Origin of the sequence: Alistipes sp., from assembly GCF_020026455.1 — a bacterium.
Lineage (GTDB): Bacteria > Bacteroidota > Bacteroidia > Bacteroidales > Rikenellaceae > Alistipes.
The window spans coordinates 1-114,196 of sequence record NZ_JAHHQJ010000004.1 but is presented as its reverse complement, the minus strand read 5'-3'; the positions used below and the strand labels follow the sequence as shown (position 1 = coordinate 114,196).

At 60.5% G+C, this 114,196-nt stretch carries 102 protein-coding genes, 1 tRNA gene and 1 pseudogene (1 of these 104 cut by a window edge); 36 read left to right on the top strand and 68 right to left on the bottom strand.

All coding sequences use genetic code 11. The features are described from left to right. The 6 genes in view from QZ460_RS03585 to yidD are tightly spaced (at most 41 nt apart) and all read left to right on the top strand, a layout consistent with a single transcriptional unit that may run on beyond the window. On the top strand, window positions 1-769 hold the final stretch of the coding sequence (locus tag QZ460_RS03585; protein WP_290540228.1) for a S41 family peptidase. Its footprint begins 893 nt before the window's first position; the window shows 769 of its 1,662 coding nt (coding positions 894-1,662); the start codon falls outside the window, past its left edge; it ends in the stop codon at window positions 767-769. A 4-nt stretch (window positions 770-773) separates the two neighbouring features. Continuing rightward, complete coding sequence (locus tag QZ460_RS03580; protein ID WP_290540227.1) at window positions 774-1,949, top strand: HAMP domain-containing sensor histidine kinase; 1,176 nt, start codon at window positions 774-776, stop codon at window positions 1,947-1,949. A gap of 41 nt (window positions 1,950-1,990) precedes the next feature. Beyond that, window positions 1,991-2,923, top strand: a complete 933-nt coding sequence (locus QZ460_RS03575) for a DUF4271 domain-containing protein (RefSeq protein WP_290540226.1) — start codon at window positions 1,991-1,993, stop codon at window positions 2,921-2,923. Window positions 2,924-2,957: 34 nt separating this feature from the next. Beyond that, window positions 2,958-3,821, top strand: a complete 864-nt coding sequence (locus QZ460_RS03570; protein ID WP_290540225.1) for a uroporphyrinogen-III synthase — start codon at window positions 2,958-2,960, stop codon at window positions 3,819-3,821. Between the two features lie 21 nt (window positions 3,822-3,842). Further along, window positions 3,843-4,211, top strand: coding sequence for a ribonuclease P protein component (locus QZ460_RS03565; protein WP_290540224.1), 369 nt, complete (start codon window positions 3,843-3,845; stop codon window positions 4,209-4,211). After that, a complete protein-coding gene (gene yidD / locus QZ460_RS03560) occupies window positions 4,168-4,428 on the top strand; it encodes a membrane protein insertion efficiency factor YidD (RefSeq protein WP_290540223.1) in 261 nt (86 codons plus the stop codon). The genes QZ460_RS03565 and yidD overlap by 44 nt, the downstream gene beginning before the upstream one ends. Before the next feature lie 306 nt (window positions 4,429-4,734). Here yidD and QZ460_RS03555 read toward each other — a convergent pair whose 3' ends face one another. The 6 genes from QZ460_RS03555 to QZ460_RS03530 all read right to left on the bottom strand — a co-directional run bounded on the left by QZ460_RS03555 (window position 4,735) and on the right by QZ460_RS03530 (window position 11,348). Next, a complete protein-coding gene (locus QZ460_RS03555) occupies window positions 4,735-5,631 on the bottom strand; it encodes a cation diffusion facilitator family transporter (protein ID WP_290540222.1) in 897 nt (298 codons plus the stop codon). Then, window positions 5,628-6,560, bottom strand: a complete 933-nt coding sequence (locus QZ460_RS03550; protein WP_290540221.1) for a helix-turn-helix transcriptional regulator — start codon at window positions 6,558-6,560, stop codon at window positions 5,628-5,630. The genes QZ460_RS03555 and QZ460_RS03550 overlap by 4 nt, the downstream gene beginning before the upstream one ends. A gap of 75 nt (window positions 6,561-6,635) precedes the next feature. Next, complete coding sequence (locus QZ460_RS03545; protein WP_290540220.1) at window positions 6,636-8,468, bottom strand: LTA synthase family protein; 1,833 nt, start codon at window positions 8,466-8,468, stop codon at window positions 6,636-6,638. A gap of 147 nt (window positions 8,469-8,615) precedes the next feature. Then, a complete protein-coding gene (gene upp, locus QZ460_RS03540; protein WP_290540219.1) occupies window positions 8,616-9,272 on the bottom strand; it encodes a uracil phosphoribosyltransferase in 657 nt (218 codons plus the stop codon). Window positions 9,273-9,292: 20 nt separating this feature from the next. Further along, complete coding sequence (gene hflX, locus QZ460_RS03535; protein WP_290540218.1) at window positions 9,293-10,507, bottom strand: GTPase HflX; 1,215 nt, start codon at window positions 10,505-10,507, stop codon at window positions 9,293-9,295. Window positions 10,508-10,664: 157 nt separating this feature from the next. Next, entirely contained in the window at window positions 10,665-11,348 is a 684-nt protein-coding gene (locus QZ460_RS03530; RefSeq protein WP_290540217.1) for an energy transducer TonB, read from the bottom strand. A 160-nt stretch (window positions 11,349-11,508) separates the two neighbouring features. Here QZ460_RS03530 and rlmN point away from each other — a divergent pair, with 160 nt between their 5' ends. Continuing rightward, window positions 11,509-12,537, top strand: a complete 1,029-nt coding sequence (rlmN, locus tag QZ460_RS03525) for a 23S rRNA (adenine(2503)-C(2))-methyltransferase RlmN (RefSeq protein ID WP_290540216.1) — start codon at window positions 11,509-11,511, stop codon at window positions 12,535-12,537. A gap of 187 nt (window positions 12,538-12,724) precedes the next feature. After that, on the top strand, window positions 12,725-13,153 hold the full coding sequence (locus tag QZ460_RS03520; RefSeq protein ID WP_290540215.1) for a thioredoxin family protein: 429 nt from the start codon (window positions 12,725-12,727) through the stop codon (window positions 13,151-13,153). 157 nt (window positions 13,154-13,310) lie between these two features. Here the strand turns inward: QZ460_RS03520 and QZ460_RS03515 are convergent, their stop codons facing one another. From QZ460_RS03515 to QZ460_RS03505, 3 genes are read right to left on the bottom strand one after another with little or no spacing between them, the layout of a single operon-like run. Next, a complete protein-coding gene (locus QZ460_RS03515) occupies window positions 13,311-13,931 on the bottom strand; it encodes a 16S rRNA (guanine(527)-N(7))-methyltransferase RsmG (RefSeq protein ID WP_290540214.1) in 621 nt (206 codons plus the stop codon). A gap of 4 nt (window positions 13,932-13,935) precedes the next feature. Then, window positions 13,936-14,499 (bottom strand): RNA polymerase sigma factor, encoded by a 564-nt coding sequence (locus tag QZ460_RS03510; protein ID WP_290540213.1) that lies wholly within the window; start codon window positions 14,497-14,499, stop codon window positions 13,936-13,938. After that, window positions 14,490-15,644, bottom strand: coding sequence for a glycosyltransferase (locus QZ460_RS03505; RefSeq protein ID WP_290540212.1), 1,155 nt, complete (start codon window positions 15,642-15,644; stop codon window positions 14,490-14,492). Before QZ460_RS03505 ends, QZ460_RS03510 begins: the two co-directional genes overlap by 10 nt. A 59-nt stretch (window positions 15,645-15,703) precedes the next feature. Here QZ460_RS03505 and tgt point away from each other — a divergent pair, with 59 nt between their 5' ends. The 6 genes from tgt (at window position 15,704) to QZ460_RS03475 (ending at window position 22,821) form a co-directional block, all read left to right on the top strand. Beyond that, window positions 15,704-16,834, top strand: a complete 1,131-nt coding sequence (gene tgt, locus QZ460_RS03500; protein ID WP_290540211.1) for a tRNA guanosine(34) transglycosylase Tgt — start codon at window positions 15,704-15,706, stop codon at window positions 16,832-16,834. 37 nt (window positions 16,835-16,871) lie between these two features. Next, window positions 16,872-17,744, top strand: a complete 873-nt coding sequence (locus QZ460_RS03495; RefSeq protein WP_290540210.1) for a hypothetical protein — start codon at window positions 16,872-16,874, stop codon at window positions 17,742-17,744. A gap of 11 nt (window positions 17,745-17,755) precedes the next feature. Continuing rightward, window positions 17,756-18,859 (top strand): LptF/LptG family permease, encoded by a 1,104-nt coding sequence (locus QZ460_RS03490; RefSeq protein ID WP_290540209.1) that lies wholly within the window; start codon window positions 17,756-17,758, stop codon window positions 18,857-18,859. Between the two features lie 10 nt (window positions 18,860-18,869). Further along, the gene (locus tag QZ460_RS03485; protein ID WP_290540208.1) at window positions 18,870-19,826 is read left to right on the top strand and encodes a PASTA domain-containing protein; all 957 of its coding nucleotides are present in this window, start codon (window positions 18,870-18,872) and stop codon (window positions 19,824-19,826) included. Then, entirely contained in the window at window positions 19,826-20,911 is a 1,086-nt protein-coding gene (locus QZ460_RS03480; protein WP_290540207.1) for an RluA family pseudouridine synthase, read from the top strand. The genes QZ460_RS03485 and QZ460_RS03480 overlap by 1 nt, the downstream gene beginning before the upstream one ends. Window positions 20,912-21,111: 200 nt before the next feature. Beyond that, window positions 21,112-22,821, top strand: coding sequence for a YgiQ family radical SAM protein (locus tag QZ460_RS03475; protein WP_290540206.1), 1,710 nt, complete (start codon window positions 21,112-21,114; stop codon window positions 22,819-22,821). A gap of 268 nt (window positions 22,822-23,089) precedes the next feature. On the opposite strand, the gene QZ460_RS03470 is transcribed toward QZ460_RS03475, so the two are convergent. The 5 genes from QZ460_RS03470 to prmA all read right to left on the bottom strand — a co-directional run bounded on the left by QZ460_RS03470 (window position 23,090) and on the right by prmA (window position 27,526). Further along, window positions 23,090-24,370 carry a putative sulfate exporter family transporter gene (locus tag QZ460_RS03470; RefSeq protein WP_290540205.1) on the bottom strand — a complete coding sequence of 427 codons (1,281 nt, stop codon included), beginning with the start codon at window positions 24,368-24,370 and terminating at the stop codon, window positions 23,090-23,092. A 10-nt stretch (window positions 24,371-24,380) separates the two neighbouring features. Then, a complete protein-coding gene (locus QZ460_RS03465) occupies window positions 24,381-25,445 on the bottom strand; it encodes a porin (RefSeq protein ID WP_290540204.1) in 1,065 nt (354 codons plus the stop codon). Window positions 25,446-25,565: 120 nt separating this feature from the next. Further along, a complete protein-coding gene (locus tag QZ460_RS03460) occupies window positions 25,566-25,940 on the bottom strand; it encodes a hypothetical protein (protein ID WP_290540203.1) in 375 nt (124 codons plus the stop codon). 33 nt (window positions 25,941-25,973) lie between these two features. Further along, window positions 25,974-26,699, bottom strand: coding sequence for a DNA repair protein RecO (locus tag QZ460_RS03455; protein WP_290540202.1), 726 nt, complete (start codon window positions 26,697-26,699; stop codon window positions 25,974-25,976). Further along, window positions 26,696-27,526, bottom strand: a complete 831-nt coding sequence (gene prmA / locus QZ460_RS03450; protein WP_290540201.1) for a 50S ribosomal protein L11 methyltransferase — start codon at window positions 27,524-27,526, stop codon at window positions 26,696-26,698. Before prmA ends, QZ460_RS03455 begins: the two co-directional genes overlap by 4 nt. Before the next feature lie 68 nt (window positions 27,527-27,594). Between prmA and xerD the strand changes: the two genes are divergently transcribed. Beyond that, entirely contained in the window at window positions 27,595-28,491 is an 897-nt protein-coding gene (gene xerD / locus QZ460_RS03445) for a site-specific tyrosine recombinase XerD (protein ID WP_290540200.1), read from the top strand. Between the two features lie 186 nt (window positions 28,492-28,677). Here the strand turns inward: xerD and QZ460_RS03440 are convergent, their stop codons facing one another. From QZ460_RS03440 to QZ460_RS03350, 19 genes are all read right to left on the bottom strand, one after another. Continuing rightward, a complete protein-coding gene (locus tag QZ460_RS03440; RefSeq protein WP_290540199.1) occupies window positions 28,678-29,031 on the bottom strand; it encodes a cytosine deaminase in 354 nt (117 codons plus the stop codon). Beyond that, the gene (locus QZ460_RS03435) at window positions 28,988-29,818 is read right to left on the bottom strand and encodes a DUF4296 domain-containing protein (protein ID WP_290540198.1); all 831 of its coding nucleotides are present in this window, start codon (window positions 29,816-29,818) and stop codon (window positions 28,988-28,990) included. Before QZ460_RS03435 ends, QZ460_RS03440 begins: the two co-directional genes overlap by 44 nt. Continuing rightward, window positions 29,815-31,023 (bottom strand): ABC transporter permease, encoded by a 1,209-nt coding sequence (locus QZ460_RS03430; protein ID WP_290540197.1) that lies wholly within the window; start codon window positions 31,021-31,023, stop codon window positions 29,815-29,817. The genes QZ460_RS03435 and QZ460_RS03430 overlap by 4 nt, the downstream gene beginning before the upstream one ends. A gap of 113 nt (window positions 31,024-31,136) precedes the next feature. Next, complete coding sequence (gene rbfA / locus QZ460_RS03425; protein ID WP_290540196.1) at window positions 31,137-31,484, bottom strand: 30S ribosome-binding factor RbfA; 348 nt, start codon at window positions 31,482-31,484, stop codon at window positions 31,137-31,139. Window positions 31,485-31,496: 12 nt separating this feature from the next. Next, the gene (locus QZ460_RS03420) at window positions 31,497-32,306 is read right to left on the bottom strand and encodes an outer membrane beta-barrel protein (protein ID WP_290540195.1); all 810 of its coding nucleotides are present in this window, start codon (window positions 32,304-32,306) and stop codon (window positions 31,497-31,499) included. Window position 32,307: 1 nt separating this feature from the next. Continuing rightward, on the bottom strand, window positions 32,308-34,356 hold the full coding sequence (locus QZ460_RS03415) for an Ig-like domain-containing protein (protein ID WP_290540194.1): 2,049 nt from the start codon (window positions 34,354-34,356) through the stop codon (window positions 32,308-32,310). Beyond that, the gene (locus QZ460_RS03410; protein WP_290540193.1) at window positions 34,353-35,303 is read right to left on the bottom strand and encodes a hypothetical protein; all 951 of its coding nucleotides are present in this window, start codon (window positions 35,301-35,303) and stop codon (window positions 34,353-34,355) included. Before QZ460_RS03410 ends, QZ460_RS03415 begins: the two co-directional genes overlap by 4 nt. Before the next feature lie 7 nt (window positions 35,304-35,310). Then, window positions 35,311-35,802, bottom strand: coding sequence for a 2-amino-4-hydroxy-6-hydroxymethyldihydropteridine diphosphokinase (gene folK, locus QZ460_RS03405; RefSeq protein ID WP_290540192.1), 492 nt, complete (start codon window positions 35,800-35,802; stop codon window positions 35,311-35,313). A 3-nt stretch (window positions 35,803-35,805) separates the two neighbouring features. Then, window positions 35,806-36,951, bottom strand: coding sequence for a DNA polymerase III subunit delta (locus tag QZ460_RS03400; RefSeq protein WP_290540191.1), 1,146 nt, complete (start codon window positions 36,949-36,951; stop codon window positions 35,806-35,808). Between the two features lie 140 nt (window positions 36,952-37,091). After that, window positions 37,092-37,274 (bottom strand): hypothetical protein, encoded by a 183-nt coding sequence (locus QZ460_RS03395; RefSeq protein ID WP_290540190.1) that lies wholly within the window; start codon window positions 37,272-37,274, stop codon window positions 37,092-37,094. A 7-nt stretch (window positions 37,275-37,281) separates the two neighbouring features. Beyond that, the gene (locus tag QZ460_RS03390) at window positions 37,282-37,983 is read right to left on the bottom strand and encodes a peptidylprolyl isomerase (protein WP_290540189.1); all 702 of its coding nucleotides are present in this window, start codon (window positions 37,981-37,983) and stop codon (window positions 37,282-37,284) included. 15 nt (window positions 37,984-37,998) lie between these two features. Continuing rightward, complete coding sequence (locus QZ460_RS03385) at window positions 37,999-39,465, bottom strand: oligosaccharide flippase family protein (protein WP_290540188.1); 1,467 nt, start codon at window positions 39,463-39,465, stop codon at window positions 37,999-38,001. Between the two features lie 143 nt (window positions 39,466-39,608). Continuing rightward, window positions 39,609-40,154 (bottom strand): HAD hydrolase family protein, encoded by a 546-nt coding sequence (locus QZ460_RS03380; protein WP_290540187.1) that lies wholly within the window; start codon window positions 40,152-40,154, stop codon window positions 39,609-39,611. After that, window positions 40,130-40,909, bottom strand: a complete 780-nt coding sequence (locus tag QZ460_RS03375) for a Rossmann-like and DUF2520 domain-containing protein (RefSeq protein WP_290540186.1) — start codon at window positions 40,907-40,909, stop codon at window positions 40,130-40,132. Before QZ460_RS03375 ends, QZ460_RS03380 begins: the two co-directional genes overlap by 25 nt. Further along, entirely contained in the window at window positions 40,906-42,234 is a 1,329-nt protein-coding gene (locus QZ460_RS03370; protein ID WP_290540185.1) for a YihY/virulence factor BrkB family protein, read from the bottom strand. The genes QZ460_RS03375 and QZ460_RS03370 overlap by 4 nt, the downstream gene beginning before the upstream one ends. Before the next feature lie 31 nt (window positions 42,235-42,265). Then, on the bottom strand, window positions 42,266-43,411 hold the full coding sequence (locus tag QZ460_RS03365; protein ID WP_290540184.1) for a methyltransferase domain-containing protein: 1,146 nt from the start codon (window positions 43,409-43,411) through the stop codon (window positions 42,266-42,268). Further along, window positions 43,408-44,184, bottom strand: coding sequence for a ComEC/Rec2 family competence protein (locus QZ460_RS03360; RefSeq protein WP_290540183.1), 777 nt, complete (start codon window positions 44,182-44,184; stop codon window positions 43,408-43,410). The genes QZ460_RS03365 and QZ460_RS03360 overlap by 4 nt, the downstream gene beginning before the upstream one ends. Next, window positions 44,130-44,885: a hypothetical protein gene (locus QZ460_RS03355; protein WP_290540182.1), complete on the bottom strand. Its 756-nt coding sequence runs from the start codon at window positions 44,883-44,885 to the stop codon at window positions 44,130-44,132. The genes QZ460_RS03360 and QZ460_RS03355 overlap by 55 nt, the downstream gene beginning before the upstream one ends. A gap of 51 nt (window positions 44,886-44,936) precedes the next feature. Continuing rightward, the gene (locus QZ460_RS03350; RefSeq protein WP_290540181.1) at window positions 44,937-45,320 is read right to left on the bottom strand and encodes a structural protein P5; all 384 of its coding nucleotides are present in this window, start codon (window positions 45,318-45,320) and stop codon (window positions 44,937-44,939) included. Window positions 45,321-45,783: 463 nt separating this feature from the next. Here QZ460_RS03350 and QZ460_RS03345 point away from each other — a divergent pair, with 463 nt between their 5' ends. After that, entirely contained in the window at window positions 45,784-46,341 is a 558-nt protein-coding gene (locus tag QZ460_RS03345; RefSeq protein WP_290540180.1) for an ABC transporter substrate-binding protein, read from the top strand. Window positions 46,342-46,410: 69 nt separating this feature from the next. Next, window positions 46,411-47,394 (top strand): CorA family divalent cation transporter, encoded by a 984-nt coding sequence (locus QZ460_RS03340; protein WP_290540179.1) that lies wholly within the window; start codon window positions 46,411-46,413, stop codon window positions 47,392-47,394. Between the two features lie 112 nt (window positions 47,395-47,506). On the opposite strand, the gene QZ460_RS03335 is transcribed toward QZ460_RS03340, so the two are convergent. Both QZ460_RS03335 and kbl read right to left on the bottom strand, forming a co-directional pair. Then, window positions 47,507-47,980 carry an Lrp/AsnC ligand binding domain-containing protein gene (locus QZ460_RS03335; RefSeq protein WP_290540178.1) on the bottom strand — a complete coding sequence of 158 codons (474 nt, stop codon included), beginning with the start codon at window positions 47,978-47,980 and terminating at the stop codon, window positions 47,507-47,509. Between the two features lie 10 nt (window positions 47,981-47,990). After that, on the bottom strand, window positions 47,991-49,178 hold the full coding sequence (gene kbl, locus QZ460_RS03330; RefSeq protein ID WP_290540177.1) for a glycine C-acetyltransferase: 1,188 nt from the start codon (window positions 49,176-49,178) through the stop codon (window positions 47,991-47,993). A gap of 224 nt (window positions 49,179-49,402) precedes the next feature. On the opposite strand from kbl, the gene galE reads away from it, so the two are divergent. The 3 genes from galE (at window position 49,403) to pth (ending at window position 51,783) form a co-directional block, all read left to right on the top strand. Continuing rightward, window positions 49,403-50,431: a UDP-glucose 4-epimerase GalE gene (gene galE / locus QZ460_RS03325; protein WP_290540176.1), complete on the top strand. Its 1,029-nt coding sequence runs from the start codon at window positions 49,403-49,405 to the stop codon at window positions 50,429-50,431. A 206-nt stretch (window positions 50,432-50,637) separates the two neighbouring features. Further along, entirely contained in the window at window positions 50,638-51,210 is a 573-nt protein-coding gene (locus tag QZ460_RS03320; RefSeq protein ID WP_290540175.1) for a 50S ribosomal protein L25/general stress protein Ctc, read from the top strand. A 9-nt stretch (window positions 51,211-51,219) separates the two neighbouring features. Continuing rightward, window positions 51,220-51,783, top strand: coding sequence for an aminoacyl-tRNA hydrolase (pth, locus tag QZ460_RS03315; protein WP_290540174.1), 564 nt, complete (start codon window positions 51,220-51,222; stop codon window positions 51,781-51,783). Between the two features lie 263 nt (window positions 51,784-52,046). On the opposite strand, the gene QZ460_RS03310 is transcribed toward pth, so the two are convergent. The 8 genes from QZ460_RS03310 to rsmH are packed head-to-tail and all read right to left on the bottom strand — an operon-like array spanning window position 52,047 to window position 61,586. Next, on the bottom strand, window positions 52,047-52,442 hold the full coding sequence (locus tag QZ460_RS03310) for an RNA-binding S4 domain-containing protein (protein WP_290540173.1): 396 nt from the start codon (window positions 52,440-52,442) through the stop codon (window positions 52,047-52,049). A gap of 6 nt (window positions 52,443-52,448) precedes the next feature. After that, complete coding sequence (locus tag QZ460_RS03305; protein ID WP_290540172.1) at window positions 52,449-53,819, bottom strand: FtsW/RodA/SpoVE family cell cycle protein; 1,371 nt, start codon at window positions 53,817-53,819, stop codon at window positions 52,449-52,451. Window positions 53,820-53,822: 3 nt separating this feature from the next. Next, on the bottom strand, window positions 53,823-55,172 hold the full coding sequence (gene murD, locus QZ460_RS03300) for a UDP-N-acetylmuramoyl-L-alanine--D-glutamate ligase (protein WP_290540171.1): 1,350 nt from the start codon (window positions 55,170-55,172) through the stop codon (window positions 53,823-53,825). A gap of 1 nt (window position 55,173) precedes the next feature. Further along, window positions 55,174-56,418 carry a phospho-N-acetylmuramoyl-pentapeptide-transferase gene (mraY, locus tag QZ460_RS03295; protein WP_290540170.1) on the bottom strand — a complete coding sequence of 415 codons (1,245 nt, stop codon included), beginning with the start codon at window positions 56,416-56,418 and terminating at the stop codon, window positions 55,174-55,176. An 18-nt stretch (window positions 56,419-56,436) separates the two neighbouring features. Continuing rightward, entirely contained in the window at window positions 56,437-57,894 is a 1,458-nt protein-coding gene (locus QZ460_RS03290) for a UDP-N-acetylmuramoyl-L-alanyl-D-glutamate--2,6-diaminopimelate ligase (RefSeq protein ID WP_290540169.1), read from the bottom strand. 1 nt (window position 57,895) lies between these two features. Beyond that, window positions 57,896-60,157 carry a penicillin-binding protein gene (locus QZ460_RS03285; protein ID WP_290540168.1) on the bottom strand — a complete coding sequence of 754 codons (2,262 nt, stop codon included), beginning with the start codon at window positions 60,155-60,157 and terminating at the stop codon, window positions 57,896-57,898. Window positions 60,158-60,163: 6 nt separating this feature from the next. Beyond that, a complete protein-coding gene (locus tag QZ460_RS03280; RefSeq protein WP_290540167.1) occupies window positions 60,164-60,679 on the bottom strand; it encodes an FtsL-like putative cell division protein in 516 nt (171 codons plus the stop codon). Window positions 60,680-60,683: 4 nt separating this feature from the next. Then, entirely contained in the window at window positions 60,684-61,586 is a 903-nt protein-coding gene (gene rsmH, locus QZ460_RS03275) for a 16S rRNA (cytosine(1402)-N(4))-methyltransferase RsmH (protein WP_290540166.1), read from the bottom strand. 92 nt (window positions 61,587-61,678) lie between these two features. Between rsmH and QZ460_RS03270 the strand changes: the two genes are divergently transcribed. Then, a complete protein-coding gene (locus QZ460_RS03270; RefSeq protein ID WP_290540165.1) occupies window positions 61,679-62,512 on the top strand; it encodes an acyltransferase in 834 nt (277 codons plus the stop codon). Window positions 62,513-62,533: 21 nt separating this feature from the next. Then, window positions 62,534-63,544 carry a GNAT family N-acetyltransferase gene (locus QZ460_RS03265; RefSeq protein ID WP_290540164.1) on the top strand — a complete coding sequence of 337 codons (1,011 nt, stop codon included), beginning with the start codon at window positions 62,534-62,536 and terminating at the stop codon, window positions 63,542-63,544. A gap of 332 nt (window positions 63,545-63,876) precedes the next feature. Here the strand turns inward: QZ460_RS03265 and QZ460_RS03260 are convergent, their stop codons facing one another. Together QZ460_RS03260 and QZ460_RS03255 are read right to left on the bottom strand one after the other, a co-directional pair. Next, the gene (locus tag QZ460_RS03260; RefSeq protein WP_290540163.1) at window positions 63,877-64,323 is read right to left on the bottom strand and encodes a lipocalin family protein; all 447 of its coding nucleotides are present in this window, start codon (window positions 64,321-64,323) and stop codon (window positions 63,877-63,879) included. Window positions 64,324-64,773: 450 nt separating this feature from the next. Next, a tRNA-Thr gene (locus tag QZ460_RS03255) sits at window positions 64,774-64,845 on the bottom strand. A 131-nt stretch (window positions 64,846-64,976) separates the two neighbouring features. On the opposite strand from QZ460_RS03255, the gene QZ460_RS03250 reads away from it, so the two are divergent. Together QZ460_RS03250 and QZ460_RS03245 are read left to right on the top strand one after the other, a co-directional pair. Beyond that, complete coding sequence (locus QZ460_RS03250; protein ID WP_290540162.1) at window positions 64,977-65,330, top strand: hypothetical protein; 354 nt, start codon at window positions 64,977-64,979, stop codon at window positions 65,328-65,330. Beyond that, window positions 65,311-66,003, top strand: coding sequence for a tetratricopeptide repeat protein (locus QZ460_RS03245; protein ID WP_290540161.1), 693 nt, complete (start codon window positions 65,311-65,313; stop codon window positions 66,001-66,003). The genes QZ460_RS03250 and QZ460_RS03245 overlap by 20 nt, the downstream gene beginning before the upstream one ends. A gap of 105 nt (window positions 66,004-66,108) precedes the next feature. Here the strand turns inward: QZ460_RS03245 and QZ460_RS03240 are convergent, their stop codons facing one another. From QZ460_RS03240 to murA, 7 genes are all read right to left on the bottom strand, one after another. Then, window positions 66,109-66,684 carry a thymidine kinase gene (locus tag QZ460_RS03240; RefSeq protein ID WP_290540160.1) on the bottom strand — a complete coding sequence of 192 codons (576 nt, stop codon included), beginning with the start codon at window positions 66,682-66,684 and terminating at the stop codon, window positions 66,109-66,111. Window positions 66,685-66,972: 288 nt separating this feature from the next. After that, on the bottom strand, window positions 66,973-68,469 hold the full coding sequence (locus QZ460_RS03235; RefSeq protein ID WP_290540159.1) for a hypothetical protein: 1,497 nt from the start codon (window positions 68,467-68,469) through the stop codon (window positions 66,973-66,975). A gap of 11 nt (window positions 68,470-68,480) precedes the next feature. Further along, window positions 68,481-69,389 (bottom strand): DUF4843 domain-containing protein, encoded by a 909-nt coding sequence (locus QZ460_RS03230; protein ID WP_290540158.1) that lies wholly within the window; start codon window positions 69,387-69,389, stop codon window positions 68,481-68,483. 10 nt (window positions 69,390-69,399) lie between these two features. Further along, the gene (locus QZ460_RS03225) at window positions 69,400-70,839 is read right to left on the bottom strand and encodes a RagB/SusD family nutrient uptake outer membrane protein (protein ID WP_290540157.1); all 1,440 of its coding nucleotides are present in this window, start codon (window positions 70,837-70,839) and stop codon (window positions 69,400-69,402) included. 12 nt (window positions 70,840-70,851) lie between these two features. After that, a complete protein-coding gene (locus tag QZ460_RS03220; RefSeq protein WP_290540156.1) occupies window positions 70,852-74,175 on the bottom strand; it encodes a SusC/RagA family TonB-linked outer membrane protein in 3,324 nt (1,107 codons plus the stop codon). 48 nt (window positions 74,176-74,223) lie between these two features. Then, window positions 74,224-76,887 carry a zinc-dependent metalloprotease gene (locus QZ460_RS03215; RefSeq protein WP_290540155.1) on the bottom strand — a complete coding sequence of 888 codons (2,664 nt, stop codon included), beginning with the start codon at window positions 76,885-76,887 and terminating at the stop codon, window positions 74,224-74,226. Between the two features lie 312 nt (window positions 76,888-77,199). After that, window positions 77,200-78,516 (bottom strand): UDP-N-acetylglucosamine 1-carboxyvinyltransferase, encoded by a 1,317-nt coding sequence (gene murA / locus QZ460_RS03210; RefSeq protein ID WP_290540154.1) that lies wholly within the window; start codon window positions 78,514-78,516, stop codon window positions 77,200-77,202. Between the two features lie 313 nt (window positions 78,517-78,829). On the opposite strand from murA, the gene rpmH reads away from it, so the two are divergent. Beyond that, entirely contained in the window at window positions 78,830-78,991 is a 162-nt protein-coding gene (rpmH, locus tag QZ460_RS03205; RefSeq protein ID WP_010261331.1) for a 50S ribosomal protein L34, read from the top strand. A gap of 445 nt (window positions 78,992-79,436) precedes the next feature. Here rpmH and QZ460_RS03200 read toward each other — a convergent pair whose 3' ends face one another. The 10 genes and pseudogenes from QZ460_RS03200 to QZ460_RS03155 all read right to left on the bottom strand — a co-directional run bounded on the left by QZ460_RS03200 (window position 79,437) and on the right by QZ460_RS03155 (window position 94,215). Further along, entirely contained in the window at window positions 79,437-80,000 is a 564-nt protein-coding gene (locus QZ460_RS03200) for a DUF4924 family protein (RefSeq protein ID WP_290540153.1), read from the bottom strand. A gap of 25 nt (window positions 80,001-80,025) precedes the next feature. Then, window positions 80,026-82,254: an inorganic phosphate transporter gene (locus tag QZ460_RS03195; RefSeq protein ID WP_290540152.1), complete on the bottom strand. Its 2,229-nt coding sequence runs from the start codon at window positions 82,252-82,254 to the stop codon at window positions 80,026-80,028. A gap of 534 nt (window positions 82,255-82,788) precedes the next feature. Further along, window positions 82,789-84,945 (bottom strand): translation factor GTPase family protein, encoded by a 2,157-nt coding sequence (locus QZ460_RS03190; RefSeq protein WP_290540151.1) that lies wholly within the window; start codon window positions 84,943-84,945, stop codon window positions 82,789-82,791. 169 nt (window positions 84,946-85,114) lie between these two features. Then, the gene (locus QZ460_RS03185; RefSeq protein WP_290540150.1) at window positions 85,115-85,348 is read right to left on the bottom strand and encodes a hypothetical protein; all 234 of its coding nucleotides are present in this window, start codon (window positions 85,346-85,348) and stop codon (window positions 85,115-85,117) included. A gap of 30 nt (window positions 85,349-85,378) precedes the next feature. Beyond that, window positions 85,379-86,770, bottom strand: a complete 1,392-nt coding sequence (locus QZ460_RS03180; protein WP_290540149.1) for an aminopeptidase P family protein — start codon at window positions 86,768-86,770, stop codon at window positions 85,379-85,381. A gap of 58 nt (window positions 86,771-86,828) precedes the next feature. Further along, window positions 86,829-88,232, bottom strand: coding sequence for an MFS transporter (locus QZ460_RS03175; protein ID WP_290540297.1), 1,404 nt, complete (start codon window positions 88,230-88,232; stop codon window positions 86,829-86,831). Between the two features lie 238 nt (window positions 88,233-88,470). Beyond that, on the bottom strand, window positions 88,471-90,402 hold the full coding sequence (locus tag QZ460_RS03170; RefSeq protein WP_290540148.1) for a S9 family peptidase: 1,932 nt from the start codon (window positions 90,400-90,402) through the stop codon (window positions 88,471-88,473). Between the two features lie 336 nt (window positions 90,403-90,738). Further along, window positions 90,739-91,839 (bottom strand): annotated as a pseudogene (locus QZ460_RS03165) (DUF5009 domain-containing protein); the annotation flags it as partial. 150 nt (window positions 91,840-91,989) lie between these two features. Beyond that, window positions 91,990-93,240: a peptidase U32 family protein gene (locus QZ460_RS03160; protein WP_290540147.1), complete on the bottom strand. Its 1,251-nt coding sequence runs from the start codon at window positions 93,238-93,240 to the stop codon at window positions 91,990-91,992. Window positions 93,241-93,243: 3 nt separating this feature from the next. Beyond that, complete coding sequence (locus tag QZ460_RS03155; protein WP_290540146.1) at window positions 93,244-94,215, bottom strand: polyprenyl synthetase family protein; 972 nt, start codon at window positions 94,213-94,215, stop codon at window positions 93,244-93,246. Window positions 94,216-94,333: 118 nt separating this feature from the next. Here QZ460_RS03155 and QZ460_RS03150 point away from each other — a divergent pair, with 118 nt between their 5' ends. Further along, the gene (locus QZ460_RS03150) at window positions 94,334-95,338 is read left to right on the top strand and encodes an ROK family protein (protein WP_290540145.1); all 1,005 of its coding nucleotides are present in this window, start codon (window positions 94,334-94,336) and stop codon (window positions 95,336-95,338) included. Window positions 95,339-95,554: 216 nt separating this feature from the next. Here QZ460_RS03150 and QZ460_RS03145 read toward each other — a convergent pair whose 3' ends face one another. The 3 genes from QZ460_RS03145 to recG form a co-directional block, all read right to left on the bottom strand. After that, window positions 95,555-96,490: a hypothetical protein gene (locus QZ460_RS03145; protein WP_290540144.1), complete on the bottom strand. Its 936-nt coding sequence runs from the start codon at window positions 96,488-96,490 to the stop codon at window positions 95,555-95,557. Window positions 96,491-96,609: 119 nt separating this feature from the next. Then, the gene (locus tag QZ460_RS03140; RefSeq protein ID WP_290540143.1) at window positions 96,610-97,407 is read right to left on the bottom strand and encodes a DUF3108 domain-containing protein; all 798 of its coding nucleotides are present in this window, start codon (window positions 97,405-97,407) and stop codon (window positions 96,610-96,612) included. A gap of 43 nt (window positions 97,408-97,450) precedes the next feature. Then, entirely contained in the window at window positions 97,451-99,562 is a 2,112-nt protein-coding gene (gene recG, locus QZ460_RS03135; protein ID WP_290540142.1) for an ATP-dependent DNA helicase RecG, read from the bottom strand. Window positions 99,563-99,907: 345 nt separating this feature from the next. On the opposite strand from recG, the gene ispG reads away from it, so the two are divergent. Then, a complete protein-coding gene (gene ispG / locus QZ460_RS03130) occupies window positions 99,908-101,389 on the top strand; it encodes a (E)-4-hydroxy-3-methylbut-2-enyl-diphosphate synthase (RefSeq protein ID WP_290540141.1) in 1,482 nt (493 codons plus the stop codon). Window positions 101,390-101,468: 79 nt separating this feature from the next. After that, the gene (locus QZ460_RS03125; RefSeq protein WP_290540140.1) at window positions 101,469-102,065 is read left to right on the top strand and encodes a WbqC family protein; all 597 of its coding nucleotides are present in this window, start codon (window positions 101,469-101,471) and stop codon (window positions 102,063-102,065) included. Here the strand turns inward: QZ460_RS03125 and QZ460_RS03120 are convergent. Then, entirely contained in the window at window positions 101,992-104,025 is a 2,034-nt protein-coding gene (locus QZ460_RS03120) for a glycoside hydrolase family 2 TIM barrel-domain containing protein (RefSeq protein ID WP_290540139.1), read from the bottom strand. The two genes, QZ460_RS03125 and QZ460_RS03120, sit on opposite strands and share 74 nt — an antisense overlap. A gap of 688 nt (window positions 104,026-104,713) precedes the next feature. On the opposite strand from QZ460_RS03120, the gene QZ460_RS03115 reads away from it, so the two are divergent. From QZ460_RS03115 to QZ460_RS03095, 5 genes are all read left to right on the top strand, one after another. Continuing rightward, window positions 104,714-104,926, top strand: coding sequence for a helix-turn-helix transcriptional regulator (locus QZ460_RS03115; protein ID WP_290540138.1), 213 nt, complete (start codon window positions 104,714-104,716; stop codon window positions 104,924-104,926). A gap of 101 nt (window positions 104,927-105,027) precedes the next feature. After that, the gene (locus QZ460_RS03110; protein ID WP_290540137.1) at window positions 105,028-105,546 is read left to right on the top strand and encodes a CvpA family protein; all 519 of its coding nucleotides are present in this window, start codon (window positions 105,028-105,030) and stop codon (window positions 105,544-105,546) included. After that, window positions 105,539-106,459 (top strand): ribosome small subunit-dependent GTPase A, encoded by a 921-nt coding sequence (rsgA, locus tag QZ460_RS03105; RefSeq protein WP_290540136.1) that lies wholly within the window; start codon window positions 105,539-105,541, stop codon window positions 106,457-106,459. Before QZ460_RS03110 ends, rsgA begins: the two co-directional genes overlap by 8 nt. Next, a complete protein-coding gene (locus QZ460_RS03100) occupies window positions 106,440-107,165 on the top strand; it encodes an RNA methyltransferase (protein ID WP_290540135.1) in 726 nt (241 codons plus the stop codon). Before rsgA ends, QZ460_RS03100 begins: the two co-directional genes overlap by 20 nt. Window positions 107,166-107,212: 47 nt before the next feature. After that, on the top strand, window positions 107,213-108,406 hold the full coding sequence (locus tag QZ460_RS03095; RefSeq protein WP_290540134.1) for an aspartate aminotransferase family protein: 1,194 nt from the start codon (window positions 107,213-107,215) through the stop codon (window positions 108,404-108,406). 53 nt (window positions 108,407-108,459) lie between these two features. Here QZ460_RS03095 and nfo read toward each other — a convergent pair whose 3' ends face one another. Beyond that, window positions 108,460-109,308: a deoxyribonuclease IV gene (gene nfo, locus QZ460_RS03090; RefSeq protein WP_290540133.1), complete on the bottom strand. Its 849-nt coding sequence runs from the start codon at window positions 109,306-109,308 to the stop codon at window positions 108,460-108,462. Between the two features lie 96 nt (window positions 109,309-109,404). On the opposite strand from nfo, the gene QZ460_RS03085 reads away from it, so the two are divergent. The 3 genes from QZ460_RS03085 to QZ460_RS03075 are packed head-to-tail and all read left to right on the top strand — an operon-like array spanning window position 109,405 to window position 112,541. Then, window positions 109,405-110,601 (top strand): DUF3078 domain-containing protein, encoded by a 1,197-nt coding sequence (locus tag QZ460_RS03085; protein WP_290540132.1) that lies wholly within the window; start codon window positions 109,405-109,407, stop codon window positions 110,599-110,601. Window positions 110,602-110,644: 43 nt separating this feature from the next. Further along, window positions 110,645-112,282: a S41 family peptidase gene (locus QZ460_RS03080; protein WP_290540131.1), complete on the top strand. Its 1,638-nt coding sequence runs from the start codon at window positions 110,645-110,647 to the stop codon at window positions 112,280-112,282. Further along, a complete protein-coding gene (locus QZ460_RS03075; RefSeq protein ID WP_290540130.1) occupies window positions 112,275-112,541 on the top strand; it encodes a hypothetical protein in 267 nt (88 codons plus the stop codon). The genes QZ460_RS03080 and QZ460_RS03075 overlap by 8 nt, the downstream gene beginning before the upstream one ends. Window positions 112,542-112,911: 370 nt before the next feature. Here the strand turns inward: QZ460_RS03075 and deoC are convergent, their stop codons facing one another. Continuing rightward, entirely contained in the window at window positions 112,912-113,793 is an 882-nt protein-coding gene (gene deoC, locus QZ460_RS03070; protein ID WP_290540129.1) for a deoxyribose-phosphate aldolase, read from the bottom strand. Window positions 113,794-114,196 lie beyond the last annotated feature (403 nt).

The window sequence follows — 114,196 nt, the reverse complement described above, 5'->3', positions numbered from 1 at the left end:
GGCCTTGCAGGACCTCGACCGCGCGGTGCTGATCGGGCAGCGCAGTTTCGGCAAGGGGCTTGTGCAGTCGACCCGCCCGCTGGGCTACAATGCCATGCTGAAGCTCACCACGGCCAAATACTACATCCCCTCGGGCCGCTGCATCCAAGCCATCGACTATTCCCACTCGCAGGAGGGTTCGGTGCGGACCATCCCCGACTCGCTGATCACGGAGTTCACGACCCGCGCGGGACGCAAGGTCTACGACGGCGGGGGTGTGATGCCGGACATCGAGACCGAGCCGGAGTACATTTCGCGCTTCGCCCTGACGCTCTATGCGCTGGGCTTCATCGAGGATTTCGGCGACGAATACACGCGCCGCAACCCCGGCCGGGAGATCGACATCCGCACCTTCACGATCTCGGACGAGGATTACGCCGACTTTGCGGAGTTTCTGAAAGACAAGAAGGTTCCCTACGAGTCGGATACCCGCCGGGCGCTCAAGGCCCTGAAAAAGGCTGCCGAGGACGACCGTTTCTCCGAGCTGAGGGACAAGTTCGAACAGATGGAGTCCGAGTTGAAGGACGACACGCAGACCAACCTCGAAACCTACCGCAAACAGGTCGTCGAGGCGATCAATAACGACATCGTCATGCGCCACGGCTACCAGGCCGGTGTGATCGAGCATTCGCTGCCGGGCGACAGGGAGGTGAGCAGGGCCGTCGAAGTACTCGGCGATCCGACAACCTATGCCCGCATCACCCGCGAGCAGGACACCAAGCGCAAGTAGACCCATGAAAATCAGGGCTGAATTCTTCTCGTTCCGCAACCGGGTGGTGGTGATCGTCGTCGGGGTGACGCTTGGCGCCGTATCGCTGCTCTACACCAACGACATGGCCCGGCGGCTCAAGGAGAAGGAGCAGCACGACGTGGCGCTGTGGGCCCACGCCATGGAACGCGTCACGCGCGACGTGCTGGGGGGCATGATCCAGGATCCGTTCGTGGCCGACATCATGTCCAACGGCAACAACATCCCGTTCATCATCACCAACGAGAACCTCGAGGTCATCAACTCGCACCTCATCCCCGAGAAGATCATCAACCACCCCGGGCGGCTCCGGGAGCAGATCGACAAGTTTTCGGTCGACAACCCGCCGATCCCGGTGAAATTCTTCTGGTCGTCGCAGCATTACCACATCATCTTCTACGGCAAGTCGGCGCTGCTCAAGTCGCTCTACTACTTCCCCTACGTGCAGCTCCTCGTCATCACGGCCTTCATTGCGCTGGGATTTATCGCCTTCCGTTCGTCGAAGCACGACGAGCAGAACCGTGTCTGGATCGGACTGGCCAAGGAAACGGCCCACCAACTGGGTACCCCGACCTCGTCGCTGCTGGGATGGATCGAGTACCTGCGTTCGCAGGATGTGGATCCGACGGCCGTCGAGGAGATGAACAAGGACCTCACGCACCTGATGAAAATCGTGGACCGCTTTTCGAAAATCGGCTCCGAGACCCCCCTCACCCCGGCCAACATCAACGAAGTGGTGGGCGAATCGGTCATGTACTTCCGCAAGCGCATTCCCCGCAACGTGACGCTCGACTACAACGGATTGGCCATCGCCCCCGTGCAGGCCAACATCAATGCCGCTCTGTTCGAATGGGTCGTGGAGAACCTGATGAAGAACTCGCTCGACGCGCTGCAAGGCCACGGCGCCATCGACGTGCGGATTTCGTCGGACGACAAGAGTGTCATGATCGACGTGAAGGACACGGGCAAGGGTATCCCCAAGAGCAACTGGAAGCGCATCTTCGAACCGGGATTCACGACCAAGACCCGCGGTTGGGGCCTCGGTCTGTCGCTCTCGCGCCGCATTGTCGAGGAGTACCACCAGGGCAAGATCGCCGTCGTCGACTCCGAAATCGGCAAGGGAACCACCATTCGTATCACGCTCAAACGCTTCTTCGCCTGATGAACTCCTCGCCGGTACATAGGCAAACTGCAGAACCTGCGGTGGATTCGCTGTCCGGAACTCCGGAAGTTCCGGAAGTTCCGGCCCGGACCGAAGACACTCCGGGGGCGGATACGCTCCGTGCGGAACTGTCTTTTGCGGATTCGATCTTGGCAGATCCGGCCTTTGCGGACGGAGCTCCCGCGCCGTTTTTCGCTGCGGCGACCGACGCAGCCCCTTCCCAATGGCGCGACACGACCTCCGCCGCCGTTTTCGGAGCACAATCCACCCTCGCAGACCCTGCGCGGATCCCGCTCGCACCGCCTCCGGCGCTCACGGAAAACGCCTTTTTCCAGGGTTTCGTGCTGCTGCTCGCCGCGGCCTACGCCATGCTGCTCTATCGCAACCTGGGCGACGTGCACATGCTGCTGGGACGCATTTCGCGCGATGCCGCCTCGGGGAAACGCCTCACCGAGGAGACGGGCGGAGGCGGTTACTCCCGTTTTCTGAATGTCTCCACCGCCATCGGCCTGCTCTTTCTGGGTGTCGCGGCGGTCAAATACGGCGACATGCTGATGCCCGGGCAGTTTGCGGCGTCCGTTCCGCAGAGGGCAGCCCTGATCTTGAGCCTGCTGGTTTCGCTCGCCTCGCTGGGCGTAGTCGCCTGTCAGTCTGTCGTCATCCGGCTGGCCGGAGCCCTGACCCTCTCGCAGCCCTTCATCGCGCAGCTCATCCTGCTCAAACGCACCTGTTTCGCCCTCGGTATGATCCTCATTTCGCCTCCGTTGCTGCTCTTCGTCCTCTGCCCGCCGGGCACGGGCGGCGTCTGGTTTAGCATCGTCGCCGTCGAATTGGCCGCAGCGGTCGTCTTATACCTCAAGGAGACATTAAACCTGTTTCTTTCCAAAAAAGTTTCGATTTTGCATTGGTTTTTGTACCTTTGCACCGTGGAAGTCTTCCCTGTCAGCCTATTATGGCTGCTTGTAGCAAGATGAAACGGCAAAGACAAACCTAAATCAATTCGCGACATTGAAAGTAAAGAGTGTATTAGTTTCGCAGCCGAGGCCCGCTGTCATCGAAAAGTCCCCGTTCTACGAATTGTCCCAGAAACACCACGTGGAAATCGCCTATCGGCCCTTCATCCGCGTAGAGGGCGTCTCCCTGAAGGAGTTCCGTGCCCAAAGGGTCGAAATACTCACGCATACGGCCGTCATATTCACATCACGTACGACAGTCGACAGTTTTTTCCATATCTGCGAAGAGGCGCGCATCACCGTGCCCGAAACCATGAAATACATCTGCCAGACGGAGGCCGTGGCGCTCTACCTGCAGAAATACATCGTCTACCGCAAACGCAAGATCTCGTTTGCCGACGGCTCGTTCACTTCGCTCATCGAACTGATCATCAAGCATAAGGAGGAAAAATTCCTGCTGGCGCTGAGCGAACCCCACAAACCCGAGTTGCCGGAGACGCTTGCCAAGCTCAAACTCTCGTTCGATCCCGTCATCCTGGCCCGTACGGTCGCCGGGGACCTGGACGACGTCAAAATGGCCGGCTACGACCTCCTAGCGCTCTATTCGCCCTCGGATGTGAAAGCCCTCATCGAGAAGTTCGGAACCGACGGACTGCCCGCCGTGGCGGTATTCGGCGAAGGCACGTTGCGCGCCGCCCTCGAGGCCGGCATCACCGTGCTGGCCAACGCTCCGACACCCGAAGCCCCCTCGATGGTCAAGGCCATCGACATCTACCTGCAAAAGGTGCAGGACGGCGAGGAGATCGAGCCGGTGGAGCTGGTGACCGACGCCCGCAAGGAGGAGTTCATTCGTAACCAGCAGCACAAGCTGGCCAAGAAGGGACGCACGCGCCGTCCGGCCGCGGAAACGCGCAAATAAGGGCCGAAAACCCCTGCCGCCATGCCTGCACGCTCGCTACCCCGTACCGAAAGGCTCCGTTCGCTCGGGGCCGTGCGCCGTCTGTTCGAGAGCGGCGAGAGCGGCTTCATCTTCCCGTTTCGCTACGTGTGGTTTGCGGAGCCCGACACCGAGCGATCGGTCGAGGTGCTCTTTTCGGTCCCCAAAAAGTTCCACAAGCGGGCCAACAAACGCAATCTGCTGCGCCGCCGCACGAAGGAGGCCTACCGCCGGCAGAAGCAGTTGCTGCACGACGGAGAACCGGTCAATCTGGATCTGGCGCTGATCTATTCGTCGAAGGAGGTGCTGCCTTATAAAACCGTCGCAAATGCAGTCCGCAGGATTCTGGAGTCGGTCGTGGAGCATCTTTAAACGAGCCTGCGCCCTGCCGCTGATCGGGCTGGTGAGGTGCTACCAGCTCTGTATCTCGCCCTTCACGCCCCCCTCGTGCCGGTTTACCCCGACCTGTTCGCAGTATGCGCTCGAAGCTCTGCGTAAATACGGCCCTCTGAAAGGGCTGTGGCTCACCTTGCGGCGCCTGTCGAGGTGCCATCCGTGGGGCGGCAGCGGCTATGACCCCGTGCCGTAGCGCAAAGGCGGCCAGCCTCCCCGATCTGTCCGACTGCCCCCGTCGGGCCTGCTAATCCGGCCGATTCCGCCTGCCCGGCGTTCCTGCCGTCCCGATCTGTCTGACTGCCTCCGATCTGTCCGGCCTCCCCGCGCGCTCTGCTCCTTTGGACACCTCCTCTTCGGAGGGTTGCGGCGCAATCCGTTTCTAACCCTTTTTTTCTGCTTGTATGAGAGTTTGTGTCCGTCCCCGGGAAAACAATTCCGACCCTGAGATCAGGGTCGGAATTTTGCCTTTAAATGGCCCGATTCGGCCCGGAGGGACCCGTCAGTCGTGCAGGTCGTCGCACTGCTCGGCCGCAGATTCGAATTCGAGCGTTGCATGGGGAATTCCGGCATGGTTCAGGAGCTCTTTCAGGTCGTGTTTCACCCGCTCCATGCAGGAGAGGTTTTCGAGCACGACATGGGCCGTCATGGCATTTTCCGTCGTGCTGATCGCCCAGACATGGATGTGGTGGACGGCCTTCACGCCCGGAACCTGCTCCATTTGCCGCCCGATTGCGGGCAGGTCGATCTCCCGGGGAACCCCGTCGAGCGACAGACGCAGGCTGTCGCGTGTCAGCGACCAGACCGAAGCCACAATCACCGCAGCGACGGCCAGTCCCACGATGGGGTCGACGATCGTCCATCCCGTCCACGAAATCACGAGTCCCGAAACGAGCACCCCGACCGACACCAGCGCATCGGCCGCCATGTGCAGATAGGCGCCCTTGACGTTCAGGTCCCGGTCCTTGTCCTTCAGGAACAGCCACGCCGTGAAGCCGTTGATCGCCACCCCGACGCCTGCTGTCCAGGCGATGGCGCCGCCCTCGACCGCTTCGGGATGCAGCATGCGGCCGATACTCTCGGCGACGATGACCCCCACGGCGATCAGCAGAATCACCGAGTTCAGCAGCGAGATCAGCACCGTGCTTTTCTTGTAGCCGTAGGTGTAGCGGGGTGTGGCCTGCGCCTGTGCCAGCCGGAAGGCCAGCATGGCCAGCAGCAGGCTGGCGACGTCCGAGAGATTGTGCCCGGCATCGGACAGCAGGCCCATCGAGCCGTAGGAAAGGCCGATGGCGAATTCTATAACGACGAAAGCCACGTTGAGCGCAATGCCCAGCAGGAAGGCCCTGTTGAGCGATGTAATTGTGTGTTTGTGCTCGTGGTGGTGGTCGTGTGTCATGCCTGCGAGTCGGTTATGGTGTCCTTGATTTCGGAGAGTTCCACCAGTTTGTTGACGATGGCATAGATCGTGAGTCCGGCTGCGGAGTGTATCTGCAACTTCGCGGCGATGTTGCGGCGATGGGTGATCACGGTGTGGGCCGAGATGCAGAGGGCATCGGCAATCTGTTTGTTGGTCATTCCCTTGACCACGCAGACGATGATCTCTTTTTCCCGGGCGCTCAACGGTTCGGGTTTCACGGTGTGGGGGCCCGCTGCCGCCAGCTGCTCGACGGCCGGGATGAAGAGTTCGTCCTCCACGGCGTTGTGCGAGCTGAGTTCGTGCTCGCAGTTGAAGATGTCGAACAGCACGCCATTGAGTTCGTTTGTGCTGCCCGAGGGGTAGTATTTGATGATGATATTCTTCAGCTCGCGCAGCTTGATGTCGATCTGGTCGTGCTGGCGGCGGAAGATCTCGATCGAATAGGCCGTGTTCTTTTCGCCCGAGAGCAGCGACTCGACATACGGGAACACGGTCTGCTCCTCGTAGGACATGTGGCGCTGAACTTCGGCGGCATACTCGTCGAAAAAGCGCATGATGGCGAACGAAACGTCGCTTTGAGCGCAGTCGACCGCCTCGATCAACTTCCGCCGGATGGCCGGGAGCCGGAAGTCCAGGAAATAGCTGTGGGAGTTGTGCAGATAGTCGGTCAGCGAGCGGACCGAGACCTCGCCGGCCAGTTCGGTGCCGTTGCCGAAGTTCATCAGCATGTTCACCACGGCGAGGAACGTCGTGGCGTCCACCTTGCTCTCGGCGCATACTTCGGCGATGGTCTTGTCGCCGAATCCCAGGGCGATGCCGAAACGGCTCATCACCTGCAATACGGCATAGCGGTCGCAGACCAGATCGCACATCCGGTCATCACCCGCATATCCACCATTTTTATACATAAACGTAGGTATTATTTTCCGTGCACAAATATATGTGGACAACCCTCGTGTCGCAATACCTAAAAAGGGGTATTTTCATCGACGTCCGATGTCCACGTAGGTTGTCTGCAGCATCGTTCGTCCCACGTCGAGCAGTTCGGGATTGGTCTCCGTCACGACGCGGTTGCCCGTCGCATCCCACACCGCCTCGCCCAGGGCGTCGACCACGCCGAATCCGTCGTTGAAGGTGTAGTAGGCGAACTTCAGGGGCGAGGGTGTGAAAATGTCCTTGCTGTAGTCGAAATCGCCGTGCGGAACACCCAGCTGGGCAAGCAGCGTCGCGGCAATGTCGATCTGCGAGGCATACTCCTCCACCGTGCGTGGCCCGGCGACGGCTCCTCCCGTCCAGATCATCGGGATGCGGTGGCGCAGCGGCTCGTTGTAGGCCAGCGTCCGCGGGAAGGGATAGCCGTGGTCGGCGACCAGCACGACGAGCAGGTTTTCCCACGCGGGCGAAGCCTTCAGACGGTCGATCATCTTCCCCACACAGTCGTCCGAAAAGGCCATTGCATTCAGCACCTTGTCCTCGAACTTCGCGTAGGGGACATCGAAGGGCTTGTGGCTGCTCAAGGTCAGCAGCCCTGCGAGAAACGGCTCCCGGGATTCGCTCAATGCGATCACGCGGTCGGCAAACCAGTCGCACATCAGCGCATCGTCGTAGCCCCAGTCCGAGGCCGGGGTGTCGAAATGCAGGTCTTTCTGCCAGATCAGCTCCTGCCATCCCGTGGCGTACATGTAGGAGGCCTGGTTGGTGAAATTGAGGTCGCCGCCATAGGCGAAACTCGTCCTGTAACCCGCTCCCGCGAGCGAACGCGCCACCGAGGGCAGATTGCGGCTCTTGGTCGGGAGTTTCATGATCGACATGCGCGTCTGCGCCGGGAATCCGCTCAAAATCGCCACCTCACCGCGGTCGGTGCGGAACGAATTGGCGAAGAAATTCTCGAACCAGATGCCTTCGCCTTTCAGCCGCTGCATGTTGGGCATGACAGCCTCTCCGTCGACCTCGGCATCCATCACCGTCCGGGCGAAGCTCTCCAGAATGACGATCACCACATTGGGCCGCAGCGTGTCGAGCACCCGCTCGGCAGGGCCTGCAGCCGGGCGGGTGCCCCGCAGGGTGTCGAACTTCGCGGCCCGCGTCTCTTCGTCGAAGAAGGGGTATTCTCCGGCATAGTCGGCATGGTCCCCGAGACTGGACAGGAACGAGAAAACGGGATTGGTGGCCGCATGGTTCAGAAATGCCACGGGGCTGAAATAGACCTTCGAGACATTGGCCACCGAGGCCCCCATCCCGCCGCGGATCGCCAGGAAGTCGCATCCCGCGAGTGCGATGACGATGAGGCTTCCGGGCAGCGCCAGCTGCCAGCCGACGGGTCGTCCGTCGAAAATGCGCAGGATGCGCCTGTAAGCCGCGAACATCAGCGCGGCATAGGCTACGGCCAGCAGGGTCTGCCGCACGCCGAGCCAGAAATCGACGCTCGCCATCGCCTCCTTCGGATCGGCCAGGTAAATCAGCACGGTAGCATCGAGGCGGAATCCCCAATGTTCGTACAGTGCGATGTCGACGGCGAAGATCACGGCCGTCACCACGGCGATCAGCGCAAAATAGGCGGTCAGCACACCTCGCCACACCCGTTCGGGAAGATGCACCCACAGCGAGAGGAGCACGGCCAGAATCGGCAGTGCGGTGACATAACCCGCAACGGCCGTGTCGAGCTTCAGCCCGTGCCACAGCACCTCGAGCCAGCCTCCGAAGCCCGCTCCGGCCGCCTCTGCGCCATACCACGCCATAAAGACGGGTTTCTGCACGGCCATCGCAAGGAGGGTCGCGCAGAACACGGCTGCGAGGAACGTAAGTTTTCTTTTCATCATGTCAGCTAATGCGAAACTCGTTTTTGATTCGGGAGATACAACGGCATGGGGCATCGGGAAATCCGGTGCCGATGGGGCATGGGCGGTGTTTTCCATTCGGGACGGGCGAGCACCGCAGGCCCTCGGGCTCCTCCCTTCAGGAACCTATATTTTCTCGCCGTAGGCCAAGTCACCCGCATCTCCGATGCCGGGAACGATGTAGGAGCGCGAAGTCAGCTCCTCGTCGACGACGGCCGTCCAGATCGTGGTGGTCTGCCGCGGCATGTTCTTCATGGCATAGTCAAGGCCCTGTTCGCTGGCGATGACCGCGGCAACGTGGGTATGGGCCGGAGTGCCGCCCTTTTCACACAGGGCATTGTAGGTCAGCACGAGCGACGAGCCTGTGGCCAGCATCGGATCGACCAGCAGCAAGGTCTTGCCTTCAAGACTTCCGCACGAGATGTATTCGACCTTCACGGTGAACTTGCCGTCCTTGGTGCTCTTGCGATAGGCCGAGACGAAGGCGTTCTGGGCATCGTCGAAGTAGTTGAGAAATCCCTGATGGTAGGGAAGTCCGGCGCGGAGGATCGTCGCCACCACGATCTGCTCGTCTATCATCTCGACGGACGCTTCCCCCAGCGGCGTCTCTACAACGCAGGGTTTGTAGCTGAAGGCTTTCGAAATTTCGTAGGCCGTGACCTCGCCGATGCGCTCCATGTTGCGGCGGAAGCGCATCGAATCCTTCTGGATCCGCTTGTCCCGGATTTCGGCGATGAATTTATTGAGAACGGTGTTCTGCTGGGAGAGTATATGCAACGTCATGATTTGAGTGGGTTTGGTTGTCAGTAGAGGAAATTGTTGAACGGATAGCGCCCGGCGTGTATCTCTCGCACCATGCCGTACAAATCCGAGCGGAATTTTTCCAGATTGGTCTTCGCCAGGGCCGAAAGGAAGATGCAGGGCGTGTTGGCCCGTGCGATCCAGCTCTTTTTCAGATCCTCCAGCGAAAGATTCTCGCGCGTGGCGGGCGTCAGGTCGTCCGCCTCCTTCTCGATATAGGTATAGGCATCGACCTTGTTGAAAACCAGATAGACGGGTTTGTCGCCCGCACCGATCTCCTGCAGGGTCTGCTTCACCACAGCGATCTGCTCCTCGAACTGGGGGTGCGAAATGTCCACCACATGAACCAGCAGGTCGGCTTCGCGAACCTCGTCCAACGTCGATTTGAACGATTCGATCAGCTCCGTGGGCAGTTTGCGGATGAATCCCACCGTGTCCGACAGCAGGAAGGGCAGGTTGTCGAAAACCACCTTGCGGACCGTCGTGTCGAGTGTGGCGAAGAGCTTGTTTTCGGCGAAGACCTCGCTTTTTGAAATCAGGTTCATCAGCGTCGACTTGCCCACGTTGGTATATCCGACCAGGGCCACCCGGACCATTGCGCCGCGGTTCGAGCGCTGCACGGCCATCTGACGGTCGATCTTCTTGAGGTCCTCTTTCAGTTTGGCGATGCGGTTGCGGATGATCCGCCGGTCGGTTTCGATTTCGCGCTCTCCGGCGCCGCCGCGGGTCCCCGTGCCGCCCCTCTGGCGTTCGAGGTGGGTCCACAGGCCCGACAGCCGGGGGAGCATGTATTCGTAGTTGGCCAGCTGCACCTGCGTCTTGGCATAGGCTGTCCGGGCCCGCGACATGAAGATGTCGAGGATCAGACGCGTGCGGTCCAGCAGGCGGCAGGGCATCTCCTTTTCGATGTTGCGCGTCTGCGAGGGAGTCAGTTCGTCGTCGAAGATCACCACGTCGATCTCATGCTCCCGGCAATACGAGGCGATCTCCTCCAGTTTGCCGGGGCCGACATAGATGCGTGACGAAGGCTGTGCCAGCCGCTGGGTGAAGCGTTTCACCGAACGGATGTCGGCCGTTTCGGCCAGAAACTCCAGTTCGTCGAGAAACTCCTCGGTCTGCCGCGGGTCCTGGTTGTCGCGGATGACGGCGACCAGCACGGCGCGCTCGCGGCAATTGGCCGCAGCGTCAGGCTGAGGATTCAGTTTATTTTCTTCCAAAGCAATTCTGTTTTATTGCGGTTTCAACTCCGGCTTCTGCCGGGGATGGGGCAATGTGTTGCAAATATGGTGCTATAAATAAGGGTATCCGCCCGAAAGCAGGATACCCTCAAAAAGTTCCGTCGCGACTGTCGGGCGACTCTTCCCGTCCCGGAATTTAGTTCTGTACGCGGAAGTCTACCGGCAGGGTATATTTCACGCGGACCACCTGGTTGCGCTGTTTGCCGGGGCTCCACTTCGGGGACTTGTTCAGTACGCGGATGGCCTCCTCGGAGAGCGAACGGTCGGGCGTCTGGAGCACCTGGATATTGGTCAGACGGCCGTCCTTCTCGATCACGAACGAGAGTACCACGCGGCCCTGGATACCGTTTTCGAGAGCGATCTGGGGGAACTTCACGTTCTGCTGCACCCAGTTGCGGAACGTATTGAGGTCGCCGCCCTGGAACGAAGGCATGGTCTCGGCGATCAGGAACGGCTGGTCGTCCTCGATGGTCTCCTCGGCCACCTCGACCTGCTGAATCACTTCGGTATTCTCGTCGAACTCTGCGAAGTCCACTTCGGTGGAGATCTGCGTGTCGTTGGTGACGACCTCCAGCAGGTCGGCGATAACCTTCACCTCCACGCGCTTGGGGGGCTCGGGCGGCTTCTGGTCCTGGCGGGTAACCTCGATGATCTGCTCCTCGACGATGGCGGTCTGCAAATCAATTTTTTCAATCTTGCGCTCCTTCGGGGTGTAGGCGAAAGCCCCGATCACGAGGCAAAGCGAAATGATCAGACCGATTTCGAGCAATAGACCCCGCTTGTTCCGGAGGTCCGCTTTGGGTGATTTCTTAATTTCCATTTATCTCAATAATTTTTTAATTGTTCGGGCAGAAAAACGGGCATAGGGGCGCTATGCACCACAAATATATGGATAAAAATTCAAAAATGAACATACGGACACAAAAATCTTCATTTTTTGCCTACTTTTGTCGCTGTAAACACTTCGCGGAAACCCAGGAATGGCACATCAGGAATCGTTATACGGCAAAACTTCCGACCAGCTTGCAGCCCTTTGCGGCGAGTTGGGCATGCCGCGTTTCGCCGCGCGGCAGATCGCCCGCTGGCTCTACGTCCGCCACACGGAGGACCCGTTGCGGATGACCGACATCGCCGCGGTGCACCGCCAGCGGCTTGCCGAGCGCTTTTCACCGGCGCTGAGCGCTCCGGTGCGCGTCACCGAGTCGGCCGACGGCACGAAGAAATACCTGTTCCGCACCTTTGGGGGACATTATGTCGAGTCGGCCTACATCCCCGACGGGGAGCGGGCCACGCTCTGCGTTTCGTCGCAGGCCGGCTGCCGCATGGGCTGCCGCTTCTGCGCCACGGGGCGGCAGGGGCTTCAGCAGTCGCTCTCGGCGGCCGAGATCCTCAATCAGGTGGTTTCGCTGCCCGAGCGCGAGAAACTCACGAACCTTGTATTTATGGGTATGGGCGAACCGCTCGACAATACCGGGGAGGTGTTGCGGGCGCTCGAAATCCTCACCTCCGAGTGGGGTTTCGGCTGGTCGCCGACACGCATCACGCTCTCCACGTCGGGCGTCGTGCCCGAATTGCGGCGTTTCCTCGATGCGACGAAGGTCCACCTGGCCGTCAGCCTGCACAACCCCTTCCGCGAAGAGCGGATGGAGATCATGCCCGTCGAACGGGCGTGGCCGATCGCCGAAGTCGTTGCGATCCTGCGCGAGTATGACTTCACCCACCAGCGGCGGGTGTCGTTCGAATACATCGTGATGAGCGGGCTGAACGACTCCCCGCGCCACATCCGCGAGTTGACGCGCCTGCTAAACGGCATCAAGTGCCGCATCAACCTGATCCGCTTCCACCGGATTCCGGGCTCGCCCTACTTCTCGCCTAACGACGAGGCGATGGTCCGGTTCCGCGATGCGCTGACCGCCCGCGGTATCCAGACCACGATCCGCGCCTCGCGGGGCGAAGATATCCAGGCCGCCTGCGGCCTGCTCAGCACCCGGGAGAACTCCGGAATTTAGAAGGGGCAAAGGACCCTCCGCGCCGCCGGAAGGCCTTGCCGTACTGCCGAAAGTCCCTGCCGCACCGTTGGAAGGTCCTGCCGCGCCGTTGGTAGCAGTCGCCGCGTCGTCGTGCTGCTTCCGGGCGCCCTTGTGGGGGGCAACGGTCGGTCCGGTTTTTGCTTCTGTCACCGAAAAAATACATTATATGAAAAAGATGATCTTTCTGCTGCTGCTGGCCTTCGGAACGGGCGTGGCGCAGGCACAGGTGAAATTCGAGACCCAATCGACGGACGCCGTGCGCGAACTGGCGATAAAACAGGGCAAGCTGGTCTTCATCGACCTCTATGCCAACTGGTGTCCCCCGTGCCGGATGATGGAGCGGGAGGTCTTCTCGCGCAAGGATGTCGGGGAATTCATGGATCAGCACTTTGTGGCGGCCAAATACGACACGGACAAAACCACGGGCCGCCAACTGATGAAGCGTTACGGCAGCGGCTCCATTCCGCTCTACCTCGTGTTCGACACCCGGGGCGAACTGCTGGGACGTATCCAAGGTGCCGCCGATGCCCGGACCTTCATTGACAACCTCCGCACGATCATCGCCGGACAGAAGCCGACCCGGAAGCAGCCTTAGGGAGGTCGGAACGAAGCCCCTCCCGGTGTTGCCCGGCGCGGTCGCCGGCGGAGGGCCTCAGTGCGGTGCGGTCGCGCTCCGGGATGCCGGCAGAGAACTTTTGTGCGGTGCGGAAGCGCTCCAAAAGCCCCCCCCCTTTTTACTCCGCTTCTGCCCGCTACCTCGGGGTGTAGACCACCTTCTTGGTCTCGAAAAACTCCTCGTCGAAGAAGCGCGGAATGTCGTAGATGTACCACCGTTTGCCGGTCAGGGCCAGCTCTTCGGCCAGGTCGCCGCCCTTGAGGTAGAGGATGCCGTTGGGCAGCGACCCCTGCTGTCCCTTTTCGAGCCGGTTCCAGATCCAGCCGACGAATTCGGGCATGGCCGTCACAGCGCGCGATACGACGTAGTCGAATCGCTCTGTCAGGGTCTCGACCCGCACGCAGCGGGGCGTGAGGTTGTCCAGCCCGAGGCCCACCGCGACCCCTTCGACCACGGTTATCTTCTTGCGGATGGAGTCAGCGGCCGTGAAATGCGCCCCGGGGAAGAGGATCGCCAGCGGTACGGAGGGAAATCCGCCGCCGCACCCCACATCCAGAATCCGCGCGCCGTCGGCGAACGTGCAGACCTTGGCGATGGCCAGTGAGTGCAGTACGTGGCGCAGGTAGAGCTGGTCGAAGTCCTTGCGCGATACGACGTTGATCTTGGCGTTCCAGTCGGCGTAAAGCCCATACAACGCCGCAAACCGCTCCCGCTGTTCGTCGGTAATCTCCGGGAAATATTTTTCGATCAATTCCATAGACTTACTTGTTCTCGCCCTGCGCGATCAGTTTGCACATCTGTTCGCGGGCGCGGTGTATCTGGGTTTTCACGGTTCCGAGCGGCAGCGTCAGCTTCGCGGCGATCTCCTCGTAGGAGTACTCCTCGAAGAAGCGCATCAGGATCAGCTGCCGGTAGCGGGGCGCGAGGCGTTCGAGGTAGTGCTCGATCTGCGTGCGCTGCTGGAGGTTGATGACACTCTCCTCGGGGGTCGGGGCGCTCGATGCCGGAGCGGTGAACCGTTCGTCGATCGGCAGGTCTTCCTGACGGCGGCGCACGAAGTCGATGAACGTGTTGCGCGCAATGGTGTAGACCCATTGCCCGAAGGTGTAGTCGGCGCTGTAACGGTGGAGGTTGATGTAGACCTTGATGAAGGTCTCCTGCAGCAGGTCGTCGGCATCGTTCACACCGCCGAGCCGCTGTACGAACAGCCGGTGAATGGCGTCGCGGTAGCGGTTGAAAAGGTACTCGAAGGCGTCGTTGTCGCCCTTGAGCACCCGGTCGACCAGCTCCCGGTCTTCGGCTACGATATAGTCGGCTATCTCCATACGCGGTTGTCACGGCGGAGCAGCATCGCCCCCAGTGCCGCGGCCCACAGCGGGCCGAGCAGGTCGTAGATGAAGTAGCGCCCGGCCATGCCGTCCTCGCCCAGCCGCCGCGCGATGCGGCGCACTTCAAGGGCCACGACCGCATAGCGGACGAGGGCCAGCAGCAGCGCGCCGAGCTTGTACTCCGGAGGCATGACCGCAAGGGCGCAGATCGCCGTGGCGAAAAAGAGCACCCGGGAGCCGATCTCCCAGCGGACGAAGGTTTTCACGGCGCGGGGATAGAACCGGAACGCCGAATCGAAATAGCGCAGTTGGCTCATCCACCAGCTCATGCCGCCCCACATTTTTTGGCGCAGCGAGGCGCGGGGCGAGAGGATCACGCTCACGTTGTCGCGCGTCATGACCTGTTGCAGGAACAGGTCGTCCTCGCCGATGTTCATGTTGAGGTGGCTGAATCCGTTAGCCCCGAAATAGAGGCTCTTGGTGAATCCGTAGTTGTGGAGAGTTGCGCGGTAGGCGCGGCGCCGCACGGCCCGGGCGATCCAGTTGGCCGAGTGCATCATCCTCCAGGCGCGCATCATGTAGTTTGCCAATCCCTTTCCGTGCTCCATGCCGCAGTATCCCACGACGATTTCGCCGCGCATGAATCCCTTGGCCATCAGCGACAGCCAGCGGTCGGTCTGCGGCACGGCGTCGGTCGAGGTGAAGATCATACACTCGTAATGGGCCGACTTGATGCCGACGTTGAGCGCCATCTTGCGCGAAATCGGGAAACGGGGGTCGAGGTGGATCTTGGTGGTCGTGATCTGCGGAAACGACTGTTTCAGTCGCACGAGGTCCTCGTGGAAATCGGAACTGTGGCCCACGTAGACGATCACCACCTCGAAATCGGGGTAGTTCTGGGCCAGAATCAGCGGCAGACGCTCCTCGACGAACGAATAGTCCTCCGAGAAGAGGGGCACCACCACCGACACGGGCGGCTCGTGGTCTATCGTCTGCGGACGGCGGTTGTTCTTGTAGCCGGGGATACGGCCGTAGACGAAGATATAGTAGTATAACTGTACGCCGAACATCAGGAGCATCGCTCCCGCGAGGGCCAACCCCTCCCAGCCGTAGCACGACAGAATTTGTTCGAAGAATTGCATATTGTCGAAATATGCGCAAAGATACGAATATTTTGTGTATTTTTGCCGAATATATGAGTATGAAATTCACCCTGGAACATAAAGACCCTTCGTCGCACGCCCGCGCGGGGGCACTGCAGACCGACCACGGCGTCGTCCGCACCCCGATTTTCATGCCCGTGGGCACGGCTGCGACGGTGAAGGGCATTTTCCACCGCGACGTGCGTGACGAGGCCCGTGCCCAGATCATTCTGGCCAACACCTACCACCTCTACCTGCGTCCTGGCATGGATATCCTCGAACGTGCCGGCGGCGTGCACCGCTTCTCGACCTGGGAGGGCCCGATGCTCACCGACAGCGGCGGTTTTCAGGTCTTTTCGCTGGCCGCATGCCGCAAGCTGAAGGAGGAGGGATGCCATTTCCGGTCGCACATCGACGGTTCGAAGCACCTCTTCACGCCCGAAAGCGTCATCGATACCGAACGCACGATCGGTGCCGACATCATGATGGCCTTCGACGAATGTCCCCCGGGCGACGCCCCGCGCGAATATGCCGCCAAGTCGCTCGGCCTCACGGAGCGGTGGCTCGATAGGTGTTTCAACCAGTATCACCGGACCAGTCCCAAATACGGCCATTACCAGGCGCTGTTCCCCATCGTGCAGGGATGCACCTACCCGGACCTGCGCGCCCGGGCTGCGGAGAACGTGAAGCAGTACGACGCCGACGGTTACGCCATCGGCGGACTGGCCGTGGGCGAACCTACGGAGGTCATGTACGAGATGATCGAAGTGGTCAACGCCATTCTGCCGGAGGACCGTCCGCGCTATCTGATGGGCGTAGGCACACCGGTGAACATCCTCGAAGGCATCGAGCGCGGGGTGGACATGTTCGACTGCGTGATGCCGACGCGCAACGGCCGCAACGGGCAGCTGTTCACCGCCGAGGGCATCATCAACATCCGCAACAAGAAGTGGGAGGACGACTTTTCGCCCATCGACTCTGCGGGCACGGCCTTCGTCGACCGGCTCTACTCGAAAGCCTATCTGCACCACCTCTGCGTCTGTGGCGAGATGCTTGCGGCCGAGATCGCCTCGCTGCACAACATCTCCTTCTACCTGCGGTTGGTCGGGGAGGCTCGCGAGCACATCCTCGCCGGGGATTTCAAGGCCTGGAAGGAGGGGATGGTCGCCAAACTGACGCGAAGATTGTAAAGAGACTTTTATCGGACAATTTTAATGTAAAAAGATCATGAATGCAAAGATCCAAGTCATCCTGTTCGGGCTGTGGGTCCTGCTGACCGGTGTCTCCTGCTCGGGGAACAGGCCGGCTGCGGCTCCTTCGGCTGTCGGCGTTTGGGCCGACAGGGATTGCGAACTGCTTCGCACGGAACGCTTTGCACTGCTCTTCGAATGCAACGAAAACACGATGACCTCCTTCCTGCAGCGCATGGATGCCACGGACACCGTGCTGCTGGGCAAGACCGTCTTCTCGCCCGACTCGGTGCTCCTGCAGCATGTCCACCGACCCGGAGAAGCGCGGCAGTGCATCGACCCGGGAACCGTGCAGCCCGACGGACGGCTGCGCATCGTGGTCGAGGGCCGCGAACGGATGCTTGAAAAGATTGAAAACGTCGCAATCGTCGCTCCCTACGAGATGCTGAAAGCCTCGCCGCTGGAGATCGGCTCCTGCCTCCAGCAGTGGAGTCTGGGCACGAGATGCCGCTGCGAAGACGGAACCATCAGCTTCGAAGCGGGTACCAACCGGCACAGCTATACGTTCAACATCGAGCCGGGATTCGTCTATTGCCGGGCCGCCCGCCTGCGCTTCAGCGAATGCGGCGGACTCTTTGCGCAGCATATCCGCATGATGTCCAACGCGCGGGGACACACCGCCTACATGGTCCCCGACAACCGCGCCGAGAGCGCCGAACCGCTGAAAATCGACGATTCGAAATTCAGCCCCGACCAGTGCGTCTTCGATGAGGACGGCATCTACTGGTCGTTCATCCGCTTTGAAGGCGATACGGCCGTCGTCCACGGCTGTGGAGAGCTATACCAATTTGCACGACCTGCGATTGACGATCCGGACCAGACGGAATGGATCGCATTCGAAAAATATTGACAACCGAAGAGATGAAACTGCGTTTTCCGGGGTTCCGGATTCTGGACCGTTACATACTGGGCAAGTTCCTGTCGACCTATTTCTTCGCCATCGCCATGATCATCGTGATCGTGGTGGTCTTCGACTATGTGGAGAAGATCGACGACTTCACGGAATTGCATGCACCCCTGAAATCGATCATCCTCGACTACTACCTCAACTTCATTCCCTACTTCATCAACCAGTTCAGCGGTCTGTTCACCTTCATCGCCTGCATCTTCTTCACCTCGAAGATGGCCTACCAGACCGAGATCGTGGCCATGCTCTCGGGGGGCATGTCGTTCCGCCGGCTGATGTGGCCCTACTTCCTCGGGGCGCTGATCATCGCCTCGCTGTCGCTGACGCTCAACCTCTGGCTGATCCCCATTTCGCAGCGGCACATCGTCGCCTTCGAGCAGCAGTACATCAAACGCAAGCAGAACACCAAATACGACCGCCACATCTACCGGCAGATCGAGCCGGGTATCTTCGCCTACATCCGCGGCTACAACGACGGCGCCCACCAGGCCTCGTTCCTCGTGCTGGAACGCTACGAGAGCGGCACGATGACCCACTCGCTCGAAGCCGCGGACGCCAAGTTCAACCCCGAGACCAAACGCTGGACCGCCCCGCGCTACACCAAACGGAAGTTCGACTCCGAGGGCACGGAGGAGTTCGAGCAGTTCCGCAACCTCGACACGCTGATCAACCTCGAGGCCACCGAGCTGGGCGAGATCAACGACCTGATCCAGACGATGAACATCTCGGAACTGAACGCCTTCCTCGACCAGCAGCGGGCCAAAGGCTCCGACTCGATCAACCTCATCGAGGTCGAGCAGCACGCGCGCTATGCCTATCCGCTCTCGACGTTCATTCTGACGCTGATCGGCGTGTCGCTCTCCTCGCGCAAGGTCCGCGGCGGCACGGGACTGCACATCGGCATCGGCACGGGACTCTGCTTCTCGTACATCCTTTTCAACCGCTTTTTCGAGGAGTTTGCCAAGAGCGGCACCCTCCCGCCCGGGCTGGCCGTATGGCTGCCCAATATCATTTACCTCGGCATCGCCGCCTACCTTTACCGGAAGGCTCCGAAATAACCTGCGATCTATGGAGAAACCCCAGAATTACCTGTCCCGGCTCCGGCGGCATCCGCTGCTGTGGAACCTCACGCTGATTGCGGCGATCATCCTCGCGATGGCCGTCGCTGCGCACTTTCTCATGCAACTGGGCACATGCCACGGCGCACGGCGCACCGTGCCCGACTTCTCGGGCGTGCCGCTCGACGAGGCCCGGAGCATCGCCCGCAGACACGACCTGCAGCTGCACATCAACGACTCGCTGTTCGTCCCCGCCTACGAAGGGGGCATCGTCCTCGACCAGCTGCCCGAAGGGGGCGTCGAGGTGAAACCCGGACGCACGGTCTACATCACGATCAACTCCTTCCGCCAGAAGATGGTCCCCGTGCCCTACGTGGCCGGGCGATCGCTGCGGCAGGCCAAGAACATGCTCGAAATCGCCGGACTGGAGATCGCCGAGCTGGTCTACCGGCCCGATATGGCCACGAACTACGTGCTGGAGGAGTATTGCGACGGCAAACCCGTGGGTCCCGCAACCCGCATGGAGGCCGAAATGGGTTCCGGCGTGACGCTCTATGTGGGAGTCGAGGAGGACTACGGCACGACGATCGTGCCGCGGCTGGTGGGGATGCCGTTGGCGCAGGCCAAGGGCCGCCTCTGGGAACTGGGACTCAACGTCGGGCGCGTGGATTTCGACGAAGGGGTCAACCTGCTCAACCAGAAGGATACGCGCGTCTACATCCAGACACCGGGTGCCGAGCGCAGCGCAGTGCTGGGCGCGAAGGTCAACCTGCGGCTGACGCTCGACGGGAAGAAACTCTCCCGCTACCGGGCCGAGGCCGAGAAGCAGGCTGCCGCTGCCGCCGCAGAGCGCCGGGCCGCGGAGCAACTGCGGGCCGACTCGCTCGCCCGGACGCTTCTGGAGGATGCCTCGGTGCAGCCCGCCGAGGAACCGTCTGCAAACGATAACGAGGGATTTTTCGACTGATGACCGACAGATACCCCATTGACGACCCGGAACTGGATGGCGTTCCGGCGGATGCGGAGGACGAAGAAGAAGCGGGCCTCTACGAACACTTTGCGGTGACGGTCGACAAGGGCCAAACCCCCATGCGGCTGGACAAATTCCTGACCGTGAGGATGGAGCACTGCTCGCGCAACCGCATTCAGGCAGCGGCCGACAGCGGGAACATCCTCGTCAACGGCAAGGCGGCCAAGTCGAGCTACAAGGTCAAGCCGCTGGACCTCATCCGGATCGTGATGCCCTACCCGCGGCGCGAGGTGGAACTCGTCGCCGAAGATATTCCGCTCGACATCCCCTACGAAGACAAGTGGCTGCTGCTGGTCGACAAACCGGCCGGTCTGGTCGTGCATCCGGGGGTGGGCAATTACAGCGGCACGCTGGTCAACGCGCTGATGTACCACCTCAACCGGCAGGGAATCCCGGCCGAGGAGCAGAACCGCGCGGGGCTGGTGCACCGCATCGACAAGAACACCTCGGGACTGCTGGTGATCGCCAAGGACGAGCAGACCCACGCGCGGCTGGCCAAACAGTTTTTCGACCACACGATCCTGCGCCGCTATGTGGCCCTGGTGTGGGGTAATTTCGAGGAGGACGAGGGGACGATCACGGGCAACATCGGGCGCAGTCCCCGCGACCGGCAGAAGATGTTCGTCTTCGCCGACGGATCGGAGGGCAAGCATGCCGTGACGCACTGGAAGGTGCTGCGGCGCTACGGCTATGTGACCTTGGTGGAGTGCCGTCTCGAAACGGGGCGCACGCATCAGATCCGCGTCCACATGGCATGGATCGGGCACCCGCTGTTCAACGACGAACGCTATGGCGGCGACCGCATCCTCAAGGGCACGACCTTTGCCAAATACCGGCAGTTCATCGAGAACTGCTTCGCGGTGATGCCGCGCCACGCGCTGCATGCCCGCCTGCTGGGCTTCGAACACCCCGCGACGCACGAAAACGTGTTGTTCGAAAGTCCGCTCCCGGACGATTTCCGGTCCCTGCTGGCCAAGTGGGATGTTTACACTTCTGCGGCCCGGGAAAACGGGGATGATTGATGCCTCCCCCTCTCCGGACGCGGGGCGCAAGCTCTTTCGGATGCGGTCGACGGTCCTCGGCGATGCGTGGCGGCCCGGCTTTGCGGGCGGCTGCATGCGCCTGCCGCTGCGGTCGGGAGGGCGGCCTTGCCCGCGGCAGGGAGGCGAACGGCGGCGAACGAACGAAAAGCAACAGTAACCGAACAAAATAACATACAATCTTGTTTTTACCGACCACGATCAAGGAGGTCCGCGAACGCGGATGGGAACAGCTCGACGTAATCCTCTTCTCGGGCGACGCCTACATCGACCACCCGGCTTTCGGGGCGGCCGTCGTGGGGCGTCTGCTCGAAGCCGAGGGCTACCGTGTGGCGATCGTCCCCCAGCCCAACTGGCGCGACGACCTGCGCGACTTTCGGAAACTGGGCATGCCGCGCCTCTTTTTCGGCATTTCGGGCGGCTCGATGGACTCGATGGTCAACCATTACACCGCCAACCTCCGCCTGCGTCACGACGACGCCTACACGCCCGGCGGCAAGGCGGGTTTCCGTCCCGACTACGCCGTGACGGTCTACTCGCAAATCCTCAAACGCCTCTACCCTCATGTCCCGGTGGTCATCGGGGGCATCGAAGCCTCGCTGCGCCGCCTGACCCACTACGACTACTGGAGCAATGCGCTGAAACCCTCCATCCTGGCCGAATCGGGGGCTGATCTCCTGATCTACGGCATGGGCGAGCGGGTCGTGCAGCAGGTAGCCCGGGCCATGCGCAACGGCTATAACGCCAAACTGCTGCGCAAGATCCGGCAGGTGGCCTTCCTCTCCGACGAAAACTATGTCGCGCGGCTCGATCCCGCCACGACGATCCGCCTCCGCAGCTACGAGGAGTGCGTCGGCGACAAGGCCGCCTTCGGGGAGAATTTCACCGTCATCGAGACCCAGAGCAACCTGATGGAGCCTACGGCGACGCTTGTGGAGGCCGTCGGCGACCGGTATGTAGTCGTGACGCCCGCCAACACGACACTCACGACCGAGGAGCTGGACCATTCGTTCGACCTTCCCTACGAGCGTGCCCCGCATCCGCGTTACACGGGCAAGGGGGAGATCCCGGCCTGGGAGATGATCCGTCATTCGGTCAACATTCACCGCGGATGCTTCGGCGGCTGTTCGTTCTGCACCATTTCGGCCCACCAGGGCAAGTTCATCAATTCGCGCAGTGAGCGGTCGATCCTCGCCGAGGTGGAGCGCATCGTGAAGTCGCCCGGTTTCAAGGGTTATCTTTCGGATGTCGGGGCCCCCTCGGCCAACATGTACCGCATGGGCGGCCGCAACCGGGAGCTGTGCCGCAAATGCCGCCGTGCGTCGTGCCTCCACCCGAAGATGTGTCCCAATCTCGACAACGACCACCGGCCGCTGTTGGCCCTGTATGAAAAAATCCGCGCCGTCAAAGGCATCAGGAAAGCCTTTATCGGCAGCGGCATCCGCTACGATCTGTTCGACCGCTCGCCCTATCTGGAGACGGTGCTGAAGTATCACACCTCGGGACGACTTAAAGTGGCACCCGAACACACCGAGGATAACGTGCTGCGCCTGATGCGCAAACCTCCGTTCGCGCTTTTCGAGGGGCTGACCGCCGACTTCCATCGCATCTGCCGCCGGGAACAGCTGCCCTATCAGCTGATCCCTTACTTCATCTCCTCGCATCCGGGATGCACCGAGCGCGACATGAAATCGCTGTCGGAGAAGGTGCTGGGGAAAATGCACTTCAACCTCGAGCAGGTGCAGGACCTCACGCCCACGCCGATGACCCTCTCGTCGGTGATGTTCTACACGGGCGAGAATCCCTATACGCACGAGAAAGTCTATGTCGCCCGGTCGCAGGACGAAAAGCGGCGGCAGAAAGCCTATTTCTTCCGAAAACGATTCCGGTAAGCCCGGGCGGGGATCACCCGAATGCTCCCGATCCGCGGCTTCTCTCCTTATGCCGAAAACCTCCCCTTCAAAAGGGGAGGTTTTCGGTGTATGCGGATGTGGTGTTTGCGGATGACGCTCTCCGACAGGGCGAGCCTCTCCCGGAGCCGGTTTTCGGACGACCGTCGCGCAAGACCCGATCCCGAAAGATCCCGGTCTGCCCGGCTTCAGCCTCGATCTCAGCCTCTGTCGGTCTGCTTCCGCCTCTGTCCCGGCACTTGGTGGAGCTTTAAGAAAGTGCCGGTTTGAGGAGCCCGAAGAGCAGGCAGGCGATGAGGAACGTCGCGACGATATTGAACGACTGGGCCACGAAGAACGACTGGAGGATGTTGCGGTTCTCCTTCGAAACGATCTCCTTGAGGCGCGTGTCGAGGCCGATGCAGACGAAGGCCAGTGAGAAGAAGATCGTCGAGAACATCTTCGCCATACCCGGTTCGATCAGCTTGCCGTTGCTGCCCGGCGTGAAGAGCCCGTTCGACTGGCAGATGCTGAAGACAAGCGATGCGGCGACGAATCCGAGGATGAATTTGGGGAACTTCTCCCACACGATACCCAGCGAGGGAGCCTGCCCGCCCTTTTCGCCGCGGGTCGAGAGGTAAAGCGCGATGAAGAACGCCACCACGCCGATCAGTACGTTCTGTGCCGCCTTGATGATCACGGCGTGCTGGTTGGCGACCTCGCCGACGATCATGCTCGATGCCGCGACGCCCGACGTGGTGTCGATCGTGCCGCCGATCCATGCCCCGGCGACCTCCTCGGCCACTTCGGGAGCGAACAGGTAGGGCAGGGTCAGTTTTGCCAGCCACGGCATGAGGTAGATCATCGGCACGACGACGATCAGCACCAGCGAAACGATGTAGGGCAGTTTTCGGTTGTCGCCCCCGACCACGCGGGCCGCGGTGATCGCGGCCGAGACTCCGCAGATCGAGAGTCCGCTTGCAAGGATCATCGCCGAACGTTCGTCGACCTTCATGCGGCGCGAGAACCGGAAGGCGAAAAACCATACGACAGCCACCACGAGGCAGGCCTGCACGAGTCCGAAAATCCCCGATTTCATCACGTCGCTGAAAAGGATCGTGGCCCCGAGGCACACCACGCCGATCTTGATGAAGAACTCGCCCTGAATGGCGGGTTTCATCCACGCGGGGACGTGCCACACGTTGCGGATCAGCAGTCCGAACAGCACCGAGAAGAAGACCGATTCGAAGCCGTAGTACGACACCTCCGGAATCTTGGCGACAACCTGTGCCAGCAGCGAGATGGCGAAAATCACGACCAGTGACGGCAGGATTCCCTTGAGGGGGCGCCGCAGCATCAGGCTGCCGACATAGAGCACCACCAGCACGATGGCGAACAGCAGGCCGATGTTATACCATGCCACTTCGCCCACAAGGGTCGAGGGCACACGCGGTAGGTCGGTGGGGATGAGTGCCGCAAGCAGCAGCAGCGGGATCGAGACCCAGACCACCACCCAGTCCTCGACGCGGAGTTTTTCGAAAAAGTTTTTCATGTCAATTCAATTAAAAAAGTCCGGAGAGCATCAGCGACACCACGTTGCGATTGTCGGTGTGGGATGCATAATCTTCGTAGGTGTAGTTGATCTGGCAGCGCAGGAACTTCAGGGGCTGCCACACGATTCCGGCCGTGTAGTTGGTCTGCCGCGATGTGTCCTCCGAGGTGTTTTCGAGGAACGTGTCGTAGCGCACCACGGGCATCAGCGACGGCGTCACGCGCCACCCGCCGACGGCGTACCAGCCGCCGCTGTCGAATTCGCCGCCCGTGGGGATCCCCGTCGTGCCGGCAATCCACTCGGCGCGCAGGACCAACTGCCCCTCGTCGTAGCAGGCGCCCACGCCGTAGCGGACGCGCTTGAGGTAGTCGGCGCCGTACTCGCCCCAATAGTAGGAGCCGGCGATCTGCAATCCCCGGACGGGCTGCAGCATCAGCCGCGCCACAAAATCCTTGGATTTGTTCTGGTCTTTGATGTTCAAACCTTCGCCGTTGAACACGCCGAGGTTATAACTCAGCAGGCTGTATCCTTTGCGGTTGAAGAACCCGCCGTAGAGCATGGCGCCCATGTCGCGGCCCGTGGCCGAGAGTCCGGAGACGTCGTTGAAGCCCATCAGCCGGCGCAGCGACAGCGGGTATTCGATGAATTCGTATTTGGTGGGGGCGTAGGTGGTATTCTCGATCGAGAAGGGCAGTTTGTACTCTCCCAGCTGGAAATTCAGCTGTTCGAAAGGCCGGTAGCGGATGTAGGCGTCGATGATTCTCGGGCTGGAGAAATCGACCTGCATGCGGTAGTCGATTTTTTTGGAGATGTTGCCTGTCAGACTCAGGCACATGCGTTTGATGAAGAAGGTCGAGGAGGTTTCCGACCATTCGTAGCCGGTCTGCAGGTAGCCCGAGATTTTGGGCAGATGGTCCAGGATCTTGTCCCAGGTCGAGGTCTTCGCTTTCAGATCCTCGATTTCGGCCGACAGCTCGGCGATAGTAGGTTCGTCTGTCGTGGGCGCGGGGGGCGATGCCTCGGCGAATGCTCCGAGCGGGAGCAGCGATAACATCAGTAGAAGGATAGGTTTCATAAGCGGCAATTCTTTTCCAGGTACAAAGTACGGAATTTCGCCGCTTCGGATCAATACGTGAAAATACGTAAAAAGCCGGACGTGCCCGGCCGGTCGCGTCCGAAATGCCCTGCGGAGGCCTTACCGCGGCAGGGGGAACGAAAGCGTACGCGCGTCGAGAAACGCGTCGGGGTACGGGCTCCAGTTCCAGGCCTGCCCGTTCGACAGGGAGAAGTGCGGTCCAAGCCGCAGCGTATTGTTGTCGATGACGGTGATGCGCGCGGGCAGGTTCTCCTTCTGGATGACCATCACCGAGGTCATCGACACCGCGGGTTTGGTCTTCACTGGGGCCATTGTCTTGTAGTCGGGTTTCCACGGAGACATGTGCGCCAGCGAATCGGGAATCGTGAACCCCGACATGCGGGTCGAGTCGCGCCTGAAATCGAATTTCGGCTCCTGGGCCGAGGCGGCGAGCGCTACGGCGAGCGCTGCGGCCGCAAGCAACATTCTTCTCATAGTCTCTTCCCTTTTCTCCTTTTGAATCGAACGTCAAAATACCTCTTTTAGTATGTGTACCGACTGCACGGCGCTGATGGCGTCGAGGTGGTAGCCGAAATAGGCCAGCATGGCGTTGAGGAACTCCGACCGCCGGTCGCGATTCAACTCCACGTCGCCCAGATGGCGCACGTCGCAGGAGAGCATCTTCGCCAGCAGACCGGCGCACTCGCGGCTCATCACTCCGGGATGTGCCGGGCACACGGACGTATACAGCCCCTCGCGGATGTCGAACCACGCTCCCGGCATATAGCCGTTGCCGGGGCGAAAGCCCAGCAGACGGCTCAGGTTGGCCAGGAACCAGAGGTGGAAATTCGAGACTCCTTCGTCCATGGCGTCCAGTGCCGCGGCCGAACCCCACACGAACTCGAAAAGCGCTTCGTTCGGCTCGCTCTCCCGAACGAGACGGTACAAAACCTCGGCCATAAACAGTGCCATCGTCGATTTTCGGACGTCGAACGGAAGACTTTGCAGCACGAATCCCGCACGCACCTCCTTGAAACGGTCCATCTGCTGCCGCGGCGATTCGAGGCCCTCGAACTCGACGGGAAACATCGGCTGGAACAGCGCCAGTTTCGAACCCCGGCCGCTGCGGCTGCGAACCCCCTGCACCATGTAGCTGCGGCGGCCGCCGACATCGGTCAGCAGGTAGGCGACCAGCGACGTGTCGCCGTATTTGAGCGTATGCAGCACAATGCCGCGGCCCTTGTAGGTTTTCACGGCCTCTTTTTCACACGGACCAGCATCCAGCCCTCGCGGATTTCGGTTGCGACGGTCTCCAGTCCCAGTTGTGCGGCCGCGGATGTCACGGCCGCGGTGTCCGCTTCGAGAAAACCGCTCATCACCAGGTCGCCGCCCGGAGCCAGCGCCGCGGCATAGGCCGGCATGTCGGCCACGAGAATGTTGCGGTTGATATTGGCTAGAATGAAGTCGTAGCGGCGCCCGGCAATTCGCCCGGCGTCGCCCAGCAGTGGTTCGACCCGGTCCGCAACGCCATTCGCGGCGACGTTTTCACGGCAGTTTTCGTCCGCCCAGTCGTCGATGTCCACGGCGTCGACATGCGCCGCGCCGCATTTGGCGGCGACGATCGCCAGTACACCCGTGCCGCTGCCCATGTCGAGTCCCGTGCGGCCTGCAACCCCGAGGTCGAGCACCGTGCGCGACATGAGCCACGTGGTGGCGTGGTGTCCCGTGCCGAACGACATCCGGGGGAGTATGACCGCTTCCATTTCCCCTGCGGGAGCCGGATCGTGGAACGGGGCGCGGATGCGCAGGCGTCCTTCGACGTTGACCGGCGGGAAATTGCTCTCCCAGGTGGCGTTCCAGTTCCGGGGGCGGATGACTTCATAATGCCTTTCGATCCCGTGGCTTGCCAGCAGGGTGTCGACATCGGTCTTGCAGCCGGAGAGCTGCGCGGCAGGAATGTAGGCTTTCAGCAGGCCGTCATCGTTTTCGAAACTCTCGAACGGGAAATCGGCCAGTTCGGCGGTCAGTATTTCAGCCTGCTCGTCGTCGGAGACGGCGATATGGAGGACGGTGTAATCCATATTATGTAAAATTTTCGTACCTTCGTTCGGACAAAGTTACAATAATACCGGATTCAGCGGGCCAAAAGATGGCAGAAAATACAAAAAAGTGGGACGAAACCGGCCGCCGTTACCGTACCTACATGAAATTGGAGAAGCGGCTCTCGGAAAACACCGTCGAATCGTACATGCGCGACTACGTGCAGTTTGCGCACTTCATCCTGCGCCAGTGGGACGTTGCGCCCCACAAGGTCGAGCCGCAGATGGTCGAACGCTACATGGCGTGGCTCTATGAGCGGGGACGCGAGAAGAGTTCGCAGGCCCGGGCGCTGAGCGGCGTCAAGAGTTTTTTCAACTTCCTAATGCTCTCGGACAGGATCGAATCGTCGCCCGCGGAGTTTGTCCTGACGCCCAAATTCGGCCGCCAGCTGCCCGATGTGCTGACCACCGCCGAAATCGACCGCATCATCGCCGCTGTGGATACCTCGACCGTGAAGGGGCTGCGCGACTGTGCCATGCTCGAAGTGCTCTATTCGTGCGGGCTGCGGGTCTCGGAGCTCACGTCGCTGCGCATGCAGGATCTCTTTTTCGGCGAGGGATATATCCGCGTGATCGGCAAGGGCGACAAGCAGCGGATCGTGCCGATCAGCTCGGTGGCCCGCGACCGCATCCAGCGCTACCTCGAGGAGCGGCGGGGATCCCGGGCGGGCGAGGAGATTGTCTTCCTGAACAACCGCGGGGGACAGCTTACGCGGGTGATGGTCTTCACGGTCCTCAAGCAGGCTGCCCGCCGGGCCGGGATCGACAAGCGGATCAGCCCCCACACCTTTCGCCATTCGTTCGCGACACACCTGCTCGAAGGCGGCGCTTCGATCCGACAGGTGCAGGAGATGCTGGGGCACGAAAGCATCCTCACGACCGAAATCTACACCCACCTCAACCGCGAGCACCTGCGGCGCACGGTCGAAGAGCATTTGCAGATCTGACCGGTATTTCACGCTCTGATCGCAACCTCCGATTTCCGATTCCGCAACCATCCGGCCCAAGATCTTTGTCTCCGCAACCTCCGGCTTCGGCCCCTGCAACCTCCGGCCCCAACGACCTTTGGCCCCGCAATCTTCGGTCTCCGTCCCGGTATTCCCGGGGTGGAGGGAGGGGCGTTTGCCCGGACCTTACAATTTGCGGATCTGCGACTGCGGCGTGAGGCGCAGCGAAGCATAGTCGAGTCCCGAGATGACGACCAGCACCCCGCCGGGCGTCACGCTCCGGGGCAGCAGCTCGGTGAGCGGCAGGTCGGCGGCGCGCATGCTGTCGAAGACCGTGCGGTAGTCGGCCGGGAAGTCCGGGACCAGCAGGCCCGCGTAGAACTCCGTGGCGGCGAGGCGGTCCGGATCGGGGCAGCACTCCGCGAAGAGGACACGTCCGTCCGCCCCGAGAGTCAGGAGCGGATGCCGGACGAGGCCCTGCGGCGTCCACAGCAGATTAGAGGCTATCCTTCGGGATGGCCGCGGCGCGGAGAAAGTCATCGGCGAAAATCCGGATGTCGAGTTGCTGTTCGTAGAGTTTTTCGACGGCCGTGCGGGTCGGGGGTGTGTGCTCCACCTTGAGGTCGGTGACTGTCACCGAAGGCCGCTCGGGCCGGGCGTTGAAGGTCAGCAGGTCGATGCGCAGGCGGCGGTGTGTCGTGTCGGCGGTGAACCGGCGCGACAAACTCTCCTCGCGGTTGCGCCACAGGGTCGTCGTGTAGACGTTGGTGCGCGAGTTGTCGCGCCGTTCGAGCCACATGGTGCCTTTCAGCCCCTGCCGGTTGCGGTCCAGCGAATCGACGAGGTATTTGAGCGAAAGGCTGTATTCGCCCGGCTCGACATCGAGCGTAAAGCTCAAACGGGCTGTGTCGCGCAGCGACCCGACGCGGATGAGCGAATCGGCGAGGACCGTGCGCGTGAAGGTGCGGCGGGCGACGTTGTTGATCGTGTCGAGCACGGCGACCTGCAGGTTGTAGATTTTCCCCTCCTGTTCGAGCATCTCGATGGCCTGCTCGACCACGTCGCCCAGACGGGCGCTCTTGCGCTTCGAGAAGTTGCCGATGGTGTAGTGCACGTCGTCGGTTGTGTAGCCGTAGCGGGCGAAGATCGGCTCGTAGATACGCAGCGAGTCGGTCTTGATATTCTCGCTGTTGATGTAGGCGTTGGTGAGGAACGCGTCGTGGAAAATCCGCGCCAGCGTGTCGTCGGGGATGATCTTGTGGCGGGCGCAGGCGGAGAGCAGCAGCACGAAGGCCGCGGAGGTCGCTATGCGGAGGAATCGTTTCATAATCGGTCGGATTTAATCATACTGCGGACGGTGATGTTCGAAAGGAGGGCGGCCACGGCGGCGAACGACGCGGCGACGACCGCCAGGTCGGTCGGTCGGAATTCGACGGGATAGCTCTTCGTGAGGAAGGTCTCGGCCGGAATCTCGATTAGCCCGAAATATTGTTGTGCGAGAACGGCTGCGACACCCAGTGCCATGCCGGCGGCAGCACCCAGGCCGCATATCAGCAGGCCTTCGGTGCGGAATACGGCGCGGATCAGTCCCGTGTCGGCCCCTAGGGCGCGGAGCGTGGTGATGTCGTTCCGTTTTTCGACGATCAGCATGGCCAGTGCCCCCACCACCGAGAACGACGCGATGAGGAGCACCAGCAGGGCGATGAAGAAGATGCCCCATTTCTCGTAGGTCATGATGCGGTAGAACGAGGCGCGCAGTTCGTCGCGCGTGCGGACGCGGAATCCCTCGCCCGCAACCTCCGCAACGGCCGTGCGGACCGCCTCGGCATCGGCTCCGGGGGCAAGGCGCACGACGAGTGCCGAGGCGCGGCCCGGATAGCCGAAGAGCTCCTGTGCCAGCCGCAGTGAGGCGAGCACGTAGGTGCGTTCGGTTTCGAGGTCGAGGGTATAAACGCCGCCCACGGGTTCCGTGCGGCGCGTGTAGTTTTCGAACGGCAGCAGCGAGGAGAACGATCCCCGCCGCACGGCGTAGAGCGAGACGTCGGCATCGGCCAGCGAGCGGATGCCCAGCATCCAGGCCATCGACTGCCCGACGACCAGCCGTTCCAGATCGCCCAGACGTACGCGCCACTCCCCGGCCGAAACGGCCTCTCCGAGCTGAAAGACAGCCCCATAGCCATCGTCGACACCCCGGATCCTGGCGGTGGCCTGACGCCCTCCGTGTTCGAGCAGGGCGCTCTGCTCCAGGGTGAACGACAGGGCGCCGACGCCCGGGATGCGTGCGAGGGCCGCGGTGTCGAGATCCCGCTGTGCAAAGGTCTGCCCCTGCTGCGGAGCGAGGGTCAGATCGGCGTCGAAGGCCGAATACATGGACTTGACGAGCGATTCGAAGCCGTTGAAGACCGACAGCAGGATGATCATGGCCGCAACGGGCATTGCCACGGCCGCGACGCTCAATCCCGAGATCAGGTTGACCACCGACCGGGACTGGGGCGAAAAGAGGTAGCGACGGGCGAAGAGCTGCGGCAGCATGGCGGGCTACGAATTGGAGCGTGAAACCCGAAGCCCCGGCCTCGGCAGAGGTCGGGGGCGGTTTGTACGTGCAGACGACGCCGCAGGCAGCGAAAAGAGGCGGCAGAGGCGCATCATTGTCCGTCTTCTTTCAGCGCCTGCTCGATGTGCTCGATGTACTCGAGCGAATCGTCGAGCAGGAACTGGATTTCGGGAACGTTCTTCAGCTGGTTGCGGAGCCGCTGACCCAGGGCGCGGCGGATGAACCAGTTCTGCTGTTCGAGACGTTTCATCACCTCGCCGCTCTGCCCGAAGGGGAAGATGCTGACGTAGATTTTGGCATAGCTGAAATCGGGGGATATGCGTACGGCGGTGACCGTTACGAGCGAGCCGCGCACGATCGGGGCGCCCTCTTTCTGGAAGATTTCGGCAACGTCCTTTTGGATCTGCTTGGCGATTTTCTGCTGACGGGTAGTTTCCATAATTTGTAGTTTTTACAACCCGAATTTGAAGACCTCGCGGTTCTTCTCCTTCTTGGGTCTTGGTTTCCAGGTATCGAAGCCCTGTTTGTTGAAGCGGTAGTTCAGCCCCACGGAGATCATGAGGTTGTCGAGCGGCGAACGCAGCGGAGTGGACCAGAAGGGATTTTCCGCGCTGTCGCTGTTGTTGTCGTAGTATTTGTTGCGGTTGCGGACGATGTCCGAATACCCGAACGAGTAGCGCACCCGGAAGTTGAGTTCGAAGCGCCGGATCAGAAAGGCGATGCCGCCGCCGCCGGCCAGTCCGTAGCCCCAGCGGTTGTCGCGCGCGACTTTGAAGGGATAGTCGCCTTTCCAGTCGGCGGAGCCTTTGGCCCGGGCCTGCTCGTTCTCGTAGGTGGACGAGATGTTGTAGGAGAAGGTTGCTGCCGCTTCGAGGTAGATGCGGACGTGGTTGCGCAGTATGTAGAAGTGAGGCTGCCAGACGATCGGCAGCACGATGGAGTTGATATGCCGCGTGTAGTAGAGGTAGTCCTTCTTCTCCTCGACCTGCGAGGCGTTCGTCGCAAACGAAAAGCCCTGCTGCTGGAACTCCAGGTCTATGCCGAAGCCGCCCACGAAGCGCTGCTTGCCGTAGTAGCGCCATGTAAGGCCGCCGCTGTAAAGCCCCCAGATTGCCCGCATCTCCTGCTGGGGCTGGAAGCGGCCGTTGCCCATGCCATAGCCCACCGTGAAGCCGAGCGTATGCTGTGCCGAAGCCCCCTGCCATGCGGAGAGGGCCGCAAGGGCGAAGAGCGTCGTCAGGATATGTCGTTTCATCGTCATCTTATCTGAAATTGTTGAACATTCCGCCCGCAGCGTTGAAGTTGTTGTTGAAACTGTTGTTGTTGAAGTTCTGTTGCCGGTCGCGGTCCTGATCCCGTTTTGGACCCTCCTTGGCTCGTTTCTCCGCCTCGCGGCGCAGGCGCTGCGCCTCGCGTTCGTCGAGCAGGCGCGAGAGCGACTGCATCGTGACCGGTGCGAAGATACGGTTCATGTCCATCGAGAATTCGATCTCCCAGTTGGTCTTCGTGGCGAAGGTATCCTCGCCCTGGTCGTTGGCGTAGATCTCGGCACGCTCGGGCTGGAGGCGTTCGACCACATTGCCCGAATCCCACTCGCCGTTGCCGTTCTTGTCCTCGATGATCCGGAACTTGATCTCGCCGGCGGGGACGTAGTTGAACCGGATGTCGCCGGTCGTCACCTCCCGCTTCTCCTGCTTGAGCGCGTTGTTGCCGTCGAGCAGCTGGATGATGTACTTCGTGCCGTCGTTGCGGCCCTTGACGTGGATGAGCACCGTGGCGAATTTCTCGGGATCGAAAACCGTATACTTCCCGATGATCGAGTCGTTGGAGAGCCCCGCCACGTCGGTAATGGCTCCCTCGGGGATGGTCAGCGTATACTCTCCGCCCTGCTTCCACGGGGCGCGGATCTGCCAGCGGCGCAGCATCCCCGTGTCGCGCACCATGTGCACCGGGATATCCTCGATCGAGCTATCCTCCAGCGTGCGCGTCAGCAGCAGGGCGCTCGAGTCGAGTTTCACGAGCGGATAGTCGAAATTGACCGTCAGGTGGTTCTCGGGGTTGATCTCGCCCGAAGTGGGCATCTGGAAAGCGAAGGGATTTTCCTTTTTGGGTTCCTCCCACTCCTCGCCCGCGGCCTCGGCCTTGCGGCGTTCGCGTTCGAGTTTCTCGCGTTCGCGCTCCTGCTCCTTGGTTTCGATCAGCCGCCAGGCGAGTTTCAGCGGCTCGGTGACCTCCTGCAACTGGTTGACGGTGTCGTGCTTGAAATAGGAGATCTCGCCCTTGATCGTGTCGGGAAGCGACGACGAGGGGACGTTGAACCACAGGGCGATCGTATCGCGGCCCACGGTCTGCGGATCGACGATCACCCGATCGGCCGGGATGCTGTCGAAGCGGAGCCGGGTGATCTTCGGACGCGCCGCGGCGAAGTAAAGCATCGCCTTGTGCTGCAACGGCCGCTCGGTCTGCGACAGCACCTGACGGCGGAAGGCCTTGTCGGTGAACATGCGGAAGTAGAGCTGCGGCTCGGCGCTCACGTATTGGCGGATCGAGTCGTACCACATGCCGAAATCGGGCATCTTGGCCGGGTTGTAGGTGCCTTCGAGGAAGCCCACCTGATCGTTGCCCGGCTCGTAGGTCTGGTTGTCATTCTTGTCCTGGATGGCATAGATGCGGTAGTCGATCGGCTTGAGGTTCTGGGCGATAAAGATTCCGTTGTTCTCGGCTCGGGCAATCGCCGCGGGCTTGTACTTGAAGATCGTGGAGTCGTATTCGGCGACATTTTCGACCGAGTCGGCCGGGAAGAACCAGATGAAACTCTTCGACATGGAGTCGGCCTTGTAGCTGTCGGCCGTATAGCCCGAAAGGACCATCGAGTCGATCTCGGGACCTGTCGAAAAGACGTAGCGCATCGAATAGAGCGGGTTGCCCTCGTTGTTGTCGCGGATGGCGCTGCCGAAATTGAGCGCATAGGTCGTGTTCGGGGCCAGCGTGTCGCGCAGCTGCACGACGACGCCCCGGCCGCGCAGGGTGATGAGCGGCTTTTTCTTCATCGCCGGCGAGGTGAAGAACTCCTTCTGCTGATCCTTGAGCTGTACGAATTCATCGAACTCGATGTAGATTTTCTCGTGGCCGACCGTCGGTCGGTCGGTCTGGAAGTTGTCGGGCGTCATGTTCACGATGACGGGGGGCAGCGAGTCGCGGGGGCCTCCCGTGGGGGTCATCATGCTTGCGCAGCGGCTCATGAGGGCCGAAGCGAAGAGCAGTGCCACCACAAGGCGCAGCACGTTAAGCATATGTCGCGGAGTGTTCATCGGCGTCGGGATTGTGTTTTGGGTTTTGTTTCAGGTGCACGCGACGCATCGACGAAGCGCCAGCCCTCCTCGACGTAAATCCATTTTGCGCGCCACGGGCGGAAGACCACCGGCAGGGTCACGGCCTCGCCTTTGAGGTCGACCGTCTGCTGCGAGTAGGCGTAGAGGCGGTTGGTGCGGTCGACCACGACCACCATCAGGGTCGCGGAGCTGACCTCCATCTTGTAAAGCCCGGAGTTCTTCTCCTCGTAGGCCGAGAAGGGCGAGGTGGGCGGGGCGACGCCGGCGACTTTCGCCGTGAGCTTGCCCGACACGGCATCGTCGTACGAGGCGATGTAGAACGCCGTGGTGTCGGCCGCATAGGCATAGGCCTTCACGTTGGCGATCTTCGAGGTCTCGCCGCCCTCGGCAAGCTGGACCGAGGGTTTGATGAAGCAGTCGAGGAAGACCGGAGGCGTATAGAACTTGTTGTAAAAACTCCAGCTGCCCTCCTGGTAGGAAAAACCCTTCCAGGGTTTGAAAATCAGCGACACATAGAGGGTCGGGAAGTTCTCGGCCAGCTCCTGCTGCGTGTAGGCGTAGACCTTGTTTACGGGATCGACGGCCACAACCATCTGCGTCTTGGCCGTGAGCGGCATCTGCATCCAGCCCTTGGTTCCCTCCTGCGCATAGGGCTCGGCCGTGGCGACTGGGGTGGAGTTTCGCTCCGAAAGGTTGTCCTTCCGCGCAATGACGCCGTTGAGCGCATCCTCGTAGGAGGCCACGGTGTAAAAGAGCGTATCGGCGGCGAAGGCATAGGCCTTTATTCCCTCGAACGGCTCGATCGGATCCACTGGCTGTGCCTGCGCAAGGGGTTTGAGGATGTAGTTCGTCTTGTACGATACGTCCTTGAAGCACCCCGCGAGCAGTGCGGCGGCCAAAAGCGGTATTATCTGTTTTGCCTTCATACCCGTTTTATTTGTTTCGGAGCGCATCGAGCATCTCGCCGACGGTAGCTCCCGTCACGGGATGCCGCCGCTGGCGCATGATCTCGCAGAGCGGCGTCAGCGCAAATTCCCGCTCGGCGAGCAGCGGATGGGGCACCGTGAGCCGTTCGTCGCCGATCACTTCGTCGTCGTAGAAAATGATGTCGATGTCGATCGGCCGCGAACAGTAAAGATCCCCGGACGAGGCCTTCTCGACCGCCTCGGCAGCGCGGTTGCGCCCCAGTTCCCGCTCGATCAGCTGGCAGGCGTCGAGCACCTCGTGCGGTGTGAGGTCGGTGATGACCTCCAGCGCCTGGTTTGAAAAACGTTCCGCGGCCGGGAATCCCCACGGCTCGCTTTCATAACGGTGCGAGCAGCGCAGCACGGCCCCCACCCGGGAGTTGATCAGCTGCTGTGCCGTTTGCAGGGTCCGTTTCACATCGCCCTGGTTACCGCCTAAAAGAAGTGCCACACGTGCCATAAGTCACAAATGTTTTATCATCTTGCTCACCGAGAGGGCAAAATGGGTGAATACGATCGTCGGGTTGCCGTTCTGCGCAATTTGCGCGGCGGCGCTCTCGATCTCGGCGATCAGCGGCTCGATGTTCTGCGAGCCGACGAAAGGGGCGAATTTCGAGCAGAAAGCCAGCTCCTCGCCCCAGAGGTAACTGACCTCGCGGATCCCGGCATGGAGCATGAAGCTCTCGCGCAAAAGCCGCGCCGCATCGCGCAGGAATGCCCGCTGCTGCTCGCGGGTGAGCTGCGCGGCATCTTCGGCCCAGGAGATCAGCTCGAGATGCTTGTCGTTGTAGCTCAGGCGCATGAGGCTGCAGAAAAGCTCGAAATGCTCCTTGCGCATCGCGTCGCTTTCGTCGGCCACCAGGTGCCCCAGTTCCAGCAAGTCGCCGCCGGCCAGTCGTGCCATGTTGCGAGCCTGCAGCGGATCGGACACGCCCCGCTGCTGCGCCACCCGCTCCAACACGTCGGGGGCGATGCGCGGCACGGCCACCTCCTGCGTGCGCGAAATGATCGTCGGCAGCAGCCGGTCGGGATGTTCGCTGACCAGAATGAAAAGCGTGCGCTCCCACGGCTCCTCCAGAATCTTGAGAATCTTGTTTGCGGCCTCCTCGTTCATGGCCTCCGGAAGCCAGATCAACATGGTCTTGTAGTCGGCCTCGAAGCTCTTGAACGACAGTTTGCGGATGATCTCGTCGGCCTCGCGGGCCGCGATCATGCCCTTGAGCGTCTTGCCCAGATCGAGGCGGTCGTACCACTCCTGCGGCGAGAAGTAGCCCCCGCGCTCGGAGAACAGCGCGCGGAACGGCTCCAGAAATCCGTCGCTGCGCATCACCTCGCCTGACTTCTTGCCCTGTTTGTTGACCGGGAAAACCAGATGCAGGTCGGGGTGCGCCAGCGCCGCGATCTGTTGGCAGTCGGGGCATTCGCCACACGAGTCGCCGTCGTGGCGGTGGCGGCAGCAGAGGTACTGGACATAGGCCACGGCCAAGGCCAGCGCTCCGGAGCCCGCCGTGCCCGTGAAGAGCTGGGCATGGCTCACGCGCCCGGCATCGACCGACTGCGCCAGATGCCGTTTCAAATCATCCTGTCCTGTAATATCCGCAAAACGCATAACAAATCGTCTTCTTTTATCGGCCTCCGGATCGTTCCGGACGGTCGCTGTTCACGGCCTTCCGCCGTGGTTTCAAGTCCGGTCCCCGGCTGTATCCCCGTCTCGGCGGAGAGGTGTCGCACGCGGCCGGAATGGCTCCGTTATTTTCTCTTTTTCAGCCGCCGGGAGGTCTGCACGCCGGCAATGGCCAGCAGACCCGCGAAAACCACCCCGAGGATCGTGCTCCGCACCGTGCCGCGCTCCAGTTGGAGCGCCCCGACCCCGCAGAGGAAAAGGGCGAAGCTGGCACCCATCACGGCAATTTTTCCGTTCGTCGTCTTCATCTCCAGGCTACTTTAAAACCGCCTCGGCGCGGATGATCCGCACATCCTCCAACGGCCGTCCGGCCGCATCGGTTGCCACACCCTGGATCGCCTCCACGACCTCCAGTCCCTCGGTCACACGGCCGAAAACCGTATATTGTCCGTCGAGGAACGGCGTGCCGCCGAGGGTTTCATAGAGCCTGCGCAGGGAGTCGGGGATCACGACCTTCCCGTTCGTCGCGGCGCTTATGCGCTGCTGCATCCGGTCGAGCGCGGTTCCGTCGCACGTTTTGCCCCAGACGATGTAGAACTGGCTGCCGGAGGATTTCCGTTCGGGGTTCACCTCGTCGGAAGTCCGGGCTGCGGCCAGTGCCCCGCGCGTATGCGCCAGCGCCGGATAGACGATCTCGGCGGGAAGCAGGTAGCCCGCATCGGATTCACCCAGTGTCGTACCGGCCGGGGATCGTCGCGAGGCCGGGTCGCCCGCCTGGATCATGAAATCGGCGATCACGCGGTGGAACAGCACCGAATCGAAAAATCCTTCGCGGGTCAGTTTCAGGAAATTGTCCCGGTGAAGGGGTGTCCGCCCATCGAGTTCGATGCGGATGTTGCCCGCCGTGGTATGCAGCAACACCTCGGCCGGCCCTTCCGCGCGGGGTTGGCCGCAGGCAGTCAGGAGCAGGAGGCCCGCAGCCGCGGCTGCGATTCTGGGGAAAAGTCGTTTCTGCATACTCCGATTCACTTTTTACCTGTGCAGGAATGCGCGCAGCATCGCCCCCAGGTCGATCCGCTCGCGGCGGACGAGGTAGGCGGCATACGACGCAAAGAGCACTATATTAAACGTATAGCTTGCAAACATATTGTCCGTGGAGGCGGTCAAGGCCTCGCAAACGGCGAAAACCGCGAGCGCCGCGGCGACGTATTCGCCGATGCGCCGCCAGTCGTAGGGCGTCGGGAAATAACGTCGGTTGAGCCACCAGCTGACGCCGACCATCACCGTTTCGCTTGCCAGACGCGCCCATGCGGCCCCGTAGTAGCCCCAGAGCGGTATGAGCCAGAATCCGAAAGCGACAATGGCGATCAGGCCCGAACCCGTGACGACGATGGCCAGCGAAGTGCGCTCTTCGCGTTTGTACCAGAACGAGAGGTTGAGCCACACGCCTGTCAGGACGTTGGCCCCGAGCACCACCGGGAGGATGAAGATCCCCTCGCGGAAGCTGCGTCCCACGATCAGTGCAAAGAGGTCGCGGAATAGCGCAATGCCGAGGAAAATCAGCATCGAGGCCATGACGTAGTATTTCAGCGCCGCGGCGTTCATGGCGACGAAGTCCGATTTCCTGAAGTTCGAGAGGAAGAACGGCTCGGCGGCGAGGCGGTACATCTGGTAGAAGAGCATCATCACCACGGCAATCTTCGTGATGGCCCCGTAGATGCCCAGCTGTGCCATGGCCCCTTCGGGCACGAGGTACTTGATCAGCTGCCGGTCGATGAACTCGTTGGCCGTTCCGGCAAGCCCGCCCACCAGCAGCGGCAGCGAGTAGGCGAAGATCGCCACGAGCAGCGCCCGGTTGATCTTCGGGACCGTGCGGTCGGCGGTTCCGAGGATTGCCAGCCACGTCACGACGCTGGCAATCAGGTTGGCGACGAAGACCCATCCCACGCCGAAGTCGGTGGCAAAGAGTCCCGCGGCTCCGAACCCGAAGGCCAGCGCCACGTTCAGCACGACGTTCATGGCTTTCAGCCCCACGAACGTCATGGCTCGTCCCTGTTCGCGCAGCCGCGAGAAGGGGATGCAGGCCCAGACGTCGAAAAGGATGATCAGGGCGACCCAGACGACATATTCGGGATGCGCGACATACGCCTCGCCCATCATGCGGGCGATGTCGTCGCGGAAAAGGACCGCCGTCAGGAAGAAGAGCGCTGCAGCGAGCGACGTGACGCCCCATGTCGTGGCGAAAAGCCGCCGCTTGGCCGCCTTTATATCGCCGCCCGCCTCCTCGGCCTTGGCCGAAAAGCGGAAATAGCTCGACTCCATGCCCATCGTCAACAGCGTGAGCGCCAGCGGTATCAGGGCGTAGATGTCGGTGACGACGCCGTAGGTTTCCTGGCCGAACACACGGGTGTAGTAAGGCGTGAGCAGGTAGCTCAGGAACCTTACGACGATGGTGCTGATGCCGTAGACGGCAGTTTGTTTGGCCAGTTTTTCGAGCATGACGGAGGCTTATAGTCCGGCAAAGATACAAATTTTAGCCGGAAACCCCGCATTGTTTCTCCTTCTTTCGAAGAAAGAAGAGAAAGGGGCCGCACCGTTTCGCCGGCCGGGGGACGGACAGAGACTCTCCTCCGGGATGTGCCCTACCGCGATGCCACGAGCGACGAAGGCGTGACGCCCTGCGAGTCGCGCGCCCAGTCGCCGCGGGCGCGGAGCACCTGCTCGATGATGTCGCGCACGGCTCCTTCGCCGCCCCGGAACTCCGAGACGTAACGCGACGTCTCGATCACCTCCGCCGCGGCGTCTGCCGGGCAGACCGGAAGGCCCACTTCGCGCATGCACTCCAGATCGGGGATGTCGTCGCCCATGTAGATCACATTGGCCGGATCGAGTCCCTGCTCCGTCATGTATTCGCGGATGGCCGTGATCTTGTCCATGCAGTCGACGTAGAAATGGTCGATGCCGAGCATCCGGAGGCGGTGTTCGAGCGTCCGGCCCCGGCCGCCGGTGATGATGCAGACCTTGTAGCCGATCTTGATCGCGTAGGCCAGCGCATAGCCGTCCTTGGCGTGGTAGCGGCGGATGAAGTCGCCGTCGGGTGTGGGGATGATGCCTCCGTCGGTCATCACGCCGTCGACGTCGAAGACGAAGGCTTCGCAACGCGCTATATCTTCTTTGAAGTTTCCCATATGCTTTGACTTATCGTTGAGTAGATGTTTTTCAGTCGGAGATCGAAGTCCAGCAGATCGCCGTGGCGGGCCATCGTGGCCGAATCGTTGCGCACGGCGGGTCCCGTCTGCACGTCGAGCGGCGAACGGGCGTCGCAGGCCTTGGCCGCGGTTTCGGCGATCAGCGGTTTCAGCACGTCGAAATCCAGCCCCGCACGGCGGACGATGCGCTCGCCCACGGCATACATGTGGTTGGAAAAGTTGCAGGCGAAAACCGCTGCGAGATGCACCTTGCAGCGCTGTGCCGAGTCGGCCCAGATGACCGTTCCGGAGAGTTTCCGGGCGAATGCCTCCAGCTCCGGGTGCAGCTCGGGCAGCGGCGCTTCGAGAAAGACGGGGATCACGGAAAAGTCCGCTTCGCGCCCTTGGGTGAAGGTCTGCATCGGATAGAAGACGGCCCGCCGGGCGAATCGCTCCGGGATGGCCGTGACCGGCACACTGCCGGCCGTGTGGGCCACCGCGGCGCCTTCGGGGATCGGGAGCCTTGCGGCCACCTCCTCCACGGCGCGGTCGCTGACGGCAATCAGGTAGATGTCGGCATCCTTGCGGAGCTTCTCGGGGTCTGTTTCCCAGTCGGTTGCGGCCAGCTGCGCGACGCGGCGCGCCCGTTGGTGATTGCGGGCGAAAATCTGCACGAGTTCCAGTTCGCTTTTGGCAACGGCGCGGGCCAGTGCCTCCGCGAGGTTGCCGCTGCCGATGATGACGACACGTTTCATGGCTTCTTTTTGTTTGTGTTTTCCAGCAGGTTCACCAGCCGCACGTTGTCCTGCGATTGGCGGGCCGACTCTTTCAGTATCTCCAGTTCGTGGTCGATGCGCGCCAGTTCGGGAGTCTGCCCGAGGTCGAACGAGGTCTGGCCCGAGTGCTCGACCGCCTCCAGTACGCCGTAGACGGTCATCGACGCGATGTCGTGCGCCGGGGTGAAGGCCACTTCCCGCTCGCCGTCGCCGCTGCGCACGGCGATCAGCTGTCCGGCCTGCACGAGTTGGAACAGCACGTCGTTGACGATGCGCGTGGGCAGGTCGAGGCGTTCGCGGATTTCGTCCGCAGGCAGTGCGCCGCCCTTGTCGCGGAAATTCCGCACGACGGTGAGCATCACGGCGAGCAGAACCTTGCGCCGCTGGTCGTAGCTGATGAGCAGCGATTCGCGCTCCTGGCCGAAGCGCGCGATATTCTGATAGGCGAACGACAGCTCGCCGCCGAAGAGGAGGATCTCCCACGAGGTCTGCATCCAGATCAGCAGCAGCGGCAGGGCCGCGAAGCTGCCGTAGATGGCGTTGTAGGAGGTCATCCACCGCTGCACGTAGACATAGCCCCACTGGAAGAGCAGGAAAATCGTCCCGGCGACGATGCCGGCCGTCAGTGCGCTGCCGAAGCGCACTCGGGCGTTGGGTATGACGATGTAGAGGAAGGTGAACATCACCCAGATGACGACCATCGAGGCCAGGTGTGACAGCAGTTTGAAATACCAGCTGTCGTTGGCTCCCAACAGCTGTTCGGCGTAGTTGCCCACGGCATTGGCCACGATCCAGAGGATCGGCACGATCATCACCACGGCGATATAGTCGGTCCACTGGCGGGTGATGCTGCGCTCGACCTTGACCTCCCAGATGTTGTTGAAGGCGCTTTCGATCGACCCGAAGACCCGGATCACGGCCCAGAAAAGCATGACCAACGCTACGGCGGCCACCACACCGCCCTGGGTGCGTGCCAGGGCGTTTTCGGCGAAGTTGACGATGTAGTCGACGATGTCGGGGTTCCGGGGGAAGAGGCCGTAGAGATTTTCGATCAGTCCGTCGGCCAGGCCGAATCCTTTCACGACGGCGAATACCACCGCGAGAATCGGCACCAGCGACATCAGCGTGTAGAACGTGAGCGCCGCCGAGCGGACGATGGTTCCGTGTTCGAGCAGGCCGCGGGCCGTGTAGAACAGCAGGCGGTATTGCTGCACGAGCCACCGCACGACGGGATTGCGCCATTCGGTGACGTCGCGCCGGAAAATCGTGTCGGTGAAGTATGTCAGAAATTCGTTGATTTTCATGAGTCGCAACCGGCCAATCCGACAAATGTAGCTATTTTAAACGGATAACCCAAAAATCGTTCCCGATTTTCGTGAAGGCCAGCCGCAGACCGCTCCCGGCATGCAGCCCCAGACGACGCATCAGCTCCTCTGCGGCGAGCGGGAAATCACGCTTGAACAGCTCCGCCCGGCAGCCTTTCAGCTCTCGTTTCAGCCGCTTGGGGTCGTAGGGCTCGATGCTTTCGATGGCGAAGGTGCGCCCCAGTACGCCTTGCGGCTCCTCCACGGCGAATCCGAAGCCATTGTCGCTCCGGATGCAGGCTTTCCCGGCGAGGTGGATTCGCGCCAGACGGGCCTTCTGCAACGCCACGTCGGGGATCACCAGCCAGCCGTAACGCTCCGGTTCGAACGGCTCCGGAGAAGGGGCCGGCTGACCGGGCGATGCCGAAAAACTCCCTCGCCCGAGGGCTGTGGCGGTGATGAGCGGCCCCGTGCCGTCGTCGTAGACCACCACCTCCTTGCATTCGTCCCCGAGCGACAGGACCTCTACGCGGCAGTCCGGGAAGAGCCTGAAGGCCTCGTCCACATCGAACAGCGGGGAGTTCTTGATGCACAGCCGCCCCGAGATCTGCTTCAGACGCGGTCTCAGGGCGACGATGTCGGGCGAACAATCCTCCGGGCGCACCAGTTTGCGGCCTTGGGCCGAACGGCGGTCGGGATCGGCGTAAATCCAGTCGAAACGCAGACCGTCGCCCCGGAGGTACTCCTCGGCGGAGGTATTGACGACTTCGATATTCGTGACGCCCATTCTGGAAAAATTCTCCGCAGCCACGCGGGCCAGCATTTCGTTGCGTTCGAGCGTCACCACACGGCCAAAGCGGCGGCTCAAAAAGAGGGCGTCGACGCCCAGTCCGCAGGTGAGGTCCAGCACCGTGTCGCCGTCGAGGAGCTTGTGGGCGGCGCATGCTTCGCTCGACGCCTGCTCGAAGGCCAGGGGCGGCAGGATGCACTGCGCCGCAGCATACGAAGGGAGCTTCTGCGCGGCCCGCGCGAGGTATTTGACCTGTGTGGCCACGAGCCGGGCGTGGGGGATGCTGCGGTCCAGGGCCACTTCCAGCGGGTTGCGGCCCCGGGCGGCGGCGATGGCGCTCCGCACTTCGTCCGAGAGCAGGAGGGAATATTCTTCGGGAGTAATCACGTTCGCAAAGGTACGTTTTTTTTCGGTTCGACGCTCCACGCCGCAAGGGTCGCAAGCGTGAAGAACGTGTAGATTGCCACCGTCTGCCATCCGCCGAGGGTGTAATCCGCCGCTCCGCCCGGCAGCGAGGCGGTCAGACGGGCCAGCGCGCTGATCCCTTCGGCGGCGCTTCCCGTGACGAAGCCGAACGCCGGGGCGAGCGCCCCGACCGGCGCCGCCATCCACAACCCTCCGCCGAAGACCACGACGCCGGCCAGTGCGATGTCCAGCGGATTGATTGCCAGTCCCGCCAGCGGAACGACGCCGAACGTGTGCGAAACGAGCGGCGCCGTGGCGATGGTCGCCACGAACCCGACCAGATAGGCGTCGATGACGACATTCGCGATCCTCCACCGGGTCCGGCAGCGGCGGCAGAGCGGCATGCCCCAGGCGAGAATGGCCGCCACGGCGACGAACGATAGCTGGAAGCTGATGTCGCCCAGCCAGTTGGGATTCCAGATCAGCATCCCGACCCCCGCGGCGGCCAGCGCATTCAGCCCGGAGTATTCCGAAGCCGAGGCCAGAGCCGCCTGCAGAACCGTGCACATCGCCGCGGCCCGGACGGCGCTGGGCGGAAATCCCGCCGCTGCGACGAAGAACCACACGGCGGCCGCCGCCAGCAGGTTTTTCAGCAGGTGCCCCCGTCTGAAAAGCGGCAGCCACCACAGCGCAAGGTTGATCAGCACGAAAACGATCCCCGTGTGGAGCCCCGATACGGCCAGCAGGTGCGACAATCCGCTCCGGGAGTATCCGTGCGAAGTTCGGGCGTGATGCCGCGCCGTTCGCCCGCCGCCATGGCCTCGACGACGGCCGCTGCTCCAGCGCTCATCGGCAGCCGGGCGAGCCTCTCGACCGCCCTGCGGTGCAGCCCCGCATGCCGCTCCGGAAGGCGTTCGAGGAGCGTCCGCTCCAGAATCCACAGACTCCCGGCATAGCCTCGCCGCGCCATCAGACGGCGATAGCTCTCCGCACCGCCGCGAAACGGCCGCGCGGCGCCCCGGCAGCGGATGCGTTCCCCGACATGCAGCTCCACCAGTGAATCGGCGTATAGCCGGATCCGGGCATCCGAAGCGTGCCAGCGCCCGTCGGCGGGATTGCGCCATGCCGCCACCGACGCATCGGCTACGGCATAACGGCCCCGGTCGGCCGGGAATCCCTCGACCGCGACTTCGTAGACCGTGTACACGTTCCGCGGCACGGTGAGCCGGGGTGCACGGAGCTGTGCTGCGGCGAATCCCGCCGTGAGGATCATGGCGGCCGTGGCAGCAGGCGAGCGCAGCGACAGGGCCAGCACTCCCGTCACGACGAAAGCCCCTGCGAGAAACCACAGGGGCAGTTCGTAACGGCCTGCCAGCGCGATTCCCGCGGCGAAAAAGACGAGAATCCGAAGCATCGGCATGCGGCCGAGCCGGTCAGACAGGCGGGAAATCTTCATGCGGACGGTCTATTGTGTCGTAAAGATAGCAAAATCGGACGAAAAGTGTGCCTAGCCGCGCTCGATTTCGTCGCGGTCCGCCGCCGTGCCGTTTTCCACGCGCGAAATGGCTGCGGCCAGGGGGATCATCGTCGCCGGGTCGAACGTGTCGAGGGGCTCGTCCGGCCCGATGCCCGTGTCGGCGGCCACGGCGCGGATGTAGGCCTCGGTGCGGTTCTCCGAGGGCGGCGCCCAGCGGGAAATCATTCCGCGGATGGTCCGCAGTCCGTGGCGGACCCGGTAGGTGTGCAGCAGCACGAAGACGGCCCGATAGCCCCAGTCCAGCGATGCGAACTGCTTGAAGGCCGGGTCCCGCGAGGGCTGCACTTCGCCCTTGTAGCGGACCTTCGACTGCCGGATGTTCCCCGGATTGCAATTCGACAGTCTCCTACTCATCGCCGGCCTCCTTTCGGATGCGGCGGTGCACGTAGCGGCGCAGCCAGCGGAACAGCGGGGCATACTGTTGCGGAATTTGTGTAAATAGCATAATGGATTTTTAAGAAGGATGACCGTATTCATTAGCCGCGGGATGCGACTTCGCCGCAGGATCCGGCGAGGACGGCATGCGGATGCTTTTGGGACGTCCGGCAGCACGGGCACAGAGGAGCCGGATTGTTGATAACGCGTTTAAAACTTGTCGATAAGTGGGAATAACAATCCACAAATTATGGAAACAGAAGTGTTTCCCGATGTTGATAACTTTGCCTTCCCTGCCGGGCGGCTGTGAATCGTAGGGCAAATATACGACACGGGATACCCCCTTGTCAAGACCCCGGTGCACTTTTTCCCGATTTTATGGAAAAACTTCGGGATTTTGTCGTACCTTTGTTTCGCAAACCAACAGTTTTACACCTTATGGATGATGGTCATAGTTCCACGTATAGCCGTCGTGTCGTGCTTCAGCACGACGCCATTCATCTATGGTATCCAGCACGAAGATAATCTCCGGGCCGGACTGCTGTTGTCCGATCCCGACAAAATAATCCAGACCTTTTCCGAGCACAACGCCGATATCGCCCTGATTCCGGCCGTCGCCGTGCCGTCGCTGACCGGCGCGCGCATCGTCACCGAATACTGCGTCGGGGGTGTTCCCGCTTCGCAGGAGGCCCTGCTTGCCAGCGACGACGTGCTGGTCGGAACGTGGAAGCCGTTCGGGAAACTTCCCTGTGCCTTCGCCGTCTGGGTGGCGCACGCCGATACGGATCCCGACGTCGTCGAGACCTTGCAGCACGCCCTGACCTGCGGGCTCGAGCACGGCTACGAGGCGATTCTCGAATCGCCTTTTGCGGCCGATTCCGGGCGTGCCTATGCCGAACTCGCACATTTCGACTACATCTTCGACAATCAGAAAGACAAAGCGCTTAAAAAGTTATGGAACTCGGGCCTCAAGTCGGTCCCGAGAGCCAATCCCGGCTGAAGAGCTTAGCGGACCGGAGATCCGCCTCTCTGCACGTAAACGGATTCACGAACTTTAAGAGAGCGTCTTATGATTACAATTTACCTCAAGCAATACAACAAGATCATCCGCAATGCCGACACCAAGCTCTTTGATGAACTGGGCTACGACGACATTCTGTGGATCGATATGGTGCTGCCCACGATCAAGGAGCAGAAGGCCGTCGAGAATTTCATGGAGATCAGCCTCCAGACCAGACAGCAGGTCGAGGAGATCGAGTCGACGTCGAAATACTCCGAGAACGAGAATTCCATCATCTCCAACTCCAACTTCTTTGTCCCCACGGGCGACTCGTTCATCGTCGAACCGGTGTCGTTCATCATCTCGAACGAGGGAGTGCTGGTCTCGGTGCGCAGTGCCGAATTCCGGACCTTCCGCGAGACGGAAAAGCGGCTCCAGATGAACTACCGCAGCTATTCGACGGGCTATCACCTCTTCATTTCGCTGCTCGAGGTGCGCATCGACTTCGATGCCGACCTCGTGGAGCTGATCGCCAAGCAGGTCGCGGCGCTCTCGAAGGACATCAACTCCGAGGATTCGATCGACAAGGAGGTGCTGCACCGCATCAGCGCACTGCAGGAGTCGACCATGTCGCTGCGCGAGAACATCTTCGACCGCCAACGCGTGCTGTCGGGGATCCTGCGCTCGGAGCGCTTCCCCAACGATATCTATCCGCGCCTGCAGCTGATGATCAAGGACGTCAACTCGCTGATCAACCATGCCGACTTCAGCTTCCAGAGACTGGACTATATCCAGGATGCGGCGCTGGGTCTGATCAACATCGAGCAGAACGAGATCGTCAAGATATTCTCTGTGGCGGCGGTGATATTCATGCCCGCAACGCTCATCGCGTCGATCTACGGCATGAACTTCAAGTTCATGCCCGAACTGAACTGGACACTCACGCTCAGCAACGGCTGGAACATTCCCCTGGGCTACCTCTTCGCCATCGGGATGATGATCTTCTGTTCGGCTCTGACGATCTGGTACTTCAAGTACAAAAAGTGGCTCTGACTTCCCGGACGGCATCGGGATGCGGGTTGTGCCCAAATGCATAAGGGGGCTGTATTGAGATACAGCCCCCTTGTGTGTTGTCAGCCCGGAGAAGCCTCCGGCGGTTTGCGGCCTATCCGTCGATAAAATCGATATTCACCTCGCGCTGGAATACCTCCTGCAACGAAATGTAGGTTTCGGTCGTAGCAAGACCCTGGATGCGCAGGATGCTGTTGAAGATCGTGCGCATGAGGTGCTCGTTGTCCACGCAGTAGAGTTTCACGAGGATGTTGCCTTTGCCCGTGATGAAGTGGCATTCCACGATTTCGGGGACCTCCTTCAGCTCCTCGACCGTCCTGGTCAGCAGCTGCGGGTCCTTGAGCGTGATGCTGATGTGGGCGCAGACGTCAAATCCCATCATCTTGGGATCCACGATCAGGCGGCTTCCGAGAATCACGCCCGACTCGTCGAGCTTGCGGATGCGCTGGTGAATGGCGGCTCCGGAGATGCCGCATTCGCGGGCGATCTCTAGAAAAGGCATCCGAGCGTTCTTGATGAGGTATTTGAGGATCTTGCGGTCGATCGTGTCCAATGCGGGTTTAGCCATGGAGGAGGGATTATTTGATTACGTTCAGTTCCTTGCCCACCTTCGTGAAGGCGGCGATGCAGCGGTCGAGCTGCTCGAGGGTGTGGCCTGCGGAGACCTGTACGCGGATGCGCGCCTGTCCTTTGGGGACCACCGGGTAGTAGAATCCCGTGACGAAAACGCCCTCGTCCTGCAGCTTCGCCGCAAACTCCTGCGACAGTTTGGCGTCGTAGAGCATCACGGCGCAGATGGCCGACTGGGTGGGTTTGATGTCAAATCCCGCCGCCATCATTCCTTCGCGGAAATGTTCGACGTTGGCCACCAGTCTGTCGTGCAGTTCGTGGCTCTCGGCGAGCATCTTGAAGGTCTCGATTCCGGCTCCGACCACGGCGGGGGGCAGCGAGTTCGAGAAGAGGTAGGGGCGCGAACGCTGGCGCAGCATGTCGATGATCTCCTTGCGGCCGGTGGTGAATCCGCCCACGGCACCTCCGAATGCCTTGCCGAGCGTACCCGTGAGGATGTCCACCTGCCCGCGCAGGTCGTAGAGTTCGGTGATGCCGCGTCCCGTTTTGCCCAGCACACCCGCCGAATGGCACTCGTCGACCATCACCAGCGCGTCGTACTTTTCCGCCAGGGCGCAGATCTTGTCGAGCGGAGCGGCGTTGCCGTCCATCGAGAATACGCCGTCGGTGACGATGATGCGGAACCGCTGGGCCTGCGCCTTTTTCAGACACTCCTCCAGTTCGTTCATGTCGGCATTGGCGTAGCGGTAGCGCACGGCCTTGCACAGACGCACGCCGTCGATGATCGAAGCGTGGTTGAGCGAATCGGAGATGATGGCGTCCTCCTCCGAAAAGAGGGGTTCGAACACGCCGCCGTTGGCATCGAAGCATGCGGCATAGAGAATCGTGTCCTCCGTCCCGAAATAGTCGGCAATGATGCGTTCCAGCTCCTTGTGGATGTCCTGACAGCCGCAGATGAAGCGTACGGACGACATGCCGTAACCGCGGCTGTCCATGGCGCGCTTGGCCGCTTCGATCAGTCGCGGGTTGTCCGACAGCCCGAGGTAATTGTTGGCGCAGAAGTTAAGGACCTTGCGGCCTGCAACCTCGATCTCGGCCCGCTGGGGCGAAGCGATGATCCGTTCCCGTTTGTAAAGCCCTGCGGCCTCGATTTCTGCGAGTTCATGTTGCAGGTGCTCCTTGATTTTTCCGTACATATCCGTTGTTTTTTTGATGAAATTCCGAACGTAAGGTGACGATTTATTACAAATGTACGATAAATTTCCGAAAAGCGGCACTTTTCGGATGCTTTTTTCTCGCTTCGGCTTACAATTTGTTATCCGCCCGCCTCCTCCACCGCCGAATGCTTTTTTCGGCGGCGTTTTTTGCCACCGCATGATTTTTTTAATACCTTTGTTTCCATAATAATAACCAGCTACCTATGAAAAAATCGTGTGTATTGGTCAGTGGCGGAGCGGGCTATATCGGTTCGCACACCTCTGTGGAGCTCATCGCGGCCGGCTACGACGTGGTGATTGTCGACAACCTTTCGAACAGCGATCTCAACGCCGTCGAAGGCGCGCGCAAGATTACCGGCGTGGACATTCCGTTCGTCGAGGTCGACTGTTGCGACCGGGCTGCCTTCCGCAAGGTCTTCGAAGCGTATGAATTCGATTCGGTGATCCACTTCGCGGCATCGAAGGCCGTGGGCGAGTCGGTCCAGAAGCCGCTCGAATACTACGGCAACAACCTCACTTCGTTCATGAACGTCATCGGCCTGATGCGGGAATTCGGGCGCCGGAACATCGTCTTCTCGTCATCGTGCACCGTTTACGGCGAGCCGGAGAAGCAGCCCGTGACGGAGCAGACCCCCCGCAAGCCGGCCACTTCGCCCTACGGCAACACCAAGCAGATGTGCGAGGATATTCTGCGCGACTCGCTCGCCGCCTACTCCGGCATGAAAGGCATTGCGCTGCGTTATTTCAACCCCATCGGTGCCCACCCCTCGGCACTGATCGGCGAACTGCCGCGCGGCGTGCCGCAGAACCTCGTGCCCTTCATCACGCAGACCGCCGCCGGACTGCGCGAATGCCTTTCGGTCTTCGGCGACGATTACCCGACGCCCGACGGGTCGTGCATCCGCGACTACATCGACGTCGTGGACCTTGCCAAGGCCCACGTGGCGGCCATCAACCGCATGGTCGGCGAGAAGAACAAAGAGGCCTACGAGATTTTCAACATCGGCACGGGCCGCGGTGTCTCGGTGCTGGAACTGATCCGTAAGTTCGAGGAGGTCAACAATCTGAAGCTCAACTACAAGATCGCGCCGCGCCGTGCGGGCGACATCATCTCCATCTGGGCCGATCCGACCCTGGCGAATACCGAGCTGGGCTGGACGGCCGAGCGCACGCTCGACGAGACGCTCCGCGCCGCCTGGAAATGGGAGAAACATATCCGTGGCATCGAATAATCCGCCGCCAGGAGATAAGCCCGAGGGGTGGAATGACGGTTCCGCCCCTCGTTTTTTCGGCCAGGGGCGATTTTTCGGCTGCTGATTTTTCATTTCCAATTATTTGCACTACCTTTGCACTCCGAAAACAGGCGGAAATGGGATGCGGACCGCAGAGCCCGCATTGAGAACCGCCGGAGGTAACACATTAAAACAAAACATTCATTATGAAAACCATTTCAGTCAAGGCCGTAAAGCGCGCCGATTTCGGCAAGAAGGCAGCCAAGGCAATCCGCCGCGAGGGCATGGTCCCCTGCGTACTGTGCGGCAACGGTGAAACCGAGACCTTCTCGGTAGATCCCCGCGAGATCAAGCCCCTGATCTACACCCCGAACTCCTACATCGTCGAGTTCGACGTCGAGGGCAAGAAAGAGCAGGCCGTGCTGCGTGAGGCCCAGTTCCACCCCGTTCGCGAGGAGATCCTCCACCTGGATTTCTACCGCATCGCCGAGGGCAAACCCGTTTCGATCGCCATTCCGGTGCACCTGACCGGTAACGCCGAGGGCGTGAAGGTCGGCGGTAAGCTGGCTCTGTCGGCCCGCAAGCTGGTTGTCAGCGCACTGGTCGAGAATCTCCCCGACGAGATCGTCGTGGACGTTACGGAGCTGGGTGTCGGCAAGACCATCTTCGTCGGCGACCTCCAGTTCGAGAACCTGAAGTTCGTCACTCCCGCTACGACTGCCGTCTGCGCCGTTCGCGTAACCCGTGCGTCGCGCGGAGCTGCCGATGCTGCGAAATAAGCCGGGAGTATGAAATACCTCATTGTTGGGTTGGGGAATATCGGCGCCGAATACGCCGGAACCCGTCACAACATCGGTTTCAACGTGTTGGACGCCCTTGCAGAGGCGTCCAACACTGTTTTTACCACCCAACGTTACGGCGATGTGGCCGAAGCGAAGTACAAGGGCCGGACGCTGGTGTTGCTGAAACCCTCTACTTACATGAATCTTTCGGGCAAGGCCGTCCGCTATTGGATGGATGCCGGGAAGATCCCGCCGGAAAACCTGCTCGTCATTTCGGACGATATCGCCCTGCCTTTCGGTGCGCTGCGTCTGCGTCCGAAGGGGAGCGCCGGAGGGCATAACGGGTTGAAAAACATTTCGGAACTACTCGGTACGGAGGAGTATGCCCGCATGCGCTTCGGCGTGGGCGGCGATTTCCCGAAGGGACATCAGGTGGAATATGTGCTGGGCGAGTGGACCGACGAGGAGCGGAAGGCCCTTCCCGAGCGGCTGAAGGTCTTTGTCGATGCCATCCGGTCGTTCGCGACCGTGGGGACCGCCATGACGATGAACTTCTTCAACAAGAAATAGAAAAAGCGGCTTTCGGGCCGCTTTTTTCATTTTTGGGGTTCTCTTTCCCGTTGGGACTGTGCCGAACCTTTTGGAGAGGAGCGAGGTTCCGCCGGTCGGGCGGACGGCTTTTGGATCCGCTCCAGCCCCCCCCCTGTAAGACAGGGGGCAGACAGGGAATGATTCCGTGGTGTCGTTGATATAATGGAGCCAAGACGCCTGAAGCCCTGACAAATTTTGCATACTCCTGATACGCCGCATCCCCTCCTGCCGGCTGTCTCTTGCTATTCCTCCTCGTCGTAGTAGATCCCTTCCATCAGTCCGTCCAGCTCGCGTCGCTCCTTTTTGGTGGGACGGCCCGTGCCTCGGTCGCGGAGGATGAAGATCGTCTCGCGCGGGACGTTGAGCTTGTCCAGCTCCTCCTGCGGTGTGATGTTGAGGCAGTAGAGCGGTACGTTTTTCGCGGGCTGACGGCTCGACACCAGATCGAGCACCTTGTAGGAATAGGTCACCTGCATCTTGCGCACGGCGATCACATCGCCGATCTTCACCTCGCGCGAAGGCTTGGCATAGGCGCCGTTCACCGTCACCTTGTTCGTGCGCACGGCATCTGCGGCGTCGCTGCGGGTCTTGAACACCCGCACCGCCCAGAGGTACTTGTCCAACCGAATATCATCCATGGTCTCTTATTTTTCGTATAACGTTTCATTTTTGGGCCGGTCGTGCGACTGTTCGTCGTTCTGACGGCTGACGCTGAGGATCATCCCGAAGGCGATCATCGTGAAGAGCATCGACGAACCGCCGCGCGAAATCAGCGGCAGGGTCTGCCCCGTCTCGGGAATCAGGTTCACCGTCACCATGATGTGCAGCAGCGCCTGACAGGTGATCAGGAGCGCCAGCCCTAGCACCAGCAACCCCGGGAAAGCGGTTCCGCAGCGCCGGAAGATCTCGATTCCCCGGAAGAAGACCCACAGGTAGAGCATCAGCAGCAGCACGGCCAGGATGAAGCCGTATTCCTCGACGAAAAAGGCATAGGCATAGTCGCTCTCGGGGTGGATCATCTCCACGCGCATTGCGCTCTGCCCGGCGCCTTCGCCCAGGATGCCGCCGTTGTAAATGGCGATCATCGAGCGCTCCGTGTCGGAGAGATGTTCGATGGGCTTCTCGGTTTGCGACTGGGTCCAGAGGTGAATCCACGTCGAAACGCGCCCTTCGGCGGTCTCGCTGCGTCCGAGGTTCAGCGTCATGATGACGACGATGGCCGCTACGCCCCATCCCACGAGTTTCATCAGCTCCCCGAATCGGACGCGCCCGATGAGCATCATCACCCATGAAGCCAGACACACCAGCACGGCCGACGACGTGTGTGCCGGAAAGATCACCATCGCCGAGATGGCTACCGGCAGCAGAATGGGTTGCGTCCCCTCGCTCCAGATTTTTCGCTGCACGGGCGACGAACGCCACGTCCAGAATTTCCACGTCGGCACGATGCGTATCTTGTCGATCTTCGACTGCCGTCCGGCGAGCTGTTGGGCGAGGAAGAGCACCGTGGCGACCTTCAGCGCCTCGGAGGGCTGGAACTGAAAGGGCCCGAGCGGAATCCAGCGTGCCGCACCGTTGGTTGTCGCGCCGATGAAATAGACGGCGACGGTCAGCGCCACCGAAAGGAAATAGGCCGGACGGGCCAGGAGGTTGTAGATGCGGCAGTTGATCTTCTGCACGGCGACCATGATCAGCAGACTGACGACCAGCAGCAGCAGCTGCTGGCGCAGGAAATGTGCCGTCGTGCGGGCCGTGTGCGCGTCGTAGGCCATCTTGGCTGTCGACGAGTAGACCACGAGCACCGAGATCACCGCCAGTGCGGCGACGATGATCCACAGCACGCGGTCGCCCGTGAAGAGGTGAAATCCCGGACTTCCGGCCGTCTCCGTTCCGGCGGCATAGCCCTCTTCCGGGGCCGTGCTCCCGCTTCCCGAAGTCCGTCCGCCGCCGCGCGGTGCTGTGTCGCGCGCCGCCTCGGCCGTTGCCCGGTCGTCGTATCTGCTCTCGTTGCGCATCGGTTATGCTTTTTCGTTGACCCAGTTCTTGAACAGTTCGCCGCGGTTTTCGTAGTTCCGGAAAAGGTCGAAGCTGGCGCAGGCCGGCGACAGCAGCACCGCGTCTCCGGGCCGTGCCGCGGCCTTCGAGGCCGCCATGGCCGTATCGAGCGAATCGGTCGAAACCACCTCCGGCACCACACCCGTAAACTCCCGGATCAGTTTGGCGTTGTCGAGACCCATGCAGACCAGCGTATGGACCTTCGCCCGCGCAGCGGCCTTCAGCACTTCGTAATCGTTGCCCTTGTCGGTTCCTCCGGCGATCCACACCACGGGACGCGTCATGCTCTCCAGGGCATAGTGCACCGAATCGACGTTCGTGGCCTTCGAGTCGTTGATCCACAGCACGCCGCCCTTTTCCGCCACGGGTTCGAGCCGGTGCTCGACGGGTGCGAAGGCGTAGAGCGACTTGCGGATCTTCGCCGGGGCGACACCCGCCGCAAGGGTCGCGAGGGCCGCCGCCATGGCGTTGTAGGCGTTGTGAAGCCCCTTGATCTGCAATTTCGCGGTGTCGATTTCCACCGAAGCCTTTCCGGCCGTTGCCGTGAATTTCCCGTCGCAGAGAAATGCGTCGCCCGCACCGCTCGCCACGGCATTCCTGGCCGCAAAGGGCAGCTGACGCATCCGCAAATCGTACTTCGGGAGCTCGTTCCAGATCACCTCGTCATCGCCCGAGTAGACGAACCAGTCGCGCGAGTTCATGTTCTGTATGATTCTCATTTTCGAGTCGACATAATTCTGAAAACAGTGGTTGTAGCGATCCAGATGGTCGGGCGTAATGTTCATCAACACCCCGACATGCGCCCTGAAGCGGTACATGCCGTCCAGCTGGAACGAGCTCAACTCCAGCACATACCAGTCGTAGTCGCCCGTAGCCACAGACCAAGCGAAACTCTCGCCGATGTTTCCGCCGAGCGCCACGTTCATCCCCGCGTCGCGCATGATCTTGTAGATGAGCGACGTGGTGGTGGTCTTTCCGTTCGATCCGGTGATGCAGATACATTTGGCCTTTCCCATATAGCGCCCCGCGAACTCCATTTCGGAGATCACCGGAATGCCCGCCTCGCGGATTTTGCGCACCATCGGAGCCGTATCGGGAATGCCGGGCGACTTGATGACCTCCGTGGCAGCGAGGATGCGCTCCTCGGTGTGGCCGCCCTCCTCGTAGGGGACCTCCCATTCGTCCAGTCTGGCCTTGTAACGGTCGGCAATGCGCCCCGCATCGGATAGAAATACCCCGAATCCCTTCTTTTTGGCGAGGATCGCGGACCCGTAGCCGCTGATTCCTCCGCCCAGAACGACGATCTGTTTCATATTATCTTATTTTCAGCGTTACCAGCGTAATGGCCGCCAACAGCAGCGAGATGATCCAGAAGCGGAGCACGATCTTGGTTTCGAAGATGCCCTTTTTCTGGTAGTGGTGGTGTACGGGGGACATCAGCAGGATACGCCGACCTTCGCCGTAGCGGTGCCTGGTGTACTTGAACCAGCCGACCTGCATCATCACCGAGAAACTCTCCACGAGGAAGACGCCGCACAGCAGCGGCAGCAGCAGCTCCTTGCGGATGCAGAGAGCGAAGACGGCGATCACGCCTCCGATGGCCAGCGAGCCCGTGTCGCCCATGAAGATCTGGGCCGGGAAGGAGTTGTACCACAGGAAACCCACCAGCGCCCCCACCAGCGCCGCCGCGAAGACCACCATTTCGCCGCTGCCGGGGATGTACATGATGTTGAGGTAGTCGGCATAGACGATGTGCCCCGAAAGATAGGCCAGTACGCCCAGCACGGCGACAATCGGCACCGAAACGCCCGTTGCCAGACCGTCCAGGCCGTCGGTGAGGTTGGCGCCGTTCGACACGGCCGTCACCACGAAAATGGCGACCAGCACATAGAGAATCCAGGTGGCGATGCTGTTCCCTCCCGTCAGCCATCCGTAGTCGAACTCGTTGTTTTTGACAAAGGGGATGGTCGTCTGCGTGGTCTTTAGGCTCTCGGAACTGACGACCACGTGTCGCTGAACGGTTTCGAGCACCGTGCCGTCCTCGTTCAGATAGACCGTCTGCACGGGCTGCGTGACCTTCTCGCGCACGACGATGTCGGGCGAGAGGCACATGGTCGTCCCGACGATGATGCCGAGTCCTACCTGGCCCACGATTTTGAAGCGACCCTTCAGTCCCTCCTTCCTGTGGCGGAAAACCTTGATGTAGTCGTCCAGTCCGCCGATCAGCCCGAGCCATACCGTCGACACGATCAGCAGCTGGATGTAGACATTGTCCAGTTTGCCGAAGAGCAGCATCGGAACCAGTATGGCGACGAGAATGATCACGCCGCCCATCGTGGGAGTTCCTTTCTTCTGCAGCTGGCCTTGCAGTCCGAGGTCGCGGATCTCCTCGCCGATCTGCTTGCGGCGCAGGAAGTCGATGATCGAACGTCCGAAGATGATGACGATCAGCAGCGACAGGATGATGGCTGCCGCGGCACGGAAGGAGATGTACTGGAACATTCCCGATCCGGGGAGGTCGTAGGTTTCGTCCAGATACCTGAATAAATGGTAGAACATGTTTTGGAGTAGCTTTTTTTATTTAATCAATGTTTCGAAGGCCTTGCCGACCTCCTTCCGGTCGTCGAAGGGATGCTTCACGTCGCCGACGACCTGATAGGTTTCGTGTCCCTTGCCCGCCACGAGGATGATGTCGCCCGGACGCGAGAGCATCACGGCCGTCCGGATCGCCTCTGTGCGATCGGCAATGCGCAGGTAGCGCGTTCCGGGCTCCAGCCCCGCGACCATGTCGTCGAGAATCGCCTCGGGGGACTCGTGGCGCGGGTTGTCGGAGGTGAAAACCGCCGTCGAGGCATACTTCACGGCTATGGCCGCCATCTCGGGACGCTTGGTCCGGTCGCGGTCGCCGCCGCAGCCGCACACCACGATCAGCTGCTGGTCGGGAGTGCGGATCTCCTCGATGGTCTGAATCACATTCTCCAGCGCATCGGGGGTGTGGGCGTAGTCGACGATGGCCGTCGTGCCGTTCGACGCGCGGACCTTCTCGAAGCGGCCGCTCACGGCGTGCAGCATGCTCAGCACGCGCAGCACCTCGCCCCGGTCGAGTCCCAGCAGTACTGCCGCGCCGTAGACCGCCAGCAGGTTGTAGGCGTTGAACCGCCCCAGCAGCCCCACCCACAACTCCTGCCCGTCGATGCGCAGGAGCATGCCGTCGAGGTGCATTTCGACGATCTTGCAGCGGAAGTCGGCCATCGCGCGCAGCGAGTAGGTGTTCACTGCTGCCGCGGTATTCTGCACCATCACGCGTCCGTTCCGGTCGTCGGCATTCGTCAGGGCGAAAGCCCCCTTGGGGAGCCCGTCGAAAAAGAGCTTCTTGGCCCGGATGTACTCGGCAAAGGTCTTGTGGTAGTCGAGGTGGTCGTGCGTGATGTTCGAAAAGATTCCGCCGGCAAATTCGAGCCCACGCGTGCGTTCCTGCACGATGGCGTGCGACGAACACTCCATGAAGCAGTAGGCACACCCGGCGTCGGCCATTTCGCGCATCATGGCGTTCAGACGCACCGGGTCGGGTGTGGTGTGGGTCGCTTCGATCCGGCGGTCGTCGATTTTGTAGACCACCGTCGAGATCAGCCCGGCCTTGTATCCCATCGCCCGCACGAGGTCGTAGAGCAGCGTCACGGTCGTGGTCTTGCCGTTGGTTCCGGTGATACCCACGAGTTTCAGCTCGCGGCTCGGGAAGTCGTAAAACGCCGCGGCCATATCGGCCATGGCTCCCGCCGAGTCCCCGACGAGGACATAGGCGACACCCTCCTTCACCTCCTCCGGCATCCGTTCGCAGACGATTGCCGCCGCGCCTTTCCCGATTGCCATGGGGATGTAGTCGTGGCCGTCGCTCTGCGTGCCCGGAACGGCGAAGAAGCAGTCACCCGGTTTCACGGCGCGCGAATCGTAGACCAGTCCGCCAATGGCGGCGGCCGTGTTGCCGCATACCTCCCGAATGGAGGTATTTTTCAGAATATCGGTTAATTTTTTCATCCTATTTCAATGTTATGACGACCGCCGTGCCCGGTGCTATGCGTGCTCCGGCGGTGATGCTTTGCTGTGTTACGGCTCCCCGTCCCGAGAATCGGACCTTCAGCCCGCGGCTTTCGAGTACGAAAAGAGCGTCCTTGAGGCCCATTCCGCGCACGTCGGGCATCACGCCCCGGTCCCCGGGCAGGCTCGTGATGACGACGTTCGAGAGACTGTCCACCGCGACCCGTCCCCAGCCCGTGCGGCTTTCGGACGAGGTGCGGGGCGACAGACGGTCGGCCACGCGGCGGATCTGTGCGATGTCGCCGCCCTTCATCCGGTCGGGATAGCGGCGCGGGCCTCCGTCGTCGACACGGCCGTACCAGTCGTGCCCGCGGTTGAAGATGTAGTCGACCATGCGCTTCACGACGGGCCCGGCCAAGGGTCCTCCGTAGTAGGCCTTTCCGGCCTGGGCGCGGGTTTCTATGGTCGTGAGCACCGTGTATCGGGGAGCGTCGGCCGGGAAGTAGGCCACCATCGACCCCAGATAGTAGCGGCCTTCGCGGCTGCGTGCGTCGGTGATCTGCGCCGTTCCGGTCTTGGCGGCCACGCGCAGACGCGTCGTGTCGCGGAAAAATGCGCTGGCCGTACCCTCGGTGCATACCGCCTGCAGACATTCGTGCACTTCGCGCAGCGCCGCGCGTGATGCGATCGACGAGGCGATGGTGCGGCTTTCGAAATGCTCCTCGACCCGATCGCCGCGGTTCAGGCTGCGCACGAGCACGGGCGAGATCATCTTCCCGCCGTTGGCTATGGCGTTGTAGAAGGTGATTACCTGAATCGGCGCCATCCGTACGCGGTAGCCGTAGGACATCTTCACGAGCATCACCCCCGGGTCGGGAGCATCCCAGTCCGTGGTGATGGACGGCTTCCGCTCGCCGAGACGCTCCAGCCCCACGGTCTCGCCCAGATGCAGCTCCTTGTGGAGGAAGTCGCTGTATTCCTGCTTCCTGCCCGTGCTTCCGTAACGCTCCCAGATGGCCTTGGCGAAGTAGACGTTCGACGACGAGGCCACAGCGCGCCGGAAGTCGATCTCGTGGTCGCCGCGGTGCGAGTCCCGGATGTTTCTGGCCGGTCCGACCGTCACCGGATTGCCGTCGTGGGTGTCATAAATCGTCGATACGGGCATGCGGGCGTCGTCGAGCAGCGTGAGCATCGTCGCCAGCTTGAACGTCGAGCCGGGTTCCATGCTGCGCCCCAAGGCGTAGTTCTCCCGCTCGGTGAAGCTCCCGTCGGCATTGCGCCCGAGGTTGACCATCGCCCGGATTTCGCCTGTGTGTACCTCCATCACGATCGTTGTGCCCCACAACGCGTTCTGGGCCTCCAGCTGCCTTCTCAACGCCTTGTCGGCCACATCCTGCAGATCGAGGTCGAGTGTCGTGATGATGTCGAATCCGTCCACCGGGTCCTCGTGGTCGCCGCCCGCCACGCGTCCGTAAAAACCGCGTGCGATGCGCTGGCGCATGGCTTTGCCGTCGCGGCCCGCCAGCTCCTCGCGGTAGGCCTCCTCGATGCCGTAGTTGCCCTTGTCGCCCGTCAGTCCGATCGTTCGGCGCGCCAGTTCGCCCTGGGGGTAGATGCGCTCGTCGCGTTCGATCAGGCGGTAGACCATGCCCATGTTCCAGTTCAGCAGGGGATAACGCCGCAGGGTCTCCCATTCGGCGAAATCAACCTCGCGGGGAAAGATATTCACGGGCGTATGGTCGCGGATGGTGTCGTAGATGCGGCGTTTGACATATTCCTCGCCGCGCATGCGGTCCATCATGCGCGAAAACCATCCCTCGGAACGCAGGTAGGAGGTGTCGCGCGGGTTGACCAGCCGGTAACGTCGGGCATGCTCCTCGCGGAAGCGTTTGGCATAGGCCGAGGCTGGTTTGTCCTTGAAGAAGGCGGCCAGCAGTTTTGCGAGCGAGTCGGCCTGTTCGCGGAAGGTCTTGAGCGAGTCCAGTCCGGGCGATGCGAAATCGAAGGCGGCCTGGTAGCGGAAGATCGAGGTGGCGAGGGGTTCGCCGTCGCGCGAAAGGATGCTGCCCCGTTGCGCGGGGATGATCTCCTCGGTGAAGATGCGGCTGGCGAGGCGGTCGGCATTGTAGGCCACTTCCGCACTGAAGAGCTGCACCCAGATGAGCCGTGTGAGTACGATGGTTCCGGCGAGGATGAAGAGCACGTACAGAAGCCTCACCCGCAGCAGAATATCGCTTTTTACCTTCGATTGTTCCTGCTTCATCGCCGTTTAGTTTTCGATGATTTCACCCGGCGTCTGGGGGTCGTAGAGTTCGATTCCCCGAGCGCGGAGCTGTTCGACGATGGCCGAATGGGTCGTGCGCTGGTAGCGCTGTTCCTGAAGGCGGATGGAGCGTTCGCGGAGTTTCTGCACGTCGCGTTCGAGACGTGTGTAGCGCATGTCGAGGTGCAGCGACCAGAACATCACCACGATGCTTAGGAAGAACATCCCGGCAATGGTCAGCATGTAGGGGTAGTATTTTGAGACGCCCTCGCGCACGAGGATCGTTCCCGAGAACAGCTGCCAGAAGGTGCTGGACCTGCGGCGACGCTCGCGGCGTTCGTGTTCCTCGGCTTCGGCCCGCTCTTCGGCCTCGCGTTCCTCGTCGGCGCGGATGTCCTCTTCGGCTTCGCCTCGCTCCATGCGGCGCACCTCGCGGCGCACGCGGCGTGCGAACTCCTCCTCCTGCTCGCGACGGGCCAGCTCCTCGGGAGTCACCGGGTCGAATTCGTGGTCTCGGTACATCGTATCAGCGTTTTACGGCCGCCCGGAGTTTCGCCGAGCGGGAACGGGGATTGCGGTCGAGTTCTTCGGCCGAAGGGGTCACGGCCTTGCGCGTCACGAGGTCGAACGGGGTCTGCGAGCGGCCGAAAAAGTCCTTTTCAACCTGCCCCGAGAAGTTGCCGCTGCGCATGAAGTTCTTTACCAGCCTGTCTTCGAGCGAGTGGTAGGAGATGACGACCAGGCGGCCGCCGGGCTTCAGCACCCGAAGGCTCTGCTCCAGCGCCATTTTCAGCGCCTCCATCTCGCCGTTGACCTCGATGCGCAGAGCCTGGAACAGTTTGGTCAGGAATTTCGCCTCGTCCTTTTTGGGCGTGCAGGGTTTCACGGCGCCGACCAGCTGTGCCGTGGTCGTCACGGGTGCCGCCGCGCGGGCTTTCACCAGACAGTTGGCAACCTTCCACGGAGTCTCTATCTCGCCCCAGTCGCCCAGGATGCGGGTCAGATCCTCTGCCGGGTAGTTATTCACCACGTCGGCCGCCGTGATCCGCCCTCTCTGGTTCATGCGCATGTCGAGCGGAGCCTCTCCGCGGAACGAGAATCCGCGCTCCACGGCGTCGAAATGGTGTGACGAAACCCCCAGGTCAGCCAGAATGCCGTCCACCTCCCTTACGCCGCGCAGCCGCAGGGCCCCCCGCAGGAAACGGAAGTTGCTCTCCACGTAGTGGAAACGCCCGTCGTCGGGTCTGTTCTCCAGTGTGTCACGGTCCTGGTCGAATCCGTACAGACGGCCTTCCGGTCCCAGAGCGGAGAGGATGCGGCGCGAGTGGCCGCCTCCGCCGAAGGTGAGGTCGGCATAGGTGCCCTTGGGATCGACAGCGAGCAGTCCCACAGACTCTTCCAGCAGTACGGGAGTATGGTATTGCGACATAATCGTTATTTACAAAGGTCTATTTGGGTGTAAAGTTAGGGATTTTTCAAAAAAGAATGCCTATATTTGCGGATATAATTTTCGGAACCTTCATGCCCAAAATTGATATCGGCGCCGTACTCGGACAGAAAGCCCCGCGGCTGGCACGCTGGATTCCCCGTCCGGTCGTGAACTGGCTGCGCCGCACGATCCACGAGTCGGAAATCAACCATATTCTGGAACATTACTGGACACTGCCTCCGCAGGAGTTTATCCGTGCGGCCTTCCGCGAATGGCAGGTCACCTATTCGATCGAAGGACTTGACAAGCTCGCGCCCGGGGGTCGCTACCTCTTCGCCTCGAACCACCCGTTCGGGGGGATGGACGGCATGATGCTGGCCGACAAGCTGATCGATCATTTCGGCGACGCGCGGGTGGTGGTCAACGACCTGCTGATGTACCTCGAGCCGCTGCGTCCGTTGTGGATCCCGGTGAACAAGCACGGGGCGCAGAGTGTCTCCTACGCGCGGAAGTTCGACGAGGAGTTCTTCGGCGATCTGCCGATCCTGACCTTTCCCGCGGGTCTCTGCTCGCGGCCCAGCGGCGGCGAGGTGACCGACCCCGAGTGGCGGATCAGCTTTCTGAAAAAGGCTTATGCTTCGCAGCGGCAGATCGTCCCGGTCTTCGTCGAAGGGCGCCTGTCGAAGTTTTTCTACGGTGTCTACCGCATTCGCAAGGCGCTGGGTATCAAGTTTAATATCGAGATGCTGTGGCTTCCCGACGAGATGTTTTCGCAGAAGGGGCGCCATTTCCGTATCGTCGTCGGCGATCCGATTCCCGTTGCCGAACTCCAGCATTACGGGTCGCTGCGCGAACAGGTGCTGGAAGTGCGTAAAAAAGCGTATTTTTTGAAAAAAACGCTTGCCGGGTCGTGTTCGAATCGCTAAATTTGGTATTTTTGCCCTGACATGCAACGGAAGGAGAATACAATACCCATCATCGAACCGGTCGCCCGGGAGCTGCTGCTCGCCGAACTGACGCCCGCCCGCAAGATGCGCGACACCCACCGGGCCGGCAATGAAATCTACATCTTTTCGGCGGCCGAATGCCCCGCGCTCATGCGCGAGGTAGGTCGTCTGCGCGAGGAGGCTTTCCGCAGTGCCGGCGGCGGCACGGGTCAGGAGGTGGACATCGACGAGGAAGACCTCGCGGGCGGCGGCTACTGCCAGCTGATCGTGTGGGACCCCTCGGCGCAGGAGATCGTCGGCGGCTACCGCTTCATCATCTGCACGACGTCCAATCCCAGCCACCTTTCGACCGAACACTATTTCCGGTTCAGCGAGCGATTCCGCCGCAAGTTCCTGCCCCGGACGATCGAACTGGGGCGTTCGTTCGTGCAGCCCGCCTACCAGGCCCGCGGCAACGCCAAGAGCATCTATGCGCTGGACAATCTCTGGGATGGTCTGGGTGCGCTGATCGTATTGAACCCCAAGGCCAAATATCTTTTCGGCAAGGTCACCATGTATACGAGCTACAAGGCCGTGGCCCGCAATGCGCTGATCTGGTTTCTGCGCCGCTATTTCCCCGACCACGACCATCTGGTGGAGGGTATCCATCCCATACGGCTGGATCTGGACGACCCCTATTACGAGAAGCTGTTCTGTGGCGAGACCTATATGGATAACTACCGCATCCTGATCCAGCAGATCCGCAAGTTCAACGAGAACATCCCTCCGCTGATCAACGCCTATATGAATCTTTCACCCACGATGCGGGTTTTCGACACGGTGTCGAACCCCGATTTCGGCGGAGTGGAGGAGACGGGTATCCTGGTGACGATCCGCGACATCTATCCCGAAAAACGCCTGCGCTACACCCGCTGGCAGGGGTGGCGGGCCAATCTGAAACACCGCCGCGAGGAGTTCGGCGAACGCCTGCGCGAACATTTCGAACGGATCAAGAAAAAGCGGAACGCCTGAAAACGCCCCGCTTCAATATCGCTGCCGTGCGGTTCTGATTGCCCGGAAATCCCTTGCCCTGCAATCTGTGCGGTTCTGATTGCCTGGAAATCCCTTGCTCTGCAATCTGTGCTGTAGATCGCCCGGAAATACGAAAAACCCTGCTCTGTGCGCCTGCGAAAGGGGAATTTCCGATCCTTGCGGGGCGCCCCGACGGAGCTCGTCGCCTTTGCCCCGTTTGCGAGCCCGGATATGCGCGTTTTGGGGAAGCCGTCGAAGGTGTGAAAAAGACAAACCTGTGCAAACGGGGCACGGAGCAACCCTTCTGCACAGGTTTGTTTCTGCTGTTGCGGTTATTGCATTCTTTTGTACGTCGAAGTGTCTTCGAATTCGGCTTTGCTGTTGTTTTCGTATAAGATAAGGTCTGTGGACGTCAATTTTTTGATTTCCAAATGCGAGACCTGAGGGGTGTCGTCGCGATATGTAATCGTCAATGTTTTCTCCGAAACGGAATAGGAGAACGGCTCGTTGTAATCCGGGTCTGCAGACGGGGAGTTCCAGTAGGAGATTCCCGTTCCGTCTTTCTTGAACTCATAGACGAGATAGACGCCTTTTCCATCCGGGTAATTTTTGTCGTATTCCTGACGTTTTCCCGAATCGGTCAGATAACCCACCGAATGGATCAATTGCCACTTTCCGACAATCGGTTCCGTGGCGGGTTTCTTGTTGTCGTCATCGGAGCAGGCCGAGAACGAAACTGCCGCAAGCATGGCGGCTGCAATGAGGAATAATTTTTTCATGGTTCTGCTGTGTTTAAATTGTCGCTTCGCACCATCGCGACGTTTGATTTTTTGGATTCGGATAAGCGGAAAGCGGGGTGCCGAAAACTTATTGTCGTTGGACGGATCCGCCGCAGATCCCGTAGCGCCGCCAAGCGGCAGCCCTACGCCTGTGGCCGCACCCGACCGCGATGCGCAGGGGGCAGCCTTATCCCTCCCCGCTGTGATCGAATGCCACTGCGTCCGTTCAACGGAACAAGCAACGCTTTCCGGGCGTTGTCGTATGTACCGCAAAGATAGTCAAGACAAACCGAAAAGCAATATCCCTCTCCGATTTTTCGAATCCGTTGCGACTGGAATGCCGCCGAATCGACCGACGCTCCCCTTCCCGCTTCTTCCTCCCTGCCCCTCCCCGCTCAGGAGAAACAAAAAAAGTCAGCAATTTACAGATACGTAATTGCTGACTTTTAGAGCTGAATCCGAGATTTGAACTCGGGACCCCTTCATTACGAGTGAAGTGCTCTACCGCTGAGCTAATTCAGCCTTTCGGGAACACCGAGGTTCCCTTTGGGACTGCAAATATCTGAAAAATATTTTTTTCTCGCAACAATTTTGCGAAAATTCTCACTTTTCTTGCTATATTCGCGCTGAAACAGATCTGAACCCGTTTTGCGATGATTCCTTTTTTGGTGTGTCCGCTACCGCCGGTGATTGCCGGCAAGACGCCGGACCCGACGCTTGCCCTCTTCCTCGTCTTGGGGGTGATGACCTGTGCCATCGCATTGGGCAACAGGTATTTCCGATCGGAACTGCCGGCTGCCTGTCGCCGGGGGTGCGCCGTGTGTGAAGATCTGATTCCGGTCCTTGGCATGACCGCTCTCTGCTCCGGCTCCGTGTTTGTGCCGCCGCTGATGACGGACATGCGTAACCGCACGGCGGCCCGCCTGCCGGGCGGGAGCGCGACGCTTGCAACCCTTTTTACCCTGATTCTCAAATCCAAAACCAACGATGCAAAAGGCGTATCTTGAGCCTACGCCCGACCAGACCTTCGAGGTGGTCGGCGAAGGGCCTTATAATTTTGTGAAAGTCCTCGCCCGGACCCGCGAGCTGCAGGCCGCCGGCGATGTCGAAGGAGCCTGCAACGAGCGCTTCCAGGCCTTCCAGCGCCTCGTGGAACTGATTCCCGAGGACGAGGAGGTCAATCTCGAATGGAACCACCGCAATTCGCGTGCGGCGCTCGAGCTGATCTTGGCCTCGGCCATCGATCATTTCCTGATCAACGATTTCGAAATATCGGCGGCGCTGCTCGAAATGCTCCTCGACCTCGACCCCGAGGACCATCTGGAGGGGAGCGAACTGCTGGCTTTCGACTACCTGGCTCTGGACGAGCAGGAGCTCTTCGACGAGGTGATCAACGACGTCTCGGACAAGCGTCCGGGGCGTGAGGTGCTGCTGCTGTGGTCGGCCTACCGCCGCGGCGGGACCCTGCCCGAGGGGGAGTTGCAGCGCTTCCGGACGCGTTTTGCTCCCTGGTTCGCCGAATTTACCGCCGACGAACATCCGGCCGACGAGACCTATCTGCACGACATCGAGAGCGAACGCCCCTCGCCGGCCGCACAGGCCCGCGAACTGTGGCTCCAGACCGAGAACCTCTGGGCCCTCTGGCCCGGCTTCATCGACGCCCTGCGCGCCTCTCGCTGACGGAGGCCCGCATGATGGGGACGCCCTCCCCCGCTCCGCAAACAGAACCGCAGCCCGGAACTCCGGACTGCGGTTTCTTCATTGTAGCCTCCCGAAGGTCGGGGCCTACTCTTTTTCGCCGTTCATCAACTTGTTGAAACAATGGCGGCAGATCGGTTCGTAGCTGTCCTGTGCCCCCAGCATCACCTGCTTTTCGTCGTTGGTCAGACGGTGCGAATGGTGGGCGAGGTTGCCGCAGCGGACGCAGATGGCGTGGACCTTGGTGACATACTCCGCAGTGGCCATCAGCGCGGGCATCGGTCCGAACGGCTTCCCGGTGTAGTCCATGTCCAGCCCCGCGACGATCACGCGCACGCCGTTGTTGGCCAGCCGGCGGCACACGTCGACGATGCTTTCGTCGAAGAACTGCGCCTCGTCAATGCCCACCACGTCGACATCGGCCGTCATCAGCAGAATGTTCTGCGGCGACTCGACGGGGGTGGAGCGTATGGCGTTCGCGTCGTGCGACACGACCTCCTCCTCGGAGTAGCGCACGTCGATCCGGGGTTTGAAAATCTCGACCCGCTGGTGGGCGAATTTGGCTCGTTTCAGGCGGCGGATCAGCTCCTCGGTCTTCCCCGAGAACATCGAACCGCATACGACTTCGATCCAGCCCTTGCGGCTGGCATTTTCTAAAAACATAAAACGTAATTTTTCCTACTGGTGTGACTTTTTTTTTGATCGTTATCCTGTCCGGGAGCCGCTGCAATCTGTCTTGTGGGGCCGGCATACAAAGATAGGCTGTTTTTTCTTTTCTGCCAAGCGTAAGCGTGCCCCCTCATTCTCCGCTTCCTGAATCCGCCAAGCCCAAGCGGGCCTCCTCCTCTGCTTCCTGAATATGCCAAGCCCAAGCCCCCCCCGGCCGCTCCCGAAAAACGAGCCCCCCCGCGGGGGAAAGCCGGATGCCTCCCGTCTCGTCCGCCGGGACCGTCAGTTCGAAGTGGGGAACTTGTAGGCTACAGCCACGGGTTTTTCGCAGATGCCGACATACTCCTTCACCTTCTTCATTGTCTTCAGACTGTAGACATAGAGGCTGCCGGGTTTGCGGTCGGTTGCCGTCGGGTTGCAGGTGGCGATCAGCAGCAGATCGTCGTCGACTACCGCGGAGGAGGTTGAAGGTACGGCGTTCGTGCAGATGTCCATGATCTGTTCGCCGTCGGGCAGCGTGATGTCGGGCTTGGCCCCTTCGGAGGGGATGACCGGATCGACGCTTGTCATCGCCCAATGATAGATCTTGTTGCCGTAATCGTAGTAGGCGTTTCCGTTGAGCTTCGTTGTGACAATTCTGGACTTCGCATTCATCAGCATCGGCTGTACCTCGTTGTAGCTCTTGATTTCCGTCGGGTTCGAAAGCGATGAACTGGTGCTGATTATTTTGACGGATTTCAACCTCCCCTCGATCGTTCGGGCGATGCAGTAGTATTTTGACGCGTCGTATTGTCCCGCACCGATGCGTCCTGCCGCTATGTTGATGAATTCATACCCGTCGGGAGCGGCATATCCTGCGATTTTCGAATTGGGGAATCCGGTGATTCCGGCTTCGGAGAACATGAGGATGTCGCGCACTCCGGCGGTTTCCGAGGCGAAGAGTCCCTGCCGGCCATATCGTGCAGGGAATGGCGTTTCCCGCACGATGAGCATGTCGGTCGAGAATTCATAGCGGTAGGCTTTCTCGTCGTCGCCGATCAGATAGGCCCAATGAGCCGTTCCCGATGTTCTTTCGCCCAGAATCTCTCCGGTGCGGACCCCGTATTCGTCCATTCCTTTCATGCGATAGGTCACGTTCAGCGTTACGGGATCGAGTCGGTAGATCGAACCTTCGTCATCGCCCGAGGAGATCAGAATTCCCGAAGCATGCCCTGGCGAGGAGAATACGTAGACGTCGCGCAGACTGCGGAACTCATATTCCGGATTAACTGTCAGCAGATTGTCCCATACCTCCCTGGCCTCTTCAGCCTCCTCCTGCGGAGATCGTTTCTTGACAAAGGCGAGCGATCCGACCCCCTTGTCATTGTTGCAGAGGATCAGGAATCCTTCGTCGAATCCGGCCTGCACGCGCAGGTCGTAGTAATAGAATCCGATGCTTTCGCCGTTGTCGATCCGCAGGCGCAGCACGTAGCTGCCGGCCTTGGCGAATGCGTAGTCGAGCGTCGGTGAACTGGATATGAACGTTGTGTCGACCATGTTGGGGAAGTCGCCCGCCGGTTTTCCGTACGACCATTCGTAGACGAGTTTCTGCCCGCTTGCGTTCTCCACGCGGAGTTTGTTGAGGTGGAGCGTTTCGGTGGCCTTGGCATAAATGGTCCGCTCCAGTCCGCTCACCGTGATCGGAGCCAGTTCCCGATACTCCTCCTTGTCGAGTCCGTAGCAGGACGCCAAGGCGATTCCGCAGCAGAGCGGTAACAGATATTTCACAAGTTGTTTCATGATACTTTCGGTTAATAGTTGTTTGCCGGGTCTCTCCAACCACCAGTCGTTACGTTGACGCTTCCGGTCGTGTAATACTCCCGGTCGGGGAAATTGGACGAATAGTAGTCGAATAGCGGGCATAGCACGTAGCGCAACCAGGCCATCTTGTGGGGATTCTGCCGGTTGACCATGAATCCCATGCCCATGCGCAGCTTCTGTCCATTGAGCCCCGTGTAGTAATCGTTGTCGATGTTCTCGCCATACTGTTCGACCATCGACGCATAAAGCGTCGGGTTGATTTCCTCGATTCCGTGGTAGAATTCCAGCAGTTTTCGGTATTTGTCCTGTCGGAATTCGCCCGTATACTGATACCACTGTTGGGTGGCGGAGTAGTACCACCAGTAGGGGCAGGCTGCGGTTCCGTCCGAGAGCAGAAACCGGTAGACATTCCGCGGTACTCCTTCGAACTCCTCGTTCCGGGCGATCTGGAGCACGAGCGATGCGGTTTTTGTCAAGATCTTCTCCGTGCGCTTTAGTGTTACGTCGATCTGCCCCTTCACGGATCCTGCCGGGACGATGATCCTGTCAATCGTGTAGTCTTCGTTTTCTACGGCGTCAATCAGCTCGCGCCGGGTGCCGCCCGTGGTGTAATTCGAGGTGGTGTCGTGAATGGCTCTCACCTCGAATGTTCGGTCACGGTCTACCGGCATTCCCAGCAAGGTCACTGTTACGGTTTTCTTGACCTCTTTCACCGATTCGTCGAGCAGGGCGAACGAAAAGTCGGTCGAGAGATATTGGTCTAGGCTCGGGTCGTTCTCATATTTGAAATAGAGTTTGTCCTTCTGTGACGTGTTGTACATCAGCCACGTGTCGGAACAGGAGGCGAATGCCGCAATGATTCCGCACAGCAGTACTATTTTGAAAATGATGTTTTTCATAAGTCTTGCCTTATTGTCTGTAATTGTCCTCCACGCTCTGCGGAACGGGCATCGTGTAGGTTGTGTCGTCGGTTCCGGCGAAATTGCCTCCCGGGATTGCGATGTCCAGTTGCAGGCGCTTCATGTTGAAGAAATCCTCGCCGTCGGCGAAAAACTCCTTCCGGCGTTCGTTGATGATATTGTTTTCGGTGATTTTGCCCGTTCCACGCTCGGCGAAAGGCGTCAGGTCGCGCGATTTCACCACCTGGTCGAGGTATTCCGTCGCCTTGCCCGGATCCTTTGTGAGGTTGGCTTCGGCCACGATGTAGTACATTTCGGGAATGCGGATCAGGCTTGGTCCAGGGATCGATTTCCCGCTGTACGTGGGGGTGCTCTCTCCCTGGGCGTACATCTTGTTGTAGTGCTTGATGCACCACGAATTTCCCGTGTCGAACCAGGCTGAGTAACGCTTGTCCACTCCGGACTGGTCGGAGGTGAAGATCTCGGAATACTGACTTGACAGTGTAAGGTTCCCGCCCTGGTAGACGTGGTTCCGATAGAAGTTGTAGGTGTATTGTGTTGAGTAGAGTCCGAAGATGGTCTCCTGCATGTTGAGCGTGCCGGTCTCCATGGCGTTCCAAGCTTCGGCTGTCGTCATCAGGGGGAATTTGCCGCTGTCGATCACCTTTCTGGCATAACTCTCAGCCAGATCCAGTTTGCCCATCGTCCAGTAGGCGCGGGCCAGCAGCGCCTGTACCGCGTAGAGATTCAGGTGGGTGATGCGGCAGCTTGTGAATCCGTCGGAGGCGTTGTTGCGTGTCGCCGTCAACAGTTCTTCATCCGCTGCGAGGTATTTTTCCGCCTCAGTCAGATCTGCGATGATCTGTTCGAAGACCTTGTCCAGCGAACTGTACGGGGTGACGTCGATGCCGTATGTGGTCACATAGGGGATTGCCTTGGCTTTGGCCGCGGCGTTTCCCGATGCGAACGGTACGGCGAAGATGCGGGCCATTTCGAAATGGAGGAAGGCGCGCAGTGCCAGCAGTTCGCCTTTGTAGAGCTTGATGTGGCGGAATTCGTCGTCTGCTTTGGGTAGGATGTGCATCAGTGCCTTGTTGACATATCCGATGGCCTTGTATCCGTTGATCCAGAGGTTTTCGGCCACTGTGATGGCGTTTTCGTGCTCCCACAGACGCTGTACGATGTATGCCATGTTGTCGCTTTGGCTGATGGAGAAGTTCCCGATCATCAGTTCTGGATAGGCGAACGTGAGCGCATAGGCGAATAGATTCTTGTTGGTTCCCATCTCGGAATAGATGCCGTATATGGCGTCTTCGCAGCCTTCGGCCGTCGAGAAAAGCTCCTTGTCGGTCACCTCCGATTTGGGGTTGACGTCGAGATACGCCTCGCAGCCGCCGAACAGCAGTGAAAGGATCAGTAGGATGTAGCTGTATTCTTTCATTCGTTTCATGGTCTTACAATATTAGAACGTGGGACGGAATGTCAGGTTGATGGTGCGACAATAGGGGTAGCTCGTTCCCCGTTCGTACTTGACGGTCGAGAAGCGTACGATGTCCGATACGCCGATTCCGATGGCCAGACGCTTGAACCCGAGGCGCCTGAGGAATTTTGGCTGGAATTCATAGGAGAGCGTCGCACTCGAGAGCCACAGTTCGTTGAGCCGTTCCACGAATCGCTCCGAGTTGTGCGGGGTCGTCGAACGGCGCTCCTTGATGGCAAGGAAGCGCGATAGGTCTCCCGGGTTTTTCCAGCGGTCCGTGAAGGCGCGTTCGTCGACGTTGTAACGGGGATCGATGTCCTCCACCTTCTCCCAGAGCGTTTTGTTGTAGGTGTCGCCTCCGAGGGTATAGCTGAATACGAAGTTCAGCGACCATCCCTTGTATCGCAGCGTGTTGAGCCATGTTCCCTGCAGCTTGGGCTGCGTGTTGCCCACTACCACCTCGTCCTCGGCGTTGTACTTGAAGGTGTATTCGCCGTTTTTGGTGATGAATATTTCCTGTCCCGTGGCGGGGTCGATGCCTGCTGAACGCACGGCGTAGATGTCATACTGCGAGCCGCCTTCCCGGAAGCGCAGTTTCAGCGGGTTGTCCTCTTCGAGCTGGTAGGCTGTGTTCTTTAACTTGTCGCTGATCTGCCTGATACGGTCCTTGACGTGCGATCCGTTGATGACGGAGGTCCACTCCCAGTTCTTGCTGCGGATCACCTGTCCCGCCACCGAAAAGTCGTAGCCTACGTTCTGGTTTTCGCCGAAGTTCACGACGATGTCCTCCGATCCGGTCGATGCCGGGAGGGGAATCGTCATCAGCTGGTCCTTGGTGGTGTTGCGGAAGTAGTCGAAACTCATCACCAGCCGTTCCTTGAATAGAGTGAGGTTGATGCCGAAGTTGTTCTTTAGTACGCGCTGCCACTTCAATTCGGGGTTGCCCATGCGGATCGGCACGGTTCCCACGCCGGTGTAGTAGATGTTGTTGTTGCCGTACTTGTAGGTTGTGATGGCCTGATAGGGGCTTCCGGTGGTCTGCCCGTTGTATCCCCACGACCATTTGAGGCGGATCACGTTGATCCATTCGACGTTTTCGAGGAACTTCTCTTTGTGGAGGTTCCATCCCAGTCCGAACGACCACATTGGGGCGAACCGGTTCTCCTTGCCATAGGCCGACGATCCCGACGTGCGGTATGAAACGTCTGCGAAGTATCGGTTTCGGAAGTAGATGTTGCCGCTGGCGAAGAATCCGACCTTTGCCAACAGAGTTTCGGTTCCGCTCGGGAGGTTTGAGGAGTCGTATCCCAAGGCGTATTTGATGTCCGAGAGGTTATCTTTCAGAAAACCTATTGCCGTGATGTAGGAGGTCATGGCATTGGTGTGCTGGATGTCGCTTCCGGCATTGATCACGAATCCCGAGCCTTTCTGTCCGATGCTGCGGCCGTAGTTGAGTACGATTTTGCCGTCGTAGTTGAACGCCTTGCCTGTCCCCAGTCCGTAGAGACCTCGTTTGGCTGGGTCGTTTTCGCCGAGGAACTGCGCGTCGTCGGGCGAAACGTATCTGTCCGACTGGCTGCTCTTGACGTCGATGTTGAACTGGCCCGAGACGTAGAAATCCTTGGTCACATACCATTTAGCGTCGACCGTGTTGCGGAGACTTTGGTTGCGCGAGGTGCTGAAACTCGACAGCGTGGCATTGTAGAGCGGATTGGGCTGGTAGCCTTCGCTTGTTGTCGAGGGGTCCTCGGGATTGAAATAGAACGCCTTGATCGGCTCGCCGTACTCGTCATAGGGCGCCTCATAGGGGTTGAGTCTTGTGTAGGCGCTAAATTTGCCGTAAGGCGAATCCGTTGCGTCGGTCAGCGTGTAGTTGGCCGTGTAACGGAGTGTGAGCTTGTCGCGCATGTGGTATCCTATTGAGAAGTTGAGCGTGTAATTACGACGGTTGTCGCCCTTCATGACGCCGTACTTGTCGCTGAAGCGCAGGGACGCACGGTAATCGATCTTCTGGGCACGGCCGCTCAGCGATAGCGAGTGGGTGTGGTTGAACGGTACGCGTAGCGGGGCGCGTATCCAGTTGGTGTTGACACCCCGGCGGACGTTCTGTAATTTGTAGGCGTACGCCTTGTCCATCGCCCCGTTATCCGATTCGTAGAGCCCGGCTAGACGTTCCAGTTCCAGTTTCTGCGCTGCATTGCAGAGGTTCATCGAACTCAGATCCGGGATGCTCAACTCAGGCACGAAGTTGTAGCTAAGGCGGGGTTTGCTGTCGGTTACCTGCTGTCGTTCGATGACGATTACGCCGTTGGCCGCGCGGTCTCCGTAGACGATCGAAGCCTGTGCGTCCTTCAGGACGTCGATGCGCTCGATTTCGTACATGTCGAGGTCGTACAACTCTTCCATGCTGATTTCGGCGCCGTCGAGGATGATCAGCGGGTTGTTGTAGGCCTTTTCCTCGGCCGAGGTGGCTATGGAGTTTGAACCGCGAATCAGGATTTCGGGAATGGCATTGGGGTTCGAGCCGATGGCGTTGTTTTGTACGACCACCATCCCCGGTGTCACGGCGCTTAGGGCCGTCATTAGGTTGGTGTTTGATATGGCCGTGAGGTTTTCGCCCTTGATCGAGGTCACCGAACCCGTGTAGGTGTTCTTGTTGCGGGTAAACATGCCGTTGACCACTACATCTTCAATGCGCGTGCCGCCCTCCTTAAGGACGATGGTGAGTCCCTTTGCCGATCCGGTGATAATCACTCGCCGGGTCTCCATGCCCAGAAACCCGACTTCGAGGACTGCAGGGCTGGTCTTGGTCGTGAAGGTGAAGGAGAACTGTCCCTTTTCGTCGGTTGATGCGCCCTGCCCCGAGCCATCTTTCAGGATGACCGATGCTCCTGGGAGTATCGTCTTTCCGACGTCGCGCACGGTTCCATTTACGGTGAACCTGCGCGTTTTGGGTGTTGTGTCGTATACCAGCACGACGTTATCCTCAATGGCATATTTGAACGTCGATCCGGCGATGCACTTGTCGAGCAGTTCGTGTACGGTGCTTTTTTCGAATTCGCCGCTTACGGCCGGGAGCCGACGGATGTCTTCGGGATCGTAGGCGAATTTGATCCCCGTTTTCTTGGTGATTTCGTTGAATACCCCGGTCGCTGGCTGCTCTGTCAGAGCGACGGTAAGCCTCGCATTCAAGTTGATCGTTTTTTCCTGCACCTGCACTTGAGCCGTTGCGGTTGTGGCGTAGAACAAGCTCGCAACCAGCGACAGCTGCAGCACACAGCTAAAAAGTTGTCGAATTCTTTGCATGTATTTGGGTCTTAGGCAGACCGGCCGTTAGGCCGGTCTGCTTGGGTTTTAGTTCTTCTGTGACGGGAACAGACTGCGCTCGAGGACGTAGATCATACCCTGGTAGTGGGCGCGGGTCTCTCCTGTTGCGTTGTTCACGCGGGAGCGCAGCAGCTTCAGAATCCGGTCGCTGACGTTGACGAACAGCGCGCGCGACTCGTCGATCGATCGCAATTGCACGTTGTGCTGCCAGCCGTATCCCGACGACAGGGCTTCGCTGTTCCAGAGCAGCGAGGCGATGTATCCCTTTCCGTGCTCCTCTTCGACCTGGCGCAGCAGCCCGAGGTAACACTCTACGGTGCCGCTCGGGTCGAGCCCCATCAGAGCGATCTCGTCCACCGAGGGGGCATAGGCCTCCGCGATGCCGCCCAACTTCATGCGCTTGGCCTCGTTGGAAGCAATACCTGCGGCCGCATCGACGAACATCCGCTGGATGAGCCGTTCTGACGGCGACGCAGGGCGACCCTTGATCGTGTTTTCGAAGACGATGTCGTAGAGGTCGTTCATATATTTCTGCGGCGTGTAGGGATCGTCGGCGATGTGCGACGAGAGCATGACGTTTTTATAGTAGGAGAAGAACGAGCGGCAGAAGTTGAAGCGCAGGATGGACGATAGATCCACGTGTAGCGGCAGCTTTTCGGTCAGCGCGGACTGTTCGAGCCAAGCCGAATCCTTCATCTGTGCGAGTACCCATTTCAGCGATGCGCGTTGCAGCTCCTTCGGGACGGGAACGGCCTGTGCTCCGCCCGCCGTGTTGCTGTTCACGTCTGTGAGGTAGATGCCGCCTATGTTGAGCATCACGGCGTTTACGTAGCGAGCGAACTGTTCGGCCGCAGCCGCGTAGAACTCCGTGCGAATTTTCAGATCGGGATCCTCCTCGTCGGGGATCCACTCCTCCATGTGCGCTAGGATGTATTTGAGGTTGCAGATGCCGTAGTCGCCGGCCTTGATGTGGTCGTCGCCGAGATCCTCCTCGATGGCAGAAGGGTCGTAGCGTGCGATCAGCTGCTGACGGCCGTAACGGTAGATCAGGTCGCCGACCTTCTCGTCGATCCATCCGCGGAGGGTCTTCTCCTCGTCGAACATGTCCTTCTTGTCGGGCAGCGGGGTGTAGGCGTATTTGATGACGTAGGCGTCATAGGGTCCGAGGTCCGGAGGGGTGAGTTTCACGCCCTTGTCTCCCGGCTGTGCCACGTAGTTGAAGCGTGCGTAGTCCATGATTGAGGGGGTTGTTCCGTACTGCTGCGTGAACGATGCACTGCGGAGCGAATCCACGGGGAAGGCGTTTGATGCGGCCATGTTGTGCATCAGACCGAGACAGTGTCCCACCTCGTGGGCAAGGATGTACTCCAGCGATTCCTGAAATACGTCGTCGGGCAGCTCCTTGCTGCGCACGCGCTCGTCGATCTGTGCAGTCTGCACGAAACGCCAAGTTGCGGCTAGCTTCACCACGTCGTTATACATCAGCACCGACGCGTTGATGATCTCACCCGATCGAGGGTCGACCCACGAGGGGCCCATGGCGTTGGCTACGGCTGCCGGGACGTAGCGAATGCAGGAGTATTTCAAGTTGTCGGGGTCGAATTCGGGGTCGTCTTTCGGGAAGTCCTTGATGTGCATGACGTTTTTGAATCCGATCTTTTCGAATGCCTTGTTCCAGCGCAGTACGCCGCGGCGGATCGGTTCGCGCCACAACTGGGGGAAGGCATTGTCGAGGTAGAAAACGATCGGCTTGACCGGTTCTACGAGTTCACCGCGTTTCCAGGCCTCGAAGTCTTTGGGCCGGATGTCCCAGCGGTTGATGACTGAGAAATCCTCAATCTTGTCCTTCTTGCCGTTGATGCGCGTCATGTTGGTCTGGAAGATGCCGATGCGCGAGTCTGCCAGACGGGGTTGCATAGCCTCTTCGGGCAGCAGCAGGATTGTGCGCGTTACTTTCACAGTCATCGGTTCGTCCTTCTTGAGGACCACCAGCCCCAGCAGGTCGGCCGTCACTGAGTAAGAGAGGTACGATTTGACGGTAACATTGTCCTCGAAGGACTTGATCTGGTCGATCACCGAACCCTCGGACTTGAACTTGCCTGTGATGTTCACCATGCCGCCCTTGGAACTTTTGATCGGGGCGATCAGTTCGTTGTCTCCCGAGAAGAATTTGGTCATTTCGATCACCATTGCCGAACTGTCGCGGTTGTAGCAGACCAGTGGGTAGGCGTGGATAATCGGCGGGAGCGTGCTCCGGCCGATGGCCTTGGACAGGTGAGGGTCGTTCGGGTCGTGAACGGGCGGCACGACGGCCTGCGAGAGGTAGAGCGTCGTGTCGATGCGTGTGAACTTGACGTGAATGGGGTTTGTGGGCTTGTAGCCGATGGTCCCGAGGTTAGTGTCACTGGCTTCTGAGATCGTGGATGCGATCAGCATTTCACGTCCGATTGTCTTGAGGGGCACCTCCACGTAGAGTTTTCCCTTGAGCTTGTGGAGCGTCAGAAAGGGGCCTTTGGCGGAGAGGCACGATTTGTCGTTGACGAACATTTTGGTGTACTTGTCGACTTTGTACTTGTTGACCTCTTCGGTTTTTGCTTTTTTCTTTTTGGATTTCGAGGCCGCCATTGATGCTGGGGCGATCAGTAGTCCTGCCGCCAAAAGCAGGATGCAGAAGTTGGGTAGTGAACGCATATAAGTAAAATTGGTAAATAGACGTGATTTTGTAAGCGTATAATGAGTTGTGATTTCAGAATGTTACGAAAAAGTTATTTTGTCGAATGATTTGTTTTTGCCGGTATCCCGTTCGGACATGGGGCTGACACACAAAGATATAAAAAATAGCCGAATGGTACATTCCGGCCGTTTTAGGTCATGTTCTGTTCGGTCTCAAATCCCGTGATGCAAAATTTGGCGGGTTGTTTTTTCTCCGTCTGATCGAAAACCCCTGCCACGCGACTGGTGAGGTCTTGCGCGGCAGGGGTTGTCTTCCGAACCCTCGGGGTTTTACTTGCAATCCTCGATGCGGGTGATTTTGGCTCCGAGGGCGTTCAGACGGCCGTCGATGTCCTTGTAGCCGCGGTCGATCTGGTCGATGTTCTGAATGGTCGAAATCCCGTCGGCCGACATGGCGGCTATCAGCAGCGCCACACCTGCGCGGATGTCGGGCGAGGTCATGCGCGTTGCGCGCAGACACACCCGGTGGTCGTGTCCGATGACCGTGGCGCGGTGCGGGTCGCAGAGAATGATCTGTGCGCCCATGTCGATCAGCTTGTCGACGAAGAACAGGCGGCTTTCGAACATTTTCTGGTGGATCAGCACGGCTCCTTTGGCCTGCGTGGCCACCACGAGGAAGATCGACAGCAGGTCGGGCGTCAGTCCCGGCCAGGGGGCGTCGGCGATGGTCATGATCGATCCGTCGAGGAACGTGTCGATGCTGTAATGATCCTGCTGGGGGATGTAGATGTCGTCACCCTGCTGTTCGAAGCGGATGCCCATGCGGGCGAACTGCGCGGGGATGATGCCCAGGTTCTGGAACGATACATTCTTGATTGTCAGCTCCGAACGGTTCATGGCGGCCATGCCGATGAAGCTGCCCACCTCGATCATGTCGGGTAGCAGGCGGTGCTCCGTGCCGCCCAACGCTTCGACGCCTTCGATTTCGAGCAGGTTCGAGGCGATGCCCGAAATCTTCGCGCCCATTCTGTTGAGCATTTTGCACAGCTGCTGCAGGTAGGGTTCGCAGGCGGCATTGTAGATCGTTGTCCGGCCTTTGGCCATCACGGCAGCCATCACGATGTTTGCCGTTCCGGTCACCGACGCTTCGTCGAGCAGCATGTAGGTTCCCTTCAGGTTCCGGCCCTCGACCATGAAGAATTCGTCGGCGATGTCGAAGTTGAACTTCGCGCCGAGTTTCTGGAATCCGAGGAAATGGGTGTCGAGCCTGCGGCGGCCGATCTTGTCGCCGCCCGGTTTGGGAATGTATCCCACGCCGAACCGCGCCAGCATCGGGCCGATGAGCATGACCGATCCCCTCAGCCGCGTGCAGCGCTGGCGGTAATCGTCCGATTTGAGGTATTCGAAATCAATGTCGCGGGCGCAGAACGCATAGGCGTCCTCCGCGAGTTGCTCCACCTCTACCCCCATGCGGCGGAGCAGCTCGATGAGCTGCATCACATCGAGAATCCGGGGTATGTTCCTGACGACTACCCGCTGGGGTGTCAGCAGAGTTGCGCAGAGTATCTGCAACGCTTCGTTTTTGGCTCCCTGTGGCGTGATTTCGCCCTTGAGTCGGTGCCCTCCTTCGACTTTGAAAACTGCCATCTGTATTGTCGTGTGTTATCCGTCTGAAAAACAATCCGCTCCGCTCCGGTCGGCACTCGGGCCGGCTTCCGGAGCATCCTTTCTTCTACAAAGGTAGGAAAAAGAACGGAGGGAAACAAAACGGAATTGCGTGCCTGCGGATAAAATTTCCACCCCCGAGCGGGGCGTTTCGGAGCCGAAGATGGTGTGATTGCGGGCTTTTTTCGGTTTTTTGGGAAATATTTTCGAGAAAAACTTTTGCGAATAACTTTTTTGTTGTACTTTTGCAATCCGTAAAAATGTCTGAAACAATAAAACCTATATAGCTATGGCAATGAAGAGAACATACCAGCCTTCGCGTCGCAAGCGTATCAACAAGCACGGTTTCCGCGCTCGTATGGCTACGGCTAACGGTCGCAAGGTGCTGGCTGCACGTCGCGCAAAGGGGCGCAAGAAACTGACCGTATCGGACGAGTCGACGTTCAAATACGCTTAATTTCCTGCAGGAAAGATTTAAGGCCGACTTTTTGTCGGCCTTCTTTCGTTTTTGAGGGTCGCTGTGCCGTCCTGCCCCCCCCCAAAAAAAAAACGGCCGACCCGCCGATCTCTCCCGGAGCCTCCTGTGTTCCGATCCTCCGCTTTGCCGGGGCTCTTCTCCCTCCTGCTTGAAAACGGCCACCTGCCCGCTTCCGGTCTCCGGCTTATTCTTCCAGTTGCCGTTCTGCACCGCGGTTTCCGACGTGCGATCTGCTCCACCGCCTTTGTATTGGTATCCACGATGCGCCGCCCCTCCCGCTTGCCGGCTGTCCGCCGGATCGCCGCCCTTTTCTGCGTCGCAGACGATAGGGGGCCCGCCGCCGGGGGAGTACCGACCTGCGCAACCGACACCGCCCCGAACCGCAGAGCCGGGCGTTTCATCTTCGCGATGCGATTTGGAGCCGTTATTCGGCGTCCGTCTTGAACAGATTCACTTCGCCCCGCTCGACCTTGCCGTGCATGTCTGCCAACTCCGCAATTACGGGGGATATGTATTCCAGCGTGTCCGTCACGGCCGATTTGTCGCCCTCGCCTTTGATGCGGTAGAGCATTGCGGCGTAGAGTGCGCGGAAGCAGAGTTCCGTGTCGTTCATCCCCGGGTTGCCCAGAACGCTCCGCAGGCGCGGCAGCTCGGGCTCGAGGTGGGCGTACGTCTGGCGGTAATGCGCGCCGACGGGGAGTTTCATCAGCTGGAGGTGCAGGTCGTGCAGGTCCTGAATCAGATGAAGCGTATGTTCCAGATGCCCCTTCTCCTCCTTGCCCTCCTGGCGGAGCAGGTTTGCCAGATCCATGTACCAGAGCAGGAAGACATGCTTCTGCTCCTCGCCGATGTCCTTGCGCGGGGCTATCAGCGTCGAAAATACCGCCTCGGGGCTGAATTGTAATGCCCGGAGCAGATCTTCCAACTGCCAGAGGTAGAGAATGTATTCGGCGATGTTCTCCCGCCGTTTTGCTTTTGCTATATCCATTTCGTATCCGGTTTTGGAGCCCGCGCTACTTTTTGATCCACGTTTTCGGCCCCGTGAGGTGCTTGAGGAAGTACTGCTGCGACTTGAGCAGGTTGCGCGACTGGAGCACCATGTTCTTCGTCTCGGTCAGAATCGTGAGATACAGCATGCTTGCCTTGGTGTTCGAACGGGCCTCGTTGATGCGCGTAAGTTCCGACTTGATGGCTTCGGCAATGGCTTCGAAGAGCTGGTCGCGCATCGTCAGCACGGTTTCGATCTCCGAGAAATCGCCCTCGCGCAGCATCAGGTTGATGTGGCGATAGATCGACTCCACGTCGTCGTTGATCGACATCAGGTCGCGGGCCTGATCTTTCGAAAGTCCCTCGTGGTTGTTGTCGATGTGCTCGAATGCCGGGCGGGTGATGTGCATCAGCGCCTTGGTCATTTCGTTGAGGTAGTCGACCACCTGCACGTAGTAGTGCGCCGTATTCACGTCTCCGCCCTGGAGTTTCTTGAGCGTGGGGAGCAGCGAGTATTTCCGTTCGCGCGACTGGTAGAACAGGTCGTTCGACTCCTTGACCATGTCGCGCAGCACCTTGCGGTTCTCCTTGAAGACGGCGATCAGCGTGCGGTCGTAAATCTTCGTTGCCGACTCCATCGTGCGGCACACCTCGTCGCGCAGGTTGGCGATGATGTCCTCGGTGGTGTCTTCGTGCTCCTTGACGATGGCGCTTCCCTTGTCCTTTTTCAGGAAGTTGCTGTGGATGAGCATGTATCCGCACAGTAGTGTGATAATGATGAAGGCCGGTGTCCCGCCGTAGATCAGCGCCAGTCCCACCACGAAGGCGATCAGGAATCCGCCCAGCGCGGTGATGAACCACCCGGCCACGACGGTCATGACGCCCGAAATGCGGTATACGGCGCTTTCGCGTCCCCATGCGCGGTCGGCGAGCGACGAACCCATCGCCACCATGAAGCAGACGTAGGTGGTCGACAGCGGGAGTTTGAGCGAGGTGGCCATGGCGATCAGCAGCGCCGCAGTGGTCAGGTTGACCGTGGCGCGGATCATGTCGTAGGGAGCACCGCTGTGCTCCACGTCCTCATACTCGAAACGGCGCGAAATCCGCTCCCGGAGGTGCTTGGGGACCACGCGCTCGATCCCGGTGCTGACGTTGAGGGCCGCGCGTACGATCGTCCGCGAGAAGAGCGACGAGCCGTACTGCTGCTGGCCGGCATCGTCCTGTGCCGAGAGCGAAATCTCGGTTTCGGAGACGTGCATGGCCTTTTTCGAGGTCCACAGCGTGATGATCATCAGGATCCCGGCCGTCAGCAGGATCAGGAAATTCGCCGGGACATTCTCGGTCAGCGCACTCATGAGCATCTGCGTGTCGCCCGCCTCCCGGGCGATGGAGTAGGCGTCGAATCCGGCCACGGGGACCCCGATGAAGTTCACCAGGTCGTTTCCCGCGAAGGCCAGCGCCAGCGCGAAGGTTCCCGAAAGGATCGTGATGCGCAGGATGTTGACTTTGAAGCGCTGGATGAAGAACAGCAGCAGCGTGCATACCACCCAGCAGATGGCGATGGCCGGGAGCAGGGAGCTGTCGATCATCTGGATGAAGGCATGGCCGGCGAGTATGGATTTGAGCCCCTTGAAGATGGCGAAATAGACGATTGCCGTCAGCGAGGCCCCGCACCAGAGTGCTCCGTAGCGACGGAATAGCGCCGTGTAGCGGAACGAGAAGATCGTGCGTGAGATGTACATGACCAGCGTGCCGCAGGTGAAGGCGATCACCACCGACAGCAGGATGGCCGAAACGATTCCCATTGCGCGCGAGGTGTTGATGTAGTGTCCGAGCGAGGCGACTCCCTGTTCCGGGTCGTTCGAGATTTTGTAGATCGAGACGGCGATTGCGGCGCCCAGCAGACAGAATATCAGCGATACGGTGGTCGATGTTGGGAGTCCCCACGAATTGTAGAGGTCCAGCAGGATGACGTTTGCGAACATGACGCCCAGGTAGAGCATCATCACTTCGTGGAAAGAGAACAATCCGGGGTTGAACATGCCGCTGCGGGCCACTTCCATCATTCCGCTCGACGTGACCACGCCGATGATGATGCCGATGGAGGCTACGGTGAGGATCACCTTCATCGATGCTGCCTTGGATCCGATAGCGGAGTTGAGAAAGTTGACTGCGTCGTTCGTGACGCCGACGAAAAGACCTGAAATAGCGAGGATTCCCAGAATGCCGACAATGACGGTGTAGATTTCGCTCATGTTGGGGTTTTAGTACAAATTGTGAACAAATTTACGGCATTTTTTCGATGAAACGGTTGCTATATGGATTGTTAACATTAATTTAACACAACCTCCCGGCGGAAGAGGCCTCATGCCGTCGCCCCGAATGCACTCCGTACCGCTGATCTGCGGCCTTTTGCGGGACCGTTTTGCCCGGCGCCCGTGGTCTTGCGGTTGTGCTCCACCCCCCCCCGCCTCTCGCTCCTCCCGGTTGACGCAAAAGAAACGGCGGACCAAAGAGGTCCGCCGTTTCTGCATTCTCCGGTGCAACACCGGACTCGATATCCGAAGACTGTGTACCGCTTCCGAAAGCCGGCTCTTCGCGGGGGCGCGGGACCCGCATAAAGGGGAACCCCGCTCCCTGCTCCCTGGAGCCCGCCTTTTGCGGAGGGATCCGGGCGCAACATGGGCTGTATGCGTCCCGTGTGCGTCCCGTCTGACTTCCCGCACGCAGAAGTCCCTGCCGGCCTCCTGCGGTCTGAAGTTCCGATCGGCTCCCCGCCTTTTGGCGGGTTATTCGTCGTCGGTGTCGGTGTAGGCTTTGAGCAGTTTTTCCTGCACGTCGGCGGGAACCTGCTCGTAGCTGCTGAATTTCATCGAGTAGGTGGCCGATCCCGACGTCAGCGACGAAAGGGTCGTCGAGTATCGGTACAACTCGGCCAGCGGAACCAGCGCATTCAGCCGGTCGAATCCCTTGTCCGATTCCATGCCGGCAATCATCGCGCGGCGGTTCTGCAGATCCGACATCACGGCTCCCATGTATTCGCTCGGCACGAGCACCTCGACGCTGTATATCGGCTCCATGATCTTGGGACCCGCATTGCGGAAAGCCTCCTTGAAGGCGTTGCGTGCTGCCAGCTTGAACGATATTTCGTTCGAGTCCACCGGGTGCATTTTACCGTCGTAGATCACCACACGGATGTCGCGGGCATACGATCCGGTCAGCGGACCCTCGTCCATCTTCTCCATGATTCCCTTCAGGATGGCGGGCATGAACCGCGCGTCGATGGCGCCACCCACGATCGCCGAGTAGAACTGCAGTTTTCCGCCCCACGGCAGGTCGTATTCCTCCTTGGTCTTGGGGTTCAGCACCATGTCGCCCTTGCCGGGTACCTTGTAGTTCTTCGGTTCGCCGATGCCCTCGTAATAGGGTTCGATGATCATGTGCACCTCGCCGAACTGGCCTGCTCCTCCCGACTGTTTCTTGTGGCGGTAGTCGGCCTGCGCAACCTTGGTGATGGTCTCGCGGTAGGGGATCTTCGGTGCGATGTATTCGTATGCGAGCCTGTTCTCCTTCTCGATGCGCGAGCGCAGGATGTTCAGATGATGTTCGCCCTGACCCTGAATGATGGTCTGCTTCAGCTCCTTGGAGTACTCGACCAGAATGGTGGGGTCTTCGAATTTGGCGTCGTTGAGCACCTTGCCCAGCTTCTCCTCGTCGGCCTGGTCCTTACATTTGATGGCGGCCCGGTAGCGCGGCTCGGGGAATGCGATCGGCTCTACGGTCATGGGTGTCGACGGGGCCGAAAGCGTGTCGTTGGTCCGCGTGCCCTTCAATTTCACGGTGCAGCCGATGTCTCCGGCCATGAGTTCCGTGACCTTGATCCGGTTCTTGCCCGCCACGGCGAACAGCTGCGAGAGTTTTTCCTTGTTTCCGGTGCGGGTGTTCACCAACTCCGTTCCCTCGGTGATCCGGCCTCGGATGACGCGGAAGTAGGTTATTTCGCCGATATGCTGTTCCACCTGGCTCTTGAAGACGAATGCCACGGCGGGAGCGCTTTCGTCGGCCGGGATCTCCTCGCCTTCGGTCGAACGGAATGCCGGAGCCTTCAGCGGCCCGGGTGCCACGTTGATGATGAATTCCATCAGCCGCTTGGTGCCGATATCCCGCTTGCCCGAGGTGCAGAAGATGGGCATCACCTCGCGTTTCGAGACGCCGATCTTCAGTCCCGAGCGGATGTCGTCCTGCGTGAGGCTTCCTTTTTCGAAGTAGAGCTCCATCAGCGCTTCGTCGTGTTCGGCGGCCATTTCCACCAGTTCCTTGTGCAGCTCCATGGCTTTTTCGAGCTCTTCGGCCGGAATTTCGAGCTCCTCGCGGAGACCGTCGTTGTTCTTGAAGCGGTACATCTTCATCAGCAGCACGTCGATGAAGGCGTTGAACTCCGGCCCCTGGTTGACGGGATACTGCACGATGACGGGTTTCACGCGCGACGAAGCCCGGATCGAGTCGAACGTGGCTTCGAAGCTGGCCTTCTCGGCATCCAGCTGATTCACCACGCCGATCACGGGTTTCTGCAGAAGCCGGGCGTAGCGGGCTTGAATTTCGCTGCCCACCTCCCAGCCGTTCTGGGCATTGAACAGGAAGACGCCCACGTCTCCGACCTTGAAGGCCGAGAAGAGACTTCCGCAAAAGTCGTCCGAACCGGGGCAGTCGATGATATTCAGCTTGCGGTCCATGAATTCGGTGAAGAGGATCGTCGAATAGATCGAGCGTTTGTATTCGTGCTCGATATCCGTGTTGTCCGAGAGCGTGTTGTTCGCCTCGATACTACCCCTGCGGTCGATGACTTTACCCTCGAAGGCCATCGCTTCGGCAAGGGTAGTTTTACCCGTGCCGGGCGCTCCGATGAGTACGATGTTCTTGATCTCTTTGGCTGAATAGTTTTTCATATTCTCGTGTGGTTTTAAGGTTTTTCGGTTAGTCGACTATAAAAATACAAATTATTCGTGAAAAACAACTTCGGTAATGAAAAAAAATCGCCCCATGAGGGCGATTTTTTCGGTCCGTCGGGATCCTGCCGCCGCTTTGCGGCCGCGGGATCCGTTTTCACTCCGGTTGTTATTTTTTCTGAGCCTGAGTGATGTTGCGTGCGTTGCGTTCTTCGTCGCTGCTGCGGTGCTTGCCGCCGAAACGGCCGAAGAGCCATCCCGCCGCGAAGGCGGCCAGCAGGAGGATGATGTCCACGAAGACACTCGCCAGCCACCGCTGGATGGCCGGAGCGAAATTCCAGAGCAGCAGAAAGACGATCAGGATGCCCATCAGCCCCAGGCCGATTATCCATTTCTTGTCCATAGTCGTTGTGTTTGCAGGATTTTCGGTGCGTTATTTACCCACGACGGCTTCCAGTTCTTCGACCGTGACGGGGATTTTCCGGTCGCCGATGATGCGGCTTCCCGACTCCGTCACGAGGATATCGTCCTCGATGCGGATGCCGCCGAAATCGCGGTAAGCCTCCAGTGCGTCGTAGTCGACGATGCCCTTGTAAAGGCCTTCGGCGCGACACTTGTCGATCAGTGCGGGGATGAAGTAGAGCCCCGGTTCGTCGGTCATCACGGTTCCCGGTTCGATCCGCCATGCCGCGCGGTAGACGCAGGTTCCCGACTTGGCGGCCCGTTCGGCGATCGAACCGTAGTCGAACGACCTCTCGCCCATCGCCTCGCAGTCGTGCACGTCCATGCCCAGTCCGTGACCCAGCCCGTGGGGCATGAGCATCGTCATCGCTCCTGCGGCCACGGCGTCGGCAGCAGATCCTTTCAGCAGCCCCAGCCCGACCAGCCCCTCGGCGAGGGTCATGTAGGCAGCGTTGTGCACCTCGGTGTACATCATGTGGGGTTTTATGATGCGCGCCACGTGGTCGTGTGCGGCCAGTACGATGTTGTAGATCTCCTTTTGCTTTTGGGTGAAGCGTCCGCTCACGGGATAGGTGCGCGTGTGGTCCGAGCAGTATCCGCCGACGGTTTCGCCTCCGGCGTCACACAGCAGCAGCCGCCCCTCCTCCAGCACGCCGTCGGCGTTGAGGTTGTGCAGCGTCTCCCCGTGCTGGGATACGATCGACTGGAACGACACGCCCTGGCCCAGGGATTTGGCGACACCTTCGATGGCTCCCGCGATCTGCCGTTCCACGACTCCCGGGCGGCACATCCGCATGGCCGTCGTGTGCATCTCGTAGCCTATCCGGAAGGCGCGTTCCATCTCCTCGATCTCCTCGGGGCTCTTCTTCTCGCGCATCTCTGCCACGGCGAACATCAGTTCCACCGACTTGTAGTCGTGCAGCAGCCCGGGCTTTATGCCCAGCAGCGCCGACAGTTGGAGTTTGGTCTCTCCGCGGTAAGGCGGCAGGTAGTGAATCCTGCGGCCCAGAGCTATCGCCCTGCGCAGCTGTTTTTCGAGCTCTGCCATCGGGAATGTGGCCGTGACACCCGCCTCGGTGCCCATCTCGCGCAGCGTGGGCTGCGGTCCGGTCCAGATGATGTCCTCGACGGTGAAATCGTCGCCGTACAGCGCTTCTTCACCCGTGTCGGCGTCGATCACGCCGACGACCGACGGCACGTTCAGTCCGAAATAGTAGCGGAACGAGGAGTCCTGCCGGAAATAGTAGGCGTTGTTGGGATAATTGTTCGGCGCGAGGGAATTGCCCGGGAGCAGGATGATGCCGCTTCCGATCTTCGTGCGCAGCTCGTGGCGGCGCGCGGTGTAGGTTTTTGCTGAAAACATAACGTTGCTGTTTTCTACAAAAATAGTAAAAATCCGGAAGGCTTCCTATCGGTGCGTGCTAATTTTCTGAAAATTTGTTTCCGGCAACCTTCTGCGGACGGGTCTGTTGGCGTCGTGCGAGCCCTTCGGGCAGGGGCAGTGAAATGCGCATGAGGCTGACTGCGGCGCCTGCTACGGCGAAAATGCCCGCCAGCATCAGGGCGGTGTGTGTGCTGTTTTCGGGCACGATGTGGAAGAGCAGGGCCATCAGCGCGGCGCCCGTGGTCTGCCCCACGAGACGTGCCGTGGCCAGCATGCCGCTTGCCGAACCGCTTCGCTCGGGTGGTGCCGAGGCGATCAGAATACTGTTGTTCGGCGACTGGAACAGCCCGAATCCCGCGCCGCAGAGCATCAGCCGCCAGATGATGGCGCCGTCGGTCGGATGCTCCGGCAGGAAGGCCAGCAGGAACAGCCCCGCGGCCATCATTATAAGCCCCGTTCCGCCCAGCAGCCCGGCGTGAACCCGCTCGACGAGCAGCCCGGCTACCGGGGCCACGACCATGATCACGGCGGGCCAGGCCGTCAGCAGCATACCGGTCTCCACGTCGTCGTAGCCGCAGGCCTGCTGCAGGTAGAAGGGCAGTGCGACCATGGCGAGCATCTGCCCGAGGAACGAGCAGATCGACGTTGCGACCGATACCGAGAAGATCGGGATGCGCAGCAGGTCGAACGGCAGGATCGGATAGGGTTCGTGCAGCTGGCTGCGGATGAAGAAGAAGCCGACGACGATGAGCGCTGCGACTCCCAGCGAGAGCACGCGCGGATCCATTCCGTGGGAAAACCCCTCGACCGATGCCATCATGAGGCCGAACGTCAGGGCGTTCATCACGGCATCGCGCCAGTCGAAACGGTGCTCGCGCACCCGTACCGGATTCTCGGGCAGGAAGCGTCGGCTGAGCGTCAGTGCGACCAGCCCTATCGGGATATTTACGGCGAACAGCCACGGCCAGTCGGCCGCGGATAGAATGGCGGCCGCCAGCGTCGGTCCGGCCACCGACGAGGTTGCGACCACCGCGGCGTTGATGCTCATGCCGCGCCCCAGCCGGGCCCTGGGGTAGATGAAGCGGATCAGCGAGGTGTTCACCGAGGTGATGGCCGCGGCCCCGAATCCCTGCATGACGCGCGCCAGTACAAGGGTCTGGAGCGATCCGGAGAGCGAACATCCCACCGACGCCACCGTGAAGAGCATCAGACCGCCGATGTAGACCTTGCGGTAGCCCACGACATCGCCCAGTGCCGAGAGGGAGAGCAGCGATACCATGATGGCCAGCTGGTAGGCGTTGACGATCCAGATCGAGTCGGCGGCCGAGATGCCCAGCTGCTGCCCGATGGTGGGCAGGGCGACGTTGGCCACGGTTCCGTCGACCACCGAGAGCGATACGCCGAAGGCCACGGCCAGGATGGCTCCGAGCCGTTGGGGCATGGGCAGTCCGTCCGCGGGACGTCCGGATATGTGGGGAACAGCGTGCATTGCGACTGCAAAAGTAGCGTTTTTTTCGGGCTTTTCCGGCAAAAGGCCCGGAATTTCCGGGCCTTTGTCTCACACTACCCTCCGGCTTTTCCGTCGCGGCGGCCGGTCGGCGTGTCGTCTTCCGGGTCGACCCGGAGTTGCGCTTTTTATGTCGGATTCTTGCGGTTCGCGGATGCGGCTTCCGGGACCTTTACCGGCGGCACTCCTTCGGGACGATGTCGCCTTCGGGCTGAATGCCCTTGAGGTGCTTGCCGAAGAATTTTTCCATCGCGCGGTAGAAGTCGAAACGGTTCTCCTCGTTGTGGAATCCGTGTCCTTCGTTGTCCTTGACCATGTAGTCCACCTCCACGCCGCGTGCGCGCAGCGCCTCGACCATCTGGTTGCTCTCGTTGATGTTCACGCGGGGGTCGTTGGCTCCCTGAACCACCAGCAGTGGTGTCTTGATCCGCCCGGCGTTGAGTGCCGGGGAGTTTTCGCGCAGCATCTCCTGCTGGGTTTCGGGATTGCCGACCATTTCGTGCATCTGGTCGAGCAGCGTCCTCCAGTAGGGAGGTATGGTGTTCAGGAACGAGAAGAGGTTCGATACGCCCACATAGTCGATGGCGCAGGCGTAGAGATCGGGGTCTTTGACAATGCCCTGCAGCGTGGCGTATCCGCCGTACGAACCGCCGTATATGGCAATCCGTGCGGGATCGGCTATTCCTTTTTCGATCAGCCAGTTCACTCCGTCGGTGATGTCGTCCTGCATCTCCTGTCCCCACTTGCCGAAGGAGATCTCCGTGAATCGGCGTCCGAATCCCGTCGAGCCACGGAAGTTCATCTGCAATACGGCGTAACCGCGGTTGGCCAGGAACTGCGTTTCGGGGTTGAATCCCCACGAGTCGCGTGCCCAGGGACCCCCGTGGGGATTCACCACCACGGGCAGGTTTTTGGCGTTGTTCAGGCTCTTGCCCACGGGCAGCGTGAGGTAGCCCTCGATGTGCTCGCCGTCGCGTGCGGTGTACTCGATGGGGAGCATTTCGGCCATCTCCTCCTGTTTGATCCACGGACGCAGGTCGGCCAGTTTGGTCATCGTATCGGTCTGCGTGTCGTAGAGGTAGTAGACCCCGGCCGAGCGGTCGCTTCCGGCGTAGACGATGTATTTGTCCTCGGCCTTGTTCATCCCGAGGATGTGCGGTTCGTAGCCGGGCAGATGGGCTTCCATGCGGGCGAACAGCTCGCCGGCCTTGCGGTTGAAATAGTGGCGCCTCGTCCCCTTGTGGCCTTCATACGATACGGCGAGCAGTTTTTTCTCCTTTTCGCTGTACCAGACGTTCTGCAGGTCGTAGGAGTCGTTCGTGTAGAGCACCTCTTTCTCCTCGCATGTCGCCGGGTCCATCAGCACGAGTGCCGTCTTGTCGCGTCCGAGGTTGGAGATGGCGTATACCATCCTGTTGTCGGGGGTGAACGTCGCGAACTCAACCTTCTCCTTGAAATTGGTCGTCAGTACGGGACGGAACTCTTCGTCTTCGCTCTCGCGGTAGCGGATCTGGGAGTTGACGCCGTCGACGACGGCGTAGGCCACGCGCAACTTGCCGTCGTGGTCGGTCTGCCAGCCCTGGATGTCACCGGGGTTTTCGCAGAGCAGGGTTTTCTCTCCGGTGTTGAGGTTCAGACGGTAGGGGTCGAACACCTGCGGGTCGCGCTCGTTCGTTTCGATGATCATCAGCGAGTCGATCTCCTCCAGCGGGTCGATGATCATGGTCCTCACCCCCGGGATGGCGGTGTAGGCTTTCGGGTCCGTGCCGTCGATGTTGACGCCGTAGAGCTGGAAATTCTCGTCGCCGCCCGTGTCCTTGAGGTAGAGGATGCGGTTGTCGTTGGCCCAGAAGTATGCGGCCAGATCGCGTTCGGTTTCCGAGGTGATGCGTAGGGCCTCGTCCGACCCGACCTGCTGTACGAAGATGTTGTGCCGGTTCTCCCAGGGGGCCATGTAGGAGAAGTATTTTCCGTTGGGCGAAATCTGGTAGCTGGACTTTTCCGAATTGCGGAAGAAGGTCTCTATCGGCAGCTCGGGGACGGCTTTCGGGGCGCAGGCGACGGCCGTGGCGGCCATTGCGGCGATGATCAGGAGTCTTTTCATGGAATCTGTTTGTTTGGTTTCTCTTTTTGTTTTCCGGTTTTGTCCCGGATGTCCGTCATGCCGGGGCACGATCGTCATCGGGAGGCCGAATCCGTGCGGCGCTTGCGGAAATGTCCGGAGCGGGTCGGTCTGCATGGCGCAAACCGCAAGGCTTTTTTCGATTTCCGGGAGGACGTCTTTTGTATTTTGGATGTTGCAAACATACGAATAATTTTTGTAGAACAAAAAAAATATATTGAATTTCGATAAATTATTTTCGATATTTGGCTGTCGCCGCATTCCGCAGCACGAAAAAAGCGCATCCGAAAGATGCGCTTTCCCTCCGTCGGTCGAGGGTCAGATTTTGAGGTATATCCTTTTCCGGTCGAGGAACCACAGCAGCAGCCAGCAGACGGCGACATGCCCGGCCGAGAGGACCACGGCGGCCACTTCGGGCGGACATTTCGACGCCAGCCCGCCGAAGAAGAACTCCGAGGTGTAGCTCACGCGGACGATCCGCTGAACCATGTAAATCGTGATCGAGTTGACACCGATGACCTTGAAGAAATAGGTCCACCGCCGCCATTGGCATACATCTATAATATAGTAAAACAGGGCGAACATGCCCAGCGAGTAGGCTCCGGCGGCGAATACGAAGGCCGGGGTCCAGAGTTTCTTGTTGATCGGCTGCAGCGGGGCGAGTCCGAGCGCCAGCACCAGCAGCGCGACCGCCCCGGCGGCCATCCACAGCGTCTTGCGGCTGCCGGAGGTCCGCTCTTCGGAGCGGCGGACGAATTCGCCCGCGAACATGCCCAGCATGGCCGTCACGATGGCCGGGAGGGTGCTCAACAGCCCTTCGGGGTCGAATCCCCTGCCTCCCAGCAGGTGTGTGGGCATCACCGTGCGGTCGATGTAGCCCACGATATTTCCTTCGAGGGTCAGCGGTCCGGCCCCTCCGGCATCGGGGGCGGCGACGAATTGCAGCAGCAGCCCGTAGCCGATGAGGATCGCGGCGGCGATGACGGCGCGCGTGCGCACGTTGAAGCGGACGGACAGCAGCGCCGCGAACATCCACGCCAGACCGATCCGTCCCAGCACGCTCGGCAGGCGCAGCGTGGCGAAGTCGAGTTTGAACAACCCGCTGTAAACGAATCCCAGCACCACGAGGGTCAGACCGCGGCGTACGATTTTCAGGTAGATGCTCCGCTGGCCCATCCCTTTTTCGCGCTGTTTTGCGAGCGAGAAGGGAAACGAGATGCCCGCGATGAAGAGAAACAGCGGGAAGATGGTGTCGTGGTGGAAAAATCCGTTCCAGTCGGCGTGCCCCATCTGGGCGGCCGCCCAATCCGAAAACCCTCCGGGCCAGAGCTTGCACAGGGCCGTTATCACGCCTGCGAATCCCATGATGAAGAGCATGTCGAATCCCCGTAGGGCGTCGAGCGAAAGAAGCCGTTGCGAAGCAGCCGGTCGGCCCGATTGGGCTGGTTGGGTTGTTCGGGCTGTTTGGACTGTTTGCTCCGGTGGGGCAGGTTGGACTGTTTGCTCCGGTTGGGTTGACTGGGTTGGTTGGCCGGGTTGGTCCGGTTGGGGTTTCATTGCTATGGGGTTTCAGGTCGTTTCGGCGGGGACGAATTTGTAGAGCTGGTCGCCGCGGCGGACGATGCCGGGCGTGCGGATGGCGCAGAGTTCTCCCTGGGCGACCGACTCTGTCGGCTGTCCGTCGGGTCCGTGCAACTCGTCGAGCGTCTGCTCGGCAACGCCCGTGGTTGCGCCGAGGAAGAAGATCGGCTCCCCGACCGACAGCGGAGCCGCTTCGACCGACACTTCGGCTACCGAGAGTTTCCGGTAAAAGTTCGTCACCTTTCCCACATAGACCTTGCGCCGGGTGGCCGACGATCCGTAGGCGGGGCTGTGCTCCACGACGGGGCGTCCGGCGTAGTAGCCTTCCCAGAATCCGCGGTTGAAGACCGTGCGGAGCTGCTCTTTCAGCTCCGCAGCTAAAGCGGGGGTGTAGCTCCCGGCTTCCATTGCCCTGAGTGCCTGGTCATAACACGTCACCACGCGTTTCACATACTCCGCACCGCGGGCGCGCCCCTCGATCTTCAGCACCCGAACCCCTGCGGCGATCATCTTGTCGAGGAAGTCGATCGTGCACAGATCCTTGGGCGAGAGGACGTAGCGCCCGTCGATATCCAGCTGCGCCCCCGTCTCCTTGTCCGTGACGGTGTATTTGCGGCGGCACAACTGGCGGCAGGCGCCGCGGTTGGCCGAACAGTTGGTCTCGTAGAGCGAGAGGTAGCATTTGCCCGATATGGACATGCACAGCGCGCCGTGGGCGAACATCTCGATCTCGACCAGTTCGCCCCGCGGGCCGCGGATGTCGTTCTCGACGATCTGGTGCCGGATTGCCGCCACCTGTTCCAGCGACAGTTCGCGCGCCAGCACCACCGTGTCGGCCCATTGGGCGTAGAAGCGCACCGCTTCGGAGTTCGAGATGTTGCACTGGGTCGAGATGTGCACCTCCTGCCCGATCCGGCGGGCGTAGAGGATCGCCGCCATGTCCGAGGCGATCACGGCGTCGACGCCCTCCTTCCGGGCGCGGTCGATCACGGCCCGGACATCGGCAATCTCGTCTTCGTAGACGATCGTGTTGACCGTCAGGTAGGTCTTCACCCTGGCCTTGCGGGCCTGGGCGACAATCCTCCCCAGGTCGTCGAGCGTGAAGTTGGCCGCCGACGCCGAGCGCATGTTGAGTTTTCCGACGCCGAAATAGACGGCGTCGGCCCCGGCCTGGATGGCGGCCGCCAGCGATTCGTAGCTCCCGACGGGAGCCATTATTTCAATGTCGGAGCGTTTCATCGTTCAGTTTTTCCGGCCCATCAGGCTCATGGCATAGTCGCGTATGCGCTGCGTCCGCGAAGGATCCACCGACAGGGTGTCGAGGTGCGACAGCGCACGTTCGAAACGCAACTGGATCTGCTGTTCGGTCAGACGGGGCACGTCCAGCCGGTCGTAGATCGATTTCACCTTGGCGATCTTCTCGTCGTCGGAGAGCGCCGGGTCGCGGTAGGCCGTGCGCAGCATCTGGCGCGTGGCCTCGTCGGCATGGCTCATTGCCGTGATCATCAGGTAGGTTTTCTTGCCTTCGAGGATGTCGCCCCCGATGGCTTTGCCCAGCCGCTGGTCGCCGTAGCTGTCCAGCAGGTCGTCCTGCAGCTGGAATGCCAGCCCCAGCTCGACGGCGAAACGCCTCAGGCGGCGGCAGTCCTCGTCCGAGGCGCCGCCCAGCATCGCGCCGATCACGGCCGATCCGGCCAGCAGCACCGAGGTTTTCAGCTCGATCATGTGCATGTATTCGACCACCGAGACCTTGGATTTCTGCTCGAAATCCATGTCGTACTGCTGTCCTTCGCACACTTCGAGGGCCATGGTGCTGAACGCCGTGAGCACCTGCGGCAGCAGGTTGGCCGGGATGCCACCCAGCAGACGGTAGGCGCAGATCATCATGGCATCGCCCGAGAGGATGGCCACGTTCTGCCCCCATTTGGCCTGGACCGAGGGCTTGCCCCGGCGCACGGCGGCTTTGTCCATGATGTCGTCGTGCAGCAGCGTGAAGTTGTGGAATACCTCGACGGCAGCCGCTGCGGGCAGAGCCTGCTTCATGTCGTCGGAGAAGATGCCGCAGGCGAGCAGCAGCAACATGGGTCGCAGGCGTTTGCCGCCACCGGCGAGCGAATAGCCGATCGGGGCGTAGAGGAGTTCCGGCTCGGCCGGGAATTCGGCCTGAGCGAGGTAATTTTCGATGACGGAGAGCATCTGCTCGTTGGTATGCATAGTCTTGAATGATGCTTTTGGGTTGGAAACTGTCCCAAAAATAGGAAAAAACTTTGGAGTAGCCGAATTTTCGATTAACTTTGACAGAATAAAACTAACTTTAAACGGAGAACACGATATGAAAAAACTCGCGATTGGCGTGGACATCGGCGGCATCAACACCGCTTTCGGCCTTGTGGATGAAAACGGCGACCTCTATGCCGAATCGGTCATCTCGACCAAGAAATATCCCTATGTTGACGACTATCCGGCTTATGTCGAGGATCTTTGCGACGCGATGCGCGCCTTGGCGCAGAGCCTCTCGTTCGAGTACGAACTGACGGGCATCGGCATCGGCGCTCCCAATGCCAACTACCACAAGGGTACGATCGAAACCCCGGCGAACCTTTGGAAGTTCCGCGAGGGCGATACCAATACCGACGCGTCGCGTCGCGTGTTTCCGCTGGCGGAGGATATTTCGAAGTGTTTCGGCGGCGTGAAGACGCTCATCACCAACGACGCCAATGCGGCGACGATCGGCGAGATGATTTACGGCAACGCCAAGGGCATGAGCGATTTCATCATGATCACCCTCGGCACGGGCCTCGGTTCGGGATTCGTTGCCAACGGCGAGATGATCTACGGCCACGACGGCTTCGCGGGTGAGTTCGGCCATGTGATCGTCGAGCGCAACGGCCGCGAGTGCGGCTGCGGGCGCCGGGGCTGCCTGGAGACCTACGTATCGGCAACGGGCATCAAGCGTACAGCGTTCGAACTGATGGCGAAGATGAACGCCCCCAGCAAATTGCGCAGCATCGCCTTCGACGACTTCGATGCCTCGATGATCTCGGCGGCCGCCGAGCAGGGCGACCCCATTGCACTGGAGGCGTTCCGTTACACGGGCGAAATGCTGGGTCGCGCGCTGGCCGACGTGGTGACGGTGACCTCGCCCCAGGCCATTTTCCTCTTCGGTGGACTTTCGAAGGCCGGCAAGCTGATCTTCGAGCCGACGCAGTGGTACATGGAGGAGAACATGCTCTTCGTCTTCAAGAATAAGGTGAAACTGCTTCCCAGCGGTATCCAGGGCAAGAATGCCGCCATTCTCGGTGCCTCGGCGCTGATCTGGCAGGAGACGGCCAAATAGCCGGATCGGGCTTGTAACCGCAGGGCGAAGTCTTCGGGCTTCGCCTTTTTTTATTGCCGAACGCTTGCTGCTCCGCCGACCTTCTCGCGCCACCCCCTCCCCGTCGGTTCCGAGAGGGAAAAGATGCCGATGCGGTGTTTCCCGGAGCCTTGAGGGAATGAAAAAGCCGGGCGACACGACTGTCGCCCGGCTTATGACCGGAGGGTCTCCGACCGGTTATTTCATCACCACCTGCGTCTGACCGATCTGGCGGCCTTCGCTGTACAGCTGGATATGGTAGGTGCCGGCCGCGAATCCCGTCGAGTTGTAGTAGATGCCCACTTCGAGATCCTGGTTCTGGTAGTCGACCTCACGCATGGCCGAATAGCTCAGCCGTTCGCCTTCGAATTCGAAGGTTGGCATCGCCTCGGTGGTCAGCACATAGCCGTCGGGCGAGGTGATGCGCACGTAGATGGCCTTGTTGCCCGGGGTGGCCAGCTCGTTGGCCGCGAGGACGAAGTCGACGCGCAGGCGTGCGGCATTCTTGACCCGCGAAACGGGATTGCTGCGGTCGTTGAGTGCCGCGAGGCGGATGTCGCGCGCGCGGAGTACCGAACCCACCTTGACTTTGTTGTCCAGTTCGGCGGCCTTCTCTTCGGCCATGTCAGCGCGCAGATTGGCCGACGAAATCTCCTTGCGGAAGCCGACGTTCTCCTTGATGAGTTTCTTGTTGAGCGTATTGAGCGAGTCGATCTGCTTCACGTAGCTCTTCATGATCGAGCGCAGTGTGCCGACCTCCTTTTCATACTGTTTGATCTTCGCGAGGTTCCACGAACGCTCCTTCTTGAGGCGCGTCATCAGCGAGTCGGCGCGTTCACGCTCGAGGCTCAGCCCGGCCGAAATCGAGTCGTTCGAGATGCGCAACTCGTCGTAGTCGGTCATCAGCCGGCCCAGATCGTTCTGGATCGAGTCGCGGTCGGCCTGCAGCAACTCGTTGTCGAGCATCTGCTGGCGGTGGATGCTGAAGTAGAGCACCGAGAGTGCCACCAGAATCACCGAGAGGAGGATGATGACGATGCGGTAGCCGCGGATGGATTTGCCCGCATCGGGCTGCGGGGTGGTGTAGTCGTCGTCTTCGAAGTCCGAAGGATCGTATCCCTGTTTGTTTTCCATATGGATAGCTTTTCAACAAAGATAGTGCAAACCGGGGTTTTGTGCAAATTTTTTTGCCGGGGTCGGGATGCGCGAACTCTTCGTCGGGGTTTGTCGTGGGGGTAAATCGGGGTTGCGGTTTATTTCATCAGGCTCGACATCGGGTGTTTAAGTCCCTTGTAGCCCGAGATGTAGGCGTTGATGCTGCCGATCTTGACCGGCGATTCGATGTAGAGGGGAATTTTGTTTTTGTCGTCCGAAATCCAGATCGTGAAGATCGTGCCGTCGGTGAACGAGAAGCCTTCGGTCGTCCCCAGCTGGCACTCGAACTTGAGTGTGCGGAAGCGCCCCATGTTGCGGATCTTCTTGTTTTCGCGCCCCAGATAGCGGTAGTGCAGGTGGCGGATGGTGTCTTGCAGGACCATTTGCAGCGTTGCCGGCTCCCCGACGCGGAAATCCTCCGCATCGGCCGACCGCAGGTTGAAGAAGAGCGCGATGGGGTCCATGCTCTCCGCCGTCAGGGGCATCTGCTTCTCGCGGAACGGGTTCTGGCGGCTGCGCCAGCGGGTGCGGATGGTCGAGTCGGGCCAAATGTAGGTATAGTGGCTCTGGAAGGTGTAGTCGCCTTCGCGCAGGTCGCTCTCGAAGCGCAGGGGGCGCAGCGAGGCGGTGTCGATCCACACGGTGTAGACATCCTCCAGGTTGAAGAACCAGCGGTAGGTGGGCAGCGTGCGTCCCGAGCCTTCGACCTTGTAGCACGGCTTGCCGTCGATGGTCTCCTCCGAGGTCTTGACCTCCACGGCCCCGACCTCCGTATTGGGGAACATCTTGGCCTTGTAGCTCACCCGGTAGAGGAGCTGTTCGCCCGGGTGGTAGAGCTGCGCGGCGAGGGGCGAGGCTGCGGCGAGCAGGAATATGGCGAAAAGGAACCGTTTCATCGGACAGGTTTTTGAAGGGTTAACGTTTTTTCGGGACGGAATATTACGAAATGCGTGAAAAATCAATCTCCTCGCGGCCCGAATGGCGGCGGCGCAGGGCTTCGAGACCCCGGTTCTGCGGGAGTGCCAGTGCCGGATCCGCGGCGAGGATTTCTGCGGCCGCCTCGCGCGAGACGGTGAGTATCTGTACGTCCGCCGTGGGGCTGGCGATTTTCAGATCGAAGGCCATGCCGCTCTGCTGCGTGCCGTTGATGTCCCCGGCGCCCCGCAGCTTGAGGTCGAGTTCCGCGAGGCGGAATCCGTCGTTGGTCTCGCACATCGCTTCGAGCCGCGCCCGCGACTCGCGCGAGAGTTTTTCGCCCGACATCAGGATGCAGTAGGACTGTTCGCCGCCGCGCCCCACGCGCCCGCGCAGCTGGTGGAGCTGCGAAAGGCCGAAGCGTTCGGCCGATTCGATGACCATGACCGTGGCGTTGGGCACATCGACGCCCACCTCGATGACCGACGTGGCCACGAGGATGTGGGCTTCGCCCTGCTTGAACTGGCGCATCGACTCCTCCTTGTCGGCGGGCTTCATCTTGCCGTGGCAGATCGCCGTGACGTACTGCGGCAGCGGGAAGTCGCGCGAGATGGCTTCGTAGCCGTCGGTGAGGTCCTTGTAGTCCATCGCCTCCGACTCCTTGATGAGCGGATAGACGACGTAGACCTGCCGGCCCTTGGCGATCTCCTGGCGCATGAATCCGAACAGCTTGAGCCGTGCGGCGTCGGTATAGTGGAAGGTCTTGATAGGGCGCCGTCCCGGGGGCAGCTCGTCGATCACCGACACGTCGAGGTCGCCGTACAGGGTCATGGCCAGCGTGCGGGGGATCGGTGTGGCGGTCATCACGAGGATGTGGGGCGGCTGTTCGTTCTTGGTCCAGAGCCGCGCGCGCTGCTCGACGCCGAAGCGGTGCTGTTCGTCGATGACCACGAAGCCCAGGTTGGCGAACTGCACGCGGTCCTCGATCAGCGCATGCGTGCCGATGAGGATGTCCACATCGCCCGAGGCGATGCCTTCGAGCGACGCCCGGCGCTCTTTGGCCTTCGAGGCGCCGGTCAGGATGGCCACCTTGACGTCCATTTTTTCGAGCATTCTGGTGATTGTGGCAAAATGCTGGCGGGCGAGGATCTCTGTCGGGGCCATCATGCAGGCCTGGAAGCCGTTGTCCACGGCGAGCAGCATCGACATCAGCGCCACGAGGGTCTTGCCGCTGCCCACGTCGCCCTGCAGGAGCCGGTTCATCTGGAATCCCGTCACGGTGTCCCGGCGAATCTCCTTGATGACCCGTTTCTGCGCCCCGGTGAGCGGGAACGGGAGTTTTTCGGTATAGAAGGTGTTGAATACGCCCCCGACCCGGGTGAAGAGGAACCCGTTGTTTTTCGCGAGGCGTTCGGTGCGCCGCTGCTGGATGTTGAGCTGCACGCCCAGCAGTTCGTCGAACTTCAGGCGGTACTGCGCCTGCCGCAGGGCCTCCTGCGATTGCGGGAAGTGGATGTTGTAGATGGCCTCGCGCAGGCCGATCACGCCGTAACGGGTGCGCACGACCTCGGGAAGCGGGTCCGCGATGCGGTCCTTCGCGAGCGCCCAGGTGTTGCAGACGATCTGGTACATGCCCTTCGTGCCCAGCACGTTGCCCAGTTTCTCGGTCGAGGGATAGATGCCCTGCATGCCGCTTTCGGCCTTGCGCGAGAGGGCCTGCTCCATGGTTTCCAGCTCGGGATGGGCGACCGACAATTCGCCGCGGTAGAACGACGGGCGGCCGAAGACGAGGTATTCGCGCCCGACCTCGACTCGCTTCTCGATCCACTTGATTCCCTGAAACCATACCAGTTCGGCCTGCCCCGTGGGATCCTGCACGAAGGCCGTGAACCGGCGTTTGCGCCCCGCACCGGCATAGGCGACGCCCGTCACGCGGGCGCGAAACTGAACATAGGACAGACCCGCGGCATCGGTGATTTCCGCGATGCGGTAGATGCGCGTGCGGTCGATGTAGCGAAACGGGTAGTGGCTGAGCATGTCGCCCAGCGTGCGGATGCCCAACTCCCGTTCGAGGAGTTGGGCCCGGGCCTCGCCGACGCCCGCCACGAATTTGATGTCGTTTTCGAGTGTTCCCACCCGACAAATATAGGAAAAGTCGCGCGCAATGCCAAACTTGCCGGGTCTTTGTCGCGCGTGTTTCTCCGTCCCGGGGGCGCGACGGCCGCAATGCGGGGATTGACCGTCTCCCGGCGGGCGATGCCGACCCCGCCTCGACGCCGAAGCCCGCCTCCGGCCTCGACGGGAGCCTTTTCCCCGCCCGGGAGGCTGTCGTGCGTCTGTCGTGTGTCCCGAATCGCTCCGGCCCCGGCTTGCGCGCCCTTGGACCGGGCTCCGGACGAACGGCGGTCCGGACGGACTCAAATAAATTTGGCGCGGCGCATGGCTTGCATTATCTTTGTAATTCCAAAAGCGAGGAAACAGATGAATCTTTCGAAATTCATGCGCCGCCCGGCGTGCGAAGTGCGCATCGGACGGGTTGTGATCGGCGGCGGACATCCGGTCGCCTGCCAGTCGATGACCAATACCGACACCAACGACACCGCCGCGAGCGTGGCCCAGATCGAACGCATCGACCGCGCCGGGGGTGAGATCGTGCGCCTGACGGCGCAGGGTCGCCGCGAAGGGGAGAATCTGGAAAACATCGTCCGGCAGCTGCGTGGCGACGGATTTCAGACGGCCATTGTGGCCGACATCCACTTTGTGCCCGAAGTTGCGGCCGTCGCCGCCAGGTATGTGGACAAGGTGCGGATCAATCCGGGGAATTACCGCCTCGACCGCGGCGATCTTCAGGCGTTGATCGCGCAGTGCCGCCAGCGGGGCGTCGCCCTGCGTATCGGCGTCAACCACGGGTCGCTCTCGAAGCGCGTCTTCGACGAGTGGGGCGACACGCCCCAGGGCATGGTGGTTTCGGCCATGGAGTTTCTGCGGGTGTGCCGGGCCTGCGATTTCGATCAGGTGGTGGTCTCGATGAAGTCGTCGAACACGCGCGTCATGGTCGCCGCCTACCGGCTGCTGGTCGAGGCGATGGATGCCGAGGGAATGCACTATCCGATCCATTTGGGCGTCACCGAAGCCGGGAACGGCCTCGAGGGGCGCATCAAGAGCGCCGTGGGCATCGGGGCGCTGATGGCCGACGGCATCGGCGACACGATCCGCGTCTCGCTGACCGAGACTCCTGAAAAGGAGATCCCCGTGGCACGGCTGCTCGTCGACCATTTCGCGGAGCGCCCCGGGGAATTCGAAGTCTTGCATCCCGAACGCTATTTCCCGACCGAGTACCGCCGCCGTTCGAAGGTGACGGTCCCCGTCGTGCACTCCGAGCCGCTGGAGGGGTTCCGGGTGCTCGAAGCCGTATCGGGCAACCCGACCGCCGAACTGCGCGCCGCGATTCTGAATCTGGACATCCCCGACGAACCGGTGGTCGTGAAGCGGCGCTATGCGGAGACCTCCCTGGAATGCCTCGCCGTGAAGGCTGCGGCCGACCTGGGGCCTCTGCTGCTCGACGGACTGGCCGACGGTGTCTGGATCGATGCCCCGGGATTTGCGGATGCGGCGATCCGCTCCGTTGAGCTGATGATCCTGCAGGCTGCGCGCGTGCGTTTTTCTCACACCGAATACATCGCCTGCCCTTCGTGCGGGCGCACGCTCTTCGACATCGAGAAGACCCTCTCCGACATCAAGACCCGCACGTCGCACCTGAAGAACCTCCGCATCGGCGTGATGGGCTGCATCGTCAACGGTCCCGGCGAGATGGCCGATGCCGACTACGGCTATGTGGGCGCTGGGCCGGGCCGCATCACCCTCTACAAGGGCCGGAGGGTCGTTGCGCGCAACATTCCGCAGGAGGAGGCCCTCGACCGTCTGGTGGCGCTGATCCGGGAGAACGGCGATTGGACGGATTGAGGCCCGGCCGCGTGGACCGATCGAACCTTTGGGCGTTTTTGTCCGGTCCTGCACCCGTCTGTATTTCAGAATTTTGACAATGACGATACTTCCCCTCGCATATCTCCCTTCGGTGGAGTATTTCACGCACCTGCTGCGCGGCGGGTGCGTTGTGGACCTCGGCGAGCACTTCGTGAAGCGCTCCGAGCGCAACCGTGCGCGGATACTGGCCTCGGACGGGGTGATGGAGCTGACGGTGCATCTCCGCAATGCCAACCGCCCCCGTCAGCCCGTGCGCGACGTGCGCATCGACTATTCCAAACGCTGGCAGCACCAGCATTGGGGTGCGCTGGTGGCCTCCTACCGTTCGTCGCCCTATTTCGACTTCTACGCCGGTCGGTTCGAACCCTTCTACCGCCGCGAGTGGGAATTTCTGGCCGATTACAACCTGGGCCTGCTCGAGGTGATGTGCTCGCTGGCCAACGTGCCGCTTCCCGAGCTCTCCCGGACGTATGTCGAAGCGGCTCCCGGAGACCTCGACCTGCGCCCCAAGCACAAGGAAGGCCCGACGCTGATCGTCGAGCCTTATTTCCAAGTTTTCTCCGAACGGATGCCCTTCGTCCCTAATTTGTCGTTTGCAGACCTGCTGTTCGCCGAAGGACCTGCATCTGTCTCGGTTTTAAAACGTTGCCGATAAATATCGTCACGCTGTCGCGCAACTCTCCGGCCATTGCCTTCACCTCGACCACCCCGTGCATGGTCGCCGAATCGGACTGATACTGGCAGGGGGCGTATTCGCTCATCGCCAGAGTGTCCGCACCGACGATCAGCGTCGGCATTCCGGCCGATGAGTAGACGCGGAAGGCCTGCCGGTCGTAGTCGCGCAGTCGCCGCCGTTTGTCGACGATATGCAGCGTTGGCTCTGCACTGTTCCACATCGCCCTGTACAGATAGTAGGCATCCTTGTTCTGGCGACGGTCGAGTGTCACGAGGCCTGTGCCGTTGATCCCGTAGGGGCGGCGCGAGGAGCCGTAGTCGAACATGTTGTCGATCCATACGCCCCAGAACAGCGAGTCGTTCTGCAGGTTTTTGGCATACTCCTCATGGAAATGCGTCTGCTTCTCCTCGGGCTCCCAGTTCGAGCGGGGCTCGGACTGCGCCGTGTAGCTCTTGTGGCCGAGGAACCCGCTGCCGCCGTAGCAGACGCCCGAACGCAGGTGCGACCAGTTTTTTTGCAGCTGGTTGCGCCATACGATTACGTCGTCGGTCGAGCCGTGGCGCCAGCCGATGTTCTGCTGCCAGACGATCAGGTCGGTGATGAAATTGATGTCGCCGTTCTGGTCGCTGCAGGCGACCGTCGGGCGCGAGGGGTCCATCGCGCGGGCCGTCTCGTTCAGCCGCCGGATGTAGGGCGTCACGTCGTCGCCGCGCATCCAGAGCCGCGAGAAGATACCCCACATCACCACCGACGGGTGGTTGATGTTTTGGGCTATGATCTCCTGCAGCTGGTCCATTCCGTTCTGCTCGAAGGCGGGGGTGGCGAAATAGGAGATGTCGCCCAGGAACGACGAGCGGTGCAGCGGGGCGTCGACCCAGACGAGCATTCCCTGCTCGTCGCACCGGTCGTAGAGATACTGCGCGTGCGGCATGACTGCCGAGCGCAGGGCGTTGGCGCCCAGCGTGCGGATGATCTGCAGGTCGGCATCGTAATCCTCCGGAGTCAGCGCGCCGCCCAAAAGGGCGTTGTCGTGGTAGAGCGTGACGCCATGTACGGGCGTGCGTTCTCCGTTGATCGTCAGCCCCTCGGCCGTGCTGGCGCCGATCGAGCGGAAGCCCGTGCGGACGGTGACGCGGTCGGTGATGCTGTCCTCGCCGATGGAGGCCGTCACGGTGTAGAGTGCCGGGTTGCGCAGGTTCCACAGCGTCGGATTATCCACCGAGAAGGGTACGGAGACGGGTTTTCCGTCGAGACGCGCCTTCAGGTGTTTCGAGAAAACCGACGCTCCCTGCGGATCGCTGATGGCGACGTTCACCGTGCAGGAGGTCTCCTCCTTTGCGGTGAGGTGTACCTCGATTGCGCCCTCGACCTTTTCGGGACTGACCGTCTGCGGGTGAACCAGCACGCCGTCCGACCCGAGGTAGAGCGGCGAAATGGCCGTGCGTTCGGTGAGGATCATTTCCGCCTCGCGGTAGATGCCGCCGTAGAGGTTCATGTCGGTCGATGTGGGCAGCACGTCGTTGCGGCTGCTGTTGCTGACCACCATGAGCATCGAGTTGTCGCTTCCGAACCGGATCTTGTCGGTGATTTCGAACGTAAAGGCCGTGGCGCCGCCGCGGTGTGTGCCGACGTGGTAGCCGTTGACGAAGAGGTCGGCGACCGACTGTACGCCGTAGAACTTCACGAACAGACGTTTCGATGCCCATTCGAAGGGAATATACATGTCGTTCTGGTAGTTGCCCGTGGTTTCGAGCCAGTAGCCCTGGGCCAGCGGGTCGGTGTTCCAGCTGTGGGGCAGGGTCACGTGGCGGGCGTTGTCGGAGGTTTTCTCTGATTTGAAGAAAAAGCGCCACCCTTCGTTGATCGGGAAGACCTCGCGGGCGCTGGCTGCCGTCGCAACGACGTTCAGAAGCAGGAGAATCGTTAGGAATCTTTTCATGGCAGAGCCGGTTAAATGGCGTTAGGGTGCAGGGATGGTGCCGGCCGGGAGCACGACCAAGCGTTGCTTGGATCTTGTCGGGAGCCGCCTATCCGTGCGGAGGTTTATCTTCTGCAAAGATAATACAAGGCGGGCTCAAAATCAAACTTATCTCTCGTTGACCTTGCTCCGTTTGTGTTCCGAAGGGGAAATGCACCCCCGGGTGGCGGGTCGGGATCCGGTTTGGCGCCGGGCCTGTGCGTCTTGTTGCGGCGGCTTGTCGTGCCGGCGGAAAATTCCGTCGCGGCACAGGTTTTTCTCCTCCCGGAGGCAATAGCGGGTACTGCTTTTCCGTTAATAAGAAGATCTGCGGGCTCTGTGACCGGCCAAGCCGGTGCTGCGCGGCAGGTCGGCGGGCCATCCTGCCGCCGATGACCTCGGCCCGATGATCTCGACCTCGACCTCGACCTCGGCCCGACGACCGGACGACCCGATGACCCGATGACCCGACGCTGGACAGTCTGGTGCCGCTTGGGAGCAATACCGGGGAAAATGTTGTCCCTTAGCGTGGAAACGGTTGCGGAGGCGTTGTGTTTGTCGGTCGTTTTCAAGTTGTTATCCGGGCGGCCTGTTTGGAGTAGTATTATATATGATACGCACGGTGCGGATATATATATGAAAATTTGCACGGCGAAATTTTGAAATAGGAATGGACTATCAAGATGAAATCCTTTATATCTCTGCGAGGATCAAGGAGTTGAGAAAGGAACGCAAGCTGACTATCCAGGAGCTGGCTTACCGGTGCGATATGGAACGATCCAACTTGAGCCGCATCGAGGCGGGCCGGACTAATCTTACCGTGAAAACCATTTGCTGCATCTGTAATGCGCTGGGTGTCAGTTTGTGCGATGTAATACGTTAAGACGACATACCTCTGTTTCCATCTTGCGCCGAATCGTTCGGTGTATGCTTTTTTTGGCCATTCCTTTAAAATTCGTATCTTTACGAGGATAATTTAACGACTTGTTGAACACTCTTGATTTGATCGTCTGCCTCGTGCTGGCGCTGGCCGTCTGGAACGGATGGCGCCAAGGTTTCGTCGTGCAGATATGCTCCCTTGCAGGGATTGTGGCGGGTATTTGGCTCGCCGCGCGTTTCGGCGCCCAGGTCGGCGAGTGGCTGCGGCTCGATGCCGAAGTGGCCGCCGCGGGCGGTTTCGTCACGGTGCTCGTCGCCGTGATCCTCGTCGTGGCGATCGCAGGCCGAGTGGTGCGCAAAGTCTTCCACTTTGCGGGACTGGGGCTTGCCGACACGCTGCTGGGCGTTTCCGTATCGGTTTTGAAGTATCTGCTCGTGCTGGGCGTGCTCTTCTCGATGGTCGATACGCTGAACCGGGATTATGGCCTTGTGGAGCCGCAGACGATCGAGCAGTCGAGAAGTTACAAGCCTGTCCGGCAGCTTTCCGAATCCGTACTCCTCTTTCTGGACCGGGTCGGCGAGCAGGTCCCGCGGCAGGCGGAAAAAACGGAGACCGATGGATAGGAAATTTACAGCCACAGTGGTCCGGGCGACGGGCAGTTGGTACGATGTGCTGCACGAAGGCGAGACGGTGCGTTGCCGCATCCGGGGCCGGCTGCGCCTGAAGGGGGTGCGTTCGACCAACCCCGTGGTGGTGGGCGACGAAGTGGTGTGCGGGGCCGATGAGGGGGGCGATCCCGTGATCGCCGACATCCTGCCGCGGCGCAACTACGTGATCCGCCGGGCCTCGAACCTCTCGAAAGAGTCGCATATCATCGCCGCCAACGTCGACCAGGCGCTGCTGATGGTGTCGCTGCGTTCGCCCGCAACACCCACGGAGTTCGTGGACCGGTTTCTGGTGACCTGCGAGGCCTACAAGGTCCCGGTGACGATCCTCCTTTCGAAGATCGATCTGCAGGAGGCGGAGGCCGTCGCCGAGTTCCGCGCGGTCTACGAAGGGGCCGGTTACCGGGTGCTGGAGGTGTCGGCCCGGGAGGGCCGGGGTGTGGAGCAGGTGCGCGGGCTGCTTGCGGGGCGCACGACTCTCGTTTCGGGAAATTCGGGCGTCGGCAAGTCGACGCTGATCCAGTCCATCGACCCCTCGCTGGATATCCGCACGGGCGAAATCTCCGAGAGCCACCACAAGGGCCGCCATACGACGACTTTTTCGACGATGTACCCCCTGGCCGGAGGCGGTGCGGTGATCGACACGCCGGGCATCAAGGGCTTCGGGCTGATCGACATCGACGAGGCCGAGCTGTGGCACTATTTCCCCGAAATGATGCGCACGGCCCCCGGCTGCCGTTTCTACAACTGCACCCACACCCACGAACCGGGCTGTGCGGTGGTCGAAGCCGTGAAGGCGGGCGAAATCGCCTGGCCGCGTTATGAAAGTTACCTGAAAATCCGTGACGAAGATGAAAAATACCGCAAATAACGACTCCCCGGAAGCCGGCTTCGATTTCGGCTCCGATGCCGCACGCGCCGCTGAACGCATCGCCTGCCTCGCCGGATTCATGACGGCGGAACGGTATGCCGTTTTGCGGAAGACAGTCTCCATGCGCACGCGCTATATGACGGTGCTGGCCGAGAACATGTACCACGGGCAGAATGCCGCGGCGCTGATCCGCCATTGCGAGGCGTTCGGCGTGCAGGAGATGCACACCGTGGAGACGCTCTGCCCGTTCGAGCCCAATCCGGATATTGCGCGCGGCACACACCAATGGGTCGACGTGCGCCGCCACGCCTCGACGGCTGAGGCCGTTGCCGCTCTCAAGGGCGCGGGCTACCGGATCGTGGCCACCACGCCGCACCGCGAGGATACGACGCCCGAGACGTTCGATGTCGGACGGGGGCCTTTTGCGCTGGTCTTCGGGACGGAGCACGCCGGGATTTCCGACGAGGTGATCGCTTCGGCCGACGAATTCCTGCGCATCCCGATGTGCGGCATGGTCGAGAGCCTGAACGTCTCGGCCTCGGCGGCGATTCTGATCTACACGCTTGCGGAGCACATGCGCCTTACGGTCGGCAACTGGCGGATGTCCGATGCCGAGCAGGCCGAAACGCTCTGCCGCTGGATGCAGCGCAGCGTGAAGGACTCCGAAGCGATTTTGCAACGCCGGGGCATGACCCCGGATTTATAGGCGGGCGCGGCTCCTGGGGCCGAATCCGCATAAATGGATAAAATACGATGATTCTCCGCAAACAATTTCTGGCGCATGTCGCCCAGACCTCCCCGTCGCCGATGCTCGTGGAGGTTGCGCGTGCCGAAGGCTCGTTTTTCTATACGCCCGAAGGCAAGCGTTATTTCGACCTCGTGGCCGGGGTTTCGGTCAGCAATGTGGGCCATTGCAATCCGGCCGTGGTGCGTGCCGTGCAGGAGCAGGCCGCGCGCTATATGCATGTGATGGTCTACGGCGAGTTGGTCGAGACGCCGCAGGTGGAGTATGCCGCGAAAATCGCGTCGCTGCTGCCTGCGCCGCTCGAAAGTGTCTATTTCGTCAACTCGGGAGCCGAGGCGGTCGAGGGAGCTTTGAAACTGGCGAAACGTTTTACCCGGCGCACGGAGATCGTCTCCATGCGCCGCGCCTACCACGGTTCGACACACGGCGCGATGAGCATGATGGGGGCACCCGAGGGTGAGGAGTGGAAGCGGGCCTTCCGGCCTCTGCTGCCCGACGTGCAGGCCGTGGAGTTCAACGATTTCCCGGCTCTGGAGCGTATCACCCGCCGCACGGCCTGTGTGCTGGTCGAGCCGGTGCAGGGCGAGGCCGGGGTTCGTCCGCCTTGCCCGGGTTATCTGGAAGCGCTGCGCAGACGTTGTGACGAAGTCGGTGCGCTGCTGATCTTCGACGAAATACAGACCGGCATGGGGCGTACGGGAAGCTTGTTCGCCATGCAGAAATACGGCGTCACGCCCGACATCGTCTGCCTGGCCAAGGCCTTCGGCGGAGGTATGCCCCTCGGGGCCTTCGTCGCGCGGCACGAGGTGATGGACACCCTGCAGGAAAACCCCGTGCTGGGGCATATCACCACTTTCGGTGGCCATCCGGTTTGCTGTGCGGCGGGACTCGCGGCGCTGAATTACCTGCTGGACAACAAGGTGGTCGAGGCGGTCGAACCGAAGGGTGCGTTGTATGAAATGCTGCTGCGGGATCATCCCGCCGTGCGGGAAATCCGCCGCAGCGGCCTGCTGCTGGCCGTCGAACTGGGCGAATCGGCGAAACTCTACCGCATGATGGAACTGTTCCGCGAGGAGGGCATCATGAGCGACTGGTTCCTATTCTGCGATACGGCGTTCCGCATTTCGCCGCCCCTCACGATCTCGGAGGACGAAGTGCGCCAAAGCGCCGCAATCATCCGCAGTTGCCTGGACCGGGTGTGACAAAGCCTGGACCGGTTGTGACAAAGAAAGGGAGGCCCGGAGCCTCCCTTTTTCTATGCCTCGTCGGCAAAGGCCCTCAACAGGGCTATCTCCTCGCTCCAGCGCGCCTCGTCGGGGGTTTCGAGAATCAGCGGAATGCCGTCGAAACGCTTGTCGGAAGCGATGTAGCGGAAGCATTCCATGCCGATCATACCCTCGCCCAGCGGCGCGTGGCGGTCGACGCGGCTGCCCGGCATCTTCAGCGCATCGTTCAGGTGCATGCCTTTCAGGTAGCTGAATCCGATGATGCGTTCCAGTTCGGCGAACGTGGCGTCGCACGCCTCGCGTGTCCGGAGGTCGTACCCCGCCGCGAAGGCGTGGCAGGTGTCGATGCAGACGCCCACCCTCGATTTGTCCTCCACGCGCTCGATCAGGTAGGCGAGGTGCTCGAAGCGGAATCCGAGGTTCGAACCCTGCCCTGCAGTGTTCTCGATCACGGCCGTCACGCCGTGGGTGCGGTCGAGCACCAGGTTGATCGACGCGGCGATCCGGTCGAGGCTCTCCTCCTCGGAGATCTTCTGCAGGTGGCTTCCGGGATGGAAGTTCAGCCGGTCGAGGCCCAGCAGTTCGCACCGCTGCATCTCGTCGAGGAACGCCGCGCGGGATTTTTCGAGCGCCTCCTTCTCGGGATGTCCGAGGTTGATCAGGTAGGAGTCGTGGGGCAGAATTTGGGCCGGGGTGTAGCCGTAGCGGTCGCACGCCTTGCGGAAGGCGTCGATCTCGCCCGCGGCGAGCGGCCTGGCGGCCCACTGGCGCTGGTTTTTGGTGAAAAGGGCGAAGCCCGTGGCCCCGATGGCGTGTGCGTTGGCAGGGGCGTTCTCCACACCGCCGGCGGCGCTTACGTGCGCTCCGAAATATTTCATCGTTGATCCTTTCCGTTTAACTTTCGGACAAAGTTAAAGTTTTTGTAAATAAATTCATAAATTTGTAGTTTGAAAATCGAATACAAACGCTTCGTTATGAAACATTTTTACCTGATTCTCATGCTGGTCGCCCTCGTGGGGACCTCCGTCCCGGTCTCGGCCCAGATTTCAATCGACGAAGTCAATGCCGGGCGGGGCAACGTTACGTTCCACGACCGGCTGAAGTCCACGTCGGTCGATGCCGACTATTTCAGCCTCGCCCGCTACAAGGCCGAGCGCGCCGCAATCCGCCGCGAGCGCAACTACCTCGAATTCGGCGGCGGCCTGCAGGGAACGCTGACATCGTACAACGACCCCTGGATCTCGGTCTCGGGCGGTGACAACTCCATTGCGCTGGAGGCGTCCTTCAACCTGCGGCATATCTTCAAGAAAAACCTCTTTTCCATCGAAACCAAGTTCAGTGCCAAGCTGGGCTACAACCGCATGAAGGTTGAGCGGCAGCGCGTGGGGCCGGACGGCAACCCGATGGTCGACGAGGACGGCAACAAGATCATGGACAGCGAAGGCATCTGGTTCAAGAACCAGGACGAATTCGTCATCTGGATCAATCCGTCCTTCGAGATGGCGAAGAACTGGTCCTACGGCTCCACGTTCCAGTTCCGCAGCCAGTTTGTCAACGGTTACAAATCGCGCTCCGAGCAGGAGGAGAAGGACCTCAAGAGCAAGTTCATGACCCCGGGTTACCTCGACATTTCACTGGGTGTCACCTACAAAAGCCCCCAGAGCAAATTCCCCATCACGATCAACATGTCTCCGCTCGCCCTGAGCGGAACGTTTGCCGAGAGTGACCTGATCCGCAGGGACAACGGGTTTACCTACGGTATCGAGGATCCCGACAAGACCTCGAAATACGAGGGAGGTTCGTCGGTCGAGATCGGTTTCGACCGCACGTTCGGCAAGACGGGCTACCTGCGCTACCGCACCACGATCTTCTCTTTTTACGGTTGGATTACCGATATCGGCCAGAAGAACAAGATCCACGACTACTCCAAATACCGGGAGGCCTACGAGGTGTGGAATGCGGGCGACAAGGATATCAAGAACAAACCCCGCTTGCCGATCCATCCCACGGTGCGTTGGGAAAATACGCTCGACATCAAGGCGACGAAATACCTCTCCACGACGGTGAGCTTCCAGCTCTACTACAACCGTTCGCAGAACGTCGACGTACAGACCCGCACGCTGTTGAGCGTGGGCCTCCTGTACACCTTCAAGAACAAACCTAAACCCTGATCCGTATCAACTTCCGAACCGGCGCCTCCGGTGCCATCATGCGATGTATAGAAACTCGAAACACACCATTCTTTTTCCGCTGCTGCTGTCCGCGGGTGTCGTCCTGGGCCTCGTTCTGGGCCAGTATCTGGGGCGCAACACCACCACGTCGCAGCTCAAGGGCATGCTCAGCCGCATGGCGCTGCCCAACAACAAACTAACCTATACGCTCTCGCTGATCGAGAATCAGTATGTCGACTCGGTGTCGATGGATTCGCTCGCCGAGCATCTCATTCCGATGCTGGTCAAGGAGCTGGACCCCCATTCGGTTTACATCCCCGCCGCGGAGATGCAGGCCCTGAACGAACCGCTCGAAGGCGAGTTCGACGGCATCGGCGTGGTCTTCAACATGGCCACCGACACGGTGATCGTGCTGAACGTCATCCCGCAGGGCCCGAGCGACAAGGCCGGCATCAAGGCCGGGGACCGCATCGTCGAGATTGGCGATTCGCTGGTCGCGGGGCGCAAGATCCCCCAGAACAACATCGTCAAAATGCTGCGCGGACCGCGCGGCTCGACGGTCCGTCTCGGCCTCGAACGGCAAGGCATCTCCGATCTGGTCGAGGTCGAGGTCGTGCGCGGCGTCATCCCCATCCGGAGCATCGAATCGGCCTTCCGCATCGCCGACGGTGTGGGGTACATCAAGCTGGGGCAGTTTGCGCGGACCACGTTCGACGAATTCCGCAAGGCCCTGGCCTCGCTGCGCGCCGAAGGGGTCACAAGCCTGATTTTCGATCTGCGGGGCAACTCCGGCGGATTCCTCGACCAGGCGATCGCCGTGGCCAACGAATTCCTGCACGAGGGCCAGCTGATCGTCTACACCGAGGATCGGCGTCACGAGCAGCTGCGCGAATATGCCGACGGCAAAGGTTCGGCCCAGGATATGGAGGTCGTGGTGCTGATCGACGAGGGAAGCGCCTCGTCGAGCGAAATTCTTGCGGGAGCGCTGCAGGACAATGACCGTGGTACGATTATTGGTCGTCGTTCGTTCGGTAAGGGTCTCGTGCAGCGTCAGATCCCCTACAGCGACGGATCGGCCCTGCGGCTGACTACGGCGCGCTACTATACGCCGACAGGCCGCTCGATCCAGAAACCCTACACGATCGGGGACGACACGGACTATGAGGAGGATCTTTGGAACCGTTACCGGAACAACGAATTTTTCTCGGCCGACAGCATCCATTTCGCCGACTCGCTCAAGCGGGTGACGCCGGGCGGAAAGGTGGTCTACGGCGGCGGAGGCATCATGCCGGATGTGTTCATTCCGGCCGATACGACCGACGTGACGAAGTATTTCGTCGAGGTGGCGGGCCGCAACATTCTCTACCGCTATACGATCGAGTATGCCGACCGTCACCGCGAGGCTCTCAATGCGGTGAAGACCATCGAAGAGCTGCAGGCGCTGCTCGACAGCGATACGACCCTTGTGGATGATTTCGTCCGCTATGCCGCCCGGAAGGGCGTTGCGCCGCGCTATGGCGACATCGCCCGTTCGCGGAGGCTGATCGAGGCCCAGCTCCGGGCTTACATCGGCCGCAATACGGCGTTGGAGGACAATGGTTTTTACGCGAACATCTATCCGGTGGACAACGTCGTCGTTCGCGCCATCGGAATCTTAAAGGAGGAGGATAGAAATGATTAAAAAACTGATCGGTATTATCGTGGCCGTGGCGGTAGTCGTCATTATCGTCGTTGCGGCCATCCGGCGCGACAATTTCCAGTCGATGGTGCGGCGCGATGAACTGTTGAATGGTGTCGAGCCGGCCGCGGAACCTCCGCACCTGATCTCGCCGGCCGAACTCGACGTCCCGGCCGAAGGTGACGTTCCGGCTGCGGGAGATGCTCCGGCCGTAGAGACGGTCGATTCGCTGAGTGTCTCGATTACGGATTCGCTTCCGTAAGCCGGGATCGGTATGTAGAAACGGCGGCCCCGCAAGGGACCGCCGTTTTTCATGCATCGGGGTGGAACGGACCGTAAATCGATCCCGTAGATTTCTGTTGCCCGGCCTTGTAAAAATCTGTGACCTGGCAGAAACCCGTCGTTCGGTCCGGCCAAACTCCGTCAGCCAGCCTCGCAGAAGCCCAGCCAGCCAAGTCCGCCAAACGGTCTCGCCGTCCGAGCCTGCAGAACTCCGTCGTCCGGTCCCGCCGAACTCCATCAGCCTGCCTCGCAGAAGATCGTGCCATTAGAGCCCCTAAGACCCTGCTGACCCGTATAAGTTCTCCTGCTGGTTTCGCAGAACTTCTGCCTGTCGCCCCTTTCCGTGCCGGTTAGAAGTAGGCGACTTTCGAACCTTCGATGGCCGAGAGAATGTTGTTTGCGGCCGAAGAGGCTCCGATGCGGAACAAATCCGTCGTGAGCCACTCTTTGCCGAGTATCTCCTCGACGATCGTGTAGTAGAGCGCGGCGTCTTCGGCCGTGCGGACACCGCCTGCGGCCTTGAAGCCGACCTTGCGGCCCGTTTTGTCGTGGTAGTCCCGGATTGCCTGGCACATCACCACGGCAGCCTCGGGCGTTGCGGCCACATCGATCTTACCCGTTGAGGTCTTCACGAAATCGGCCCCTGCCAGCATCGACAGCAACGATGCCTTGCGGATCAGTTCGGGGGTTTTCAATGCTCCCGACTCGATGATCACCTTCAGCACCACATCGTTGTCCATCTCCGTGCGGATCACTTCCACTTCGTTGGCCGCTTCGTCGTATTCGCCCGTGAGCATGCGCCCCACGTTGAGGACAATGTCCACCTCGTCGGCGCCGTTCTCCACGGCCATTGCCACTTCGAGGGCCTTCACTTCGAGAAAGGTCTGCGCTGCGGGGAATCCGCCGCCGACGCTAGTGATCTTCATCGGCGTGCCGTCCACGGCCAGACCCACGGTCTCGACGAACGAGGGATAGACGCAAATCGAAGCCACGTTGGGAATGTGGGGGTATTTTTGGTAGAATTCCGCGGCCTTGCGGGCGAATTCCGTGACGGATTTGACCGAATCGTTGCACGACAGTGTCGTGAGGTCGATGGCCGAATAGCAGGATTTGTAGACCTCGGTGTTGTGGTTGCGTGCCTCTGCGGCCTTGCGGATGCGTGCGACCTCTTCGTCGACTTGCGATGCGCTCCACGCCGGGGCGTATTCTTTCAGATGGTTGGCGTATTCCATACGATCGTGTTTTTTACAAAAATAGAAAAATTATTCGAACCCGCATCGTTTCCGGTTCAATTATTTTAAAGGTTGCCCGACATCGTCCGCCGTCCGGCTGTCTTTCGGAAGTTGTCCGGGTGCGCCCTGTCGCTGTTTTTCCTCCGCCCTGTTGTTGCTCGGCCGCCCTGTTTTTGTTTGCCCGTCTTGTTGTTGTCCGGGTGTGCCTGTAGCTGTTTATCCTCCGCCCGGTTGTTGGCTGGCTGTTGTTCAACCACCGTCACCCGTCGTCCGGTTGCGTTGCCGGGGATATTTCCGGGGATGGTTCAGGACCCCCGCCCCGGCACGCCCCTCCCGGAAGCGGGTGCGCCTGTACCTGTACCTGTACCTGTACCTGTACCTGTACCTGTACCTGTACCTGTAC

Excerpts from the sequence above, each read along its gene's own strand:
- QZ460_RS03580 (WP_290540227.1), top strand. The coding sequence starts at position 774 with ATGAAAATCAGGGCTGAATTCTTCTCGTTCCGCAACCGGGTGGTGGTG.
- QZ460_RS03565 (WP_290540224.1), top strand. The coding sequence starts at position 3,843 with ATGCCTGCACGCTCGCTACCCCGTACCGAAAGGCTCCGTTCGCTCGGG.
- yidD (WP_290540223.1), top strand. The coding sequence starts at position 4,168 with ATGCAGTCCGCAGGATTCTGGAGTCGGTCGTGGAGCATCTTTAAACGA.
- QZ460_RS03555 (WP_290540222.1), bottom strand. The coding sequence starts at position 5,631 with ATGACACACGACCACCACCACGAGCACAAACACACAATTACATCGCTC.
- QZ460_RS03550 (WP_290540221.1), bottom strand. The coding sequence starts at position 6,560 with ATGTATAAAAATGGTGGATATGCGGGTGATGACCGGATGTGCGATCTG.
- QZ460_RS03545 (WP_290540220.1), bottom strand. The coding sequence starts at position 8,468 with ATGAAAAGAAAACTTACGTTCCTCGCAGCCGTGTTCTGCGCGACCCTC.
- upp (WP_290540219.1), bottom strand. The coding sequence starts at position 9,272 with ATGACGTTGCATATACTCTCCCAGCAGAACACCGTTCTCAATAAATTC.
- QZ460_RS03530 (WP_290540217.1), bottom strand. The coding sequence starts at position 11,348 with ATGGAAATTAAGAAATCACCCAAAGCGGACCTCCGGAACAAGCGGGGT.
- rlmN (WP_290540216.1), top strand. The coding sequence starts at position 11,509 with ATGGCACATCAGGAATCGTTATACGGCAAAACTTCCGACCAGCTTGCA.
- QZ460_RS03520 (WP_290540215.1), top strand. The coding sequence starts at position 12,725 with ATGAAAAAGATGATCTTTCTGCTGCTGCTGGCCTTCGGAACGGGCGTG.
- QZ460_RS03515 (WP_290540214.1), bottom strand. The coding sequence starts at position 13,931 with ATGGAATTGATCGAAAAATATTTCCCGGAGATTACCGACGAACAGCGG.
- QZ460_RS03510 (WP_290540213.1), bottom strand. The coding sequence starts at position 14,499 with ATGGAGATAGCCGACTATATCGTAGCCGAAGACCGGGAGCTGGTCGAC.
- QZ460_RS03505 (WP_290540212.1), bottom strand. The coding sequence starts at position 15,644 with ATGCAATTCTTCGAACAAATTCTGTCGTGCTACGGCTGGGAGGGGTTG.
- tgt (WP_290540211.1), top strand. The coding sequence starts at position 15,704 with ATGAAATTCACCCTGGAACATAAAGACCCTTCGTCGCACGCCCGCGCG.
- QZ460_RS03495 (WP_290540210.1), top strand. The coding sequence starts at position 16,872 with ATGAATGCAAAGATCCAAGTCATCCTGTTCGGGCTGTGGGTCCTGCTG.
- QZ460_RS03490 (WP_290540209.1), top strand. The coding sequence starts at position 17,756 with ATGAAACTGCGTTTTCCGGGGTTCCGGATTCTGGACCGTTACATACTG.
- QZ460_RS03485 (WP_290540208.1), top strand. The coding sequence starts at position 18,870 with ATGGAGAAACCCCAGAATTACCTGTCCCGGCTCCGGCGGCATCCGCTG.
- QZ460_RS03480 (WP_290540207.1), top strand. The coding sequence starts at position 19,826 with ATGACCGACAGATACCCCATTGACGACCCGGAACTGGATGGCGTTCCG.
- QZ460_RS03470 (WP_290540205.1), bottom strand. The coding sequence starts at position 24,370 with ATGAAAAACTTTTTCGAAAAACTCCGCGTCGAGGACTGGGTGGTGGTC.
- QZ460_RS03465 (WP_290540204.1), bottom strand. The coding sequence starts at position 25,445 with ATGAAACCTATCCTTCTACTGATGTTATCGCTGCTCCCGCTCGGAGCA.
- QZ460_RS03460 (WP_290540203.1), bottom strand. The coding sequence starts at position 25,940 with ATGAGAAGAATGTTGCTTGCGGCCGCAGCGCTCGCCGTAGCGCTCGCC.
- prmA (WP_290540201.1), bottom strand. The coding sequence starts at position 27,526 with ATGGATTACACCGTCCTCCATATCGCCGTCTCCGACGACGAGCAGGCT.
- xerD (WP_290540200.1), top strand. The coding sequence starts at position 27,595 with ATGGCAGAAAATACAAAAAAGTGGGACGAAACCGGCCGCCGTTACCGT.
- QZ460_RS03440 (WP_290540199.1), bottom strand. The coding sequence starts at position 29,031 with ATGACTTTCTCCGCGCCGCGGCCATCCCGAAGGATAGCCTCTAATCTG.
- QZ460_RS03435 (WP_290540198.1), bottom strand. The coding sequence starts at position 29,818 with ATGAAACGATTCCTCCGCATAGCGACCTCCGCGGCCTTCGTGCTGCTG.
- QZ460_RS03430 (WP_290540197.1), bottom strand. The coding sequence starts at position 31,023 with ATGCTGCCGCAGCTCTTCGCCCGTCGCTACCTCTTTTCGCCCCAGTCC.
- rbfA (WP_290540196.1), bottom strand. The coding sequence starts at position 31,484 with ATGGAAACTACCCGTCAGCAGAAAATCGCCAAGCAGATCCAAAAGGAC.
- QZ460_RS03420 (WP_290540195.1), bottom strand. The coding sequence starts at position 32,306 with ATGACGATGAAACGACATATCCTGACGACGCTCTTCGCCCTTGCGGCC.
- QZ460_RS03415 (WP_290540194.1), bottom strand. The coding sequence starts at position 34,356 with ATGAACACTCCGCGACATATGCTTAACGTGCTGCGCCTTGTGGTGGCA.
- QZ460_RS03410 (WP_290540193.1), bottom strand. The coding sequence starts at position 35,303 with ATGAAGGCAAAACAGATAATACCGCTTTTGGCCGCCGCACTGCTCGCG.
- folK (WP_290540192.1), bottom strand. The coding sequence starts at position 35,802 with ATGGCACGTGTGGCACTTCTTTTAGGCGGTAACCAGGGCGATGTGAAA.
- QZ460_RS03400 (WP_290540191.1), bottom strand. The coding sequence starts at position 36,951 with ATGCGTTTTGCGGATATTACAGGACAGGATGATTTGAAACGGCATCTG.
- QZ460_RS03395 (WP_290540190.1), bottom strand. The coding sequence starts at position 37,274 with ATGAAGACGACGAACGGAAAAATTGCCGTGATGGGTGCCAGCTTCGCC.
- QZ460_RS03390 (WP_290540189.1), bottom strand. The coding sequence starts at position 37,983 with ATGCAGAAACGACTTTTCCCCAGAATCGCAGCCGCGGCTGCGGGCCTC.
- QZ460_RS03385 (WP_290540188.1), bottom strand. The coding sequence starts at position 39,465 with ATGCTCGAAAAACTGGCCAAACAAACTGCCGTCTACGGCATCAGCACC.
- QZ460_RS03380 (WP_290540187.1), bottom strand. The coding sequence starts at position 40,154 with ATGGGAAACTTCAAAGAAGATATAGCGCGTTGCGAAGCCTTCGTCTTC.
- QZ460_RS03375 (WP_290540186.1), bottom strand. The coding sequence starts at position 40,909 with ATGAAACGTGTCGTCATCATCGGCAGCGGCAACCTCGCGGAGGCACTG.
- QZ460_RS03370 (WP_290540185.1), bottom strand. The coding sequence starts at position 42,234 with ATGAAAATCAACGAATTTCTGACATACTTCACCGACACGATTTTCCGG.
- QZ460_RS03355 (WP_290540182.1), bottom strand. The coding sequence starts at position 44,885 with ATGAAGATTTCCCGCCTGTCTGACCGGCTCGGCCGCATGCCGATGCTT.
- QZ460_RS03350 (WP_290540181.1), bottom strand. The coding sequence starts at position 45,320 with ATGAGTAGGAGACTGTCGAATTGCAATCCGGGGAACATCCGGCAGTCG.
- QZ460_RS03345 (WP_290540180.1), top strand. The coding sequence starts at position 45,784 with ATGATGGTCATAGTTCCACGTATAGCCGTCGTGTCGTGCTTCAGCACG.
- QZ460_RS03340 (WP_290540179.1), top strand. The coding sequence starts at position 46,411 with ATGATTACAATTTACCTCAAGCAATACAACAAGATCATCCGCAATGCC.
- QZ460_RS03335 (WP_290540178.1), bottom strand. The coding sequence starts at position 47,980 with ATGGCTAAACCCGCATTGGACACGATCGACCGCAAGATCCTCAAATAC.
- kbl (WP_290540177.1), bottom strand. The coding sequence starts at position 49,178 with ATGTACGGAAAAATCAAGGAGCACCTGCAACATGAACTCGCAGAAATC.
- galE (WP_290540176.1), top strand. The coding sequence starts at position 49,403 with ATGAAAAAATCGTGTGTATTGGTCAGTGGCGGAGCGGGCTATATCGGT.
- QZ460_RS03320 (WP_290540175.1), top strand. The coding sequence starts at position 50,638 with ATGAAAACCATTTCAGTCAAGGCCGTAAAGCGCGCCGATTTCGGCAAG.
- pth (WP_290540174.1), top strand. The coding sequence starts at position 51,220 with ATGAAATACCTCATTGTTGGGTTGGGGAATATCGGCGCCGAATACGCC.
- QZ460_RS03310 (WP_290540173.1), bottom strand. The coding sequence starts at position 52,442 with ATGGATGATATTCGGTTGGACAAGTACCTCTGGGCGGTGCGGGTGTTC.
- QZ460_RS03305 (WP_290540172.1), bottom strand. The coding sequence starts at position 53,819 with ATGCGCAACGAGAGCAGATACGACGACCGGGCAACGGCCGAGGCGGCG.
- murD (WP_290540171.1), bottom strand. The coding sequence starts at position 55,172 with ATGAAACAGATCGTCGTTCTGGGCGGAGGAATCAGCGGCTACGGGTCC.
- mraY (WP_290540170.1), bottom strand. The coding sequence starts at position 56,418 with ATGTTCTACCATTTATTCAGGTATCTGGACGAAACCTACGACCTCCCC.
- QZ460_RS03290 (WP_290540169.1), bottom strand. The coding sequence starts at position 57,894 with ATGAAAAAATTAACCGATATTCTGAAAAATACCTCCATTCGGGAGGTA.
- QZ460_RS03285 (WP_290540168.1), bottom strand. The coding sequence starts at position 60,157 with ATGAAGCAGGAACAATCGAAGGTAAAAAGCGATATTCTGCTGCGGGTG.
- QZ460_RS03280 (WP_290540167.1), bottom strand. The coding sequence starts at position 60,679 with ATGTACCGAGACCACGAATTCGACCCGGTGACTCCCGAGGAGCTGGCC.
- rsmH (WP_290540166.1), bottom strand. The coding sequence starts at position 61,586 with ATGTCGCAATACCATACTCCCGTACTGCTGGAAGAGTCTGTGGGACTG.
- QZ460_RS03270 (WP_290540165.1), top strand. The coding sequence starts at position 61,679 with ATGCCCAAAATTGATATCGGCGCCGTACTCGGACAGAAAGCCCCGCGG.
- QZ460_RS03265 (WP_290540164.1), top strand. The coding sequence starts at position 62,534 with ATGCAACGGAAGGAGAATACAATACCCATCATCGAACCGGTCGCCCGG.
- QZ460_RS03260 (WP_290540163.1), bottom strand. The coding sequence starts at position 64,323 with ATGAAAAAATTATTCCTCATTGCAGCCGCCATGCTTGCGGCAGTTTCG.
- QZ460_RS03250 (WP_290540162.1), top strand. The coding sequence starts at position 64,977 with ATGATTCCTTTTTTGGTGTGTCCGCTACCGCCGGTGATTGCCGGCAAG.
- QZ460_RS03245 (WP_290540161.1), top strand. The coding sequence starts at position 65,311 with ATGCAAAAGGCGTATCTTGAGCCTACGCCCGACCAGACCTTCGAGGTG.
- QZ460_RS03240 (WP_290540160.1), bottom strand. The coding sequence starts at position 66,684 with ATGTTTTTAGAAAATGCCAGCCGCAAGGGCTGGATCGAAGTCGTATGC.
- QZ460_RS03235 (WP_290540159.1), bottom strand. The coding sequence starts at position 68,469 with ATGAAACAACTTGTGAAATATCTGTTACCGCTCTGCTGCGGAATCGCC.
- QZ460_RS03230 (WP_290540158.1), bottom strand. The coding sequence starts at position 69,389 with ATGAAAAACATCATTTTCAAAATAGTACTGCTGTGCGGAATCATTGCG.
- QZ460_RS03225 (WP_290540157.1), bottom strand. The coding sequence starts at position 70,839 with ATGAAACGAATGAAAGAATACAGCTACATCCTACTGATCCTTTCACTG.
- QZ460_RS03220 (WP_290540156.1), bottom strand. The coding sequence starts at position 74,175 with ATGCAAAGAATTCGACAACTTTTTAGCTGTGTGCTGCAGCTGTCGCTG.
- QZ460_RS03215 (WP_290540155.1), bottom strand. The coding sequence starts at position 76,887 with ATGCGTTCACTACCCAACTTCTGCATCCTGCTTTTGGCGGCAGGACTA.
- murA (WP_290540154.1), bottom strand. The coding sequence starts at position 78,516 with ATGGCAGTTTTCAAAGTCGAAGGAGGGCACCGACTCAAGGGCGAAATC.
- rpmH (WP_010261331.1), top strand. The coding sequence starts at position 78,830 with ATGAAGAGAACATACCAGCCTTCGCGTCGCAAGCGTATCAACAAGCAC.
- QZ460_RS03200 (WP_290540153.1), bottom strand. The coding sequence starts at position 80,000 with ATGGATATAGCAAAAGCAAAACGGCGGGAGAACATCGCCGAATACATT.
- QZ460_RS03195 (WP_290540152.1), bottom strand. The coding sequence starts at position 82,254 with ATGAGCGAAATCTACACCGTCATTGTCGGCATTCTGGGAATCCTCGCT.
- QZ460_RS03190 (WP_290540151.1), bottom strand. The coding sequence starts at position 84,945 with ATGAAAAACTATTCAGCCAAAGAGATCAAGAACATCGTACTCATCGGA.
- QZ460_RS03185 (WP_290540150.1), bottom strand. The coding sequence starts at position 85,348 with ATGGACAAGAAATGGATAATCGGCCTGGGGCTGATGGGCATCCTGATC.
- QZ460_RS03180 (WP_290540149.1), bottom strand. The coding sequence starts at position 86,770 with ATGTTTTCAGCAAAAACCTACACCGCGCGCCGCCACGAGCTGCGCACG.
- QZ460_RS03175 (WP_290540297.1), bottom strand. The coding sequence starts at position 88,232 with ATGCCCCAACGGCTCGGAGCCATCCTGGCCGTGGCCTTCGGCGTATCG.
- QZ460_RS03170 (WP_290540148.1), bottom strand. The coding sequence starts at position 90,402 with ATGAAAAGACTCCTGATCATCGCCGCAATGGCCGCCACGGCCGTCGCC.
- QZ460_RS03160 (WP_290540147.1), bottom strand. The coding sequence starts at position 93,240 with ATGAAACGCTCCGACATTGAAATAATGGCTCCCGTCGGGAGCTACGAA.
- QZ460_RS03155 (WP_290540146.1), bottom strand. The coding sequence starts at position 94,215 with ATGCATACCAACGAGCAGATGCTCTCCGTCATCGAAAATTACCTCGCT.
- QZ460_RS03150 (WP_290540145.1), top strand. The coding sequence starts at position 94,334 with ATGAAAAAACTCGCGATTGGCGTGGACATCGGCGGCATCAACACCGCT.
- QZ460_RS03145 (WP_290540144.1), bottom strand. The coding sequence starts at position 96,490 with ATGGAAAACAAACAGGGATACGATCCTTCGGACTTCGAAGACGACGAC.
- QZ460_RS03140 (WP_290540143.1), bottom strand. The coding sequence starts at position 97,407 with ATGAAACGGTTCCTTTTCGCCATATTCCTGCTCGCCGCAGCCTCGCCC.
- ispG (WP_290540141.1), top strand. The coding sequence starts at position 99,908 with ATGAATCTTTCGAAATTCATGCGCCGCCCGGCGTGCGAAGTGCGCATC.
- QZ460_RS03125 (WP_290540140.1), top strand. The coding sequence starts at position 101,469 with ATGACGATACTTCCCCTCGCATATCTCCCTTCGGTGGAGTATTTCACG.
- QZ460_RS03120 (WP_290540139.1), bottom strand. The coding sequence starts at position 104,025 with ATGAAAAGATTCCTAACGATTCTCCTGCTTCTGAACGTCGTTGCGACG.
- QZ460_RS03115 (WP_290540138.1), top strand. The coding sequence starts at position 104,714 with ATGGACTATCAAGATGAAATCCTTTATATCTCTGCGAGGATCAAGGAG.
- rsgA (WP_290540136.1), top strand. The coding sequence starts at position 105,539 with ATGGATAGGAAATTTACAGCCACAGTGGTCCGGGCGACGGGCAGTTGG.
- QZ460_RS03100 (WP_290540135.1), top strand. The coding sequence starts at position 106,440 with ATGAAAAATACCGCAAATAACGACTCCCCGGAAGCCGGCTTCGATTTC.
- QZ460_RS03095 (WP_290540134.1), top strand. The coding sequence starts at position 107,213 with ATGATTCTCCGCAAACAATTTCTGGCGCATGTCGCCCAGACCTCCCCG.
- nfo (WP_290540133.1), bottom strand. The coding sequence starts at position 109,308 with ATGAAATATTTCGGAGCGCACGTAAGCGCCGCCGGCGGTGTGGAGAAC.
- QZ460_RS03085 (WP_290540132.1), top strand. The coding sequence starts at position 109,405 with ATGAAACATTTTTACCTGATTCTCATGCTGGTCGCCCTCGTGGGGACC.
- QZ460_RS03080 (WP_290540131.1), top strand. The coding sequence starts at position 110,645 with ATGTATAGAAACTCGAAACACACCATTCTTTTTCCGCTGCTGCTGTCC.
- QZ460_RS03075 (WP_290540130.1), top strand. The coding sequence starts at position 112,275 with ATGATTAAAAAACTGATCGGTATTATCGTGGCCGTGGCGGTAGTCGTC.
- deoC (WP_290540129.1), bottom strand. The coding sequence starts at position 113,793 with ATGGAATACGCCAACCATCTGAAAGAATACGCCCCGGCGTGGAGCGCA.